Below are 112,169 nucleotides of genomic sequence, written 5' to 3'. Positions count from 1 at the left end.
TGGATCATCACGGCAAACGATTAGTTTAATTGAGCGCGGGGATTATGCACCATCTATTGTATTGTCGCTAAAAATCGCACAAATTTTCAACGTACCGGTGGAGGAAATATTTGCGTTAGTGGAGGGGGAAGATGGAGATGAAGAGTAAAGTAAAGGGGAAAATTTTGGCTATACTGAAGTTGTTAGTAGGAGCGGTATGCGGTGGGTTTATAGGGTATGTAGTAGGAGATATTGCAACAGAGGGAACTAGTAAAATATCTCCTGTTATTAGCATTGGCATGATGAGTTTATTTGGCGTAATAGCTATATATTATATTTGGAAGCGTACAAGAGCGCTCGCACAAACGAAAGATGAAGAAGAAAATGTTAAGGGACGAAGATTAGGAATAGCACTTATTTATTTTCGAGTAATGGAAATTGTTATTCCATCATGGTTTGTTTGCTCAGTTATCGCTTTTTATAGAACGTATACAAGTGAGGGAAACTTGCTCTTTGTTAGTGTAAGTATTGTGGTATCTACAGTGTGCTTTATTGCTATAACTTGGTTAGGATCTGTAATGAGGAAAAGGTATAACGCTCTATATCCAGAACAGAGTGTTACGTATTCTCAGTCAATGGAAATGTGGGCAAAGAATGCAGATGAGGGGCAAAAACAAATTGTTCATGAAGCGGGATATAAGGCATACCAATATACAAATATGACACTTGCCTGTGCGTGGTTAGCGGCGATTGTGTATGCACTTTTAGATGGGAAAGATTATTTTATGGTCATTATGATTTCGTTCGTTTGGGTATTACATGTTGGAACATATATGTACGAAATGCATAGAAAAATGATTTATTAAGGGGAGAAAAAGGTGGATATTTTAAGAAGGCCAGCTGGTTCACTGACAGTGGCGCTCATTCTGTCCATTTTATACGGAGTGATCCGAACTGGGAAATTAGAAACAATGTTGAATATATGGGCATTATTGGGGATTTTTCTGGCAGTGGTAATCATTCATGAGTTAGGACATGTCGTATTCGGCGTAATAGGTGGTTTGACATTTAAATTTATGACAGTAGGGCCTATTACTGTTCAAAAAGAGAGGGGAAAAGTACGCATTCGAGAAAATAAATTATGGGCGTACTTCGGAGGCGTGGCAATGTTAATACCGCCTTCTATAGTAACACCTAACCTTTCAAAAAAATGGGCATGGATGACTTTAGGTGGACCAATTACAAGTTTACTATTTGGTATTACTTTTGGTTACATATACATGGTGAGTTATTATCAATATCTTTTATATTTTTCTGTTTTCCATTTTATAATTTTTGCGGTTACAATCGCGCCGATAAAAGGAACGCTTATGAGCGATGGTATGCAATTTCTTATTCTAATTAAAGATGATGAAAAGGCGAAGCAGCATGTATATAACATTCAAGTATCGAGGGAGTTATTTAGTTATAAGAGGCCGAAAGATTGGGATAAGAGATTAGTAGAACTTAGCGAAGATAAAATAAAAGAAAATAAAAATATAAGAGAGATCATGAGCGGACTTATGCTCGTTTTCCTTGCCCGATCGGATCAAAAGGGAATGGAAAGAGCAATACTATATGTAGAACAAGTTGCCCAACTTTCTGTCACGAAAGAAAATAAATATTTTGTTAGTAGTTTTCATAGTTGGTATCTTTTATATAAAGCTCTTTATCAGATGGATAGTCTTTCTCTGCAAGAAGCGAAGGAACATGGGAAGGCCATTACAAAAGTGGACTTACATGGGTATTATCGCACACAAGGAATTGTTAAATATTTAGAGGGCGATATGGAAGCGTCCCACACTTATATGAGGAAAGCAGACAAAGAATTAAAGAGTGCCGAGAAGAGTGAAATAGGATATTTACAATTAGAGAGAGAATGGTTTGAGCAGCTGAAAGAGAGGGTATCTTACGATGGGTGAGGTATCCTCTTTTTTTTATGTCGTCTTATGCCGTTCCATAAAAAGTCTGGAGCGAGTAAAATAAGATAAGAAGAGCAAAGCTTGGAGGAATTCTAGATGGAAATTTTAACGATTATTTTAATAGTCTTGCTCATTTATGCTGTTTTTAAAGTAGCATATGTAGCATTAAAGATACTCGCGATCCTATTAGTTATCTTTTTAATCGTAGAGTTCGGCAGTAAGTTGCTTGGGGGATAGGGTATGTTGTGCGTTTTGAGTGTCGAAGGGTGTCGGTAAGTCGATAACCTGTGTCGAAACGTCGATATAATGAAAAAATCGTTGATATAAGTGGAGAAATCGATATATTTGAAAAATCGTTGATATATTCCGGTAAGTACCGGATGGGGTATGTAGAAAAGAAGTTGCCGTGAGGGTAGCTTCTTTTTATTATAGTGACAGGGCATAGAGCCTACATAGGTTGCTGAAAATTGTCGGTAAGTCGATATCCCGTGTCGAAACGTCGATATAATGAAAAAATCGCCGATATATTTCAGTAAATACCAACAGGGGTATGAAAACCGATCTAAAAAAGCTGGAAGAATATCTTCCAGCTTACGAGTTACTTTCAATTTGGCGACCGTTCTCTTCTTCATTGTCTTGTAAAAGGTTGAATACGTCTGCTAGGCAGAATGCAATGAACCAAGTCCATAGACCGTGGAAGAAAGCTGAGCTTAATTGAAGTGGTAATGTATAGTTAGTCATTGAGTAGGAGATACATCCGCCAACGATTCCGATCATTGTTAATAACATTGTTTTTTGCGCATTTTCTTCTGGATTGAAGAGGAAGAAAATGTATCCACCTAAAATTGAAGCGCTTACAAGCGTTTCGATTCCATTAAAAATGATATTCTCTCCAAGCTGAGTGTTTGTCCAGAAGCAGATTGTTCCGCCGATAATAGCAAACAGGACAGCTATTGTATATCTTATATATTGATTCATATGTTCATCTCCTTATGTAATAAGATGATTTGGAAGTCAAAAAGGTAGGTATAGTATATTGAAGTGAATTTTAGTTGTACGTATCTTTTTATAAAAAGATCATGGAAGAATAACTAAGATGATCGGTTTTTTAAACCGTTACGTGTATGGTGTTTGAAATATACCTGACTGCTCGTTTCTTTTTGCTTGTAAAAATAAGAGAAACTTCCAAGTCTATATACTCTTTTTTTGTGAGTCTGCTTTCATTATAACACATTTAGGGCCACAATAATAGAATTATCTGATTTTGTAATAAGTGTAAAAAATAAAAATCGCAAGGAAATACCACTAACAATGCGGTTTAGTGGAAGAAGGATTTTAATTTATTATGATGAAATATGTAATCAAGGTGAGATCTAAGAAGGAGGCTTACATACTATAAAAAATGTTTTGTAGCATGAATGTAAGGGAGGAGAGCTAACTTGGAGATCACAACAGAAAGATTAATAATTAGACCTTTTAAGAGTACTGATTTACAGGATGTATTTGCTATTTATAATAATGATGATACATGTAAGTTCCTATTACATAATAAGTGGACTCATGAAGACATGCAGAAAAGATTTAATAAGAAGCTAGCAAACAATGTACTTAATGAAGAATCAATATTAAGTTTGGCAGTTATATACAAGACTAAAGTAGTTGGTGATTTATCCGTATGGTACACAAATATGAAAGACACTGTTGAGATTGGTTATAGTTTTTCAAATGAAGTAGCTGGGAGAGGTTTGGCAACAGAAGCAGTAAGTAGTTTGGTATTTAAATTATTTAATGAATTTCATGTACATCGTATACAAGCTAATCTTGATGCACGTAATACAGCTTCACAAAAATTGTGTGAACGAATAGGCATGAGAAAGGAAGCCCATTTTATACAAGATTTTTGGAGTAAAAATGAATGGACAGATAGTATTGTATACGGAATGCTATCCTCCGATTTGTAGTAATAAACTTCGTGATTTTATTATGCTAAAGGGTGCGTTAGTTGAATAACAAAGGGCATAACATATTATATATGACTAATATGTTATGCCCTTTCATGTATTAACCTTTTTTATATGCGTTTGAAACGGCCGACAATTTCAACTGTTTCAGTAATGTTCATGAATGCTTTGTTATCCACTTGACGGATAATACGTTTCATTTCGCCTAACTCATAGCGAGTCACGACAGTGTAAATCATTTTTTTCTTATGGTTTGTATAGCCGCCGACAGCATCTACCATTGTCACCCCGCGTATGCCGTGATGCAATAGTGCGCTTTTTATTTCCTCGCCTTTTTCTGTAACTGTCATTATCGTTAATTTAATATGTTTCGTATGCACAGCATCGATAACTTTGCTGACTACAAACCGGCTAATTAACGTATAAAGCGTAATATCCCATCCGAAAATAAATCCTGCTGCAACAAGTAAGATTAAGTTGAATCCAAAGATGATTGCTCCAATTGAAATATCTCGATGTTTCGCTACAATCAATCCAACAACATCAAAGCCACCTGTTGAAGAAGCAAATCGGAATATGATTCCGGAAGCTGCTCCGCAGATTACACCACCGAATACAGAAGACAGTAAAATATCGTCTGAAACTTGATGTACAGGGATAATGTTCATCGCTAACGATGATACAGCTACAAAGTACGCTGTTAAAAAGGTTGTCTTCTTGCCTAAGTAAAAGTGACTTAAAATAAGAAGAGGAATGTTTAGTAAAAAGATAAGTGCACCGATATTGTAGTGCATTAAATAACCGATAATCATCCCTACACCAGCGAATCCACCGCTAATCATGTTATGCGGGATAAAGAACATATTCATAGAAATTGCATACAAAATAGAGGCTACGAAAATAACAACCAACTGTATGATAAATTCTAAGTGAAATGTTTTAGCTGCTGGGAAGGATAAAAAGGCGGTGTCGGGAACGTAATCGGCGTCTCCTAGTTGACCCATAGTATGTTTCATCTCCATATTCATTTTTGATTACAAGAAGAGAATAAAGGTTTTTTCAAAAACTGGCAATAGTTTTATTATAATGCGAAAATTTTATAAATTTCTAACAAATTAAACCTATACAAGAATACGTGTGAATATACTAAAGAAAGCGAATACATTAGTTTTTTAGCATAGTTTTCTTGAGAAAATATGCAAAATACTTTTTTGACGATAAAAGGAAATAGAGAATGTTTGTTGAATGTGCTAAAATGACCTTATTAAGGATGTGAAGCGATGGAATTTTTATTGCAGGATGCAATTCTATATATATCGTTTGTAACGACAGCACTTTGTTTATTAGAAGTTTTCTTCCTTGCTAATGTTTCTCGCTTTGTGCGTCAGCAAGCATCAAGCGGTAGACAAAGAGCTTTTAAACTAGTTAATACGTGTGAAGAGGGTACTGGTAATGTAACGCTTTTCTCTATTTTTTATAAATATGGAATGATTCGTTCTGTGCGCAGACAAGAATCCAGTGAAGAGAATGACGAGGTCGGTCCGTATACACCAATGTTTCGCTAAATAATTACGAAACATTGGAGGAATGAACATGTTAAAATCATACCGAGCTGTGCTCGTTAGTTTATCATTATTACTTGTTTTTGTTTTATCTGGTTGCAGTAATGCAGCCCCAATTGATGCACATAGTACGGGAATTTGGGATCATTATTTCGTATATCCAATCTCGTTTATGATTCAATTTGTTGCTCATCACATACCAGGAGCTAGCTTCGGGATTGCTATCATTATTATGACGCTCGTTATTCGTTCAGCCATGATTCCATTAGCTGTTTCACAATATCGTAGTCAAGCGAAAATGAAGAAAATGCAACCTGAACTGCAGAAGCTGAAACAAAAATACGGTGATGTGGGTAAAGATCTTGAAAAACAAAAGCAGTATCAAAAGGAAATGTCGGAACTAATGAAATCAGGCGGTTGGAATCCACTAGCTGGTTGCTGGCCACTATTAATACAAATGCCGATTTTCTCTGCTTTGTATTATGCGATTAGCCGAACAGAAGAGATTCGCACATCGTCATTTTTATGGGTGAACTTAGGACATGCAGATCCTTATCATATATTACCGATTATCGCAGCGTTAACGACATTTATTCAGATGAAAGTTTTCCAATCTAATATTACACCTGGAGAACAAGTACAGATGCTGAAAGTGCAGCAAATTATGATGCCAGCAATGATTTTATTTATGGGATTTGCGGCGCCATCAGGACTTGTGTTGTACTGGATAACGGGTAACTTATTTACAATGACACAAACAATTGTATTAAGAAGAATAATGGAACGTGAAGAATTACAATTACAAAAAGCTTAGAACAACGCCGCTCGGGATGAGCGGCGTTTTTTTGTTAAGTCGTTAAGGAAATGTTAAGAAACCGACATTACTATAGGAATTGTATACGAAAGTGTACATGCTTTAGAAATATGAAGGAGGAAATTTCCTATGAAGAAGAAAACAGTTGGGTATTTAGCGATTGCAGGTGCTTTATCATTCGGAATCATTGGAGGAGTCGGTATTCCGGCATTCGCGGCAACGAATACTCAAGCAGCTGAGCAGTCTACAAAAACGGCGAAAAAAGATTTAGATGACGCTACAAAACAAAAAGTAAAAACGATTATGGACGATACAAAGAAACAGTTGAAGGAGTTAGGTGTAAAGCTTCCAGAGAAAGAAAAACGTAAAGATATGTTTGCGGGATTAGATGATCAAACAAAAGAAAAAGCGAAATCAATTTTAGAGCAAGAGAAATCCGGTAAATTAACACGTGAACAAGCAAAAGAAGAATTAACAAAGCTAGGCGTGAAGTTCCCAGAGAAGGGTAAGCATGGAGACATGTTTGCTAACTTAGACGAAGCAACAAAAGGAAAAGCAAAATCAATTTTAGAGCAAGAGAAATCCGGCAAATTAACACGTGAACAAGCAAAAGAGGAATTAACAAAACTAGGCGTGAAGTTCCCAGAGAAGGGTAAGCATGGAGACATGTTTGCTAACTTAGACGAAGCAACAAAAGAAAAAGCAACGTCTATTTTTGAACAGGAAAAGTCCGGGAAATTAACACATAAGCAAGCAAAAGAAGAATTAACAAAACTAGGCGTGAAGTTCCCAGAGAAGGTTAAGCATAAAGACATCTTTGCGGGATTAGATGAGACAACGAAAGAAAAAGCAAAAGCGATTTTAGAGAATGAAAAGAAACAATTAGAGGAATTGAACGTTGATTTACCGCACCATAAAGTGAAACTTTAATCAGTGGTGCATTTCCACTGATTATTAGTTGAACCAATCGGGCTTTTACGGGCAGTTAATATTCCAACTTCATCCTTGTATTCGCTGGATTTTAAGGTGGAAGTTTTACTGCCCGTTAATGCGGGGTAAATTTTTTATGAAAAAAGATGAGAAATAATTGAGTAAAGTCGTATCTTCCGTGTGGGCAACCGGAAGGTATGTATGTGAGGAGACTTTCTTTTAGAAAGTCTCCTCTTACTTATTGTCGTTTTTTGTTGGTAAATCGATATATTTTGAAAATCGCTGAGATAATTTTTACCGCTACGCTGTTCCAAAGATACTGGGGAATTAGAGAAATATTATAGCTTCTGTTATAATATAAGAAGAGAAACATTTCTTATGTTATATAAAAAAATATATTGATTTTTTCTAACAATTCAATATAATGAACAATAACTACAAAATTCGACATCAAGAAGTGATGATGAGGACATGATCAATTTTTTACGATTCTCAGAGAGGGAAGCCTTTGGCTGTGAGCTTCCTAATACGGAAAAATGGATTACCACCTCTGAACTGCAGCAGTGAACGGATACCTAGTAATTGCTTGCCGGCAAAAACCGTTATTTAGACTTGAGAAATTGGTGAAGTATGTTACTTTACGAATTGAAACAAGGGTGGAACCACGAATATAACACTCGTCCCTTTTTTAGGGAGGAGTGTTTTTTTATTTCATTTTTGCATCACACTAGAATTGGAAGGAGGATACGCAGCATGCATCATGATGAGAAGAACAAAATTGGTTTAACAGTAGCACTTTCTATCGTAGTAGGAACGATTATTGGATCTGGTGTGTTTATGAAGCCAGGGAGCGTATTAGATTACTCGGGGAGTTCTAATATGGCTATTCTTGCTTGGGTAATTGGTGGTCTGTTGACGTTAGCAAGTGGTTTAACAGTAGCTGAAATTGGAGCGCAAATCCCGAAAAATGGTGGGTTGTATACGTATTTAGAGGAGATTTACGGAAGTTTTTGGGGATATTTATCAGGCTGGATGCAAACAATTGTTTATGGACCAGCTATTATTGGAACATTAGGATTGTACTTTAGTTCTTTAATGATTAATTTTTTCTATTTAGATAAAGTATGGAATTTACCAATTGCTATTGGAACAGTTGTGTTCCTTGGCGTTGTAAATAGTATGGGAACAAAATATGGAGGTATCGTCCAAACGGTTACGACAATTGGAAAGATGATTCCAATCGTATTAATTGTTGTGTTAGGTTTTTGGAAAGGAAATAGCGATATCTTTAATGTAGTAGTGCCGATATCAGAAAATCAAAGTATCGGTATGGCAATTTTAGCAACATTATTTGCTTATGACGGCTGGATTCTACTTGCTTCGATTGGCGGAGAAATGAAGAATCCAACAAAGCTATTACCGAAAGCGATGACAGTTGGGATTTTAATTGTAACGGCTGCTTACGTACTAATTAACTTGGCATTATTAAATGTGTTACCAGCAGCGAAAATTGTAGACCTTGGAGAGAATGCAACAGCGACAGCTGCGGGCATGCTACTTGGAGAATATGGCGGGAAAATCATTAGTATCGGTATTATCGTTTCTATTTTCGGTTGTTTAAATGGAAAGATTTTAACGTTCCCACGTATTCCGATGTCTATGGCAGAGCGTGGACACCTTCCGTTTTCTAAGTTTATCGCAAAGGAAAGTCCAAGATTTAAAACACCAGCAAATGCGATTACTGTTGAAATCATTTTAGGAATTATTTTAATGGTTATTAGTGATCCGAATAAGCTATCTGAGATTTCCGTATTCATTATTTATATTTTCTATGTAATGACGTTTATTGGTGTCTTCATTTTAAGAAAACGTAACAAGAATAAAGAGCGTGCATACAGTGTACCGTTATTCCCGATTGTACCAATCGTTGCGATTTTAGGATCATTGTTTGTACTTGGAAGTGCGATTATTAATGATCCGGTAAGTTGTTTCTTATCAATTGGAATTGTCTTTACTGGACTCCCAGTATATTGGTATTTAAATAAGAAGAACAAAACTAGTGTTTAATAATTAGAAGGCAGGCGTATGATACGCCTGTTTTTTTATTGTAAAAAAATTGTACTTGTGTTCAATTTCTTTTTTGGTTACTATAGTCGTAGTAACCAAAAAAGAAAGCGTGGGGAAAGACTTGAATTTTCGTGTGTATATTTTAGCTATCGCGGCTTTCGTAGTCGGAACGGTTGAGCTAATTATAGGAGGAACGCTCGATCTAGTTGCCAATGATTTAGGAGTATCTATTAGTGCAGCTGGTCAGCTTATAACAATATTTTCAGTAGTATTTGCTTTATCAGGTCCGGTTTTATTGGCGATAACTGGAAAATTCGAAAGAAAAAGATTATACATTGGGGCATTATCAATTTTCTTAATCGGAAATATTATTTCAGCATTTAGTGTGAATTATGGGATGTTAATGTTCTCAAGGGTTATTTGTGCGGCGAGTGGTTCGCTTATTATTGCACTGTCAGTAACACTTGCTTCTAGCGTTGTAGAACCACATTTTCGTGCGCGTGCAATTGGAATCATCTTCATGGGGATTAGTGGTTCACTTGTACTTGGAGTACCGCTTGGCCTTGTACTCGGAAATGCATATGGATGGCGTGCACCATTTGTATTAATTTCGGTATTAACAGTTATAGCAATCGCTTGTATTTCATTATTCTTAACGAAAGTACCACCGACATCAGTGTTATCAATAAGAGAACAAATTGCTACGTTAAAAGATAAGAAAATCGTAAGTGCACAGTTAACATCATTCTTATTTTTAACGGGTCATTTAACACTATATGCATATTTAACACCATTTTTAAAAGATGTGATGCATGTTGAAGCAGATTGGATTAGTGTATTTTACTTCATTTTCGGAATTGCAGCGGTACTTGGAGGCGGCCTTGGGGGCTTGCTTGCTGATAAATGGGGATCGAAGAAAAGTATTATTTCAATTATTATCGTATTTGCGTGTGCGATCTTCATATTGCCAATGATGACATTCTCATTCCCGCTGTTCATTATTATGATGGGAATTTGGAGTATGCTTAGCTGGGCTATTTCACCAGCACAACAAAATTATTTAATTGAAATTGCACCAGAATCAGCTGGTATTCAGCAAAGTTTAAATAACTCTGCGCTTCACTTAGGGATTGCTCTCGGTTCAACAGTAGGCGGAGTTGTTATTGAGAAATCATCTGTTATATATAATGCTTGGGTAGGTGGCGGCTTTATTATATTAGCACTACTTTGTGCAATTTTCTCGATTACGAGAGGACGTTCTGCTCAGTTTGCAAAAGAAGAATCTATCGTTTGATAGATTCTTTTTTATTTGTAAAAAATTGCAAGTTTTAGTAGGTGGATGGAGAAGGTTGTATGTAGCGAGGTGATGGAGAATGATGTCTAATTTCTCGGTATTTGGCATGATAATTGCTCTACTACCGATATTGATAGTTGTTGTTGTATTAAGGTGGGTCCGTTTCATCTATCAAAATTCAGAGAAACAAGTGGAGCAAAATGAGAAAATTATTGAGCTGTTGACGGAGATAAAGGAAAAAGATAAGTAATATATATTCGTTTAAAATTTGTTTCTCGTAAGTTATGAAGGCACTTATAAAGTGCTTTTTTATCATGTTTGAAAATTTAAAATATGTAATGTCCATTTGTCAATAGCAGCATGAGAGCAAATAATTTAAAGGTTGCTTATTACTTTGGAACTTTCTCAACAATTCGACAAGATACTACAAAAAAACCACCTATTCTCTTTTTTTCACTATAAGTACAATGAAACAGTAAGATTGCTTCATGTAGAAATTTATATATGGTGGTGGAGAGAATGAAACGAAAGATGGTAGGTAAATGGTTTAGTTTTTTAAGCGCTTTTATTATTTTATTAGGAATTGCAATGCCGCAAGTGAAGGCAGAAGTAATGAACAGAGAAACATATAAAATGGATTGGAGTTATAGTAAGTCGAAACAGCGTGAAATAAAGACAGAAATAATTAAAACGGCTTCGGGTAGTATTGCGTATTGTTTAACGCCTGATTTGCGTTCTCCAAATGGAGATGATTTGCCTGAGATGGGGAAATCATCTGATGCCGTATATCGTGTTTTATTAAATGGATATCCTCAAAAAAGCCCATCTGAATTAGGGGTAGCGACAGTAGAAGAGGTGCATTATGCTACACAATTAGCGGTATGGATTGCAGCAAATGAATTAACGGAAGAAGATTTAGTTGCAAAAAATGAACGAGTACATAATCTTATGAAGCGTTTAGTAGAAGCTTCAAAAAAAGAAACTGGATCACAAGATATATTTTTTAAAGTTAATCCTGTAGATCCACAAACTGCTACACAAAAAGGTAATTATTTAGAAACAGGATTTTATGCAGTGCAAACAAATGCGGTTTCTGGCTCTTATACAATTCTTCCTGAAAATGCTCCTAAAGGGCTTCGAATTGTAAATGAAAATGGAGAAGAAAAAAGTACATTATCAATTAACGAAAAATTTAAAATATTAATCCCGAAAGATACGAGTAGTGGTAATTTTAAAATGAAAGTGAAGTCTACTTTAACAAATTTACAAGCAATAGCTTTTAAAGGATCAGAAAAAGTTCAAAATACAACGGTATTGTTACAAAGAAATAGTGAGAAAATCAGTACAGATTTAGTGGTAAATTGGGAATCAGTAGGCTCTTTAAAGATTATGAAATTAGGAGAAAAAAAGGAATTATTAAAAGGAGCGGTGTTTGAAGTTTCTAATGAAAACTTTAAACAAAATGTCACGACTAATGATAAGGGGATTGCGGAGCTAGGGAATCTTCCAATCGGTATATATAGCGTCAAAGAAATTCAAGCGCCAGCTGGATATGTGTTAGACGGAAGTATTAAAAAAATTGAAGTGAAAACTGGTGAAACTGCTGTATTAGAGTTGAAAAATGAAAATATAAAAGGTGAACTAGAAATAACGAAAGTAAATATAGCGGATGGGAATACAAAATTACCAAATGCAGAGTTTACAATCTACAACGAACAAGGGAAAGAAGTAGTAAAAGGGAAAACGGATGAAAAAGGTGTAGCGAAATTTAAACTACCATACGGAAAGTACACGTATAAAGAAACAATAGCACCGAATGGATATGTAATAAGTGAAGAGACGTTTGCATTTGAAATAAAAGAGAATGGAGAAATTATTAAACATATCGTTCAAGATAAAAAAGTAGAAGGTGAACTAGAAATAACAAAAGTAGATGTAGCGGATGGGAATACGAAACTGCCAAATGCAGAGTTTACAATTTATAATGAACAGGGAAAAGAAGTAGTAAAAGGAAAAACAAATGAGCAAGGTATAGCGAAATTTAAACTACCATACGGAAAGTACACGTATAAAGAAACGATAGCACCGAATGGATATGTAATAAATGAAGAGACATTTGCATTTGAAATAAAAGAGAATGGCGAAATTATTAAACATATCGTTCAAGATAAGAAAGTAGAAGGTGATTTAGAAATAACGAAAGTAGATGTAGCGGATGGGAATACGAAACTGCCAAATGCAGAGTTTACAATCTACAACGAACAAGGGAAAGAAGTAGTAAAAGGGAAAACGGATGAAAAAGGTGTAGCGAAATTTAAACTACTATACGGAAAGTACACGTATAAAGAAACAATAGCACCGAATGGATATGTAATAAATGAAGAGACATTTGCATTTGAAATAAAAGAGAATGGAGAAATTATTAAACATATTGTGAAAAATAAGAAAGAAGAAAAGGCATCACTTCCTTCTAAGCCAAATAAGCCAACACCGAGTGGAGAAGTGAAACCTTCCGCTGATGTGAAGCCGATGCAACAACATAATACTCATAATGAAGTGCGTTTACCAGCTACTGGCGGCGTCGGCAATGAATTTACGGCTTTATTCGTTTTAGGAATTGGTTTTATTATTGCTGGTGCTTATGTGTTAAGGATGAAAAATAGAAAAGAAATGTAGAAAAAAACGCCTTGTAATAGAGGCGTTTTTTTAGTATCTTAACTTCCTCAACAAACTCTTAATTTCCTCATCTTGCATGAAGAGATCCAGATGCTTTTCTGTAATTTTTGCAAGTGCAACGTCGTGATAGAAAAATTCTGTAAAGAACTTTACGAAAGGTTGCGACATTGTTTTCATCGCTTGCCATGACTCTTGCTCTACACCAGCAAATAAAATTTCGCGGTCGTCAACGATGAGTAGCAAGTAGCGTTCTAATGCGTTAGGTTCTTCAGTTGGGATTAGAAAATGCATGTTTTCTAAGTCTGTTTCTACTTTTCCAACTATAAGGGACTCGAGTTTGACGCCTTGTTTTGCTTTTTCTTCTAGTGAAGGAAGGTATTCTGAAAGAGTGTCATTCCAAGCTGAAATGCGAATTGATTCTTTTGCACTTTCGATGAGTTCTTTACTTTGAACTCGAATAGAAGATTGCATTTTTAAGCTCCACACACGGTCATCTGTAAATGATTTTTTTGATATATTCGTTTCTAATTCTTTAATGTTTGATTGAAATTCTGTCGTTAATTTTTCAATTGCGAGCTTTAGTGGTAATGCTGTATACAATTTTTTCTTTTCTGAAACAGAATCCATTACCATTCCTTTATCAATCAGGCGTGCTAGCACTTCATATATTTTTGCTTTTGGAACACCAGAATGCTTCACAATTGTTGTAGCATCTAATGGTTCATTGCTTGATACGACAACTTCATAAGCTTGGCTTTCATATTGTGAGAAACCGAATTTTTGTAACATAGTTCCCTCCGAACGAATGAGATGATATAGCTTAAGGATAATGAACTATTTGTTTTTGCACAAGTGGTAGTAGGTTTTCTACTCAGATTGAGATGAGAATTAATTTCAATTTTTTAATTTTATCCATTATACTTAATATAGTGATTAATATGATTACAATACAACGAGAAGGGGATGCTTGGGGGAAGATGTTGAGAAGTTTACGTTTAAAAATTGCGGTAGTATTTTCGGTGCTTATTTCTATGATGTTTGTAATATTAGGTACAGCTATGTATCAATTACAGAAAGAGAAGGAAGTGCGCTCCTTAGACCAGTATTCTCAAAATACGATGGATCTTGTGACAGAGCAACTTACGACATTTGTTCAAAGAACGGATGAAGATATGGGATATTATGCGAACAGTGAGATGGTTCGTAATATACTTCAAGACGGAGTTACTCCAGAAGAAGAAGCATTTTTGACGAAAGAGTTTTCAGAGTACAAAAAGAATCATCCTGGTATTTTAGACTTATATATTGGTACGAAAGATAAAAAAACATTAAGTGCCAATCTTGCTGAAGGTGGACAAGTGCCAGAAGGATATGATCCAACGACAAGACAATGGTATAAAGAATCAGAAGCTGATGTGAAAAAGGTTCACTGGGGACAACCTATGTATGAAATTGCAACAGGTAAGTTAAGTGTGGGAGTTTCTAAAGCAATTACAGCTCAAGATGGATCTGTGTTAGGTGTTGTTGCGATGGATGTATCGCTCGGAACAATTCAGAAGTTACTTCATAATATTCAATACAATAATGGCGGAGAAATGTTTATTATAAATGATAAAAGTATGGCTCTTGTTTACCCAGAGAAAATAGGGAAAGATGTTTCGAAAGAGCCACTTGTGAAGAGTTTAAATAAAGAGGTAACAAAATATGCTGTCACTACATTAAAAGGTGAAGATGTAGTTGTTTATAGCCAGTCATTTGATTTGATGAAATGGAAAATAGGAATTTTTTATCCGAAAGAAACGATTGATGGGCTATTAAATAGTATGAGAAATACAGTCCTTATAATGGCATGTATTAGTTTATTAGTTGGAATCGCAGCTTCATACTTGTTCTCAAGAAGATTAGCAAGACCATTGCAACTATTAACAAATCACGTTCAAAAAGTAGCAGCAGGTGACTTAACGTTGCAAATGAAAGTGACAAGTAAGGATGAAGTTGGAGAGCTGACGAATCATTTTAATCATATGGTTGAGCAAATGAATGAAATGGTAAGTAAAATTAAAAATAGTGTATCAACAGTGCAACAATCAACGAATAATCTACATTATTTAACGAATGAAACTGTAGCAGCTAGTAGAGAAGTATCAGGTGCAATGGATGATGTGAGCGGAGGAGCTTCTACTCTTGCTAATAGTGTAGATGAAGTTTCAGAGCAACTCGAGAATATGGCGCAGTCAGTGGAACAAATGAATAATTCGGTTGGTGAAATAAAAGGTGTGGCTGGCAAAGCTGAAGAGGCATCTAAGCAAGGATTAAATACGATGCGTAATTTAGTTCGTACAAGGGGCCAATCATCTTCGATTGTTGTTCATACAGAGGAAGCATCCGGAAAGTTAGAGCAAAGAGTTGGATCGATTCAAAATGTTGTAGAGCTTATAAAAGGTATTTCGGATCAAACGAATTTACTTGCTTTAAATGCTTCGATTGAGGCGGCGCGTGCAGGGGAACAAGGTAAAGGCTTTGCTGTTGTTGCCGAAGAAGTTCGAAAGTTAGCGGAACAATCGAAAGAGGCGACAGGAGAAATCGCAACGATGATTGGCGATGTACAAGTAGAGGTAAAACGAGTTGTAGAGGTTATAAGTAAATTAAAAGATATTGCAGATATACAAAATAAAGTTACGACAGAGGCAGAAGCGGAATTCCGCACAATTATGTCAGTTGTAAATACAATTAGTACTTCAGTCGAACAAATTGTAGAAGAGGTACATAACATCGGTTACGAGCAAGGAGAAATTACAACGGTAATGCATACAATTGCTAGTACAAGTCAAGAAAGCGCAGCTGTTTCGGAAGAAGTAAATGCTGCAACTGAATCTCAAGTGAGTCATCTAGAAAAGGTAGCTCATACGATGGAAAGTTTGACGGAGCATATGAGAGACTTAGAAAGATTGGTTGAGCAGTTTAAAATAGAGGAATAACAAATTAGTAAAATGATGAGTATTTCGGTAAAATAGACAATGGATATATAAGAAGCAATTATAGGAGGAAAACTACTATGGCAATTGTTGACGTATCGATTATTCCAGTAGGAACTGGTAATCCAAGTGTTAGTGAATATGTAGCAGAAGTACAAAAGGTGCTAGAGAAAAATGCAGATCGCGTGAAGTATCAATTAACACCAATGAATACAGTAATTGAAGGAGATCTTCCTGTCATTCTAGAAGTAATTCAACAAATGCATGAAGTTCCATATACGAAAGGTGCACAGCGCGTTGCAACAACAATTCGTATCGATGATCGTCGTGATAAAGTAAGCACGATGGAAAAGAAATTAAACTCTGTTCGATCAAAATTGTAAGGAAAAGCAGCGATCTTCGCTGCTTTTTTCATATAGGAGGTAGATAAGATGAGTGAAAAGTTTAACGAACAATTTGACGGGTTACTAGAAAAATACACAGAACTATTACTTGGAGAGAGCAATGCAGAGAGAAAAGAACAGGTGCAGAAGTGGGCACTGTATTCTTACATAGCGAAGACGATGCCGGCTTTAGTGAAGCATTGGAATGAGACATATCCTGATGCGAAAGAAGAGATGGTACAGTTAATTACAGATATTAAAAAGTTGAATGAAGAGAAGAGAAATGAGCAATAAAAAACTTGAGGTAAATATAATCTCAAGTTTTCTGTATTAATATCCTTATATAATTTACATGGAATATAAAGGGTTTTATAAGCATGTCGAATATTTTCGACATGCTTATTTTGTGCCTAGTAAAGTCGTTTTTTCTAAATGTCGAAAAATATTCCCTGCATATTTATAAGCGAGAATATAGGTTTTTAAATGTTTTTATAGTATTTTATAAATTATCTAAATAATTATTTGTATCCAATAATTTTAAACAATGATATAATTTTGAAGAGGGGTAAAAAACAGATAAATTACAGTCATAGGGGTGAATTACATGGAACAATTAATGCGAAATTCGTTTCTTTTCTTGTCAAAAAATAAAGCGCTAACAAAACTGGCTAAAAAGTACGGTTTACGCTTTGGTGCAGGTCGCTTTGTCGCAGGGGAGACAATTGAATTAGCGACAGCAGCTATTAAACAATTGAACAAGCAAGGACTTTGTGTAACAATCGATTATTTAGGGGAATTCGTTGATAATGAAGCGGAAGCAAATGAAATGGCTAACCAATCGATTGAAGCAATCCGTGCAATTGGAAGAGAAGGTCTTGATTCGCAGCTTTCTTTAAAAATGACTTCTATGGGATTAGATATCTCTGATGAAATCGTAATGAACAACATGCGCCGTATTTTAGAAGCTGCAAAAGAAAATGGTGTGTTTGTTACCATTGATATGGAAGACTATACACGCTGCGGAAAGACAATTGATATCTTTAAACAGTTAAAATCTGAGTACGATAATATTGGTACAGTTATTCAAGCTTACTTATATCGTACAGAAAAAGATATGGAAGAATTAAATGCTTATAGTCCTAATTTACGTCTTGTAAAAGGAGCTTATAAAGAACCTGAAGAGGTAGCGTTCCCGGAGAAGAAAGATGTAGATGATAACTATAAAAAAATTATTAAAATGCACTTATTAAATGGAAATTATACTGCGATTGCTTCACATGACGAAGCGATTATTGAATATACAAAAAAACTTGCCGAAGAACACAACATTCCAAGAGACCAATTTGAATTCCAGATGTTATATGGTATTCGTAATGAGCGTCAACTTGAGCTAGTAAAAGAAGGTTACAAAATGCGTGTTTATGTGCCTTATGGAAACGACTGGTATGGCTACTTCATGCGTCGTCTAGCAGAGCGTCCAGCAAACGTTGCGTTCGTGTTAAAAGGTATGGTTAAAAAATAACCAAGGAGAAAATACTCCTTGGTTATTTTAATTGCTGAAATGCGTAATGTGCCATTTTCTTCGTATCAGGATATAGCTGCGTGCGAGTAGAAGATAAAACAACATTAATAACGCGTTTACCGTCTTTTTCATCCACTGTTACGACCGTATATTTTCCGAGTGCTGATAGACCGCTTTTACTTCCAATTGCATATGGATCGTCATATAGTTCTTCTCGTCCATAGTTTGCGATGTTTGGAGAGCGTTCTGAAGTATGTAGAGTTGTACGTGTTGAATTCATATACTCTAAAACAACTGGGTACTTTAATGCTTCTTTCGTAATCATAGCAATGTCATATGGCGATACTTTATTTCCAAGTGCATCAGCACCACTTGCGTTTTTGAAAGTCGCATGCTTTGTACCAAGTTCCTTCGCTCTAGCATTCATCATTTTTACAAATTCATTTTTTGATCCTGCGATATGTTCTGCAATGGATTCAGCTATCGGGTCTGCACTAATGATAAGCATAAGCTTTAATGCCTCATCCCGCTTTAACTTTTCCCCGGCACGAAGTTTAATTTTCTTACTTTGACTTTCTGTTTTAATTGCGTTCTCTGTAACTGTAATTTCTTCATTTTCTTTTACATTCTCGAGTAAGAGTAAGGTAGTCATCATTTTCCCTATACTAGCCGGATAAGAGCGTTCGTCTTCCCGTTTCCCATACAAAATTTCACCTGTGTCTGCATCGATTGTAATGCCATATTGCCCAGTAATGTTAGGTTGATCCGCTCTTACAGCTTGTTGCCTTTGTGCATAAGAGAAGAAAATCATCCCTGTAAATAGTGTAGCAATCATTACAATCATAACTATTGTTCGTTTCATCATCGTTCCCTCTTTTGTTTTCCATATGTACAAATAAATTGGGCAGAAAAAGCAGCCATTACCCATTATGCCACGTTTTCTGCCCAAAAATATACCGTTATTTTTCGCCCATATTATGCTTCTTATATTGTTGGTTATTACCTTGACGGCCCTTTTCCACACCGTGATTATGAGGACCTGCATTTCCAGTTACGCTTGCTGCGCTAATTCCAGCCTTTGAAGGGTTCTTCTTAAGTTTTGCCATATATATTCCTCCAGTTTCGTCAGATTATAAAAAGGAAAAGTGCATTTTAATGAAGAAAATACACATGTATAGCATAGCCAAATGAAAGAAATATATTTATTTCAGAAAATTTTATCAATAAATATATTGCGAAAATTCAAACTGTATCATATATTTATTAGTAGAGGCTCACTCATTGATTGCGACTTATGTCGAAAAATTGAATGAGCATTCATTCAAGAATAGGGGGAGAAATGGATGTTCCAAATTAAAAAGGCTGCTGTTCTAGGTTCAGGCGTAATGGGTTCAGGGATTGCGGCACACTTAGCTAATATTGGTATTCCGACATTATTGCTTGATATTGTACCACCTGCGCTAACAAAAGAAGAGGAAGCAAAGGGACTTACATTAGAACATAAAAGTGTGAGAAATCGTTTTAGTAATACGGCTGTGCAAAAACTATTAAAGCAAAAACCAGCTCCTCTGACAGTGAAAGGAAATCTAGCACTGATTGAAGCAGGTAACTTAGAAGATGATCTTGAGCGTCTAGCTGATGTAGATTGGATTATTGAAGTAGTAGTTGAAAACTTAGATATTAAAAAGAAACTATTTGAAAAAGTAGATGCTGTTCGTAAACCGGGTTCTATTGTAAGCTCGAATACGTCAGGCATTTCAGTAGAAAAAATGGCAGAAGGTCGTTCAGACGACTTCCAGAAGCACTTCTTAGGCACACACTTTTTTAACCCACCACGATATTTAAAACTTCTAGAGGTAATACCGACGAAAGAAACAGATCCACAAGTATTAAGCTTCATGAAACTATTTGGCGAAGATGTTCTTGGAAAAGGCGTTGTTATCGCAAAAGACACACCAAACTTTATTGGAAACCGCATCGGTACGTATGGTTTATTAGTAACTCTTCAAGAGATGATAAAACGCGGCTATAGCATTGGGGAAGTTGATTCTGTAACAGGCCCACTTATTGGTCGTCCGAAGAGCGCAACGTTCCGTACATTAGATGTTGTCGGTTTAGATACATTCGTACACGTTGCAAATAACGTATATGAAAACGTACAAGAAGAAGAGCGTGATGTATTTAAAGTACCAGCCTTCATGCATGACATGCTTGATAAAAAATGGCTTGGAAGTAAAACAGGTCAAGGCTTCTTCTTAAAACAAGGAAAAGAAATTTTAGAACTAAATCCTGAAACGATGGAATACGAAGCTCGCAAAAAATTAAAAGCTGCATCTATCGAGTTAAGTAAACAAGAAAAAGGTTTATCGAATAAATTGAAAGCGCTTGTATACGCGAAAGACCGCGCAGGAGAGTTGTTATGGAACATCATCACACCAACTCTTTTATACTCTGCAAAACTGCATAAAGAAATTGCTGACGATATCGTTGCAATTGACCAAGCGATGAAGTGGGGCTTCGGCTGGGAGCAAGGACCGTTTGAAGTTTGGGATGCAATCGGCGTTGAAAAGTCCGTTCAAAAGATGGAAGAAAACGGCGTAGTTGTTCCGACTTGGGTGAAAGAAATGTTAGAGAAAGGTTTCACTACTTTCTACAAACATGATAACGGAGATAGCTACTATTACGATAATGGCGAATATAAGCTAATCGAACGTAATAAAAAGGCAATTTCTCTTAAGAAATTAAAAGCGAAAAATGGCGTATTAAAGAAAAATAGCGGAGCGAGCTTAATTGATTTAGGTGACGGCATCCTTTGCTTAGAATTCCATTCGAAGAGCAATGCAATCGGTATGGATATTACGCAAATGATTAACTACGCTGTTGATGAAGTAGAAAAGAATTATAAAGGTCTTGTTATCGGTAACCAATCGAAGAACTTCTGCGTTGGTGCGAACTTAGCAATGATCTTAATGGAAGCGCAAGATGACAACTACTTTGAAATTGAGTTGGTTGTGAAGAACTTCCAAGATGCAATGACGAAAATTAAATACTCTTCTAAGCCAGTTGTAGCAGCACCATACGGTATGACGCTTGGTGGAGGTACAGAAGTTTGTTTACCAGCAGCGAGCATTCAAGCTTCTAGTGAAACGTATATGGGCTTAGTAGAAGTTGGTGTTGGCTTAATCCCTGGCGGAGGCGGTAATAAAGAGCTATACATTAAACACTTAAATAAAATGCCAAACGGTGTAGAGTTTGATCTGCAAAAAGTTGCGAATAAAGTATTCGAATCTGTAGCGATGGCGAAAGTTTCTACATCAGCACAAGAAGCTGTATCGAACAACTTCTTAGGCGATAAAGACGGTATTAGTGTGAATGGTGATCACTTACTATATGATGCGAAACAAAAAGCACTTTCTTTATATGAAGCTGGCTATAAAGCGCCGATTCGTAAAAAGATACCAGTTGTTGGTGAAACAGGATATGCAACTCTTGTACTTGGTGCAGAAGCAATGCACTTATCAGGTTACATTTCTGAACATGATCTTCACATTGCGAAGAAACTTGCATATGTCATCGCGGGCGGAAAAGTGCCGTACGGAACAGAAGTTGATGAGCAGTATTTATTAGATGTAGAACGTGAAGCATTTATTAGCTTAGTAAGTGAGATGAAATCACAAGCAAGAATGCAGCACATGCTTGTAAAAGGAAAGCCATTACGTAACTAATAACGAGGGGAGATATCGTTCATGAGAGAAGCTGTCATTGTTGCGGGAGCAAGAACACCAATTGGAAAAGCAAAGAGGGGTTCATTAAAAACAGTTCGTCCTGACGATCTAGGGGCGTTAGTAGTAAAGGAAACATTAAAGCGTGCGAATTATGAAGGACCAATCGATGATTTAATTTTCGGTTGTGCGATGCCAGAAGCAGAGCAAGGGTTAAATATGGCTCGTAATATCGGCGGACTAGCAGGACTTTCTTACGATGTTCCAGCTATTACAATTAACCGTTACTGTTCTTCAGGGTTACAAAGTATTGCTTACGGAGCGGAGCGTATTATGCTTGGTCACTCGGAAGCTGTATTATCAGGCGGAGCGGAATCAATGAGTTTAGTTCCGATGATGGGACACGTTGTTCGTCCAAATAGTCGCCTTGTTGAAGCAGCTCCAGAATATTATATGGGTATGGGACATACAGCAGAGCAAGTTGCTGTGAAATATGGAATTTCTCGTGAAGAACAAGATGCATTTGCAGTAAGAAGTCATCAACGTGCTGCGAAAGCATTAGCTGCAGGGAACTTTGCTGATGAAACAGTATCTGTAGATGTAACGTTACGTACGGTTGGATCAAACAATAAACTGCAAGAAGAAACAATCATTTTCGCACAAGACGAAGGTGTAAGAGCAGAAACGTCGCTAGACATTTTAGGTAAATTACGTCCAGCATTTAACGTTCGCGGTTCTGTAACAGCTGGTAACTCTTCACAAATGAGTGACGGTGCAGCATCTGTACTATTAATGGATCGTGAAAAAGCAGTGAGTGATGGCATGAAACCACTTGCGAAATTCCGTTCATTTGCAGTAGCTGGTGTACCACCAGAAGTAATGGGAATTGGCCCAATCGCTGCAATTCCAAAGGCATTAAAATTAGCTGGTTTAGAGCTATCTGATATTGGCCTATTCGAACTAAATGAAGCATTCGCTTCTCAATCGATCCAAGTTATTCGTGAGCTTGGTTTAGATGAAGAAAAAGTAAACGTAAATGGCGGTGCAATAGCACTTGGACATCCACTTGGCTGTACAGGAGCAAAACTAACACTATCTCTTATTCACGAAATGAAACGCCGCAACCAACAATTCGGTATCGTAACAATGTGTATCGGCGGCGGAATGGGAGCAGCAGGAGTGTTTGAATTACTATAAAAAAAGTGGAAGCGGCTCGCTCAAAATGAGACGCCGCCAATACAAAGAATGGAAGCAACAAAGGTTTATAAAAAATAAAATTGAGAGCCAGCTTCTTTCAAAAAGAAAGAAGCTGCTTATGAAAATATGAAGGAGGAAATTTTCATGGAAAAAACAGTAGGAAATGCGGTTAAAGGCGGTAGCTTTTTAGTTGATGAGATTACGATTGATCAAGTGTTTACGCCAGAGGATTTTTCATCTGAGCATAAAATGATTGCAAAAACGACAGAGGACTTTATCGTAAATGAAGTTCTTCCAGAGCTTGAATATTTAGAGCAACACGAGTTTGATCGTTCTGTTCGTCTTTTAAAAGAAGCTGGGGAACTTGGTTTATTAGGCGCTGACGTACCAGAAGAGTACGGCGGAATTGGCCTTGATAAAGTAAGCTCAGCGTTAATCGCAGAGAAATTCTCGCGCGCTGGTGGTTTTGCAATTACTCACGGTGCTCACGTAGGTATCGGATCATTACCAATCGTGTTATTCGGTAATGAAGAGCAAAAGAAAAAGTATTTACCATTACTTGCAACTGGTGAAAAATTAGCGGCATACGCATTAACAGAGCCAGGTTCAGGGTCTGATGCATTAGGTGCGAAAACAACTGCACGTTTAAATGCAGAAGGTACACATTACGTATTAAATGGTGAAAAACAATGGATTACAAACTCTGCATTCGCTGACGTATTTATCGTATATGCAAAAATTGATGGAGAGCACTTCTCAGCATTTATCGTAGAGAAAGAATATGCTGGCGTATCTACAAGCCCAGAAGAAAAGAAAATGGGTATTAAATGTTCTTCAACTCGTACGTTAATTTTAGAAGATGCATTAGTACCGAAAGAAAACTTACTTGGTGAAATCGGTAAAGGTCATATTATCGCGTTCAACATTTTAAATATCGGCCGTTATAAATTAGGTGTTGGTACAGTTGGATCTGCGAAACGTGCAGTAGAAATTTCAGCACAATATGCAAACCAACGTCAACAGTTCAAACAACCAATCGCTCGCTTCCCATTAATTCAAGAGAAACTTGCGAATATGGCAGCGAAAACATATGCAGCTGAAAGCTCTGTATACCGTACAGTAGGTTTATTCGAAAGCCGCATGAGCACATTATCTGAAGAGGAAGTAAAGGACGGTAAAGCAGTAGCAGCTTCTATCGCTGAATATGCAATCGAGTGTTCTTTAAATAAAGTATTCGGTTCTGAAGTACTAGATTATACAGTTGATGAAGGTGTTCAAATTCACGGTGGTTACGGATTTATGGCAGAGTATGAGATTGAAAGAATGTACCGCGATTCTCGTATTAACCGTATTTTCGAAGGAACGAACGAAATTAACCGCCTAATCGTACCAGGTACGTTCTTACGTAAAGCGATGAAAGGTGAATTACCACTTCTTCAAAAAGCACAAAAATTACAAGAAGAGTTAATGATGATGATGCCAGAAGAAGTAGGCGATGAGCCATTAGCACTTCAAAAATATTTAGTAACTAACGCGAAGAAAATCGGCTTAATGGTAGCTGGATTAGCTGCTCAAAAATACGGTAAAGCATTAGATAAAGAGCAAGAAATTCTTGTGAATATCGCTGACATCGTAAGCAACCTATACGCAATGGAGTCAGCTGTTCTTCGTACAGAAAAGGCAATTAAAACAACTGGTCTTGAAAAGAATAAACAAAAAGTGTTATACACTGAAGTATTCTGCCAAGAGGCGTTCAACGAAATCGAAGCAGATGCGAAAGAAACACTTATCGCAGTTGAAAACGGCGACATGCTGCGCATGATGTTATCATCATTACGTAAATTAACTCGCCACACACCACTTAACGTAATTCCGAAGAAACGTGAAATCGCTGCGAAAATTTTAGAAGATGAGCGTTACACAGTTTAATAGCTGTAAAGAAAAGTAGTCGTATAAACGGCTACTTTTCTTTTTTTTTTGCAAAAATGAAAATTTTAGTGACAAAAAACTAATACCATTAGTATAATGAAACTAATGGTATTAGTTTTCGTGAAAAGGGAGCTGGAAATATGAGAGTGATACATGAAAAAACGGTATATCAATTGTCATTTTTGCCAAGAGTGTTTCCTGTGAATTGTTACTTTGTCGAGGAAGAAGATGGTTTAACTTTAATTGATGCGGCTTTGCCATATAGCGCAAAAGGTATTTTACAGGCGGCTGAAAAAATAGGGAAACCAATTACGAATATTGTATTAACACATGCGCATGATGATCACATCGGTGCATTAGACGCATTAAAGGAAGTGCTTCCTAATGTTCCAGTCTATATTTCTAAGCGGGACGCAAAGCTTTTAGAAGGAGATACGACGTTACAAAAGGATGAACCGAATATACCGATAAAAGGCGGTGTACCTAAAAAGGTAAAAACGGTACCTGATGTTTTATTGGAAGATGGCGACCGAGTTGGATCGCTTCTTGCGATTATGACGCCGGGACATACGCCAGGCTCCATGTCGCTTCTTGATGTACGAAATAAAGCTCTTATTGTCGGGGATGCCTTCCAAACAAGAGGAGGTATGGCTGTTTCGGGACAAATGAAATTTTGGTTTCCGTTTCCTGCAATGGCAACGTGGAGCAAAGAAATATCATTACAAAGTGCAGAGAAGCTAAGCGAATATGAGCCTTCCTTACTTGCGGCAGGACATGGGAAAATGATAAAGAATCCAGGTACTGTCATAAAACATGCTATTAAGGAAGCTAAGCGGAATATAGAAAGTAGAAAAGAGGGTTAATTTATGTCACCAAGAATCGGACTTACATTACAGAAAATTGTAGAAACAGCAGCAGAAATTGCAGATACAAATGGAATACAAGAAGTAACGTTAGCTTCATTAGCGCAAACATTAGGGGTACGTTCCCCCTCGCTATACAATCATGTGAAAGGTTTACAAGATGTACGGAAAAATCTTGGCATTTACGGAATCAAACAGCTGTATAACAGACTGGAAGAAGCGGCCGAGGGTAAACGGATGGATGAAGCAATTCATGCTTTGGGAGAAGCGTATGTAGCATTCGTACGCAAACATCCTGGACTGTATGAAGCAACTTTTTTACGAGATGAAGAAGTAAGAAAAGCAGGTGACGGAATTGTAAAGCTTTGTCTTCATGTTTTACAACAATACGGCTTAGAAGGAGAGAATGCACTTCATGCGACGCGTGGATTCAGAAGTATTTGTCACGGGTTTGCGTCGATTGAACAGCAAGGGGGATTTGGTCTACCGTTAGATTTGGATATAAGTTTACATGTATTATTGGAAACGTTTATTAAAGGATTACATGTAATAAAAGATTGAATAAGAAGAGAGACAGTCAGCAACCTTAGGAGAAATTCTAAGGTTTTTTAGTGTATATGATTTCAAAAGAACAGAATACTAAAGGAGAATGTATGAAGAAAGGTAGGAGTATTCTATGCAAAATTTAACAGAGCTTGAAGTAGAAAACTTACGCCATTTAATTGGTGGACATGCAACAATTATTAATAAGTTAGACCAGTACGCACAGGCTTGTACAGATCCACAACTGAAACAAATGCTACAAAAGGATGCACAAGATGCACGAAATACGAAACAGCAATTGATGACTTTTCTAGGATAGGAGGAAGCGACAGATGAATGAAAAAGATATGGTAAATGATTATTTAGCAGGATTGAATGCAAGTTTAACAAGTTATGCAAATTATATTTCTCAGTCTGATAATGAACAGTTACATCAAACGTTAATCCAAATTCGTAATCAGGATGAGATGCGTCAACGTAATATGTATGAGTACGCAAAGCAAAAGAGTTATTATAAGCCAGCTGCACCTGCTAACCCAATGGTTGTACAGCAATTAAAAGGTCAATTAAGTGCGGAATAATGGGATGAAGAAACGAGCGAATGAAGTCGCTCGTTTTTTTGTTTTGGGCATGTCAATAAATATATAATAAATATTTTTTAAGTTGTAACAAATATGGCGAAAATGGAATATAACAATTCACAAAAAGGACAAAAGTTTGCTCAATATTTCACAAAGTATCCATGGTTTATATCGTGGGAATCTATATAATGAGGAGTGTAAAGAACAAAAGAAATAGATTATATGATCAATTAGGAGAGATTGCTATGAAAAGAAATACAAGAAAAATTGCAATTATCGGTACTGGATTAGTTGGATCAAGTTGTGCATATTCCATTGTAAATCAAGGCATTTGCGAAGAACTATTATTAATTGATATAAATCATGAACGTGCAGTTGGGGAAGCAATGGATTTATCACACTGCATTAACTTTACAAATACAAGAACAAAAGTATATGCAGGAAGCTATGAAGACTGCAAAGATATGGACATCGTTATTATTACAGCAGGACCAGCACCAAAACCTGGACAAAGTCGCTTAGATACTTTAGGAGCGAGTGCGAAGATTATGGAAAGTATTGTTGGCGGCGTAATGGAAAGTGGATTTGATGGTATTTTCTTACTTGCATCAAACCCAGTTGATATTATTACATATCAAGTGTGGAAATTATCTGGATTACCTAGAAATCGTGTGATCGGTACTGGTACATCACTAGATTCTTCTCGCTTAAGAACAATTTTATCTGAAATGTTACATGTAGATCCTCGTAGTATTCATGGGTATTCTCTAGGAGAACATGGTGATTCTCAAATGGTTGCTTGGTCTCACGTAACTGTTGGCGGAAAGCCGATTCTACAAATTTTAGAAGAGAAAAAAGACCGATTTGGTGAAATAGATTTAGATGAAATTGTTGAGAAGACTGCAAAAGCTGGATGGGAAATTTATAAACGAAAAGGTACTACTTATTACGGAATCGGAAATTCTCTAGCATATATTGCGAGCTCAATCTTTAACGATGATTACCGTGTCATTGCTGTATCAGCTATTTTAGATGGGGAGTACGGTGAGTATGATATTTGTACAGGAGTGCCAGCTATTATTACTAGAGATGGTATAAAAGAAATTGTAGAACTAAACTTAACAGAGGATGAAGAATCTCGATTCGCAAAATCAAACGATATTTTACGTGATTATATGAAAACAATTGGTTACTAACTTATAGGAGAAGGTGAAACAAATGAAGGAATATATAATGTCTCGTGTATTTAAAGCATCTGCTGGAATCGCACAAGGTATTTTCGTATCCCTTGGAATTGGTTTACTAATCGAAAATATAGGAAGAATTGTTGATATTCCATTGCTTATTACAATCGGAGTTGTTGCAAAATCGCTTATGGCACCAGCCATTGGTGCCGGAATTGCCTTTATGCTCGGTGCAAATGGTCTTGTAATCTTCTCGGCTATGGTAGCTGGAGCGATTGGTGCTGGATCCATTTCAATTACTGAAGCAGGTCTAATTATTAAAACAGGTGAGCCAATCGGTGCATTATTAACAGCAACTTTAGCTGTATATATTGGTAAACGTTTAAGTGGAAAAACTGCGTTAGATATGATGCTCGTTCCATTTGCGGCAATATTAGGTTCTGGTTTAGTTGGTATTTGGTTGTCTCATAATATTACTCCTGTTTTAAATACAATTGGAGCATTCATTAAAGATAGCTCAGCTGGTAGCCCGTTCATCGCTTCTATTGTTATTGCAGTCGTTTGGGGACTATTACTTATCTCTCCAGCTTCATCAGCTGCGTTAGCGATCGCACTTAGCTTAGACGGTGTTGCAGGTGGTGCTGCTCTTGCAGGCTGCGTTGCTCAGTTTATCGGATTCTCTGTAATCTCAGCGAAAGAAAATAATTTAGGCGGCATATTAGCTCAAGCGCTTTGTACTCCGAAAGTACAGTTGCCAAATATCACTAAAAATCCAATGATTCTCGTCCCAACTGTCGTCGCCAGTGCTATAGTTGGTCCAGTATCCGCATTAATTTTCCAACTAGAAGCAGGAAAAGAAATTGCAGGTCTTGGATTAAGTTCTCTTATCGCACCAATTAATTTAATTTCTAGCGAAGGATGGGAAGTTGTCCCAGCGATGGTAATCACTTATATCATCATTCCAGTAGCTGTTTCTTATATACTTTACATTGCTCTTAAAAAAGCAGGTCGTATTCACTCTGGTGATATGACTGTACCGCAATCTTAAATTGAAAATCTCCTTTTATATAGAGAAAAGCAGACTGGAAGCCACAGTCTGCTTTTTACATTTTGTGATTTTGTTTTACTGGAACACGTACAGTTTCTTTTGCTAATAAAAGCTGAACGCCGAAGTAAAGTATGCTTGCAAGCGTCATTCCAGAAATGGCGTCTACAAATGCGTGTTGCTTCGTAAATAGCGTTGATAAAATAATAAGCGTACCGAAGAAGGTAAGAATATAATATTCAAAAGCATGTTGTTCTCTACGTTTAAAGGCAGCTAGCATAATCACAAAGGTAGTAAGAACGTGAATGCTAGGGAAACAGTTTACCGGTTGGTCGATACTATAAATATAGCGGACTAGTTCAGAAAATACGTCGGATCCAACGACTGTTGGACGTGGTACAGTTGTCTGCCAAAAATAATAAATAGAAAAACAAGCAAGTTTTCCAAGAATTATACTACTTAAAGTGACATAATATTGTTTTCGATTCGCAAAGCAATAATAAATAAGTGCGCCGTATAAGTAAGGAAACCAAAGTAAATAAGGAATAATAAATGCTTTCACAAATGGAATCCAATCATCTACTACAGTTGTGACATCTACTGCGTGTACAGTAGATTTATTTAATACATCGTAAAGGGGACTTACGAGTACGAGTAGAAGTATATAACTTAACGGAAGAAAAGATGAAAGTTTAAATTTCTTCATGATAATCTCCTATGTTTAGTAATGTAAATAAATTCAATTGATTATAATATAGAAACGTCATTTGAGCTATCGATTTTACTTACATTTTCTTGAATTCACCTTACGTTTTTGTCACTTGACTTAAAAGAAGGGGAGGGTGCTAAATGAAGCGTTTATCGTATTTCTTATTTTTTATATTGATATGCCTAGTCAGTGCGGGGTGTGCAAAGGATAAAGAAGGAGAGAAATTAGAATATAACGGAAGAGCACTCGTAATTGGAGTTATTGGAGAAAAGCCGAAAGATACGTTTAGGAATATAAAGTTTGAGGAAACAAAGTTAGAGGAACTGGAAAAGAAATCTAAGGAAGTGGATGGTTTTTTAATAATGAAAGATCACTTTCAAGAAGCCTCAACAGAGCAGTATAAAAATGTATTTTCATCGCTAAAGAAACCAGTATTTTTTATCGGTTTGCAAGATAAATCATATTCAACGTTTATTACAAAGGGGATAGAGTATAACAGTGCACGAAAAGATGTAAATGCTATGTATACGCAAGGCTTTGCAAATATCGGAAGTGGTGAAGGACAACAATGGGCAGTCGGTTTGTCCAATGGTGGCAATACTGAAGAAAGTATTCATAATATGTATATCGTCGTATTTCAAACAATTGCCGATTATTTGAATAGATGATGAAGAAGCCTGTAAACGAGGCTTCTTATTTTTTTATGTAGAAGCATATAACAATGTGATTGAGAAGCTCACGAAAGCTTTACAATGTATGCCAGATGCATTCGCTGCTGTAATGATACCGATTTATAATTTTATATCAGCTATTGCAGATTTAATTATAAAGTTTTAATGAAGCGCATCCAGTATTAGCTCGTTTTATCAAGGGGTAATAATGTTAGTTCCACATCTCCCTTTGCGATTGGTATTGGTTTGTGGGCATGCAAGCAGTTTTAGCTTCAGTATGGCCAATAATCGTTCCTGTTGAGACTGGACTTGCGGTTATGAGTGGCTACGGTATGGTTAGTGATGTCTGCTTGAGCAGGAATTGCAGTAGGATATTCATAGGCATATAAACATGTTTATTTATATAATCGTTTACTCTTTCTATATCTCACTACATCATAACGACTATGCCATAGTTATGTAATGGGTTTCTGTTAAAAATTAGTATTAAATATCTTAATTGAAGTGCACTGCATTTCTACCCATTCATTTGCTATATCTTGCTCGATTCCTTCTACATCAATTAGTATTATACTATCGTAGATATTTAGTGTTGCTAAGCTATCCTCACTGTTATAATCTAGCTTAGCAATTACTTTAAAGCCTTTACTATTCTGAATTATTGCATTTGCATTTTTATCTGAAAGGGTTATATTTGTATTCCATATAAATTCATTATCTATATGTATTTCTACATTATAGTTTTCGTGTTTTTCTGGCTTATCGCCATCCCACTCAGCGATAAATTGATTGCTATCTACTTGAACTAAAACTTTATATCCATCTAATAATTTGTCTGATATATCCACTATTTTAATATTCATTGCTTATTACTCCTTTTTATTTTTTATATGATACTCTAACAAGGGGATTGTCAACATTCATCATGTTATTTACTGGGTCATAGGTCCATTTTTCTTTATGAAAGAAAAAATGTAAATAAGAGGATATTTATTGTGAGGATAAGGGGGAATGATGTTGAAAACTATTAAAAACACACTATTATTTGTTCTATGTTTGGTGGTTCTTAGTGGTTGTTTTACAAGAGAGGGAACGATTGTTGGTGGTAAAGTTTATGGAGGTTCAAATAGTATAGATGGGAAGTATAAAAAATTCACTGGTTTTGCAACTCAAGATATGAATGTAAAAAAAGGTGAAAGTTGGGCATTCTCTTTTGATGATAAAACTAAGCAAGGAACCATAAAGGCTTATGTTTTAGATTCAAATGATAATACAATACTGGAAGTTACTAGTGGAAACAGTAAAAATAATATTAAAGTGTCTAAAGATGATACATATAAAGTTAAAATTATAACAGAAGAACATGGTGGAGAATTTGAAATATCATGGAAAAAAGAAAAGTAGTTAAGTTAATAAGTAGAGGACTAGTATTATGTTCTTAGGATTTGAATGGCTTCCAAAGAGATGGGGGAAAAGAAAAGTTTCAGCAAGCAAAATTTGCTGATGAAGGAAAAGGGAGTTTGATTATTACTTATGCTATAGATTTATATGTAATATCTATTCCTTTAAAAGTAAAGAAATATAATTCACTTTAATTTGTATTGAATATAGAAGTGATTATGCTATGAAAGTCATGTGTATACATGGCTTTTTCTTTGCAGTAATTTCTTACCTGTTGGTTCTATCGCATCCGCTGTAGCGTTATGCGGCGGGCTATTCATTATGGTAGGTAGCCAGGAACAGGGATTTCCCCTTATTTCAAGGGCTGGGATTGTCTATATAGTGGTTCAAATGATTTCGTTATTTATGCGATTACTTGTTGGGATTGCTAAAGCTATTTTCTCCTACACTAGTAGGGCCTTTTTATTAACAGTAATTCCTCAATATGCAAGAAATATGCAAGTATGCATATTGTATTTATTTGGATATTTTCGTATGTTAAAATTAAATATAAGGATTTTTGTATGTAACGAACTGAAATCAGAAATACCCAATTAATTTTGAGAGGTGTTACATGTTTACAAATAAGAAATTAATTCGAATGGGTCTAACATTACTTGTATGTTTATTTGTAATTGAGTTTACAATCGGTTATTTTCAAGCATATCTTGAATCAACGGCAGGTATTAAATGGTTAATATCAGACACTTGGAAAACTATTTTGTTAGATGCCCCTGAAAGTATATTGGTTATTTTAGGCGCAATTGCTTTATATGATTTCACAAAAGAAACATCGCAAAAAGACGCATCCATTTAAATGCGTCTTTTTTATTTGCAGTAATTTCTTCAACATCATGGCATACTCTCACTATTACGGTCAAAATCGTTAGTTCCTTTTATCTGTACATCTTTGTCATGTAAAGTGTTTCCAGGTTTTGTGACTATAGGATGAAATGGTTAAATAAATGTTGGTTTGAGATGTATGTTCGGTAGGAAGAAACCGATGCAGCCCAAGGGTTAGAAAAGAAAAATAGGGAGCTAATCAAACGTTTGTTTAAGATGTATGTTCGGTAGGAAGAAACCGATGCAATTCAAGGGTTAACAAAGAAAAATGTGGAATTAATCAAACGTTTGTTTAAGATGTATGTTCGGTAGGAAGAAACCGATGTAGCCCAAGAGTTAGCAAAGAAAAATAGGGAGTTAATCAAACGTTTGTTTAAGATATATGTTCGGCGAGTGATGAGAGAAGAATCTAAAAAAATATATATTTATTTTTTCTTAACAAATGGCGGGAAAATAAGGAAAATTCGCAGGATTATTAAAATTTATCACGAAATAAGTAAAAGTTTAGCGAATAATCGTTTGAAATAATAAAACGTTTTCTATATGATAAAGGTAAAGGTTAGTAAAAAAGTAGGTGAATTTATGACAGTAACATTTTATTCATATCCAAAGTGTGGCACATGTCAAAAAGCAAAGAAATGGTTTGAGGCAAACGATGTAGCATATGAGATGATTCATATTGTTGAAAATCCACCATCAAAAGAAGATTTACGTAATTTACATGAAAAAAGTGAATTACCATTAAAAAAATTCTTTAATACAAGTGGAATGCGTTACCGCGAACTTGGTCTGAAAGATAAGTTAAAGGATGCAAGTGAAGACGAAATGTACGAACTTTTAGCATCTGATGGCATGTTGATTAAACGTCCAATCGTAACAAATGGAACGAATGTAACACTTGGTTTTAACGAAGAGCAGTTTGAAAGTGTGTGGAAAAAGTACCAATAAGGTATTTTTACATAATTAATACATTCACTGGAGGTACAGTCATGAGCATTCCAAATAATTTACGTTACTCTGAAGAACACGAATGGGTAAAAACTGAAGGTAATGAAGTTGTTATCGGTATTACTCACTTTGCACAAGGTGAGCTAGGCGATATCGTATTCGTTGAACTTCCTGAAGTAGGTGCAACAATCGAAGCTGACGAGCCATTCGGAAGCGTAGAATCTGTTAAAACAGTTTCTGAGTTATACGCACCTGTAAGTGGTAAAGTTGTAGCAGTAAACGAAGAATTAAGTGACCAACCAGAACTTGTTAACGAATCTCCATACGAGGGTGCATGGATGGTTAAAGTTGAACTTTCTGATGCAAGCCAAGTTGAGAAGTTATTAACTGCAGAAAAATATGCAGAAATGACAAACCAAGACTAATTATAGTCGACTAAAGGACAGCCTTTGTGCTGTCCTTTTTTATTTTGTGTAAAATAATGAACGTAGAATCATATACTAATTATCGTGTAGGAGAACGTTTTTTGAAAAAACTATTTCGTTTAATTTTTTATTGTCCAGCTCCAGCGGCTAGAACAGTCGGTCATTTCACTCTTTCACTTGAGGCAAAAAGCGCCTCTAGTTCAAGAGTTCCAATGCCCTCTTGTTCTGAACGAGCCGCTTGCGCTTTTCATTGTCCAGCTCCACCTCCTAGCCCTTCATGTCTAAGAACCTTCCGCACGAGAAGACAAAAAGCGTCTTCTGTGCGAAAGAACCTTAGCCAACAGGGTTAAACAGTCGGTTCCGCTTTTCTTTATTGTCCAGCTCCAGCGGCTAGATTGTTCGGTGGCTTCGCTTCTTCCTACAAGGCAAAAAGCGCCTTTACGTCAGAAGCTCCATCCCCCTCACAATCTGAACGAGCCGCTTCCGCTTTTCTTTGTGATCCAGCTCCAGCGGCTAGAACAGTCGGTCATTTCACTCCTTCACTTGAGGCAAAAAGCGCCTCTAGTTCAGGAGTTCCAATGTCCTCTTGTTCTGAGCAAGCCACTTCCGCTTTTCTTTTGCAAAAATAAACAGGAAACAACATGAAAATAACGAATATACTATATACTAAGTTAAAGGTTGTATAGTATATGGTGATCGGGTGATGACATATGATTTATGTAGAAAAAGTCATTATTGTAGAAGGTAAATCAGATAGAAGAAAGATTGAATCTATTATTCGTGAACCGGTGGAAATTGTTTGTACAAATGGTACAATTGGTTTATCGAAAATGGATGAGCTCATTGATCAGTTTTTTGATAAGGAAGTGTATGTACTAGTGGATGCTGATGATGCTGGAGAAAAGTTAAGGAAGCAATTTCGAAAAGAATTTCCGCAAGCAGAGCATATTTACATTGATCGCTCGTACCGAGAAGTGGCAACTGCGCCATCTTCACACTTAGCAAATGTATTATGGGGAGCTGACATTGACGTTTATACAGAATATTTACGGTAAGGAATGATAGAAGTGATTGATTGGACAGGAGCCGAAGCTACAGCCCTAATAGAGAACGAAGAAAAAACAGTGTTATATGTATATACTCCAATGTGTGGAACATGCCAATTAGCAAAAAAGATGTTAACAGTTGTTGAGATGACAATTGAAGACCTCCAAATTGGAATGTTAGATTTAAATTATGCTCCGCATTTAGCGAAAGAGTATGGAATCGAAAGTGTACCGTGTTTACTTGTTTTTGAAAATGGGACACTCATGAAGAAGATATATGCATTTCATTCGGTTGAATATTTATATACGGAATTAAAGTAGGCGGCAAAGTTTTTGCCGCCTCGACATATTTCTCGGGAAATATGTCGAGATGCAGGGTGGTTACAGTATTTGTCGAGCGAAAGTAACAGGATTGCTCTTTAGTGAGAGGGAATGGTATGTGTAATAGAAAGTGATATGAAGGATGTGATTTAGGGTGAAATTATATTCTTTGCTGCAATCATTTGTAAATTACGCTAATGGTCAATATCATTTAGAGCCGCTTTTAAGACAAGGAGAAAAAACTGTTAATTTCCGCTTTGGAGATGAAAGTTGTTCGTTACAAATTTCAAGAGATTATATAGAGCTGCTACATGAGGAAAGAGGAACGGAGCAAATCGTTTGTGTAGATGAGGAAGATGTAAAACAATTGGTGAACGGAAATGTACGATTGCAAATGCTAATGAACGATGGACGTGTACAATATTCGGGAACGTATCGAACGATGCTATTAGTTGAATCGATGTTCCATATATGTAAACCGATGTCAGTAGGTGCTTAAAATTCTGAAGTTTCATTTTTTACGAAAATTTCTGTTGACATGGTGTGTGGATATTGATACAATTCAATTCATAAAATATAGACAATTTCATAAATTACAAATCAGACGAAAATGTAATCTGATTTCTCTTATCAAGAGAGGTGGAGGGACTGTGCCCTGTGAAGCCCGGCAACCGTCAACTTATGTTGAAATGGTGCCAATTCCTGCAAAGCAAATGCTTTGAGAGATGAGAGAGAGGGATAATGTTGTTATATACGCATATAAACCTTTCTGCTTCTCTAAAGCGGAAAGGTTTTTTTATTGTTTGAATGTGGAGGACATTCAAACAATAAAAGTAGTGATAACGGTGGACTACACGCATTAAAAATAAAAAATTGCGGAGTCGACCAAAAATCTAGCTTCAGCGGCTAGAACAGTCGGTCGTTTCATCCCTTCCTATGAGGCAAAAAGCGCCTCTACGTCAGGGATTCGGGCGTCCTCTTGTTCTAAACGAGCCGCTTACGCTTTTTAAACAAAAAAAGGGGTGAACATCATGATCTTGTTAGAAAATGTAAAGAAAATATATAAAGCAAAAAGCGGTGATGTCACTGCTGTAGATAATGCCAATTTAAAAATAGACAAAGGTGAAATATTTGGTGTAATCGGATATAGTGGCGCTGGGAAAAGTTCTTTAATCAGATTATTCAATCAGTTAGAGAAACCAACTTCTGGCCAAATTACAATTGCAAATCGTGTGATTTCAGCAATTACAGGGAGTGAACTTCGTAAGGCAAGGCAAGAAATCGGAATGATTTTTCAGCACTTCAACTTACTTTGGTCACGAACTGTACGCGAAAATATCGAGTTCCCACTTGAAATTGCAGGTGTTGATAAGGCGAAGAGAAGAAAACGAGTGGATGAGTTAATTCATCTTGTTGGATTAGAAGGAAGAGGGGACGCGTATCCATCTCAGCTGAGCGGAGGACAAAAGCAACGCGTTGGTATTGCAAGAGCATTAGCTAACAATCCACAAGTGCTTTTATGTGATGAAGCGACATCAGCTCTTGATCCAGAAACGACAGATCAAATTTTAGATTTATTATTAGATATTAATAAGCGTCTCGGTTTAACAATTGTACTCATTACACACGAGATGCACGTGATTCGAAAGATTTGTAATCGAGTGGCGGTAATGGAGAAAGGGAAGATTGTAGAAACGGGTCCAGTACTTGATGTATTCCGCAATCCGCAGAAAGACATTACAAAGCGATTTGTACAGCAGTTAACGGATTCTGAAGATACAAATGAAACGATTGAAAGTTTAATTGAAAAGTATCCAGATGGTAAAGTAGTTCGTTTGCAGTTTATCGGTGAAGCTGTAGAAAGACCAGTACTTCAAAGATTAATGCAACGCAGTGATATAGAAGTTAGCATTTTGCAAGGAAACATCGCCCAAACAAATAACGGCTCTTACGGTAGTTTAGTTATTCATTTAAATGGTGAGGAAACAGCGATTCAGCAAGCAATAGAGGGAATACATCAAGATCAAGTAGAGCTGGAGGTGATTGCACATGGATAAGTTACTCACAAATATTGATTGGAATCAAATGTTAGAAGCAACTGGTGAAACGTTATATATGACGGCAATCGCAGCTCTTGCCACATTTGTTTTAGGACTAATTTTAGGATTGTTACTCTTTATGACAGCGAAAGATAATTTATGGGAAAACAAATCGGTTAACACGGCGATTGGAGCGTTCGTAAACATTTTCCGCTCGATACCATTCATCATTTTAATCATTTTATTAATCCCATTCACAAAGATTCTGCTTGGAACAATTCTTGGAGCGAGTGCAGCACTGCCAGCTTTAATTATTGGAGCGGCACCGTTTTACGCGAGAATGGTTGAAATTGCACTTCGCGAAATTGATAAAGGTGTAATTGAAGCTTCAAAAGCAATGGGAGCAAAAACAAGCACTATTATTTTGAAAGTATTAATTCCAGAATCGTTACCAGCATTAGTATCTGGTATTACGGTTACAACAATCGCTTTAGTAGGCTATACAGCAATGGCGGGGGTTGTTGGTGCTGGTGGCCTTGGAACACTTGCTTATTTAGAAGGATTCCAGCGAGGAAATAACGATGTAACAATCGTTGCGACAATTTGTGTATTACTAGTGGTATTTTTCATTCAGTGGATTGGTGATAGTGTAACGACTCGAATAGATAAACGATAATAAAAAAACAGGAGGATGTTTCAAATGAAAAAATTATTACTTACAGCACTTATTTCAACTTCTATTTTTGGGTTAGCTGCTTGTGGCGGGAAAGATAAAGATGAAAAGAAACTAGTTGTGGGGGCTTCTAACGTGCCGCACGCTGAAATTTTAGAAAAGGCAAAACCGTTACTTGAGAAAAAAGGAATTGAATTAGAAGTGAAAAAGTTCCAAGATTACGTGTTACCAAATAAATCGTTAGCGGATAAGGATTTAGATGCAAACTACTTCCAGCATATTCCGTATTTAGAAAAAGAAATGAAAGATAAAAAATATGATTTTGAAATAGCAGGGAAAATTCACTTGGAACCAATTGGTGTATATTCTCAAAAATATAAGAGTTTAAAAGAACTTCCAGACGGGGCGACAATTATTATGAGTAATTCCGTTACTGACCATGGACGTGGTTTAGCAATTTTACAAAAAGAAGGCATTTTAAAAATTAAAGACGGAGTAGATCCAGTTAGTGCAACTCCAAAAGATATTGCAGATAATCCGAAAAACTTAAAGTTCAAAACGGATATCGAGCCTGGTTTGTTACCACAAGTGTATAACAATAAAGAAGGCGACGCTGTTTTAATTAACTCGAACTATGCAATTGATGCGAAATTAAATCCAGAAAAAGATGCAATTGCAATTGAAGGTGATGATTCTCCATACACAAACGTATTAGTGGTTCGTAAAGGTGATAAAGATAAAAAAGGGATTAAAGAGCTTGTAGAAGTATTGCATTCTAAAGAAATCGAAGACTTTATTAATAAAGAATATAAAGGAGCGGTTGTTCCTGTAAAAGAATAATTGCTGAAAAGAGCTGGTGTATGCCAGCCTTTTTTATAACTACATAACTATAGGGGAGAAGGGGACATCATATGAAAAAGATTCTATTGTCAGTTGTTACAGCACTGTCTGTATTTACATTAGCTGCTTGCGGAGGGGAAGAAGAGAATAAGCTTGTTGTGGGAGCTTCTAACGTGCCACATGCTGTTATTTTAGAAAAGGCACAGCCGATACTAGAGAAAAAGGGCATTAAATTAGAGATTAAAAAGTTCCAGGATTATGTTTTGCCGAATAAAGCGTTAGCGGATAAGGAAATTGATGCGAACTACTTCCAACACATTCCTTACTTAGATAAAGAAATTCAAGAAAAGGGATATAAAATTGTAAACGCAGGAAAAATCCATTTAGAGCCAATGGGCATTTATTCTAAGAAGTATAAAAGTTTAAAAGAATTGCCAGATGGCGGAACAGTTATTATGAGTAATAACGTAGCGGAGCGTGGCCGTATGCTCGCATTGTTACAAAAAGGTGGCGTTATTAAATTAAAAGACGGTGTAGATGTTGTTAAAGCAACAGTAAAAGATGTTGTAGAAAATCCGAAAAACTTAAAGTTTAAAACAGATGTAGAACCGGGACTTTCACCGAAGCTATATGAAAATAATGAAGGTGATGCTTTATTCATTAATTCAAACTACGCAATTGATGCGAAATTAAATCCAACAAAGGATGCAATTGCGATTGAAGGATCAGACTCTCCGTATGCAAATATTATTGCAGTTCGTAAAGGTGACGAGAAGAAAAAAGAAATTAAAGAACTAGTAGAAGTACTGCATTCAAAAGAAATTCAAGATTTTATTAATAAAGAATATAAAGGTGCTGTACTTCCGGTAAGTGAATAAATATAAGGGAAGGACTGGAAAATTACCAGTCCTTTTTTCTTTATATAAATAAGAAGAAAGGTGTATCATATAAAGATGCAAGGGAAATACTTATATACATTTGTGAAAAAATTGTTACTTTTTTTCGTCGTTTGCGATATCATTTTATTTGATATAAAATTAGAATGAGAATAAAATGAGAATATGAACGTTTTAGGAATTTTTAAAATGTATATAGAGGATTAATGGAGGTATTGAGATGGCTGGTTCTACATTAACGGTTAAAGACTTACACGTATCAATCGACGGTAAAGAAATTTTAAAAGGTGTAAACCTTGAAGTAAAAGGTGGAGAAATCCACGCAATTATGGGACCTAACGGAACAGGTAAATCAACTTTATCTTCTGCAATTATGGGTCACCCAAAATATGAAGTAACAGAAGGTAGCATCATCATCGACGGTGAAGATGTATTAGAAATGGAAGTAGATGAGCGAGCACAAGCAGGTCTATTTCTAGCAATGCAATATCCAAGTGAAATTAGCGGAGTAACAAACGCTGACTTCTTACGTTCTGCAATTAACGCACGTCGTGAAGAAGGCGATGAAATTTCTCTTATGAAATTTATCCGTACTTTAGATAAAAACATGGAATTCCTAGAAATGGATCCAGAAATGGCACAACGTTACTTAAACGAAGGTTTCTCTGGTGGAGAGAAAAAACGTAACGAAATTCTTCAATTAATGATGATTGAGCCAAAAATCGCAATCTTAGATGAAATCGACTCAGGTCTTGATATCGATGCATTAAAAGTTGTATCTAAAGGTATTAACCAAATGCGTGGCGAAGAGTTCGGTTGCCTAATGATTACGCATTACCAACGTTTATTAAACTACATCACTCCAGACTTCGTTCACGTTATGATGAACGGTCGTATCGTTAAATCTGGTGGCCCTGAGCTTGCACAACGTCTAGAAGCTGAAGGTTACGACTGGATTAAAAAAGAATTAGGTATTGAAGACGAAACAGCAGAGCAAGAAGCGTAAGAGAGGAGCATAAACATGACAATCGGTACATTACCTTTCGATCAAGAAACAATCCGTCAGCGCGCAAGCGAAGTAAACGAAGCTGCTTGGTTGACTGAGTTCCGCTTACAAGCTCTTGCACAAGCAACTGAACTTCCAATGCCAACGCCTGATAAAACGAAAATTGAAAAATGGGACTTTATCGGAAAAGGCGACACTGCTAAGCAAGAGCCTGTAAGTTCTTTAACAGAGCTTCCAGAAGCAGTGAAAAACTTAATCGATGAAAATAACAGCGTATTAGTACAACGTACTGGTACAACTGCATTCGTTTCTTTAGCAGACGAAGCAAAAGAAAAAGGTGTTATTTTTACAGACATCGTAACAGCTGCAACAGAGCATGCTGAACTATTACAAAAGTATTTAATGAAAGACGGCGTGAAGGTAGACGAGCATCGTTTAACTGCACTTCATGCTGCATTAATCAACGGCGGTGCATTTGTATATGTTCCGAAAAACGTTGTTCTTGAAACTCCACTTCAAGCTGTATTCTTAGTAGACGGCGAAGAAGCTAACGTATATAACCACGTATTATTCGTAGCTGATGCGAACAGTACTGCAACTTATGTAGAAAACTACGTTGCAAATGAAAACGCTAAAGGTATTGCAAATATCGTAGCAGAAGTAATCGTGGAACAAGGCGCACAAGTGAAATTTGGTGCGGTTGATCTATTAGCAAAAGACGTAACAACTTACGTTAACCGCCGCGGTGTTGTTGGACGCGACGGCCGCATTGATTGGGCTCTAGGCCTTATGAATGACGGAAACACAATTTCAGAGAACGTTACGAATTTAATGGGCGACGGATCATATGCTGATACAAAAACAGTAACAATTGGTCGTGGTAACCAAACACAAAACTTTACAACTAAAGTTGTTCACTTCGGTAAACACTCTGAAGGTTGGATTTTAAAACACGGTGTACAAAAAGATAGTGCAACATCTATCTTTAACGGAATTGGTAAGATTGAACATGGTGCATCTAAATCAAATGCACAACAATCTTCTCGCGTTCTTATGTTAGATGAAAAAGCTCGCGGTGATGCAAACCCAATTCTTTTAATCGACGAAGATGATGTAATGGCAGGTCACGCAGCTTCAGTAGGCCGCGTAGATCCGTACCAATTATACTACTTGATGAGCCGTGGTATTCCAAAACGCGAAGCAGAACGTTTAGTCATCCATGGATTCTTAGCACCTGTAGTAAATGAGCTTCCAATTGAAGGAGTAAAGGCACAGCTTGTCGAGGTAATTGAAAGGAAAGTTCGCTAATGAATATTCATGAAATACGCAAACAGTTTCCAATTCTTGATCAAAAAGTGAACGGCAAACAACTTGTATATTTCGATAGTGCAGCAACTTCTCAAAAACCAATTCAAGTCATTGAAACGTTAGAACGTTACTATAAAGAATATAATTCTAACGTGCATCGCGGTGTTCATACGCTCGGTACGAAAGCTACCGACGCGTATGAAGGTGCACGCGAGAAAGTTCGCAAGTTTATTAACGCGAAATCAATGGAAGAGATTATTTTCACGCGCGGAACGACAACTGCATTAAATACAGTAGCGGCTAGCTATGGTCTTGAAAATGTAAAAGAAGGCGATGAAATCGTTATTTCTTACATGGAACACCATAGTAACATCATTCCGTGGCAACAAGTTGCGAAGAAAACTGGTGCAACTTTAAAATACCTTCCGCTTCAACCAGACGGTACAATTTCTTTAGAAGATGTTCGTCAAACAGTTACACCGAATACAAAAATCGTTTCTATTATGCAAGTATCAAACGTACTTGGAACGATTAACCCTGTAAAAGAAATCGGAGCAATTGCACATGAAAACGGTGCAATCATGATCGTTGATGGAGCACAAAGTGCACCTCATATGAAAGTGGATGTACAAGATTTAAACTGTGATTTCTACGCATTATCTGCTCATAAGATGTGCGGACCTACAGGTATCGGCGTATTATATGGTAAAAAAGAATTGCTGAACAATATGGAGCCAATTGAATTTGGCGGTGAAATGATTGATTTCGTAGATTTACAAGAATCTACTTGGAAAGAGCTTCCGTGGAAGTTTGAAGCAGGTACACCGATTATCGGTAATGCAATCGGACTTGGTGCGGCAATTGATTTCCTAGAAGAAATCGGTCTTCATAATATTGAAAAGCATGAACATGAATTAGCGCAATATGCTTTAGAAAGACTATCAGAAGTAGATGGCGTTACAATTTATGGTCCAAAGCATCGCGCTGGTCTTGTTACATTTAATATTGAAGACGTACATCCTCATGATGTAGCAACTGTATTAGATGTAGAAGGCATTGCGGTTCGCGCAGGACACCACTGTGCACAACCGCTTATGAAGTGGCTGAAAGCTTCTTCTACAGCACGTGCGAGCTTCTATTTATATAATACAAAAGAAGAAATTGATACATTTGTTGAATCACTAATCAAGACAAAGGAGTATTTCACAAATGTCATTTAATAATTTAGATACGTTATACCGTCAAGTTATTATGGATCATTATAAGAATCCTCGTAACAATGGCGTGTTAGAAGATAGTGTTACTGTTAACTTGAACAATCCAACTTGCGGCGATCGTATTCAACTTACGATGAAAGTAGAAGAAGGTATTGTACAAGAGGCGAAGTTTGAAGGAGAAGGGTGTTCTATCTCAATGTCTTCAGCTTCGATGATGACACAAGCAGTAAAAGGTAAGAAAATTGAAGAGGCACTTCAGCTTTCTAAAATTTTCTCTGACATGATGCTAGGAAAAGAGTACGATGACAGCATTGATTTAGGAGATATTGAAGCATTACAAGGCGTATGCAAGTTCCCTGCACGTATTAAATGTGCAACATTAGCGTGGAAAGCGTTAGAAAAGGGCTTAAACGAAGATAAGTAATGTTAAAGGTTCCTAAAAACGAGGTTATCTAAGGAGGGACACACCAACATGGCGAAGCAACTGCCAGATATCGGCGATTATAAATATGGTTTCAAAGACAAAGACGTTTCGATTTTCCGTGCTGGACGCGGTTTAACAAAAGAAATCGTTGAAGAGATTTCACGTATGAAAGAAGAACCACAGTGGATGTTAGACTTCCGTTTAAAATCACTGGATAAGTTCTATGAAATGCCAATGCCACAATGGGGCGGCGACTTAAACGACTTAGATTTCGATGAAATTACGTACTACGTAAAACCATCTGAGAAATCTGAGAAGTCTTGGGATGAAGTACCTGAGGAAATTAAAGCGACATTTGATAAATTAGGTATTCCTGAAGCTGAGCAAAAATATTTAGCTGGTGTATCTGCACAGTACGAATCTGAAGTTGTATACCACAACATGAAAGAAGACCTAGAAGCTCTAGGAATCGTCTTCAAAGATACAGATAGCGCATTAAAAGAGAACGAAGATATTTTCCGTGAGCATTTCGGAAAAGTAATCCCACCAACAGACAACAAATTCTCTGCATTAAACTCTGCAGTTTGGTCTGGTGGATCATTCATCTACGTTCCAAAAGGTATTAAAGTGGATACACCACTTCAAGCGTACTTCCGTATTAACTCTGAAAATATGGGACAATTCGAGCGTACGCTTATCATCGTAGACGAAGGCGCACACGTACACTACGTAGAAGGTTGTACAGCACCTGTTTACACGACTAACTCACTTCACAGTGCGGTAGTAGAAATCATCATTAAGAAAGATGCATATTGCCGTTATACAACAATCCAAAACTGGGCGAACAACGTATACAACCTAGTTACAAAACGTGCGGTTTGTGAAGAAAACGCAACGATGGAATGGATTGACGGTAACATCGGATCTAAATTAACGATGAAATACCCAGCAGTTATCTTAAAAGGCGAAGGCGCTCGTGGTTTAACATTATCTATTGCGATTGCTGGTAAAGGCCAACACCAAGATGCTGGTGCGAAAATGATTCACTTAGCACCAAACACGTCTTCAACAATCGTTTCTAAATCGATTGCGAAGCATGGTGGTAAAGTAACTTACCGTGGTATCGTACAATTCGGACCAAAAGCGAAAAACTCTCGCTCTAACATCGAGTGTGACACGTTAATCATGGATAACCAATCTACATCTGATACAATTCCTTACAACGAAATCAAAAACGATTACGTTTCACTTGAACACGAAGCGAAAGTATCGAAAGTATCAGAAGAACAATTATTCTACCTAATGAGCCGCGGTATTTCTGAGCAAGAAGCTACAGAAATGATCGTAATGGGCTTCATCGAGCCATTCACTCGCGAACTTCCAATGGAATACGCAGTTGAAATGAACCGCCTGATCAAGTTTGAGATGGAAGGTTCTATTGGTTAATATATGTATGAAGAAAGCGCCCTGCTATGCAGGGCGCTTTTTTATGTTGTGCTTGATTGGGTTCAGTTTAGGTCAGTTCAGGGCAGGCTGGGATATCCAGTCGGTGTTTAACTAAATATATCGACTTATCAACAAATTACGACAGGAAGAACAGGCTGTATACCCCGAACCTAAATCGTATCCACCTTATCCACAGATTTAATACGCTCCCAAATATGTTTCATCCCAATGAACGAACCATATCCAATTAAAGCACCTAGCATATTCAATATGATGTCATCAATATCGAAAACACCAGTAAAAGTAAGGAGTTGTAATGATTCAATTAATAAAATAAACTTAATGAAAATTTTTGATGCCATTTTTACATTGTTTATTTGTTTAAATAATAACGGCAGAAGGAATCCGAATGGGATAAATATGATGACGTTCCCTAATGTATTCATAAGTACGATTTCTATATTATAAGGATCTAGTAAATGTGTAGGATCGAATCCACTTAGATAGCTGATTGTACTTTTGAGTGGAATTAAGTTTATTAACCCACCGTGTATAGAATGCCAGTCACCTGTTTCAAAGAAGTACTTCAGATTACCAAAGTAAAAAGCTTGCCTACCGAGCAACAGTTTAAATAATAAAACAAATGAATACGGTAAAAATAATCCCCAACCAATCCACTGTACATATTTTTGCGTAGAAGATTGCATCGCTTTTTCAATTTCAGTTCCTAAAGTAGAGGCTTCTCCGAAGTTTTGAATGGCTAATGTAGTAGCTTCTTCTTCAGATTTTCCTTGATCGAGAAATTCTTGTTTTAAACTTGTAAGATGATCGTAAATTTCGAAGTAAAGTTCGTCTCTATCAGGTTGCGAGAGGTTTGTTTTTTGAACGATACTCTTTATGTATTTTTCAATCGTCATTAATTTAAAGCTCCTTTCTGACAAGTTTTAATAAGAGCTGTAACTGAATCCCACGCTGTTAGTTTTTCTTCTAAAATTTTCTTGCCGTTCGTAGTAATGTGATAAAATTTTCGTTTCATACCAGTTTCAGATTCACCCCAGTAGGAATTGATTAAATCCTTTTGTTCCAAGCGCTTAAGTGCTGGATAGAGTGTACCTTGGCTCATCGTGTATAGATCATTGCTGTTTTCTTTTAGCTTTTGAATAATTTCATATCCGTACGTATCGTGCTGTTTAATGATGGAGAGCAGTAAAATATCAATACTTCCTTTTAATATCTCTTTATCCATTTTATGGTTCACCACCTTATGGTGAGATTGTAACACGACATATGTCGTGTTACAAGGTATATTTTCCGGATGATACCCCATCTAGTATGCATTGAAATATATCAGCGATTATTCAAATAAATCGACCATAACTCCGAATATATCGGCGATTATTGCAATATATCGACGATTCGACAAGGGATATCGACTTATCGACAAAGTAAGACAAAAGAAATTCCGTATATACCCCACAACATGTTGTAGGAAAAGAGACCGACTGGAAGTAAGGCAAAGATACTGACAAATCCACTGACAATCTATTGGAAAATTCAATTGAAGCCCACCTACCGAACTCTCTGTTAAACTTTTTGACAAATCCCCGGAACCCCAACAAATCCCCCGTTCAATCATCTAAAACCCTTCCACACACTAGAAAAAGTTTTCTTATCAAAAAGGACAATCTTTTGCTTTTTCTTATAATGCGAGTACAATGTAAAATAGCAAGAAAAGACGAAAAGTATTTACAGGATTATTGCGTACGTGTAGCGTAAATGGCAGTAAGGAACTGAGAGGAGGTTTTTTCTCTGAATATAAATAAAGAAACAATCATCCACCTTTATCATACAAACGATATACATAGTCATTTTGAAAATTGGCCGCAAATTTCTCGGTTTGTACAAGGGGAGAAAAAGCGAAGACAGGAAGCGGGAGAGACCGTTTTGACGGTTGATATCGGCGATCATGTGGATCGTTTTCATAGTATTTCGGAAGCGACGAATGGACTTGGCAATACGAAGCTTTTGAATGAGGCGTTATATGATTATGTAACGATCGGAAATAATGAAGGAATTACGTTAGCGAAGGAGCATTTGAATCGTCTATATGATGCTGCTGGATTTGAGGTGCTCGTTGCGAATTTATTTGAAAAAGAAGGGGTACGTCCAGCGTGGGCAAAGCCTTATAAATTACATACAACGACAGATGGAATTACGATTGCCTTTATCGGATTAACAGTAGCGTATCCAGAGTTTTATCATATGCTCGATTGGCATATTGAAGATCCGCTTATCCATTTAGAGTCTATTTTAGAAGAAGTGCGAGATGAGGCTCATATTACGGTTGTCCTTTCTCATCTTGGAAAAAGCATGGATGAGTATATGGCAGAGCATTATGATATAGATGTTATTTTAGGTGCACATACGCACCATTTATTTGAGCGTGGCATTCTTATGAATAATACTTTACTTTGTTGTTGTGAAAAGTGGGGACGTTACGTTGGGCACGTTCAGCTTACTGTGGATAAAGAGACGAAGAAGCTGTTGAAAAAGGACGGTAGAGCGATTAAGACAGAACGTTTAGGTGCTTATAGCAAAACGTTATCCACAATTGAATTGCTGCAGGAAGAAAGTAAACAGATTATGGCAGAGCCTGTCGTTCATTTAAAGGAATCTTTACCAGTCGATTGGTTTCATGAGACGGCATTTTCGCACATGTTAGCAAATGCGCTGAAAACGTGGTGCGGTGCAGAAATTGGAATGGTGAACGCTGGTGTGCTATTAGAGGGATTAAATGAAGGTGTTGTGACGCGCGGAGATATTCACAGAATTTGTCCACATCCAATTAATCCATGTTTATTAAAAGTGCCGGGGAAAACGTTAAGAGAAGTTATTTTGAAAGCATGTCGCCCGAATATGGAGAACCTTGAGGTAAAAGGATTCGGATTTCGTGGAAAAGTGATGGGGAAAATGATTTACGCTGGTGTCGAATTCATTCCAGATATGATTCCTGGGAATAAAATTTTACTGGAAGATGTATTGATTAACGGGGAATCGCTGGAATTAGATCGTATATATACGGTAGGAACGATTGATATGTTTACATTCGGATACTTATACCCAGAGCTATCCACACTTTCTGACAAACAATATTATATGCCAGAGTTACTCAGAGATGTGTTAACAGACGTGTTGATAACTCATACATCTTCCGTCAAACTATAGGCTAGTTAACTTGTAACACTCATTTTTCTCTTGTCATACAGATAAGAAAGAGAGGAGTGTGAACTATGGTTAATGTGGAGCCAATTATAATCGATAATTATACGTTTATTGCGGTTAGCGTCAAACTTCCAAAGACAAATTTGCTAGCTGTAATGAGCGATAAAGGATATATTATGTGCGGTGCATTAGATGTAGGTCTTTTAAATGAGAAGTTAGGTGATCGAGGAATTATTGCTGGCCGTGCGGTTGGTGTAAGAACGATTGAACAACTTCTTGAAGCGCCGCTAGAATCAGTAACGATTGAGGCCGAAGCATTAGGTATTACGGCAGGCACAATCGGAAAAGAAGCATTATTAAAAATGAGATAAGCATATATCGTCCCTCCTTCTTGCATAGAAATGATATAAGAAGGAGGTTTTTTTATGAGTATATTTCGTTCGAAAAATTCGCGGTTTCGAAGGGGACCAATTTCCTTTCGGCACATACTGCTTATGTCGTTTATTCTTTTTGTCATATTACTCGTGCAAGGATTATGGATTGTGAATAAAAGCATTCAGCCGACATTACTTAAATATGGGGAAGTAGAGACGCATAAAATGGCGACAGCGGTTATGACGAAGGCGGTAAAAGATAGAATTAATGAAGGGTTTGATGTCGATTCATTAATGAAAGTACAAAATGATAAAAACGGAAAAGTATCCACAATTAATTTAAATACAAAGCAAGTAAATGAAATCGTAACGTCAACGACCACATACATAGAAAAATATTTACAGCAAGTAGAACAAGGTGATTTGAAGGGGCTAGGTATTTCTGAAAAAAATGGAGCAACGATGGCAGTTCCTTTTGGTCGTGTAACGGATAATGCGCTTCTTGGAAATATAGGTCCCGATATTCCAATTGATTTCACGACGATTGGTCATGTGAATACGGATATTAAACAAAAAATTGAACCGCACGGGATCAATACGACAGCGATTCAAATTATTATGGAGATGGAAGTCACGTTGCAAGTGATTATTCCATTTCATACGAAAGAAATAAAGGTAAAACAAGATGTTCCGATTGCAACGCGTATTGTTCAAGGGGAAGTGCCTACTTATTATGGAAGTGGGAGTGTTGTTGTACCTGATAAAAAGAAAACGGATAGTTAGCCGAATTAAAAAAATAACCGTAGCAATATGCTACGGTTATCGTTTTGTATTCGTGCGTTCTTTTCGCTCCCAAAGACTTAAATGCATGTATGGATCGAAAGCCCATTCTGTATAACCATTGTCTTTATACATACCGAAATGTAGGTGGGGCGGGAATTTTCCAGCTGTGCCGGGAGGGCCGTAACCGGTGCTACCGACAAATCCGATTACTTTTCCTGGTTCGACAATTTGTCCAAGCTGTATTTCTTTTGAGAATCCGCCTAAATGAGCGTAATAATGGTAATTATTATGAAGGTCGCGAATACCGATGCGCCATCCGCCAAGACGGTTCCAGCCTTTTGTTTCAATAATGCCATAGCAAGTAGATCTTACTGGTACACCATAGCCTGCAAAAATATCAGTTCCTTCATGAACTCTCCTTCCCCCAAAACTTCTTCCAGCACCGAAAGTACTACGGTAGCTATGGTCACTACGAATCGGAAGAGGGAAAGCATTTCCTTCTAAATTAATACGTCCGTAATGTTTATAAATTTGGGCGTATTCGGTAATTAATTCAACTGTTTTCGCACGTCTATAATATTCCCAAAGCATAATGTGAACACGGTCTTCGGACGTTCCTTGTTTCTTTAAAATTGTCGCTGCTGTATGCAGAAGATCACGGTCGTTATTTGCGTTTGCAAATCCATCTTTGTCACCATCTAAACCCAATCCGCCAAATAGAGAAATTGTATGGGGGAGAGTGTCGTTACCATTAACGGGACCAGCCCATATTTCTGGTTTGAAATAAAGGGAGATAATGGCATCTGGTTTTTTCGGAATATCTTTTCTTACGCTCCGTATATTTCTTTCGTATTGATCCATTGCAGCTAAGTAATACCACGGAATGCCTGAAGATTGCTCGGTTTCTTTATATAGTGCCATGCGCTTTTCGTATATGCTTTGCTGATTATCTTCACCGTAAGCGATATTTTGGTGGAGAAGAAAGCAAATCGAAAGCAAAAGAGAAATTTTTCGAAGCATGAAATAGACTCCTTTCACAACATCACTCTTTTTAGTGTGGGATATACGGAGTATTTCATTATAGGGAACGATTGGAAAAAATCTTAGAATCTTCATTTGAGCAAATCGCTTTCATACGTTAGAATAGATATGTTACATTGAAAGAAGCGAACACGGTAAATTATTTCATATTGTGCGGAGTTGATAACCATGACAAAACAAACAGAATATAAGCGCAAGCCCGAATGGTTGAAAATTAAGTTAAACACGAATGAAAACTATACAGGCTTAAAGAAAATGATGCGTTCTAAGAATCTTCATACAGTTTGTGAGGAAGCAAAATGTCCGAATATTCATGAATGCTGGGCTGTAAGAAAAACAGCAACATTTATGATTTTAGGTGCGGTTTGTACACGTGCTTGTCGTTTTTGTGCGGTTAAAACAGGCTTACCAACTGAGCTTGATTTACAAGAGCCAGAACGCGTAGCAGATTCTGTAGTACAAATGGGCTTAAAGCACGTTGTTATAACAGCGGTTGCACGTGATGATTTAAAGGACGGGGGAGCGGCTGTTTTTGCTGAAACAGTACGCGCTGTACGTCGTAAAAATCCGTTTACGTCAATCGAAGTATTACCATCTGATATGGGTGGAGTAGAAGAAAACTTAAAAATGTTAATGGATGCAAAACCAGATATTTTAAACCATAACATTGAAACAGTACGTCGATTATCTGACCGAGTTCGCGCTAGAGCAAAATATGATCGTTCATTAGAGTTTTTACGTCGAGCAAAAGAAATGCAGCCTGATATTCCAACTAAATCGAGCATTATGGTGGGCTTAGGTGAAACGAGAGAAGATTTAATTGAAGCGATGGATGACTTACGTGCAAACAATGTGGATATTTTAACTCTTGGACAATACCTACAGCCATCTAAGAAGCATTTACCAGTTCTTAAATATTACCCACCAGCAGAATTTGCAGAGCTTAAAGAAATTGCACTTAGCAAAGGCTTTAGCCACTGTGAAGCTGGCCCACTTGTGCGTTCTTCTTACCATGCGGACGAGCAGGTTCGTTCTGCAAAAGAAAAAACAGCAGAAGCAAAATAATGAAAAAAGAGAGCTAATCATTAGCTCTCTTTTTGTTTATATTCTAAAACAGTATTTGGGCATGTTAATAAGATTTTCTTTAATTCCTCTGTGGATAATTCAATTGTAAATTCAGGTACACCAGGTGTAATTAAAATTTTATCGTAAGCATAAATAGCACTATCCACAATAATCGTTACATTTTGTGAATAACCGAAAGGAGCTACACATCCTGGAGTACAGCCTGTTTCTTCTCTTAGCTCATCAGGAGAACAGAGAGATAAGCTTTCTCCTGTTATTTCTTTCATCTCTCCTCGGTTGAGCCTTGTACCCTCTAACGTAAAAAATACGTAATAATCTCCAGACTTTGATTTTAAAAATAAGCTTTTACTTGGAGTGCCGTGTAAGCCAAGCCTTTCACGTACGATACGATCTGTTTCATAATCGAGTACTGGTTCGTGTTCAAACTTTTCGTAAGAAGCATTTGTTTTATGTAGTAAAGCAAGTACATCTTCGTACATATGGAGTGATACCCCTTTCTATTGTTAGTACAGTTTCTTCTCGTGGCGTCAACTGAATGTGTTGGAAAGAGATATTACTTGGACGGTGCTTCCCATAATCGTTTTAGGATACATTGTTTATCGAGTGTAATTTCGTAAATATCAGGATTCGTTAAAGCTCTCCATTCAATAAAGCCGATCGTATGATCAAAGTGCTTTAAAATGAGCGTCAGTAAGTTGCCGTGTGTAACAAGTAGTGTTGTAGTATGGTTTAACTTTAAAACGTCTTGGATAAGTGATATAGCACGATCCGTCGCTTGTTTTGTTGACTCTCCGCCTGAAAAGGCGATATCTATATTTGTAAAAGTAGATTCTAGTTTTTGCAACCAATCATCCATTGGAACGTCGCTTAATATGCGTTCAGCTAATCGTTCATCTTCTTGGATAGACAAGTTAGCTTGAAGCGCATAGGGCCGAATAGAATCGATAGCTCGCACAAATGGGCTTGAAATAATATGATCTATTTGTGATTGGTTTTCTAAGAGGAATGTAGCAAGAGTGTTTGCTTGATTTTTTCCTGCAATCGTTAATTCGGCATCACGTTCTTGTCCAGTTGCTGAACAATGTCGTATTACAATCAATTTCTTCACAATTCATCCCCATCTTTCAAGTTGACGCTATATACTTCGACAAATGTGGGAAAAATTCCTTTTTATTGGAAACGGCATATTGATTTAAATATGTGGAAAAGTAATGTGGATAAATGAACATTTGAGGTGTAATGATGAAAAAAATGATATGTATTATATTCGGTCTTTGTTTTTTTATACACTTGTCCACAACATATGCAGAATCCAATCAAAAATTAAATTATCCAAGCAATCGAAATAAATCATTTGTGAGTGAAGATGTGTTTTACGAACAGTTAGATAAGAAAATCTATAAAGAATACAACAATGCAGCATATAGCGTTCGAAAAAAGATTTTATTTAAAGAAGTGCCGGATAAAGAATTTTCTTTCAGAAAAAAAGCAGCCGTGGGTTGTCGTAGTAGCGTGGTACTTCAAGATTTTTTTGTTCACCCTGATCGCCAAGTTTATTTTTTTGCTTCCTTTTCTCAAAATGAAGCAGAAGAGTTTCATAAGTACATTGTTATAGATGCAGAAACAAAGAGGGAGCTGCAAGAGGGCAAGAGTTATCATCATTGCAAAAATCGTGGTAAAAAATAACCCACCAGCTGGTGGGTTATTTTTTATTCCGGTACACTCATTAATTTCTCTTTCATTTTACGAATAAGAATGACAGCACCAATTGTGAAGAGAAGGGTAATTCCTTCTGCAACAAAGATGTTAATTGTTTTTGTTTGATAAAGTGCCGCGAAAAAGTCTACAAATGCGTGGAATAATATAGCGTAAACAAGGAAGATATATTTCTTCTGTTTTACTGCGTATAAGACAAGCATTGTAAAGGCAATTTGCAATACAAGAGCCATAATTCTTTCCAAGCTGCCAAGGAAGTATAAATAAGCAGGTTGTTCTATTAACATATCCTTTACAAGATTTAATTGTGGTAGTTTTTCTGCCATTTGAGCGAAGCTACCATTGTTAATAGCATTAGCGAATATAAGTGTCTGCAATGCAGAGAATCCGCCAACTAAAATGGATTCAATCCCGCCGTGACCAATTCCATAAGCGAAGCCATCTTTATATTCTAGATATTTTTTTAGTAGGAAGAAGAAGGCAACGAAGCGTCCTAATTCTTCAAAAATACCAGCAGTTAGTCCGCCATAAATTGCAAAGACAAACGGATTTTCTAAAAATGGAGCGATTGCTGGATTACCACGCATAAATAGGTGGAACGGTGTTTCGAGAATTTGGGTAAATCCAATAAAGATAAGAACACCAACGCCGACCACTTTCCAATTAATATTATATTTTTTACGGAAATAAACAAACGCAATAATAGGTACCAGAATCGAAATCACAAGTTGAATTGTGATACTGGCAATTACCGTACTTGAAACCATACTTTCACCGCTTTCTAATATATGTACATATCTATTATGCATGAAATATAGTGGAGATGAAACTTTTAACAAAAAATGAATTTACTTATTGACTCTAACGTTGCGTCATACTTTATCGTATGTATTAAGGGGGAGATACACATGACAATGAAGGTAAAAGAAGTAGCTAATTTAGTTGGAATTAGTGTGCGCACACTGCATCATTACGATGAAATTGGGTTGTTAACCCCAGACGAGACGACAGAGTCTGGATATCGTCTGTATTCCAATAAAAATTTAGAGACATTGCAGCAAATTTTATTTTTTAAAGAGCTAGGCTTCCCTTTGAAGAAAATTAAAGAAATTATCATGAGTCCATCATTTGACCACGAAGAAGCACTACAGCTTCATAAGAAAATGCTTCTTGAAAAACGTGCCAGATTAGATAAGGTGATTGCGACAATTGATAAAACAATTCAGCATACAAAAGGAGAGATTGAAATGACGAATAAAGAGAAATTTGAAGGGTTCGATTTCAGCCATAATCCGTACGAAGAAGAAGCGCGTGAACGATGGGGAGACGCAGCTGTAGATAAGGCTAATGAATACGCGAAAGGTATGTCAAAAGATAATCAAGAAGAGTTTAATACTATTTACAGAAATTTAGCGGCGCTTAGACACGGCGCACCAGATTCTAAAGAGGCACAAGAAGCAATTGGAGTATGGTACGATTACTTGCAAAACTTTGGAGAATATTCACTAGATGCTTTTAAAGGACTCGGTCAAATGTACGTCGCTGATGAGCGCTTCACGAAAAATATCGATAAGTTTGGTGAAGGTTTAGCACAGTTTATGTGTGATGCGATGGAGGTTTATGCGGATCGTAAGAAATAGTAAAAAAGGTGGAGGTTTTCTCCACCTTCTTTATTTTTTAATCATATCATTCAAAGTCTGATCCCCCGTATTGTTTAAATGAGGATTTTTGCTCATTTCTCGCTTTAGCATGTCGAGGCTCTGTGTATATTCTGTATCATTTAAGCTACCTGATTGAAGGCCTTGAATTTGAGAAATCAACTTTTGGTCTGTTGATACATATGCTTTATAATAGCGAGGGACGATGGACAAAGCAGCTTTATATACTTGATCCGCTACGAGTTTTGGATCCGTTGTGTTTGCACGGTATACAACAAATACTTCATCATCGGTAACGAGCGTAGCAGCGTTTGTAACGTCAGGAAGTTTGACTGTCATGCTTGTAATCATTTCAGCGACTTTCTCACGGTTAATGGCTCCTACTTGTTTGTTAGATACTTCATGTTTTTGTTTAGATGAATAACCGACTCTCGTTAATCTTGTATTTGTATTTTCCGTATGATACATGTCGTTTTTATTGGAAACAAGAACACGACTTCCTTCTTCACGTTCCATTTCGGCTTTATTAGATGATTGACAGCCTGCAAATAAGGAAAGAGTGAGGAGAGAGAGTATAATTTGTTTTTTCACGATGTATCACCTCCTTCTCCATAGCATGCACTAATTTTCAATTTTTTGTATTTGAAATTGTTGGTTGGTATGCTTTGTGATACGATAAAAAGAAGAATGCTTAGAGAGGAAGTTAATGATGGAGCAAAAGCAAGAGCAAGAGATGCATGCTACGGTGAGCATTAATAATGTTCAGTACGAAGTAATTAAAAACTTTCGTGACGGTTTTAATGAAGAAGCATTTAAAGAGCGTTATGCAGAAATCTTAAATAAATATGATTACATCGTAGGGGATTGGGGTTATGAGCAACTTAGATTGCGCGGTTTCTTTGATGATAGTAATCAACGTTCGACATATGATACGAAAATTAGTACGTTAACGGAGTATTTATACGAGTACTGTAATTTCGGTTGTGCACACTTCGTATTACGAAAAGTGAAGAAATAAAAAAATCCTCTTACGATTGTAAGAGGATTTTTTGCATATTTTCGCTTATAAACAAATCGAGATATGATCGCCTTCAGAAAGTATTGTATTTGGTTTCATTTGTTGTCCGTTCAATTGAATATCCCCATTTTTAATTTTATCCACAATGCGTGTACGGCTCCAGTCGGAAATATATGTGGATAAGGCTTTATCCATTCGGTGGGAACCGAAAACGATATCTAATACGATCGTGATTTCGGCTATGCCGTTTTCTTTATGTTGTGTAATGGAAATGGTAGTAGTTGTTTCTATTTGATCTTGCTGCGTCATGTCGAATGTTTCAACGTGATCAGTGAATGCTTTATAAATACGAAGCTTTTGATTCCACGTATGATCTTTCGGACATTTATAAATGGCAAAGCGGTATATATTTTTTCCGTTGGCGTTATGCCTACGAATATTCGTGTCAGTAAATAAGGTAGTGCGTCTGCAATTTTTACAATACTTTTCGATTGTGTTTTGCTCATTTTCATATAAACTCCAAGAAAGTTGTACTTTCTGCATTTTCCTTCACCTCTTATAGTAGTGGTAAAGGAACGTAATACAGCTATTTGGATGTCTTGTAGTATGAAGACATGATAAAAAGACAAAAATAAAAGGAGATTCCCTTAGGAACCTCCGTAAACATCATACTACAGATGCGTTACGTTCCTTTGTAATGGGAATGGGCAGACTACTCCCTTGAAAAAGCACGGTGCTTTTTTGAGAGTAATGCTATCCAATTGCTGGTCCATTACAAAGTAAATGTTGGCATACGTAGATAACGTCCTTTCTATCCAAATAGATTTATTCTTAATTATAACATATAAGATTGAAAATTCAAAATACTTTAAGCGAAAAAACACCAGCTAAAATAGCTGGTGCCTAAGATAAATTATATAAGTTCAAATAAAAATGAGCGTAATTCTTCTGCAATTTCTTCAGTCATAGAAAATGCATGCTCTAAGTAGCCTGGTTCGTTTAAATCGTCAGGACCGATGATTGCAAATCTATTGCGCTGTATATCAAGGACAATTGTTTTACCGTAATGACGATCGGAGTATAAAAGCGCTAAATCATGACGCTCATTTTCTCCCATAAAGCTAACGAAACGAGTTCTTGTAGCGACTGTATCGTCGTACAGAAAGAAACGTTCTTCCATACACATGGCTCCTTTATTAAATATCTAAGTTTAAGTGTGGTTTATGATCTAAATGGTGATGCGTTTTAATGAATCGTACCGTTCTTGTTTTGTAACGCATAACGATAGAATATGTTTCAGCTAGATCTCCGCCAAGGAATTTAACACCGTCTAATAACTCACCAGCAGATACACCAGTTGCTGAGAAGATTGCATCATCCCCAGATACTAAGTCATCTAACATAAGAAGTTGACGAGGATCTTCTAATCCCATTTCACGACAACGAGCTTCTTCTTCTTCGTTCATTGGAACTAAGCGAGCTTGCATTTCACCTTCAAGGCATTTTAATGCTGCTGCAGAAATAACACCTTCTGGAGCTCCGCCAATACCTACGAATAAATCAATACCCGTTCCAGGTAGTGCTGTTGCGATTGACGCACCAACATCACCATCACCAAATAATTTTACGCGTGCACCTTTTGCACGAACACGGTCAATAATATCTTGATGACGTTCACGTTCTTGCACGATAACTGTTAGATCGCGAATCTTTTTATTGTTAGCTTCTGCTACAATTTCAATTGTTTTTTCAATTGGATCATCTAAGCTAATTTTACCAGCTGCTTTTGGACCAACCGCGATTTTTTCCATGTACATATCAGGAGCATGAAGGAGGTTTCCTTTATCTGCGATTGCGATAACTGCCATTGCATTTGCAAGACCTTTTGCAACGATGTTTGTACCTTCTAATGGATCAACGGCAATGTCTACTTCTGGACCGTTACCTGTTCCTAGTTCTTCACCAATATACAACATCGGTGCTTCATCAAGTTCTCCTTCACCAATTACAACTGTACCTGCCATGTTTACTGAATCAAACATATCACGCATTGCTGTAGTTGCTGCATCATCTGCTTCGTTTTTCTTTCCGCGGCCCATCCACTGTGCGGATGCTAATGCTGCTGCTTCTGTTACACGGACAATTTCTAGTGCGAGTTCACGTTCCAAGATTCCATTCCTCCAATTTCAAAAATCATACAAATATAACTATAACAAATAACGGAGAAAAGGTGAATTCGAAAAATTGTCGATTTTTTCAGAAGAAAGCGTTACAATTAAAATGTAAATGCTTTAATTTCCAGGTAGGTGACATTCATGTATTTTGTAGACAGAAAGAAAATAGAACAAATGCTAGTATGTTTAGAACGAGCAACAAGTACATTTCAAGAGAAAAAGATATATGAAACCGAGTTTGAATTTTACGCATTAGAACGTATAGCTCATCTAATTATTGATTGTGTATTAGATGTAGGGAATGCGATGATTGATGGATTTATTATGCGCGATCCAGGAAGTTATGAAGATATTATCGATATTTTGATGGACGAGCGAGTGATAAGTGCAGAAGAAGGACAAGGAATGAAAGAAATTATCCTTCTTCGAAAAATGCTTACGCAAGATTATATTCAAATGAATCATGATGAATTATATAAGACGATTCAAAAACATATTGCAGTGGTAGAGAAATACCCAGCAAATATTCGCAGTTATTTAGAGAAGGAATTAGGACCTGTATCTGCATTTGTACCAGAATAATTATGCTTATAAGATCCCCGGGACTGCCTTTTGGGGATCTTATATTGTATGTGAGAAAGTAAAGGGAAAAGGGAGAAGGGTTAAGCATGGGGGAAGCACGTACGACGAAAGATGAAATTGTACAATTGTTGAAAGTTAAGGGAGAGCATACAGTAGCGGAACTAGCTGACGTTTTAGAGATTACAGAAATGGCGATCCGAAGACATTTAAGTAATCTTGAGAAAGATGGTTTCATTTATTCTAAGATGGTAAGACAACATGTCGGAAGACCAACTTATTTATATGGATTAAGTGAAAAGGGAGAAGATACATTCCCGAAGGAGTATAAGCAATTTGCGATTGATATGCTAGAAGATTTAGCTCGAATGGGTGATGAAAAAATACTTCGTTACGTTTTAACAGAGAGAACGAAGCGAATGGAAGAACAGTTGCAAAAACGAGTGAGTAATCAAAAGAATTTAGCATTTAAAGTGCAAGAGATAGCGGCCATGCAAGAGAAAAATGGTTATATGGTTCAAATAAAGAGAGATGGGGAGAACTCTTTCGTAATTGAAAAACAAAACTGTCCGTTAAAAGAAATTGCAGAGAGATTCCCGCAAGTATGCGAAGATGAAAAAGAGATGTATAATCGTTTATTTGCAGGAGCAGATGTAAAGACGTTAGCAAACATGTGTGAGGGCGATTGTAGTTGTTCTTACCAAGTAAAAGAGAAAAAATGAACGTTATGGGGCGCTTTTAGGTAAAGCGTTTTTTTCTTTGGAAAAAGCGGGTAATATAAGAGTGGTATGATAAGGTGAGAACGTTAGCATAGAAGGAGAGACATAATGATGTATAAAGGTTACTTAATTGACTTAGACGGTACGATGTATCGCGGAGAAGAACAAATTGAAGAAGCGAGCGACTTCGTAAAAGCATTAGGAGAGCGCGGCATTCCTTATTTATTCGTTACGAATAATTCAACGCGTAAACCAGAACAAGTGGCAGAAAAACTTGTTCGTTTCGATATTCCAGCGGAAGCAGAGCAAGTATTCACAACGAGTATGGCGACAGCGAACTTCATTTATGAACGTAAACAAGACGCAACTGTATATATGATTGGTGAAGAAGGCTTACATGATGCACTTGTGGAAAAAGGATTTGAACTTGTGGATGAAAATCCTGATTTCGTTGTTGTTGGTTTAGATCGTGACATCACATATGAAAAATTAGCAAAAGCTTGTCTTGCTGTGCGTAACGGCGCAACGTTTATTTCTACAAATGGAGATATCGCCATTCCGACTGAGCGCGGATTATTACCAGGTAACGGTTCATTAACATCAGTTGTAACAGTATCAACAGGCGTGGATCCAATCTTTATTGGAAAACCAGAATCAATCATTATGGAACAAGCGTTAAAAGTGCTTGGTATAGGAAAAGATGAAGCATTAATGGTTGGGGATAACTACGATACAGACATTTTAGCGGGAGTAAATGCTGGCATGCATACCCTTCTTGTCCACACTGGAGTCACAACTGTGGAGAAGTTAACAGAATATGAAGTACAACCAACGCAAGTTGTGCATAACTTGACGGAGTGGATTGAGAAGATGTAATGAAATGCAGGTAACCGGAATAGGTTACCTGTTTTTTTATGCATAATTGCATATTCGCCGTTGTTATATAAAATGTAAAATTTATATGTAATGATACAAGGGGGAATCAGAGTGTACTGGATGTCATGTATTATGTTTGTTTTTACATTATGTGTTTTGTTTTTTGTTCTATGGAAGATATATAAAATAAATGAAATGAAAAAAAGCTCAGGAAAACTCATTGCAATGTATCCTCGGGTGAAAAGACGTTGGATTGCATTACTTGGACCAGCATATTTCATTGGGCAATGTATGTATATATATGCTCAGTACGTAAGTGGCGATATTGATACAGTTGAACAGTTTCTCATTCAGCTAGGTATTCATGCTGTAGCAAGTTGTTTTATGACTTTAATAGCTATCCATCTTATTAAAAGTGTACAAATATATGAAAAAGGTGTAGTAGACGGATTAAACTTTTATTCATACGAAGAATTAAAAGGCTATAAAACATCAACATGGGAAAATCCAAAAGAAAATATATTTTTATATCGCGGGCGAGAAAAAATGAATGACAATGTAAATTTACTTATTAGACAGGAAGATATGAATGAATTAGAAAGCATTCTTCAAAGATATATTCCGAAATTAATGATGAAATAAAAAAACTCCGGTTTTAACAACCGGAGTTTTTTATTAGAATGCACGATTCACAACATCTTTAACTTCTTCAAGATATTGCTTACGCACACTGTTATCCACAGAAGGAACCCTCGTATAGAATGTATGCTCAATTGTTTCAATACCTGTAAATTCAAAAATACCAACATCTGCTGTTTTCTTCATTGCTTCAAACATACCGCCTGCTGTGTATGCTTCTTTCGTATTTCCCATTGTAGATAATAGTAAGCCTTTTTTACCGCTTAATAACTTTTCAATACCATTTTCACCGTAAGCATAAGCGAAGCCGTGGCTAAATACACGGTCAACGTATCCTTTTAAAATAGCAGGAAGTCCCGCCCACCAAACTGGATAAATGAATGTAATGCTATCCGCCCAAGAGATATGCTCTTGCTCTTCTTTAATATCTTCTGGTGTGTTTCCTTGAGAAAATGAGATGAAATCGGAAGCGTCTAATACTGGATTGAAGTTTAACTCGTATAGATCGCGAACGCGTACTTCATGACCTTTTTCTTCTAATTCACTTTTTACCGTTTCTAAAATCGCATGGTTAAAGCTTTCTGTATTTGGGTGTGCATAAACGATTACATGTTTCATTGCTCTTCCTCCTATTTGTGGATAGTTTTTTATTTGTGTAACTATTATGGTTACTTCTGTTGTGAGAGTCAACTTTTTTGACGTGAGAAATAAAGCGAAAATGTAATTAGCTAATATGGGATACATGTTAGTATGTGACAAAAAAATACAAAAAAGTAGGGATTTTGCATTCTGAATAGAATATATAGATTGGTAAATAGAGAGAGAAGGGGATATGGGGATGAATATTATTGAAATTGAAAGGTTAGAAAAATCGTTTGATATTGGGGATAGTAAAGTAAAAATATTAAAAGGCATTAATCTTCAAATTCAAAAAGGAGATTTCGTCTGTATTATGGGGGCTAGTGGATCGGGTAAAACGACCTTACTTCAGTTGTTAGGTGGATTAGATATTCCGTCAGTAGGTAGTATTCGAGTTGACGGTACAGAGATATCAACATTAAAAGAAAAAGAGCTAGCTTTATTTAGAAGGCATAAAATCGGTTTTATTTTTCAGCAGTTTAATTTGATTCCAGTGTTTAGTGCAGAAGAGAATGTAGGGTTACCGTTACTGTTAGATAATGTCTCGCAAAAGAAGGCAACGGTGACAGCAACTCGTTTATTAGAACTTGTTGGATTGAAGGGAAAAGAAAAACATTTACCAGCACAGTTATCAGGCGGGCAACAGCAAAGGGTTGCGATCGCAAGAGCTTTTGCAAATGAGCCGGCTATTATATTAGCTGATGAACCAACAGGGGCATTAGATTCGGAAAATAGTAAAAACATAATTGCGGCACTTCGCAATGCGTGTGATGAGTTAGGGCAAACAGCTGTCATTGTAACGCACGACCCGTTCGTAGCCGCTCATGCGGATAAAGTTGTTTTCTTATTAGATGGTGAAGTGATTCATGAACATGCTGAAAGTAAAGGGTGGAAGTTTCGAAATATCCCGCAACAAGTTACTCACATTCAAGAGATTATGAATCACCACTTTAAAGTAGGGGGTAAAGGTGATGCGATGGGTAATTAAGTATGCAGTAAAATCGATGAAACAAAATTGGCTGCGAAATATGTTGATTGCTCTCGGTGCAGCTTTAGGTGTTATGTTAGCGACGATGTTATTGCTAGGCAATCAATCAGTAGAGAAAAGCGTAAAGGAACAAGTAGTAAGTCGGTATGGAGATTATAATTTGCAATTTGGTTATATAAAAAATGATATGTATTTAAATAATGAAAGTTTAAAAGGAATAGATGGCTTAGAAAATGCTGAAAAAATATCAAAAGTACTTATACCATATCCTTTTCCAAATTATAAAGAGTTATCTGGAAAACCGTCTTATTGGGGTGTTGAGCAAGATTCTCCAGAAATGCATTCTTATAAAATAGTAGAAGGTCGATATCCGAAAGAAGGGGCTGAAGTAGCACTGACAAAAGGGTATACAGATCGTGAAAATATAAGGGTAGGAGATACGATCAAATTGCCATTCCCGCAGCATGGAGAAAAGAATGTGAAAGTCGTCGGCATTTTAAATCCGCCGTTAATGGCAGCGATGGGGCATAGTGCTTATTTTCCAATCCATTGGCTTCAAAAAGAATTAAATCTATCAAATCAATTCAATCTCGTTCAAGTGAAAACAGCTGATGTAAATGTGAAAAGAGCAATTGCTCTTGATGTAAATAAGAAGATAGAAAATATAAAGGTAGATCAACGTACTTATGTTGATAAGGCATTTGAAAGACTAAATGTAATGAAACCGTTAATTTTTAGTTTAGGTGGTATTGCCTTATTTGTTGTAGCTCTTTTAATAATGGGAAGTTTCTTCTTATCTGTTAGAAGTCGATTTAAGCAGTGGGCATTATTACGTGCGCTCGGTAGTAACCCAAATCAAATTATATTAGTCGTTTTATTAGAGGCTTTATGCATCGGAGCAATTGGATCGCTAGCAGGAGTTATTCTGGGGGCAGGTACGCAAACAATCGCCGCATCTTTTATTAACAAATGGGTGAATATTGAGGGGGCAGGGAAAGCATCATTCTCAATCTCAGGTGAGGTTCTACTCATTACGTTTTTACTAGGGATTGTTATGTCTGTCATAGGAGCTATTATACCAGCTTTCATGGTTAGAAAGATTCCACCAGTTCAAGCACTTCGCCCAGGTCTTCCTAGTAATGAGAAAAAAGAAAAGAGATGGAGTGCTTTTAGCCTTAGCATTTTACTCATTGGTACTGTTATTGGACTAGCAGGTAACGTATTAGAGCAGTATATCGGTTTTAATCCAAGTGCGATAGGAGCGCTGTTATTTGCAGTTGGTTTGTTATTGGCGATTCCGTTATTTATTCGCGTAATAGCACCAGTGATTGCAAAACCGTTCCAAATGATATTACGAATTGAAACGACGATTAGTAGCCGGAATGTAATTCGTTATCGGAATAAGGCAGCTGTGTCGGTTGCTATACTAGCATTTGGTTTTATGTTAGCACTTGTTGGAACGATGTATGTAAATTCTATGTATGAAGGTATGAAAAAAGGGTTACAAAAACATTTACCAGCGGACTTAGTAGTAAGAATTCCAGTAGAGTCGCAAGGAATAGAAACATTACCGTTTAGTTGGATGGAGAAGGTTAGAAAAATTGATGGTGTGGAATCGAGTGTTGGGAATGCTACTGACTTTACAGCAAAGCTTGTGAATTATGACTTTAAAAAAGCGAATCAAGAGTGGTATGAATTTATGAAAAAAAACAATTTGAACTATGATTCAATGGAAGTTGTAGGTAACGATATTGTAGCGTACCAGAAAGTAACAAAGGCGAAAGTGATTGCAGGACAACCTTTAAATAAGCCATTACAAGATGGTGAGGGAGTCATTACGAAAGAAGTGGCTAAAAACTTAGGGCTTCAGTTGCATGATACGGTTGACGTACAAGGAAAAGAAAAACAAAGAATTAAAGTCGTTTCGATTATTGAGCAAGGATTAAGGTTAAGGAGTTTGGATATTTTTGTGAATGAACAATGGGCTCGCGATAAGTTTCACGTACAAGGATATGAAGCAATTCAAATTATGACTAATCCTAATCAATCATTTGAAGGGATTAAGAAGCAAGTAAAAGAAATTACAAAGAATAAAGAGAATGTAGAAGTTATAAACAGTTATGATTTATTGAAAGAACAAGAGCAGTTATTATCGCAAATGATGATGTTAATTCGCTTGTTAGTTGTAATTGTTTTCATTATTTCTGGCATAGGATTAATGAATGCAATTGTCGCAAGTTTGCATGAAAGACGTGCTGAAATTAGTATGATTCGTGCGGTAGGAGCTATTCCGAAGCAAATGAGAAGGATCGTTTTATTAGAGGGAACTTTACTTGGAGCGATAGCTGGTTGTATCGGAATTTTTGGTGGGATTCTGTTTAGCTATATCGTGTTATCAAGCTTAGAGTTAACGGTTATTATTATTCCGTATAATCAAGTTGTCATACTGGCTCTAGCTAGCGTGATGCTTGGAGCGGGGGCAGCATTGATTGCGTCATTACAATTAAGAAAGTTTAAATTAAGTGATACTTTAAAGGAGTTATCAGCATAAAAAATTGCTATACCCCACTCATACAAAGAACAAAGAAAACAAATAAAATAATAACAATACCAATGCCGAAGTTAAATACGAGAGTACTATCCATATTATGTAACCTCCTTGTTTGAAAGTAAAAAGCACTCTAGCCAAGAGTGCTTTTTTATTTTGAGTCTACTTCACAACTTTTAGAAAAAGATTCATGTGTGTAAAGAGTTACATTATTTTATGTATGTATACTTTTAAATGAGTAAGTCCTTGTAAGATATAAAAAAAAGACACTCTTTTGAGTGTCTTTCATGATGACAAAATGTGCCAATTGCTTGAGTTTGATAAGGCGCTAATATCCGTTTTAACGCCTTTTCTTTGATCAAGAAGTGTAGCAACAGCGATTCAAATAAATTGTACCATTTGATTTATAGGTGTGCGTATGCAATTGTGCATATTCCTATTAGAGGGAAATGAGGCACGAAAAATGAATGAGTATATATAGAATATTCGATTAGGGGAGAGAAGGATGAATATACATAAGTTAACGGTAGAAGAAGCAAATGAGATAAATACGTGGGCGTATGAAGAACCTTATGATTTGTATAGTTTTTCAGGAGAGGAAGAAGCGATAGAAGAATTATTAGATGGGACGTATTACGGTTGTTGTGACGATAAGGGGGAGTTTATCGGCTATTTTTGTTTTGGGGAAAATGCACAAGTGCCAGGGGGAAGAGATGCTCATTTATATGATGGAGAAGATGTAATTGATATCGGACTTGGCATGAAGCCAGCGTTAACAGGGAAAGGGCTGGGAAAAATGTTTTTTCAAGCGGGGATAGCATTTGCTGCGAAAGAATATAAGCCAAAAACGTTCCGACTTAGTGTAGCGACATTTAATACAAGAGCGATTACGCTATATAAAAACATAGGTTTTCAGCAAGGTCCTATTTTTTTGAGTCGCGGAAGAGAATTTATGCTCATGAAATATGAAAGACCGTCAGTATGAAACTGACGGTCTTTCATGTTTTATTATTCCGAATGCTCAGCTCTGTGTGCTAAACGGCTTGAAGCAGCGGCAGCGATCCCGCCAACGATATCATCAAGGAATGTATGCACCTTTCCAGATGATTTATCATTTAAGAATTCTAAAATACCAGGTTTTAATTTATCGATATATCCAAAGTTCGTGAAACCGATAGAGCCGTACACATTAACGATAGAAAGTGCGATCACTTCATCAATTCCGTATAAGCCTTCATCACGTTTTACGATATCTTGTAACGGCTCACTTAACATTCCTTTTTCAGCAAGGACATCGAGTTCGATACCAGTAATCAGTGCGTTTTGTACTTCACGTTTTGATAATACACGCTCAACGTTATAACGGCATTCTGACATCTCTAAATTTGGATGATATTTTTTTTGAAGAAAATGAACAAGCTCAGCAATATCGTCAATTGTTACACCACGTTCTTGTAATAGTTGTAATGCTCTTTCTTGTAGTTGATTTGATTCTTTCATGTTTATCACCTTTTTTTCTTTTTAGTATTTGTATACGTTTCGTTGCTTTATCATGTGCATAGGAATGAAAGGCGAGCACAAGCTCATATATATAAAGAAAAACCATAGGTGGCGACTGCGATGATTCATCATATTTATGAGCATTATCATATGCATGTTAAAGAATTAATCCCCCTTGGCCCCTATAAAAGCTTTTGGATTCGCAACAAAATTTATGTACTTGTTCCAATTGGAGAAATGGAGGAAGAAGTACTTGTAGAGATGAAAAAGCTCAGTGATTATATGAACCAGCAAGGGGATATAACTGTAGCGACTTTCGTTCCGACTATACACGGCTACTATGTAAGTGAGATAGAAGAACAAAATTACTGCTTATTAAAAGGTATGCGTGCGTTAGAACGACATGCTACATCATTAGGAAGTGAGCTTTCTATATTCCATAAACGAGGTGCATTCTTTCCAGAAGAAATCGAGCAATTAAGCCGCATAGGCGAATGGAAAGCGTTATGGGAAAAAAGGCTCGATCAATTAGAAAAGTTTTGGCAATCACAAGTGATGAACCACCCTACAGACGTATTCGATCAATTGTTTATTGAATCCTTCCCGTATTACTTAGGAGTTGCAGAAAATGCAATTCAGTATGTTGTCGATACAGAGATGGATGATACGCCCCAAATGACTGATGCAGCAACAATTTGCCAAGAACGATTCACACCCTTATTATGGCATCAAACGAAGCGTCTCAAACTTCCTTTCGATTGGGTGTATGATCACCCAACTCGAGATATGGCAGAATTAATCCGCTATATGATGATAGAAAAAAAGAAAGACTGGGAGCAAACAATCGTTCAATTTGTTACAGATTATGAACGGAATTATTCGCTATCCTCATTTGGTTGGCGCCTATTATTTGCAAGGCTCCTGTTCCCACTTCACTACTTTGAAACAGTCGAACGATATTACCAAACAGGAAATGAAGAACAAAAAAGCATATATAGAGATCGCTTAGAAGCCATTTTACACGATGTGAACCGCTCTGAGCAATTTATGAAGCACTTTTATGGCTCACTTCGTTTACCGGTCGATAAGTTAGGGATTAGGAAATTAGATTGGCTATCTTAAAATATAAAAAAGAGACCGATTGAGGTCTCTTTTTTATATATCACAATTGTATGTAATACATTATGCCCCTACCTGTTGATCTGCACATATATTTAAAATGAATTGATGTCTTTCAATTTTTTCATTTACTTTACTCAATAATTCTTGCTGAATTTCTTTAAATAAAAATTGATAACTTGCATTCCATGTTGGTATAACGGATGAAAGGTCTAATAAATACTCTTTTTTCTTTTCTAGTTCTTGAATTGTTAAGAAAGTGCTCCCCATCTTTGGCATGTGTCGTCCCCCTATGTTTTTTTCTGTATATGTGTGAACGATTCTATAGTATTAATTATCTCACTTTTTGAGAAGGATTTCCAATTTTGTTTTATGATGTTAAAGGAAAAGTGTTATTTGAATAAAAAAAGAGACCCAAATGGGTCTCTTTTTAGGAAGCGATTCTGAACGAGCCGCTTCCGCTTTTAGATTAATATCTAGCTCCAGCGGCTAGAACAGTTGGCCATTTCGCGCCTTCCTGTGAGGCAAAAAGCGCCTCTTCGTCAGGAGCTCCAATGACCTCCTGTTCTGAACGAGCCGCTTCCGCTTTTAGATTAAAATACTTGTTCTACTTCAATAACGCCTGGTACTTCTTCAAGTAATGCGCGTTCGATACCAGCTTTTAGTGTGATTGTAGAACTTGGGCAGCTTCCGCAAGCACCCATAAGGCGTAATTTTACGATACCTTCTTCAATGTCTACTAATTCAACGTCTCCGCCATCGCGAAGTAAGAATGGACGTAATTTATCTAATACTTCTAGTACTTGTTCTTGCATATGTGGGTTTTCCATTTTTATCGACTCCTTTCATCAGTTTTATTATAATCAAGATAGAGGGGAAAATCTATTTTTTCTGTTCTTGTTTTAATGTCGAAATTTTTTATCATGTTTACAACGTGTTTTTTCAGTATAGGGGTATGGAATAAGTTTGTAAAATGATGTGCTTATGCACTAGGACATCTGAATATACTGTTGAAACAAGAAGTGGGGGAGAAGAAATGGTTAATGTGCAAGTGTATGGGACGAAAGTAATTTGTGCGAGCTGCGTTGGAATGCCATCTTCAACAGAAACATTTGAGTGGCTACAAGCGGCGATTGGTCGTAAATATGAAGGACAAGAAAATAAATTTAATTTCGAGTATATTGATTTTCAAGAAGAACAAGAAGATGAAGATAAAAAAGCATTCGCAGAGCGCGTAGTGGAAGAAGATCTATTTTATCCGGTCGTTCTTGTAAATGGAGAAATTGTTGGAGAAGGAAATCCTCGTTTGAAGGATGTTTACGAAGAAATCGAGAAATATTTATAAAGCAGGAAGCCTTTGCGAATTCGCAAAGGCTCTTTTTTATTGGAGGGATAGATGTGAAAAATGGAGTGAAGCATGCGTTACCAAGGGAAGTACGACAGTTAATGGAGCGGTACACAGTAGAATTAAAAGAAATTTTTTTGGACGAAAAAATAGTCGGGGTATATATTTACGGCTCCATCGCACTCGGTGCATTTCATGCAGAAACGAGCGATGTTGATTTTATTACAGTAATAAGTGATTCCGTGAATGAAGCTGAAAAACAGCAACTTGTAGAACTTCATAAGAAACTTAGTGGTAGTACGTTAGGTAAAAGAATGGATGGTATGTATATTCCGCTTGCTGATTTAGGGAAATACAATGATGAAATGAATGAGTACGTGTATTGTGCAGATGGTAAAGCGAATATAGGTCATTGGGATATTAATGCGGTCACATGGTGGACGTTAAAAAATCAAGGTATTACAGTTACCGGGAAAGAAGCTGAAGATCTTTCGTTTCAAATAAGGTGGGATGATGTAGTAAATACGATGAAATACAACGTAGAACAGTACTGGAGTGAAAAAGCGAAGCAACCATATTTATTTTTTATAGAAGAGTGGGTAGAATCAGCTGTCGTTACAATGGGACGTATTTTATATACACTGGATCATAAAACAATCGTTTCAAAAGATAGAGGATTGCAATATTTGTTAGAACGTTCAGGGGAAGAATGGGAGCTTTTATTAAAAGAAGTAGCGAGAATACGGCAGAATCCAAAAGAAAAGCGAATGCTCTCAAGGTGGAGAAGGGCAGATATGACAAGGAAGTACTTACTGCATTTAATTGAAATATGTAGAGAAAAATGGTAGGGGAAAAACCGACGATACAGTAAATTGTATCGTCGGTTTTTGTGTTGAGAATGGTATATAATGGATTAAAAGGTTTAATTATACTGGAGGGGATAGGATGAATACAGAATTAGCTACTTATGAAGAAAAGAATGTAGCAATAAGTATGCGCGAAGTAATTAGCATGATAATAATTATTTTTGGGGTAATGTATGGAATTGGTTTTTTGAACATTATATATGACTCTTCCTTATATCCATGGTATGTAGATCATCTTATTCCACCTTTAACATTTCTTACTATTATTTTAATATATGCACCAGCAAGAAATTGCTGTGCACAGTTAGTAAAATCAATGCAGTTTAATAATTTAAAACATTATGTAACGATAGTAATGACGATGATTGTACTACTTATATATCTTGCAGTATTAAATTTAGTTTTACCACATGGGCTTGGTGTGAATGAATCTAATATAGTAATAAAGCCTACTAAAAGTGAAATCATTTTATACGTAGTTGTACTCACCACTTTTGCACCGATTTGGGAAGAACTTTTATTTCGGGGGATGTTTTTCACGAAATTATCTCAGCGCTTTTCTACACTTACTAGTATGGTTATAAGTGCTGTTATCTTTACTTTAGGTCATCCCCTTACAGTAGGGAGTGTTTTATATATTTTTGGTGGTGGTATATGTTTAGCTTATACGTATAAGAAAACAAATAACTTACTCGTCCCATGGGGGATTCATTTATCCCGCATTAATGGGCAGTAAGACCCCTACCTCAAAATTCAGCGGAAGCCAAGAAGTTAGGTAGGGGATCAACTGCCCATAAAAGCCTGATTGGTTCAACTAATAATCAGTGGGGGATGAACAAAACCCCCACTGATTAAAGTTTCACTTTATTAAATAATGCATTTTTTATATTAGTAAATTTTCAACTGTAAAAAGACGCCTTTTGAAAAGGGCGTCTTTCGTATTTTGTAGAAATGGATTTACATGTACTGTGTAGAGGAAAGGTAATACGAAATATAGATAGTTTCATGTGAAACATTTTTATTATCAAATATACAAAATGATTAAATTAGTGTATTAAACGTATCATTCATAAGTATTCTAATATATTTAAAAGTAAAATGAAATAATAAACGGATAATTGTCGGAATATATTCGATTTCCGTTCATTTTTATGAAATATATGTACTTTTTGTTAGATTCCTTCTTTTTGTTTCTATAAGATACATGTATGTAGAAATAAGAAAAGGATGATGTACGTGAAGGACACTGTTTTACAAGAAACAATTTCTCCGCAACAGTTACATACAGTCGTTCAAAAGAATACGGCGTATTATGACTTTAAGTGGGGAAAAGTAGAAAATCCAGCGCAAGGAAATACGTGGAATTGGGTAGCCTTTTTCTTCCCAGTTTTTTGGTTAGCTTATCGTAAAATGTATAAGTTGTTTATTATACTTACGTTACTGGCGGTACCTAGTATATTTGTAACTCCTTTTATAGATATTCCAGATGGGATTTTTTTATCAATTGGTCTAGTTTTTCAATTAGGAATGATGATATTTACTGGATGGCAAGGAAACCGTTTATATTATAAGCATGCTGTCCGTATTTTACATAAGGAAGAAAATATGCCAGATCATGAGAAGGCGTATTATTTACAATCAAAGGGTGGCGCTAGTTTTGCTAGTATGGTTGGTTTACACATCATAGTAGGGTTAGTATTTGGCGGAGCCACGTTCGGACTCTCCTTTTTACCAACTGAACCAAATATAAAAAACGTTGTTCGTGCAAGTGATGAAGGATTTACTTTAGAGATTATGACGGATAATCCAACGTGGAAGCTTGTGAAGAAAGAAAAAGATTATGACGTAGTAGAATTTACTGGGTATGATTACGAAGAGAAGAAAAATATAAAAATTAAATTTGCTGTTTATTTCAGTGAAGACTATTTTGAATGGCAAGAAGTATATGAGAATAATAAGAAATTAAGTGAAGAAGAGTTAGAAGAGTATCAATTTTACATTGAAGAAAATAGTTGGAGTTTCTAGTGAGAGCTCGTTCATTTTGAGAAGAAGAATCTTGTGAAGGTTCTTCTTTTTTATTGGAAACACCATACGAATTGAAAATTTGTAAAATACAATAAAAAATGAGAATTTGAGGTAGGCTTGTCAATAACGTAAGACTATGGCACTATAAAGAAATGCTATACAAATTTTATTTATCGAGATGTAAACATCAATTTTGATTTTTACGTATAAATAATGAACGGAGGAAATGAATTTATGGCTACTTTACCTAATTGTCCAAAATGTAATTCAGAATATACGTATGAGGATGGCGTTCTTTTCGTATGTCCAGAATGTGCTCATGAGTGGGGCCAAGAAGCAGAAACTGAAAATAATGATGGTGCAAAAGTTGTAAAAGATGCGAACGGAAACGTTCTTCAAGACGGCGATGCTGTTACTGTTATTAAAGATTTAAAAGTAAAAGGAACTTCTTCAGTTGTGAAGATCGGTACGAAAGTAAAGAGTATTCGTCTAGTTGATGGCGATCACGATATTGATTGCAAAATCGACGGTTTCGGAGCTATGAAATTAAAATCACAGTTCGTTAAGAAGGCGTAAATAAAAAGAGGAGGCGATTAGCCTCCTCTTTTTTATTGTCATTTTTTATCGGTAAGTCGATATAATTTTATTTACCATGAACAGTGCAACATTTACTGTGCACCATAGTCAATCTCTTTCAACTGACACCGCTTATTAAAGAATGTTTTATATCCAAGCTGTAAGAAGATAATAACAGCAAAGGCAGTGCTTCCTGAAATACCAAGTATAATGGCGATTTGATATTGAATGGCTGTAAATGGTGATACACCAGATAAGATTTGACCAGTCATCATGCCTGGTAAGCTTATAATCCCCATTCCGACCATAGAATTGATCGTTGGTAAAATAGCAGAGTCAAAAGCGTCTCGTATGAGCGGCGCAGCGGCTTCTTTCGGTGTTGCGCCGAGCATAAGTGCGCCTTCAATTTGACCTCTTTGCGATTTCATATTATTTAAGAACGTATTTGCACCAAGGGAAACACCTGTCATCGCATTCCCAACTAACATTCCCGTAATCGGAACGATATATTGCGGTGCATACCAAGGGTCGTGCCCGATAATAACAAAGATAAATAGTAGAAGTGGGCCAATTGATCCGGCAACCATGGAAAGCGCGGCTACTCGTTTTAATTCTTTAGACATCGGGATATTGACTCGTTTATAAATATTAAAAATTGCAAAGGTAGTAATAGAAGTAATAAGAGCAATTGTATAAAATGGATTACTATTTTCAAATACGTATGTAAGGACATATGCAACAAGTACGAGCTGAATCGTCATACGGAATGTTGCGAGCGCAATTTGTTTTTCACGAGGAATCCCTTTTAATTTTACAAGTCCAATTAAAATAAGAATAAAAATATATGCAGCGGCAAGTTGCCAAATTTGGAGTTCAATAACGCCCTTCAACTGAGAGCACTTCCTTTCTAGTTGCACCGTTTGTTTTACTAATTTCAATAATATCGTCTGCAATTTCTTTTGGAAGTTGTTGTGAGTGTGTAATGAAGATAACTGTTTTTTTCTTTTCTCTTGCTAGCATAGTAAATTGTTTCATAACGCGGCGTTCTGTATCGCTATCTAGTGCCGAGGTTGGTTCATCTAATAAATAAACAGGTGGATCCATAAGTACGATACGTGCAAAAGCAAGTCGTTGTTTTTCTCCGCCTGATAATGAATCAGCGTTGTCTTCTAAATTTTTTTCTAAGCTAACAGTCGTTAATGCGCTTCGCAAGGCATCATCATTTGGAAATGGTTTTTCAGAAAAACGAAGTCCCATTAATAGATTGTCTTTAATCGTTCCATCAAAAATAGGTGGCGTTTGCCCAAGCATGACTACGTCACGTCGTAATTGAATTGGAGGATAATCGGAAATTTGTTTTCCGTTATATTCAATTGTACCGGATGTTGGAGATTGCAAATCATTTAGCATGCGGAGCAATGTACTTTTTCCGCTCCCACTCTCACCGATAATACATGTGATTTTTTCTTTTTGAATCTGTAAATAAGGAATGTGTAGTATATCTTTATATGTAACGTCTTTTAATATAAACATAGATGGCTCCTTTCTGATTCTAGTTCTATCGTATCAAAAAAGAGAGGATAACGGTTATAAAGAACAACGTTTTTTCTTCGTCTTGAGTTCTATTAATAAGTTAAGTAAACGATCTAATTCTTGGCTGAAAGAAATCACTTTATCATGAGTGAATCCGTACTTTTCAACGAGATAGATCAATTCTATCTTCTTCGCTTCTATTCGATCGTTTAGTTTCGTTAAGTTCATAAGTGAAATGGAATACCTCCTGTAAAAGTATTTACAACATAAAAAATAAGACCGAATGACTTCGGTCTTAAAGGAAATAATAAAACAACTTATAAATAGCATACACTGTTTATCAATAGTTTTTAATATAAAAATGAAAAATAAATCATCATCTATATTGAGAAAGATGTGTCTGATAATTATATTTTAACTCATAAAAGAGACTGCCTATTTAGTAGACAGCCTGTAAAGTATTAACCTTTATGATATTTGTACATCCAAAGAAGACCGGATTTTAATAATCTCGGTACACGTCCCATTAATGGTTGGTTTGCTAGTAAACCGAAGCCGTGCTTCTTACCAAGAGAGCCGAGAACACCTTTTAATTTAATTACAGGTAGTTCGTCAGGAAGTGGTTCATTATTCCAACGTTTTAATAATATTTGGACAATTTGTTCTCCTTGACCTTCAGCAAGTTGTGCAGATGGAGCGTGTGGAAGTGCTGCGCAATCTCCTACAACATACACGTGCTCGTTATTTGGAATATTGTGATATTTTGTTAAAACAACCCGTCCGCTACCATCTTGTTCAACTGGAAGGTTTCGAACAACTTCATTTGCTTGAATACCAGCTGTCCAGACGATTGCATCACATTCAAGTGGTTCATCGTGGTTGTACACAATATTTGGTTCTACTTTTGTAATGTTAGAGTTTCGTATAATAGTAACCTTATGTTTTACGAACCATTCTTCTACGTATCTACTTAATTTCTCTGGATATGGGAATAGAATTCTATCTTTTCGATCAAATAAGTGAATTTTTAAATCAGAACGGCTTTCGCGAAGTTCACTTGCAACTTCAACGCCACTTAATCCAGCACCAACGACAGCTACTGTTGCGTTTGGTTCTAGACTATTTAATTGTTCATATGTCTTACGTGTTTGTTCAATCGATTGTAGGCTATGTGTATATTCCTTCGCCCCAGGAACGTTATGATATTTATCCTCACAGCCAAGACCGATAATTAAATCATCATATGGGATTGCTTCGCCGCCATCGAGATGAACAGCTTTTTCTTCGAGATCAATATTTGTTATTGTGCCGTATTGAATATTGAGGCGTGGGTGCTCGGGAAACGGTATACGAATATGTGTTTCTGAAATAGTACCCGCAACTAATGCATAATATTCAGTTTTGAAGCAATGGTATGGTACTTTGTCGATTAATGTCACTTGTACATCATCTGGAAGTTGGTTGCTTGGAAGTAGCCGCTGCAGAATTCTCATTCCACCGTAGCCGCCACCTAGTATTACGAGGTGTTTCATGATGGATTACCCCTTTTCTGTTGAAATATCCCCTAATCATACAATTTTATATTAATAAAATATTTTGACTTTACTCAATCAAATTATATCGAATTTGTGAACAAATAACAATGCATGAATGAATACTCTGTTGTACAATAAGAAGAAAAGTAAAGTAAACTGTTTTTCCTTTTTAATTACTATTTCATTGCGAGTAGCATGTTATATAAAATAAGTCCATCTACTTTGAAGTGAAATAGTGAAGTAACTAAATAGTTTAGAATGTATAACGAAAACAACAAGAGACAGCTTAGTTTTCTTCTTATAGATAGTCAGAAGGTAATTTGTTTTGTAGTACAGGGGGGAGAATTTTGATTAAACCATTAATTGAATTTTGTGTAGGTAACCTTGCGAGTGGTTCACAAGCAGCTTTAGAGAAATTAGAAAAAGATCCGAATTTAGATGTAATGGAATATGGTTGTTTAGGATATTGTGGTATTTGTTTTGAAGGGCCGTTTGCACTTGTAAATGGTGAAGTCGTACAAGGTGCTACAGTAGAAGAACTTGTCCATAATGTATATGAGTATTTGGATGAAAATCCAATGTTTTAAGGTGTTGCAATCAGCAGCACCTTTTTCTATTAGATAAAATCTTCTTTCGCGGGTGAGGATAATATTGTATATAAATAAAAAAAGGCCCTTGTAGAAGGGCTTTTTTTCTTACACAATTTGTGCAAGAATGGCTCATCGCCAAATGTTGTCAAATATGAGAAACGGGGGACATTCATATTGTGTTCTAAAAGCGTGCATTTTATACTTAAAATAACAAACTATTTTTGGAGTGAATACAAATGAGCCAATTTTCTTTTACAAAAATGCATGGTCTTGGCAATAGTTATATATATGTAAATATGTTTGAAGAACAAATTCCTGAAGAAGATTTAGTTCTTGTGGCGGAAAAGGTTTCAAATATTAATACTGGTATTGGAGCAGATGGAATGATTTTAATTTGTCCATCTGACGTAGCTCCGGTGAAAATGCGCATGTTTAATAATGATGGTTCAGAAGGAAAGAGCTGTGGTAACGGTTTACGCTGCGTAGCGAAATATGCGTATGAGCATAAACTAGTAGAAGAAACAGTTTTCAAAATTGAAACGTTAGCTGGTATTGTAACAGCGGAAGTAACGGTAGAAGAAGGGAAAGTTACATTAGCGAAAATCGATATGGGAGCACCGCGTTTAACACGTGCAGAAATACCGATGCTTGGTGAAGGTGAAACACCATTTATTCGTGAAAACTTCTTATACAATAATCATCGTTATGCATTTACAGCTGTTTCAATGGGGAATCCGCATGCGGTTATTTTTGTTGATGATGTAGAGCAAGCACCTCTTACAACACTTGGTCCAGTCCTGGAGACACATGAAATGTTCCCAGAGCGAGTAAATGTTGAATTCGTCGAAATTTTGAATGATGCAGAGATGAACTTCCGTGTTTGGGAACGTGGATCTGGTGTAACACAAGCTTGCGGAACAGGGGCGTGTGCTGCAGTTGTAGCCTCTATTTTAAATGGGAAAATGGAACGTGGTAAGGAAATTATAGTTCATTTAGCTGGTGGCGATTTAATGATTGCATGGACAGAAGAAGGTAATGTGTTAATGAAAGGACCAGCGGAAGTAATTTGCCGCGGAGTGTATGAGTACAAGATAGAAGCGTAAAGATGTATAATAGAATGAGAACAGAAAGGATGGTGTATTTCATGATTGAAGTAACAGAACAAGCAGCTTTTCAAATTAAAGATATGTTAAAAGATGCTGAAGATGGAGAGAAGTACGTGCGCCTTGCTGTACATGGCGGCGGATGTACTGGCCTTTCTTACGGCTTAGGATTTGAAGTAGAACCAAAAGAAGACGACACAGTTCTTGAATTTTTCGGTGTTGAATTTGTTATCGATACAGAAAGTGCTCCAATTGTTAAAGGAGTAAAAATTGATTATAAACAATCTATGCTTGGCGGTGGATTCACAATTGATAATCCAAACGCAATCGCATCATGCGGATGTGGATCATCTTTCCGTACGGCGACGAATGCTGGTAAGCCAGAAGAGTGCTAAGCTTTTAGCAGAAATAGAAAAAGACCTTTTTAGCGATGGAGGAAAATCGTTAAGGAGGTCTTTTCTTTTGTCGCAAAAAATCAAAAACGTCGCCTTCCCAATTTAGAAACCGATCTTAAGATATGTTGCACAACGAATTTTACAATCTAATTTATCTTTGCATAGATGCAAGTATCAATTAGTTGTTTACCGTCAGCTGAAAGATCTTCATTACGTAATATCCCTTCAAGTTCAAAACCTAGTTTTTCAGGGATTGTACGACTTTTCGTGTTATTACGTTCGCATCGTATTTCAATCCTTCTAAATTTGAATAACTGAAATCCAAGGTTTATTAACGCACTTACTACTTCTGTCATATATCCATTGCCACCAAATTGCGTATTAATCCAGTATCCAATTGCACATTTAGAAACCTTCCAATCAATTGCGTGAAGGCTAGCCGTTCCAATAAAATCATTCGTCTCCTTATGGTAGATGAGATAGCGAAAGCTTTCTCTTTTCAAAAAATCTAAATGCGCATTTCTCAGGAGAATTTCCGTTTCTTCAACAGTAGGAATTGACTGGAATAAAAGCAGCCATTGCTTTAATTCACTAATGGAATCTTTAATAGCTTCGTGTACTATATCCCCTTCACCAGCTTGAAGTGGAGCTCGAAGAATGAGTCTGTCTGTTTCTATTTGTAACGGAACATCCAATAAAATAGGATTCATATTATTTCTCCCCTCAAAAGCTAGAAAACAATAAATATATATTCAATTCATCATTTAGAAATCCCTTTTCACATATTGAAAACGAAACTGCTAGTTGGTTGAGTAAGGAATTATTATTTTTCATCTATTTTCTTACGATTGTTGTCTTTTGCATAATTAGAGGTTGGTTTATGTGTATGAAGAATTTTAATGAAGTAATAGCAACTCATCCAAGTTTAGAATCCGTACTCATTCCAATTGGTGATGGGATGACGGTTTCTAAAGTGAAGAAATAATTATTATCTTACAAAAGTGTAATGTTCATGTCATGTTTTTGAATTTCTTCTTTAAAGCTTAGGCTTTAAGATAACAATATAAGAAAAACACATGAGGTGAAGGAAATGAAAAGATATATTGCACTTTTTAGCATTTTAGTTGTATTTGCAAGCCTATTAGTTGGTTGTGATTTAAATCGTATGGGTAAAGATGAGTATTATGTTCAAATTACAGTAGATGGAAAAGAGTATAATGGTAAATCTGATAATGGTGAGCCGTATAAAAATTACGAATATAAGTTAACTGGATTTGATAAAGAAGGTAAAGAGAAAGAATTAGAATTTACTGCACAAAAAAACTTACGTAAAGATGCATTCTTACGTGTATATCACTCAGATAAAAAAGGTGTAACAGCTTGGGAAGAAGTAAAGAAAGATGAGCTTCCTGCGAAAGTGAAAGAAAAACTAGGCGTGAAATAAGACAGAAAAAAGGAATTGACGAATAGGGTCAATTCCTTTTTATATTCTCAAAATCCTCTTCTGAAATGACTTTAAATCCATGTCTTTTGAATAAAGCAGTTGTTACCCCGTAACCAGTTTGTTTATTCCCGTTAAATTCTCCAGTGTAAATCGTAGAACTACCACAAGATGGACTGCGTTCTTTCAAAATAATATATTCTGGGTGTAAACCTTTCATTTGTTCTAGAGCTTTATAAGCACCGCTCACGAAAGCTGCTGTGACATCTTCACCGTCTTTTGTCACCACTTTTGCTTTTCCATCTAAAACGTCATCGCCATTCCCGCCAATAATTTCAGCTGAAGGACGAGGCGTTGGTAATCCTCCTAATACTTCAGGACAAATGAGGACTGTATCTTCTTGTTGCAGTAGCTCCTCTATTTTTGAAACGAGATTGTCATTTCCATCATACCGACAAGCGATGCCACCTAAACAAGCGCTAATTACGATCATATTGTCACCTCCAAAAAATTTTAAAATACCCCGCCAATTTTGCTTCCTGACTCTTACCTATAAATGAGGTGATAAAAATGGGAAGCTTATATAATTTAATGAAACCATATAGTGAATTTCGAAGTAAAGAAGAGTTTAATACATATCAAAGACAAATTTTGAAGTGCTATCGATTTGAATTAAATAAAACGGATACAACCATCATTCATTTTTTAGGGAAGTATGCGGTGAATGAGAAACAGAAAACAGTGGGAGTTGCTTGTCCGTTAATGGAGACGATTGCTACGAAAGTTGGAAAGAGCATTCGTACAGTACGCCGTTCAATTGCAAAGTTAGAGGAACTAGGAATTATAAAGCGTGTTGCGACAAAAGAAAGACATAAGCGCGGCGGATATAGTGCGAACTTATATGTATTTCTTACATCTGCAATTGACCGCATGGATGACCGTATGAAACTGTCCGCATGTGAAAGTGAGGATCGTGTAGATGGCTGTAGTAAAAATGAGCAAAAAAGTGAAGGGGAAACAATTTTTTCTAAAAACATTCCACAAATAAAAGAGAATAGAAAAGAAACGTACGAACTTGATGAGACGTATTGCCGTCATGATATACCGAAGCCTTTTATATACGCACTTGTGCCAATGACGCGTAATCCGAAAAAGATTAATATATTTTGGAGTAAGGTGGAACTTGCATATAAAAAGAGCGGGTTACTAGAGCAAGGTGTTTTACTGGAGCAAATATTAGCTGATGAAGAAGTGTATGGAAATTTCATTTGGCGAGTAAAGAGTGTTGTGAGAGCGTATAAATACGGGGAAATCCGTAAAAATGTGAAGGCTCTTTTATATAGTACAGTGCGGGATTTATTTTTAGAAATTGGATTAGAATGGGGAGCAGCCGTGAGAAGAAGTAAGGGGATACCGTTATTTGATCCGTTTAAAAAAGAGCCATGCGTATAACACATGACTCCAAGTAGTTAATCAAACTTTCTTACAACTGGAACACGAATCGCTACAAATAGTACGAAGACGATAACGGCGATTGCACCGCTTTTCATAACGGTTACGATTGGAATTCCTATTGCAAGTGCGATTGATGTGAATGCATAAGAAAGCGGGATAAAGCCCATTGATGAGAGCATAAGTAAACTCATTACGCGTCCCATCATTTCTTCTTTTACTGTCGATTGAATCATCGCCATAAGCGGAACGATAGCCATTGCAATTGTAATACCGTAAAACATGCCAGCTAATAATGCTTGCCACAGTACGGTGCTAAAGTTGATGGATAAGAAGAATACACCAGATAGTAGCATCATGATAATGCAAAATAGACCGCGTCTACGATTAATATTTTTTAAACCGACAATGACAGCGCCTATCGCCATTCCGCCTCCTACAGATGCTTCTAAGTAACTAAACTGAAGCGAGTCACCGTGCAGAACATTTTTAACGAAAAGCGGGAAACCGACTTGCATTGGACCGATTAAAAATAAGTTTAAAAAGGCACTACAAATAAGGAAGGTTGAAAGGAATGGTGATTCCTTTACATATAAGATTCCTTCTTTAATAGAAGTGAACATGCCTTTGTCTGTATTTTGCTGTTCTGGCATCGTAAATTGTATTTTTTGAACGAGTATGGCTGCAACGATTAGTAATAAAATCGTGATCGAAAAGATCGTTTCATAGTTCGTAAATTTGATAAGAATTCCGCCAAGTACAGGGCCTAAGATGACCGATGCTTGATTTGACATTTGTGTAAGTGAGTTTGCTTGTGTTAAACGGCTTTTTTCTACAAGTTCAGGCAAGATAGATCCATCAGCTGACCAGAAAAAAGCATCAGCAAGCCCAAAGAATAAAGCGAATAAAGCAAATGTATATAGTGTTACATCACCTACGATGAACCATGTAAGGATGGTTGCGACGAGAATAGCACGAATAATATTAGAATAAAACATAATGTTTTTTTTCGGGAATTTATCAGCTACAGCACCGCCGATAATCATAAAAATAAGCCTTGGAACACTAAGAGCTACGAAAACAACACCGAGTGAAGCCTCAAGGTTTAATGTTTTTGCTATGTACCACGTTTGTGAAAAAGTAAAAAAGGCTAAAGCAAAACTTGAAAAAAGAGTAGCTGCCCAAAGAAAAAGGAAATTCGTATTTTTTAATAACGGTTTCGCATTTTCTTTTAAAGCAGATTTATTTTGTTGTAGTTCCTCCATATTGCTTCCTTTCTATGTGACAAATTTAAACTGAAAAACCTATTAACAATCGTTTTATACAGTTTCTAATATTTCTATACTGCACTTTCTCATTGTAGACAATAATGTTGGGTTTGCACAGTGGCTATTTAACGACAAAAAAGAAGATACCAAATGGTATCTTCTTTTTTGTCGTTCAGGCTAATGCAATATAAATATCCAATTGTACGTTGGTTTTATACAGTTTCTAATATTTCTATACTGCACTTTCTCATTGTAGACAATAATGTTGGGTTTGCACAGTGGCTATTTAACGACAAAAAAGAAGATACCAAATGGTATCTTCTTTTTTGTCGTTCAGGCTAATGCAATATAAATATCCAATTGTACGTTGGTTGGATCTGTTGCTTTTTCATCATAAAGCTCAAAGTCTGTTGTAAAAGCACGTTTGTTTTCTTTTGACCATTGCCAAATATATTCCCAAGCCTCACAAACGACTTCAGCAACTGGCCCCTTTCTCGTTGTAAATACCGCATACGTAGCAGCAGGTATTGTTAAAGGTGTCATATTTTCAGGTGCGTCTTCTAATGAAGAAACGGGCATACCGATCGTAAATTGATATGTACCAGTTTCATCTGATTCATAATTTGAGTAGAACGCGAATGTTTCTTTCGTTTGTTGATTTGGGATGTGATGCATCATTTGTTCTTGGAAGTATTGGTTCCAAAGCCCTGGAATTTTTCCTTCAGTAGATGCCTCTATTTCATTTGTCGTCGTAATCGAAATACCGATTGCTTGGAAAGCTTCTTTTTTTACGATAATAGGTTCTTTCATTTTAAAATATCCCCCTCATTGATAAGAACGTTTGTTCTTATTGATTGTAACATATTTTGGAAGGATACGGTAGCACAATAACAAAAGAACTCCTTCGCATAAAAGGAGCTCTTTTCATTTCTATATTAAAACATACTAGAGCTGTGCATCGGTTGAAGTTTTGCGTTTGGATCGAAGTAAGCTTTTGCATTGTTTACTGCTGTTGGTGCTTCACCGAAGCCGCAAGCAATGAGTTTTACTTTTCCTTCATATGTACAAATGTCACCAGCAGCGTAAATGCCAGGAATATTTGTTTCCATTTTCGAATTCACGAGAATGCTGTTTTTTTGTATATCTAAGCCCCAATTTTTAATTGGGCCAAGAGAGGAAACGAAGCCGTAGTTTACGATGACATCATCCACATCGATGATAATTTTTTCTTCCGTTTTTATATGCTGAAGAACGACTTGTTCAATGTTGTCATCACCAATGAGTTCTACTGGTATGTACGGTGTGCTTACTTCTGCACGAGAATTCATTAAGCTTTCTACGCTATGTTCATGTGCACGGAATTTATCACGGCGATGAACGATTGTAACTTTTTCAGCGATCGGCTCTAACATCATTGTCCAATCAACAGCTGAGTCGCCGCCGCCAAATACTACGACGCGCTTACCAGCAAATTTATTCATATCATCAACGAAATAATGTAAGTTTTTCTTTTCATACTTTGCTGTACCTTCTAATTCTAAGCGGCGTGGTTGGAAAGCACCATTGCCAGCAGTAATAATAACTGATTTAGAATAGTGAGTTTGCTTATTCGTAACAAGTTTAAATATACCGTCAGCTTGTTTCTCAAGCGTATCAACAGCTTCTTCTAAACAAACGGTTGGATCAAATTTCTTCATTTGCTCTTTTAAGTTATCAACTAGTTCTTGTGCGCGCACTTTTGGAAATCCAGCTACATCATAAATGTATTTTTCAGGGTAGAGTGCGGATAATTGTCCTCCAAGTTGAGGTAAGCTTTCAATGATTTTTACACTTGCTTGTCTCATACCGCCATAAAATGCTGTGAACAGCCCTGTTGGACCACCACCAATAATCGTTATGTCGTAAACTTTTTGATTTTCTGCCACTTTCATTCCCCCTATAGATGGAATTTTGATATTGATTTCATATATTGTTCATATGTACACGAAAATCCTGCAAATGATGACACTTTCAAATAAATGATAGCATATTTGAGTTCATAATACTTCTGAAAACGACTGAATTGTGTGTAAGTTTTCGCATAGATGCTTTTTTAATTGTATAAAATATGGTGAAAGGAAAATACATGAAAAAAAGGCTGAAAAACCCTTGAAAACGCTATGTTATTTTAAAATATTGATAATTCTCCAGACGCTTGAATTCTGGAATAAAACCGACTAATATAGGGAAGTATTATGTTAAATTTCTATGACAAAATTCGTACGATTTTTTGACTGCGTTTTGTTATGATATAGAATGTGATAAATTCCACATTCTTGACAAATATAGTTTTTAGTACTTGGTATTATTTTTCATTACTATTATATAAAGAAAAGGGTTGTGATTTGGTGAAGACTCCAAAAATCGTAGTTTTAGGTGCAGGTTATGGCGGGATGATTACGACTGTTCGTCTGCAAAAAGCATTATCTGTAAATGAAGCTGAAATTACGTTAGTAAACAACAACAGCTATCACTACCAAGCGACTTGGTTACATGAGAGCGCAGCTGGTACATTACAAGATGAAAAAATCTGTCTAGATATTCAAGACGTTATTGATACAAATAAAGTGAACTTTGTACAAGACACAGTAGTAGAAATTAAAGCTGCTGAAAAACGCATCATCTTAAAAGACGGCGAGCTAGAGTATGACTATTTAGTAATCGGTCTTGGTTTCGAATCAGAAACATTCGGAATTACAGGATTAAAAGAGCATGCATTCTCAATTGCTAACATTAATGCAACTCGTGAAATTCGTGAGCATATGGAAGCTAGTTTCGCTAAATATGCAACTGAAAAGCGCGATGAGTTAGTAACAATCGTTGTTGGTGGTGCTGGATTTACTGGTATCGAGTACGTAGGTGAGCTTGCAAACCGTGTTCCTGAACTTTGCAAAGAGTACAATGTACCACGTGAAAAAGCACGTATTATCTGTGTAGAAGCTGCTCCGACAGCACTTCCAGGTTTCGATCCGGCATTAGTAGAATACGCTGTAAAACAACTTGAGAAAAAAGGTGTAGAATTCCGCATCGGTACAGCAATTAAAGAAGCAACTGAAGAAGGTATTATCGTTGCAAACGGCGATGATACTGAATTAATTAAGTCTGAAACAGTAGTTTGGGCTGCGGGTGTTCGTGGTAACGGTATTGTAGAAGAGTCTGGCTTTGAAGCAATGCGCGGACGTGTAAAAGTTGATGAGTACATGCACGCTCCAGGATACGAAGATGTATTTATGGTTGGTGACGCAGCGTTAATCATTAACGAAGAAATTAATCGTCCATACCCACCAACGGCACAAATCGCAATTCAAGAAGGTTACAACATTGCACACAACTTAACTGTGTTAGTTCGTGGTAAAGGCGAAATGAAAAAATTCGCATTCGACAATAAAGGATCTGTATGTTCTTTAGGTCATGACGATGCAATGGGCGTTGTTATGGGCAAAAAGTTAACAGGTTGGAAAGCTTCCTTCATGAAGAAAGTTATCGATAACCGTTACCTATTCTTATTAGGTGGACCTTTATTAGTTCTTAAAAAAGGTAAATTAAAGTTCTTTTAATATATAGTAGAAAAAGCAGAAACGGCTAAGAGCTGTTTCTGCTTTTTTCATTTAAAAAATATAGTATAATATATAAAAAAGAAAGAATATTCTGTCCGTTCTGATAGAGGAGGGTATTACATCATGGAGAAGCGAGGGAAAGTATGGCTAGCTGTTGGTGGCTTAGTAGCTACAAAAGATGGCAGGTGGCTGTTCGTTAAGAAAAAATATAGTGGATTAAAGGGGAAATGGTCTTTGCCGGCTGGTTTTGTAAATGAAGGTGAGACGGTTGATGAAGCTGTGAAACGTGAAGTGTTAGAAGAGACAGGTATCGTCGCTCATGTGAAGGGGATCATTGGTGTTCGATCGGGCGTGATTCGCAATGAGATTAGTGATAATATGATTATTTTCCTTTTGGAGCCTGAAGGAGAAAACATTATTGTACAGGAGAAGGAATTGTCTGAAGTAGCATTTTTACATCCAGATACGATTGCGGACGATCCAAATACGTCTCTACTTATCAAATATTTGTTTGAAGGAAGATCAGAACTACATCTTGAGATGAACAAAACATTAGATCCAGGAGAGCAATTTGGTTATACAGCCTATCATGTATTTACGGCGCATGCGAAGGAGAGGGAGAAAGAGTGAGTATACCAGTACTACTTATTTCAATGATGTTATTTTTTATTTTGTTTTTTGGAATTGGATTTTTACTCAACATGATATTGCGAGCGACATGGGTAATGGTTATTGTGTATCCGATTGTTTGTATACTTATTATTAATAAGGCGAGTGTGTGGGATTATTTTTCAAAGCCGAAAGAAACATTCTCTTCATTTGGGACAAGTGTATCGCATTTAGGGCAGGCAGATGTGTTTATTCTATCTACTGGATTAGTAGGTGCTGCTTTAGCCGGAATTGTCATTAAGAAACTTCGGAAAAGCGGATATCAAATGTTTTAATCTCCAATTCATTTGGGGATTATTTTTTTGCATATTCCTTCATCGTATAGGGAATGATTAACGATGAAGGAGTGTGGAATATAAAAATGTTAAAACGATATTGTATTCGCATTATGATGACTTGTTTACTTGTATCCGCATTATGCGTAACATGGAATGCTTTCACAGGAGTTTCTTTATTAGAGATTGTAAAGAAATATGAGGGAACGAGTGCAAAAGAAGTACATGCAGCAGAAGTTAAGAGAAATGTTGCTCCGAGTAAAGAAGTGATAAATGCTTTAGAGCAGGCAAACGACTGGTCTAAATATCGTTCAATTGAAATGACTGCAACAGGTTATACGTCGGGAATTGAGTCAACTGGTAAGAGACCGGGACATCCGGAGTATGGTATTACATATTCAGGAGTTAAGGTGAAAAGGGATTTATATTCCACAATCGCTGCGGACTTACGCGTATTCCCAATTGGAACGATTCTATTCGTACCAGGTTATGGGTACGGTGTAGTAGCTGATAAGGGCGGTGCAATAAAAGGAAACCGTCTTGATCTGTATTATGATACGGTGAAAGATGTTTATAGCCAATGGGGTAAGAAAAAAGTGAATGTGTATGTAGTGAAAGTTGGAAATGGTAAGTTTTCAGAAGAAGAGTTAACGATGTTAAATCAAGACGAAACGATGCAAGTGTTTCGTGGTCAATATTTAAAACAAAGATAGTCTAGTGGTAATTACGCTAGACTTTTTTATTTTATAAATAGAAGAAATATGGATTATATAGGATGTAACAGAAGTTAGAATTGTCGCATTTTATCGAAAATAAAGTTATAATAAAGGCAGAGTAGAGAAATTTAGGGGGTCTGAACATGTTTCAAGTACAAAAAGAATTAGCAAGCCATGAAGCGGTAATCGTTGCCTTATTTGAAGAAGAGAAAACGAGTAGTTTTGTACAAGAACTGGACAAAGCGTTTGAAGGACAACTACAAGTTTTATTAGAAGAGAAAGAACTTTCTACGAAGAAGAAAGCTATTTCAAAAGTACATAGTTTAGGAAAAACAAATGTGAAACGTTATTATTTCGTTGGTTTAGGTAAGAAAGAGTCTTACACGACAGAAACGATGCGTGCTGCTCTTGGTAAGGCATTTAAAACGTTACAAGCAGCAAAAGTACAAGATGCAGCAATCTTACTTGATTCTTTCGTAACAGAGAAATTAGATGCAATTGATGTAGCTCATATTGCAGCAGAAGTACAAGGTCTTGGTACATATGAGTTACAAACGTATAAATCAGATAAAAAGGATCGTGTGGAACTAGAGAAGTTCACGGCTATTACAGCAGAAGATGCACAAGAAATTGAAGCTGCATTAACAGTTGGCTACGTACATGGACGTGCAACAAATTCAGCTCGTACACTTGTAAATATGCCGCCAAACGTATTAACAGCAACAAAGCTTGCTGAGTATGCTGTTGAGTTAGCGGAAAAGTATGATATGGATTATAAAGTTCTTGAGAAAGAAGAGATGGAAGATCTTGGTATGGGTGCGTTACTTGCAGTAAACCAAGGTAGTACAGAGCCACCAAAAATGATTGCTCTTATTTATAAAGGAAAAGAAGAGTGGACAGATGTCATTGGATTCGTTGGAAAAGGGATTACATACGATACAGGTGGTTATTCTTTAAAACCACGTGAAGGCATGGTCGGTATGAAAGGTGATATGGGCGGTGCTGCGTCTGTATTAGGTGCGATGGAAATTATCGGTGAACTTCGCCCAGAGCAAAATGTGATCGCTGTTATTCCATCAACTGATAACGTTGTAAGTGGTACAGCATTTAAGCCAGACGATGTAATCACATCTATGAGCGGAAAAACAATTGAAGTATTAAATACAGATGCAGAAGGTCGCCTAGCGTTAGCTGACGGTATTACGTATGCGAAAAAACTAGGTGCAAACTATCTTATTGATGTTGCGACATTAACAGGTGGTGTAATTGTTGCACTTGGAAATCAGACGACAGGCGCAATGACAAACAATGAAGAGTTGTTTGAGCAAGTGCTAGAGGCGTCTATGGAAACAGATGAATCAATTTGGCAATTACCGATTTTTGATCGTGATAAAGAACGCGTTCGAAACAGTAAGTTTGCCGATTTAAATAACTCACCAGGTCGCGAAGGACATGCGGTTATGGCAGGTACATTCTTAGGTGAATTTGCTGAAGATACACCTTGGGTACACTTAGACATCGCTGGAACATCTGAAACGTCAGGAGCGCATGATTTAGGGCCAGCTGGAGCAACAGGTGCAATGGTACGTACACTTGCAACACTTGTTGAACGTTTCGGAGAAGAGTAAGATCCATAAGAGAAGGCTGTTCCAATATTTTGGAACAGCCTTTTTTATTGGTATGATTATTGTCATTTTTTTTCGTTAAGTCGATATAATTTCATTTCCTATTGTACTGTTCTATAGGAAAAGATGGATCCTATAAAGAAATCGTATATAACGTTCCATTTAAAGCGAATGAAGTGCGACCTGTTTCTTCAGAGACAACTAAAATAAGTGCGTCGCTTTTTTCTGATAAGCCAATCGCAGCTCTGTGACGTGTTCCTAGTTCAGGATCAACTTCTGTGCTTTTCGTTAACGGAAGAATATTGGCAGCTGAAACAATATGATCATTTTTAACGAGAACGGCTCCGTCATGAAGAGGGTTACCTGGATAGAAAATGGATTCAAGTAACGGTGAGGTTAAATGAGCATGTAATGTTGTTCCAGTTTGAATGAGAGAGTCAAGTGGTTCGTTTCTTTCCACAACAATAAGAGCCCCGTGTTTTCGGGCACTTAAATGTTGGACAGTTGCTGTAATAGAATGTGAACTTTCCGTATAAGGTGATAAATACGCTTGAATATAGTATGTAGCTGCCAATGTTTGTACGTTTGCTAACATATGATGAATATCTTCCATTTTGCACAAAATACATTCATCTTCTTTATCAATTGCTTGTCTCATAATTGATAATTCTTTCTCAGCAATTTCAATCATTTGCTTTGTTTGTATTTTGAGCTCTTCTGACAAGCCCCATTCTTGCATAATCCTCATTCCCTTTAGTGGAGTATTTAACCATAGTGTATACAAATATTCCTAGTAAAATCCTGTTAGATTGTAAAAAATATTGAGATACAGGTTGTTTTTTTCATATAATAAAGGTATGACAAGCGAGAGGAGATAGAAATATGAACTGGAAACAAGAATTTAGTCGCTGGCTTTCCTATGCAGAGTTAGACGCAGAACTAAAAGAACAGTTAGAAAACATGAAGCAAGATGAGAAGAAAATTGAGGACAGCTTTTATAAAAATCTAGAATTCGGCACAGGTGGTATGCGTGGTGAACTTGGTGCTGGTACGAACCGTTTGAACGTATATACAGTTCGTAAAGCAACACAAGGATTAGCGAAGTTTATTGAAAAATTAGGTGAAGAAGCGAAAAAACGCGGTGTTGTTGTAGCGTACGATTCTCGTCATAAATCACCTGAATTTGCAATGGAAGTAGCTGCTACACTTGGTGCACACGGTATCACAACATATGTGTTTGAAAGCTTACGTCCAACGCCAGTGCTTTCTTTCGCAGTTCGTCATTTACATACAGTAAGTGGAATCGTTCTTACGGCAAGCCATAATCCGCCGGAATATAACGGTTATAAAGTATATGGTGAAGATGGTGGGCAGTTGCCTCCAAAAGAAGCTGATGAGTTAATTAGCTATGTAAATGCAGTAGAGGATGAGTTAACAGTTGAGGTTGCTAATGTGGAGCAATTAAAAGCTGAAGGTTTATTACATATTGTTGGACAAGAAGTAGATGATGCATATGCAACAGAATTGAACAATGTCATCATTAATAAAGAAATGGTACAAAATGTTGGAAAAGACTTAAAAATCGTCTTTACACCATTACATGGAACATCAAATATTTCTGTGCGCCGTGGTTTAGAAGAAGTTGGATTTACAGATGTAACAGTTGTAAAAGAGCAAGAGTTACCAGATCCGAACTTCTCTACAGTAAAATCACCGAACCCAGAAGAGCATGCAGCGTTTGAGTATGCAATTCGTGACGGTGAGAAGGTAGGCGCAGATGTGTTAATCGCAACGGATCCTGACGCAGACCGTCTAGGCGTTGCAGTTCGTAATCACGATGGTGAGTTCCAAGTATTAACGGGTAACCAAACAGGTGCATTAATGCTTGATTACTTATTATCTCAAAAGAAAGAAAACGGAACGCTTCCAGAGAACGGTGTTGTATTAAAAACAATCGTAACGTCTGAAATTGGCCGTACAATCGCGAAAGCATACGGTTTAGATACAGTTGATACGTTAACTGGATTTAAATTTATCGGTGAGAAAATTAAACAGTATGAAGAAAGCGGACAATACGAATTCCAATTCGGTTATGAGGAAAGCTATGGTTATTTAATCCGTCCATTCTGTCGTGATAAAGATGCAGTACAATCTGTTCTATTTGCATGTGAAGTAGCTGCATACTACAAATCACAAGGTAAAACGTTATACGATGGTTTATTAGAAGTATTTGAGAAGTACGGTTTCTTCCGTGAAGATCTTGTATCGTTAACGTTAAAAGGAAAAGATGGAGCGGAACAAATTCAAGAAATGATGGCAACATTCCGTGAAAATCCTCCGAAAGAAGTAGCGGGCTTAACAGTTGTAGCTGTTGAAGACTATAAAGCGAGCATCGTTACATCTTTACAAGATGGACATAAAGAAGAGATTCACTTACCGAAATCAAATGTGTTAAAATATCAATTAGAAGATGGTTCTTGGTTCTGCCTACGCCCATCTGGAACTGAACCGAAGATTAAGTTCTACTTCGGTGTTCAAGATAATTCTTTACAAAATAGTGAACAAAAGTTACTTACTATTAAAGAAGATATTATGAATCGTTTATAATATAAAGTAATTTTAAGTAGTAAGGAACGAAAGGGAGTGAAACCTCCCTTTTGTTTTATGTAAGGAAATAATCGTTATTGATTCTGACAGAAGAGAGGGTATTTTGTGATGAAAAAAGTAAGAAAAGCCATAATCCCGGCAGCTGGATTAGGAACACGTTTTTTACCAGCTACAAAAGCAATGCCAAAAGAAATGTTACCGATAGTAGATAAACCAACTATCCAATACATTGTAGAAGAAGCAATAAAATCAGGAATCGAAGATATTATTATCGTTACTGGTAAAACGAAGCGCTCTATTGAAGATCATTTTGATAATGCATTTGAGTTAGAGCAAAACTTATTAGAAAAGAAAAAGTATGAGTTACTTGAAAAAGTACAGGCTTCTTCAAAAATGGTAGATATTCACTATATCCGTCAAAAAGAACCAAAAGGATTAGGACACGCTGTTTGGTGTGCACGTAAATTCATTGGTGATGAGCCATTCGCTGTTTTATTAGGTGATGATATCGTTCAAGCTGAAAAACCATGTTTACGTCAATTAATTGAAGAATATGATAAAACGCTTTCTTCTGTTATTGGTGTACAAACGGTTCCAGAAGATGAAACACACCGTTATGGAATTATCGACCCATTAGAGCAGGAAGGACGTCGTTACCAAGTTCGCAATTTCGTTGAGAAACCAGCAGCAGGTACAGCACCTTCAAACTTAGCAATTATGGGACGTTACGTTTTAACACCTGAAATCTTCATGTTCTTAGAACAGCAACATGTTGGTGCTGGTGGTGAAATTCAGTTAACAGATGCAATCCAAAACTTAAACGAAATTCAACGTGTATTTGCTTACGATTTCGAAGGAAAGCGCTACGACGTAGGTGAAAAGTTAGGATTCGTTCAAACGACAATCGAAATGGCTCTGCGACACCCAGAATTACGTGATGACATGGTTCCAATGATGCAGAAAATTTTAGAAGAACACACGAAGCAACAGTCTTAATATAAAAAAGGAGTTATTTCAGTGTACTGAAATAACTCTTTTTTATTATGAAATCGTCGAATGAGAATGCTGATAAGCGGAACGACGTACAGCATAGTATATGCGAGGTGCGATAATAGCACCGATAATGGTAAATGCAATATCTTTTACTGCGAACCACATCATAATCATCCAAGCCGCTTTATAACTCATATTACCACCCATGAAGAAATTGACTGCCCCGTACATATAAGTAGTACCGATAATATACGTTAAAATGATTCCTGTGAAAGAGGCAATTGCAAATGTACTGAATGTTGGTCGTTCTTTTTGTTCTACTAGTTTTCCGGATACGTAAGCAACGATAATAAATGCAATAATAAAACCACCAGTAGGATCTAAAAGTGCTCCGAATCCAGCTTTGAAGTTAGCGAAGATTGGTGCACCAGCTAAGCCAACGAGCATATACACAGTCATTGATAATGCGCCAAGTCTACTTCCAAGAAGAAGCCCTGCTAAAATTGCGAAAAATGGTTGCATAGATAATGGGATACCCGCTACTTGCAGGAATGGTGCCCAAGATACAATATTTGCACCAATGGCCATAAGAGCGACGAACATGGCAGCTAATGCTAAATCTAAAACATGAAATCTCCTCATAATGTTAACCTCCTGTTGTTTTTAGGTTAACATTATCGTAGCGAAAATATTTACTTGTTGTCAATCAAAATATTTTGATAAGAAGGCTTCAAATACTCTCTTAGCAACGTATACGGAATACGAAATTGAGGGATTCCGCTTGAATAAGGAGCAATCTCATATAAAGGGAAATAAATGACGAGATTGTCCGGTTCTAAAAAGAAGTGGAACTTTTTCGTGCTCATGACCTTTTCAGTTGCATCGGGAAAATAAATACTTTCATTTTGTTTAATTTGTCTTACAATCTCAGCACGGATTATTTCTTTATATTTATCTTCTGGTTGAAATAGATCGTCTAAGTGTAGTAACTTTTTTTCTTTTAAATCAAATGTGTTTGCCTTCCACTTATAAAGACCGTGTGCTCCGCCTGTATATTGATAGTAATTCACATATAGGCTGAGCAACGGTGGTTTATTTAGGGAGACTTTATAATCAACATTCGCCACGTACGGATGAAAAGGTGTACTAGATCCTTCTGTTTCTTTATAATATTTTTTTGCGTCTTTTTCTAATTTTGTTTTAAATTTGTCAGTAGATTTTTTGTAATAGAAATTGAGCTTATTTTGAAATTTAGAATCGGAAAAATTGTGAAACGAAGGTCTGTTAATTTGATATTCTATATAAGGTTTCTTACCTTTTTGTGTTACAGTCTGAACATCGATTGTCAGGTTGGATGCTTTGGCTGCTAGTGCACAATTTGGTACAATAGTCAGCAAGGAGAACATAAGCAGTAATATACAAAATTTCTGTTTCATTTAGGTGAAACCTCCTTATATAAGTGTTATAAGTAGTTTGAAAATAAATAGGTAAAATTATACATTCAATTAAAGTAAGAGAAGGAGGAAACGATATGGGAAAAACTTTAATGGATTCACTTGGAATTGAGTTGTTAGAGATGACAGAAGATAAGGTGGTTGCTACGATGCCTGTTGATGAGCGTACGCATCAGCCGTTTGGTTTTTTACACGGCGGTGCATCTCTTGCATTAGCGGAAACAGTAGCAAGTGTTGGTTCATACAATTTAATTGATCAAGAGAAATGTATTTGTTTCGGTCTAGAAATTAATGCAAATCACATTCGCTCAAAGAAAGATGGGATTGTAACAGCGATCGGAACACCGATACATAGAGGACATTCAACGATGGTTTGGGATGTACGTATTATTGATGAGAATGATGATTTACTATGTATATCAAGATGTACAGTAGCAATTAAAGAAAAACGTGAAAAGTAAAAAGAGGCGGCTCAATAGAGCGCCTCTTTTTTATAATTAGAACTGGATTTTCTTCTCTAAGAAACCTTTTAGCTCGCTAATAGGCATACGAACTTGTTCCATTGTGTCACGGTCACGTACTGTAACAGCTTTGTCTTCAACTGAGTCGAAGTCGTAAGTGATACAGAATGGTGTACCGATTTCGTCTTGACGACGGTAACGTTTACCGATAGAACCAGTTTCGTCAAAGTCTACCATGAAGTCTTTAGCTAGTTCTGCGAATACTTCAGTAGCACCTTCAGATAGCTTTTTAGATAATGGTAAGATAGCTGCTTTGTATGGTGCTAAAGCAGGGTGGAAACGAAGAACTGTACGAGAATCGTTTTCTAATTGCTCTTCTTCATATGCATCACATAAGAATGCTAATGTTACACGGTCAGCACCTAAAGATGGCTCGATGCAGTACGGTACGTAACGCTCATTCGTTTGTGGATCGATATAGTTAAAGTCTTCATTAGAGTGTTCCATGTGACGTTTTAAATCGAAGTCTGTACGAGATGCTACGCCCCATAGTTCGCCCCAACCGAATGGGAATCTAAATTCAATATCAGTTGTTGCGTTACTGTAATGAGATAATTCCTCTTCACCGTGGTCACGAAGACGCATGCTTTCTTCAGTCATACCAAGTGAAAGTAACCAGTTCTTACAAGTTTCACGCCAGAATGCGAACCACTCTAAATCTTCACCAGGCTTACAGAAGAATTCAAGTTCCATTTGTTCGAATTCACGTGTACGGAATGTGAAGTTACCAGGCGTGATTTCGTTACGGAAGCTCTTACCGATTTGGCCAATACCAAATGGAAGTTTTTTACGCATAGAGCGTTGTACGTTTTTAAAGTTTACGAAAATACCTTGTGCTGTTTCAGGACGAAGGAAGATTTCGTTCGTGCTAGACTCTGTAACACCTTGGAATGTTTTGAACATTAAGTTGAACTGACGGATTTCAGTGAACTCTTCACTACCGCAATCAGGACATTTTACTTCATGTTCTTTCATTAAGTCAGCCATTTGGTCGAAAGTAAGACCATCAACAACCATTTCGATGCCTTTTGCATCTAATGCATCTTCAATTAATTTGTCAGCACGGTGACGCGCTTTACATTTTTTACAGTCGATCATTGGATCGTTGAAGTTACCAACGTGACCAGAAGCGATCCAAGTTTTTGGGTTCATTAAAATAGCTGCGTCTAAACCAACGTTGTATGGAGATTCTTGAATGAATTTTTTCCACCAAGCTTTTTTAACGTTATTTTTTAATTCGATTCCAAGTGGACCGTAATCCCAAGTGTTTGCAAGACCACCGTAAATTTCAGAACCAGGGAAAACAAAACCGCGATGTTTCGCTAAGTTTACAACTTGTTCCATTGAATACATAATAAAATCCTCCTTTTGAAAGTTAACGTATTGGCGATGACGTGCTCAGGTACTTATGAAACGAGCAGTATATGCTTTGAAAAACATAAAAAAACGCTCATCCCAAGGCTTAATTGCCTAGGGACGAGCGTTTGCCCGCGGTTCCACCCTAGTTGATACACAACAGGTGCATCCACTTTATCACGTATTGCTCGGGACTGCCGTTTCCTTGCGGCATCAGGCTTTCACTATCCCTGAATCGCTTTTTGTGCAAGTACTTATAAGTCCTTCATCGCTACTTATATTAATAATAATGAACATATTCTAACACGTTCTTTTTTAAATCTCAATAGAGGAACGCGTCTATCTATGATAGAGTCTCGCCTATTTTTTCGTTATTTATTCCGTAATTTTGTTTAATGTACTTAATTGCTTCACGTTTACTAAGGGGAGCAAGCTCGTTATTTTGCACGTATTCCCAAACGACATCGGGCTTCGTTTTTGCATACTCGCGAAGGATCCAGCCAATCGCTTTTTGAATGAAAAATTCTTTTGAAGAATGTAGTTGTCCAATAATCCAGAAAAGAAGTTCTTCATCCATCTTTTGTTTGTATTTTAGCTGGAACAAAATAGCGGCGCGTTGTAACCATATGTTATCTGATGCAATCCATTTTGGAATATAGGCAGAAATTAATTCTGGATGTTTTAAAAAGATATTCCCTAAAAATGTAGGGACGATGCTATCAACAGAATCCCACCAAGATTTTGTTACAATGAGTTCTTCTAAAAACGGGATATGAGTTTCGTTTATATGCTTTTTATATTTTTGCATAATATCGAGTGCGGCCGCTTGAAATTCACGTTCTGGTAAATCCCAAAGCTCACGTACGATAACTTGGAAATCTTTTTGATCTGGGAGAGTATGTATTTGGATGACGTCTTTCAATAGTTGTCTTCTTTCAGGTGTTTGAATACCGAGAAATGGGAAGTGATTTTTCATATAACGTGCCATCGGTTCTGCTTTTTCAGGATTTTTATGGGCTGTGAAATGCTCTTGTAATGCTTGTACAAATGGATGCATAAGTGCGTTCTCCTCTCTTATTATCTCGCTCCTATTATTATACAGAGAGTTTGGATAAATTTTAAAACATAACTTGTAAAGTAATGAAATATGTTGAGAGTAGAGAGGAGAGGATAAGATGGAAGATCAAGGCGTACTAGCAGGTTTCTTTGCTCTTAGTTTTGCGTTTATTCTTGTTGTATTGATTTGGGCAATTATTGCGTATTTATTAACGGCTTTTGCACTGTATACGATGGCGAAAAATGATGGTGCAACGGATGGTGCTCTTGCGTTTATTCCTTTTTTAAATAGTAAGATATGGGGTGATTTAGCAAAAGACAAATTACCGGATTTCTTAAAAGAAGAAGCAGGATGGAAAGTATTCGGCATATATGTCGCGTGTTTCATTTTTAACTTCGTACCAATTCTATATTTATTAGCAACAGCTGTATCGATTGTGCTGTCTATTTATCTTATCTACGCAATTTTAGATAGATACGGAACGAATTCTATATTGTTTACGATTATTCATACAATCACATTTTCGGTTTTCTTACCGATTCACTTGTTCATTATTCGGAATGAGCCGGTAAGGTATAACGAGTAGATATATGTGGGGAGCTGTTTCGAATATATTTTGGAACAGCTCTTTGTTGGTTAATAGATATTTCGTTGACCAAGAAAAAAGGGCTGTCACATGTGACAGCCCTTTTTCTACTACATAAGGTAGCGTAAATAAATATAAATATGAGAAATGATTAATGAAACGATCATAATTGGGAAGCCGACTTTAAGGAATTCCATGTAGCTAAATTTATGGCCCTCACGACTTGCGATACCTGCAACAATTACGTTAGCAGAAGCTCCGATTAATGTTCCGTTTCCACCTAGACAAGCACCTAATGCTAATGCCCACCATAATACGTCGATTTGTGCGTCAGAAGGTGATAAACCTAGCCCAACTGCCATATCGTTAATAAGTGGGATCATTGTTGCAACGAATGGAATGTTATCAATTGTCGCAGAGGCGATACCAGATACCCATAAAATAAGGATAGATGCGTAAGAAACATCTCCACCTGTTATTCCAATTACTTTTTGAGCTAACATTTTGATAAGGCCGATATCAATAAGTCCTCCAACAAGTACGAATAGTCCTGCGAAGAAGAAGATTGTTACCCACTCTACACTTGCGAATACCTCTTCAATTTCATGTTCTTTCACACCGATTAGCATAAGTACAGTAGCACCAGTTAAAGCGATGATAGCTGCATCAACATGGAAGATCGAATGAGTCATGAAACCTACGATTGTAAGTCCAAGTACGGTTAAAGATTTTTTCATTAATACTGGATCTTTAATGTATTGTTTTTCATCTAAACTCATTAATTTTTTAATTTGTACAGGATCAGCAATTAATTGTTTACGATACATGAAGTAAAGTATTGTCGCTGTAACAGCAATAATAATGATTACGATAGGTGCTAAGTTGAATAAGAACGCATTGAAATCTAAATGCTTATTTGCAGAACCAATCATAATGTTAGGTGGATCACCAATTAATGTTGCTGTTCCTCCAATGTTTGAAAAAATAATTTCAGAAAGTAAATAAGGAACAGGATTTACTTTCAGTATGCGCGTAATAGATAAAGTAACTGGAACAACAAGAAGTACAGTTGTAACGTTATCTAAAAATGCGGAACCAAGCGCAGTAAGTAAGGAAAGTGAAATTAAAATTTTAATTGGATTTCCTTGCGCCCCTTTTGCTGCTTTAATGGCAACGTATTGGAAGACACCCGATTTACTTGTAATGTTCACCAGAATCATCATACCGATGAGTAGCGTAATCGTCCCCCATTCAATATGTTTCGTAAAGGCGTTGTGTAAATCAACGACCCCCATAATTACCATGAGTGCTGCACCAAGAAGTGCGATGACAGCGCGATTAATTTTTTCTGAAATAATAATGGCATATGTAATTAAAAAGACTGCGATAGCAAAATAATACTGCCAGTTTGCGAGCTCTTGCGTTGTTTCGTGCAAAACTCTCATCTCCTTTCATTCACTTTTCTTAGTGTGTCAAAAAATTAACTAGATGAAACACACATAACGTCATTATAAAGTAGAAAAAAGGGGGATGTAAATGAAAGGGCTTATTTTGTCATATTTTCTGCATCGGTCATTTTTTCTTATTTTTAAAAATATTTGTGGGCATTTGACATATATATAAGATACATCCAATCTGAATATTTAAAATGGAATTAGCATTCGAGCTTGTTCGTGTAGGAGTGTCAAATAGAAAGGAATGACAAAGATGATAAGGAAGGGATCGTATGGATGAACAACGATTTTTATTTTTGGATTTTGAGTTTACGATGCCCCAGCACAGAAAAAAACCAAAAGGATTTTTCCCGGAAATCATTGAAGTAGGACTCGTTTCGGTTGTTGGCTGTAAGGTAGAAGACACGTATTCAGCTCATGTTAGGCCGAAAACTTTTCCTTCTTTAACGGATCGATGTAAGAAATTTTTAGGAATTAAACAAGAAGTCGTAGATAAAGGAATTTCGTTTCCAGAACTCGTTGAAAAACTTGCAGAATATGAAAGGAGATGTAAACCAACCATTGTTACGTGGGGAAATATGGATATGAAAGTGTTGAAGCATAATTGTGAAATGGCAAGAGTAGACTTTCCGTTCTTAGGACAGTGTCGTGATTTATCACTTGAGTATAAGAAGTTTTTTGGGGAGAGAAATCAAACAGGATTGTGGAAAGCAATTGAGGCATATGGAAAAGCAGGGACGGGTAAGCATCATTGTGCGCTAGATGATGCGATGACGACGTATAATATTTTTAAATTAGTAGAAAAAGATAAAGAGTATTTAGTGAAACCAGCACCTCCAACATTGGGAGAACTCGTTGATTTTTCAAAAGTATTAAAGAAAGTGAGTACACAGTAACGACCAAATTGCATAGTATGTAATTTGGTCGTTTTGTTTTTTTAAAGTTTGTAGTCTTTTTTTAACTGCTCTAATGTTTCTAGACTACGAACCGCAAAAGGTGAATCATCTTCAGAAAATGAATCCATTTGAGTTTCCAATGCTAATTTGAGTGACTCTGTATACTCTGGAATTTCTCCTTCATATTTCTTCACCATTTGCTCTGGAATGTTCGTCTGTTCACGGAAAGCTAAAGCACGTCTTTCATGGAAAAATGGTACGTCAGCTTGTTTTACATTATGTAAGTCACCTTGCACCGGATGTTTTAAAACAGCTAACACTTTTACGACGTAACTGCCAGGACGGCTATTTGTAACTTCGCCGATGTATTTGCCAGTTTTATAAATACCAGTAACGATTTCACCAATTTCAAATGTTTCTCTCATATTTTTCACCTCAAGTTTATAGTAAGGAAAGTGTGCGAAGGAGTCAAAGAAATCATTCGCTTTCGGAATGCCCCCTTGAGAATATGGATAGGTTCCACTATAATTTTATATTATATAACAGAAAATTCTGATGTTTTTAGAATCCTATAATAAGGAGTGTTCCGTATGATGCCTTTATATTTTCCGGAAGATAAAACAGAATATATTATTCCAGGGATTGTTTGCGTTCTATTTATCATTGGTGCCGTTGCTACGTGGCGTATGTTCATTCGTGTATCAAAACGCGAAGCGGAGCGATTACAGAAAGTTGAAGAAAAACTTTTAGCGGAAAAGAAACAGTAACTCATTTTTGTATGTTTCCCTCTATGCTCGGACAATCTAAGGGCAGAATATATTTTGGAGGGAATAGAATGAAAAAACGGCTTTTTTTAAGTTGTTGTTTATTATTTCTGATGGCAGGTTGTGACCAAGGGAAGCCGAAAGAAATTGACGTGAAATTACATAATGCTTCAGGCGATGAAGTGGGGACTGCGAAAGTAGTGCAGCAAACAAGCGGAGTGAAAATTACGATTAAAGGGGAAGGTTTCGCACCAGGCGCGCACGGACTGCATGTACACGAAATTGGTGAGTGTAAAGCACCACGTTTTGAATCATCTGGTAATCATTTTAATCCTGATAATAAAAAGCATGGACTTCTTAATCCGAAGGGTGCAGAAAACGGTGATTTACCGAACGTAATTGCAGACGGTTCTGGAAAGATTAAAGCAGAAATCGATGCGCCGCACATAACGCTTGAAGAAGGGAAAACAACGATTCATAGAAAAGATGGAGCGTCTATTATTATTACAGAAAACGCTGATGATGGTATGACACAACCAACAGGTAAATCCGGTGATCGAATTGCTTGTGGTGTCATTGTAAAAAAAGCGTCGGATATGAAGAAAAAGTAAAAGCTACCGTGCATGGTAGCTTTTTTTGTGAAACGTATTTGAAAAGATATTGATAAAGGAGGTTTTCCCGAATTACCTCCTTTCTTATTCTGAAAACGTATGGCGCAGTCTATTTAAAATTTCTTCTAAAACAGATCTTGGACAGCCGATGTTAATTCGAATATGTTCTTCGCCGCCTAATCCGTATTTCTCACCAGGTTCAACGATGATTTTCCCTTTTTCCTCAAGTAATGCAGTGCGTTCATTTTGAGAAAGCTGTAGGCGGGAGCAATCGATCCATAATAAAAAGCTACCTTCTGGTTTCGTTACAGAAAGAGCGGGTATGTGATTTTTAATATATTTACAAGCGAATTGAGCGTTATCTTCTATATATAATCGAATTTCATGTAGCCAATCATTACATTCTGTAAAGGCACTTTGCATCGCTGTATAGGCAAATGTATTTAATCCGTGGAAACCTTGTCTATATTGGATAGATATAAAGGTTTGACGGAGTTTTTCGTTTGGAATGATAATAATCGATGCCTGTAATCCAGCGATATTAAATGTTTTACTCGGAGCCATACAAGTAATCGTGCGCGCTGCTAATTCTTCAGATAAGGAAGCGAACGGTGTATGCGTATGATCTCCGTAAATAATATCGGAATGAATTTCATCCGCGACAACGATTACATTATATTTTGTACATAACGTGCCAAGTTGTGTAAGTTCCTCTTTTGACCAAACACGCCCGATTGGATTGTGAGGACTACAAAGAAGCATGAGTTTGACGCCTTGTTGAAATTGCTTTTCTAAATGATCGAAGTCTATCGTATATGTATCATTTTGTTTCTGTAAAGGACTCACGCATAATCGTCTGTTGTTTGTTGTGACCATTTCGAAAAATGGGGGATAAATAGGTGGTTGTACGAGAACGGATTCGTCTTCCTTTGTGAAGGCCTGTATGCTCGCACTAAGAGCTGGAACGATTCCCGCGCTAAAGACAATCCAATCTTTTTGAATATCCCAGTTGTACTGTTTTTTTGTCCAGTTACAAATAATATCTCCAATATTTTCGGGAGGAAGTGTATAGCCGAAAATAGGATGCTCGATACGTTTCTTTAAAGCAGTCTGAATTGGTTGTGGTACTTCAAAATCCATATCAGCAATCCAAGCATGGAGAAGTTCTTCGTTTTTATACGTATCCCATTTCGTACTATGAGTTCCACGTCGATTGACTGTTTTATGAAATAGTTGCATAAGTTTGCCCCCTTCTTCTGTAAACCGTTAAGTTATGAAAGTTCTCTCTCTTCTTATAGAATAGCTGATGTGATAGGATAAAGAAAAGCATTAAAAAGTGAAAAGGCGGGAAGCGAATGGGTACATATGAAAAGATGATAGAGGTTGTGAAGAATTGGGATCCGTTTCAAATGGGACCGGAGTTTTATGAAACAGAAGCGAGCGATGTTGTGAACGTCGTAAGTGTGTTCGACGATCCAAAATACATCGCAAAAAAGATTCAACATATATACTTTATGTCTTTTGAGGAAGTACCTGCGCTTGGAAAATGTGAGAAGTTAGCTGTGGAATTACTTGTAATAAAAGAAGGCGGAAGTTGTTCATTGTAGGCTGTCGGAATTTCCGACAGCCTTTTGTATTATTGTGCAGAAAAAGCGATAATTTCTTCATAAACAAGTTCAGGCTTTTCTTCAGGTAGTAAATGTCCTGTGTTTTCGTAAGAAATAAATTTAGAATTTGGTAAATCTTTGTGTAGCCGATGACCTACATGTACAGGGACGACACGATCTTTTTCACCCCAAATGAGTAGTGTAGGTGTTTCGATTTTTTGTAATTCATTTGAAGATAAATCACCTTCACGGTCTCTTATCATACGAGTTAAAGCAGGGAATATACGGTTGTCATAAAAAGGAGCGGAGTAACCTTCCTTCATTTCATCGTCAATTAATGAGTGATCATGAACGACATTCATTAAGTTATGAACAATCCCGCGCCGTATAATCCAGTTCTTTACGTATAAATGAAAGAACGGTAAATAAGAAGAGTACAGTAAAGGTAAGGTTGCGCGTGCTAAATAGCTAGAGCTGCATAGTAAAATTGTCTTTGAGATTAATTCAGGGCGTATACGGTTTACATAGAGAGAAATTTGTCCACCCATAGAATGCCCAACTAACACAATATTTGAGAGAGATAAATGTTCAATTAAATCGATAATAACCGTTGCTAAATTATGATAAGAATACTTAAAGAGATGAGACTTATCACTTTTTCCGAACGGTGGCAAATCAAGAGCTAGTACTGTTCCTGCTTTCGATAATAAAGGAATGAGGCGGCGGTAACTGAATGAGGAAGATAAAAAGCCGTGAACGAGTACGAAAGTAGGACGTTCCGTTTTGTTGTCATGTTCATACAATTCGTAATGAATAGTAGTGCCGCGAGTGGAAAAAGTGAAATAAGGACAAGTATATTCGTGATTCATTTTTTGTCACTCCATTGATTTTTGTTCATATCATCTCCAAGGCAGAAAAAAATATGTTAACAAAAAAAGGCAAGATGACGATGTCATCTTGCCTTTTGCTTATTCATCATTATCCACGAACAATATTAGGCGGTGTTTTTCCTTGTAACCCTGCAACTAAATTTTCAGCGGCTGTCATAGCCATTTGCTGCCTAGTTTTTAATGTTGCAGATCCGATGTGTGGTAAAGTCACAACATTTTGTAATGATAAGAGCGGATTATCTTTTTGAATCGGCTCTTGTGTAAAAGTGTCAATGCCTGCTGCAAAGATTTTCTTTTCTGTTAACGCATGTATTAACGCTTCTTCATCTACTGTTTTTCCGCGAGAGGCATTAATGAAGATTGCTGTTTCTTTCATTAATGGAAATTCCTTTTCTCCGATAAGATGATACGTTTCATCTGTTAATGGAGTAAGAAGAACAATAAAATCAGATTGTTTGAGTAACGTCTGTAAATCACAATATGTAGCATCGAATTTTTGTTCAGCTTCTTCTTTACGGCGACGGTTATAATACAGAACATTCATATCAAATCCGAATTTCGCCCGTTTTGCAACGGCTTCTCCAATTCGTCCCATTCCGATAATACCGATTGTACTATGGTGTACATCCAGCCCGAAGTGCTCTTTTCCGATTTCGGCGTTCCATTCACCATTTTTCACGTAGGAGTCGAGTTCGCAGACGCGGCGACCAGCAGATAACATAAGAGCGAAAACAAGGTCCGCTACTGTATCATCTAATACATATGGTGTATTCGTTCCAATGACATTGCGCTTTTCCATCGCTTGTAAATCAAAATTATCGTAACCGACAGAAATGTTGCTCACTACTTTTAAGTTAGGAGCTACATTTAATAATTCTTCATTAATAGCAGATCCGAAATTTAATAAGCCATCTTTATTTTGTATTTTCTCCAATAGGACATCACGAGGTACCTTCTCATTTTGCTCCCATTTTTCATAATCACAGTGTTCTGATAAATAGTTTTCTACAAATGTTGGAACTGGTTCAGCAATATAAACTTTTGGTTTCACGGTTCCATCCCCTTTCGCTTTATCACGCATTTTCCCGCTGATTAAAGTTTCACTTTACCCCGCTTTAACGAGCAGTAAGACTCCCACCTAAAAAGACGGCTGAGGCAAAGAAGTGAGGTGGGAGATTAACTGCTCGTAAAAGCCCGATTGGTGCGGGCTAATAATCAGCGGGGTGAAGCATTCCGCTGATTAAAGTTTCACTTTATTTTGACATAATTCACTAAAAAAATCTTCTTTTCAAACTGGAAGGGGTATTTGTATAATTTAGACACAAACGAAAAGGAAGGATGATTTATATGGTGACAGAAAAAGAATTAGAATTATTAGCTTGTCTTGAAAAAAGTAGTCGATTATCTGTAGATACATTAGCGAAGCTGTTAAATATAGAAGTAGAAGAAGTAAAGAAGATGGTTGAAAAATTAGAAGCGGAAAAGATTATTGTTGATTATGTAACACATATCGATTGGACGAAGGTAAAAGAACATACAGGTTTAACGGCGATGATCGATGTGAAAGTTACGCCAAAGCGCGGCGTTGGGTTCGATGCGGTTGCTGAACAAATTTATCGTTATTCAGAAGTGAAATCTGTGTATTTAATGTCAGGGACATACGATCTTTCTATTACATTAGAAGGAAAGACAATGGGAGAAGTCGCGATGTTTGTTTCTGAGAAATTAGCAACAATTGAATCTGTCGTTTCTACAACAACGCATTTCATTTTGAAAAAGTATAAACATGAGGGAATTATTTACGAAAAAAACGATGATGATAAGCGCATTGTGGTGACACCATGAAGCAATTTGAACTATCTAGAACGGCAGAATCTTTACAACCATCTGGTATTCGAAAGTTTTTCGATTTAGCAGCAAATATGAAAGGTGTTATTTCTCTTGGAGTAGGAGAGCCTGACTTTGTTACACCTTGGAATGTAAGGCAAGCATGCATCCGTTCTTTAGAACAAGGATATACGTCATATACAGCAAATGCAGGATTATTGGAACTGCGCCAAGAAATAGCAAAGTATCTAAAAAAACAATTTGCAGTATCTTATGATCCGAACGATGAAATCATTGTTACAGTTGGAGCGAGTCAGGCGTTAGATGTAGCGATGCGCGCCATTATAAATCCTGATGATGAAGTACTCATTATTGAACCAAGCTTCGTTTCTTATGCACCGCTTGTGACATTAGCTGGAGGAGTTCCGGTTCCTGTGGCAACGACTTTAGAAAACGAGTTTAAAGTACAACCAGAACAAATTGAAGCAGCTATTACAGCGAAAACAAAGGCAATTTTGCTTTGTTCACCAAATAACCCAACAGGTGCAATGTTAAATAAATCCGAGCTTGAAGAAATAGCAGTGATTGTTGAGAAGTACAATTTAATCGTATTATCTGATGAAATTTATGCAGAGCTTGTATACGACGAAGTATATACAAGTTTCGCGAGTATTAAAAATATGCGCGAGCATACAATTTTAATTTCGGGATTTTCAAAAGGGTTTGCGATGACAGGATGGCGCCTCGGTATGATTGCAGCTCCTGTTCAATTTTCGGAATTAATGCTTAAAATTCATCAATATTCCATGATGTGTGCACCGACAATGTCTCAGTTCGCAGCACTCGAAGCGTTACGCGCGGGGAATGATGAAGTAATTCGGATGAGAGATAGTTATAAGAAACGCCGTAATTTTATGACGACATCGTTTAATGAAATGGGTTTAACGTGTCATGTGCCGGGCGGAGCATTTTATGTCTTTCCTTCTATTTCTTCAACTGGACTATCTTCGGCAGAATTTGCAGAACAGTTATTATTAGAAGAAAAGGTGGCTGTTGTACCTGGAAGTGTATTTGGCGAAAGTGGTGAAGGATTTATTCGTTGCTCGTATGCAACATCGCTTGAACAACTTATGGAAGCAATGAAGAGAATGGAACGGTTTATAGAAAATAAAAAAAGGACAAAACATAATACGTTTTGTCCATAAAAGGGGGGGAATACTAGAAAGCCATGTGTTAGTATTCTATCCCAATATTAGAAAATTATACGTACTCTAGGAAATTTTTCGTTAATTTTGAATGAGTTCTGTCATAGTGGTATAATTTACTAATATAAGGTATGCATATCCTGAGTAGCTTTACTTAGGGTACGTACTAACTAATCGGATATTTAACAATAAATCATCTGCTTTACTATCTACAATTGTAGAGAAAATGGTAACGTATGGGAGTGTTTCATATGTCAGAACAATATACAACTGGAGTGGTTGTAACAGGGAAAGTGACTGGGATTCAAGATTACGGAGCATTTGTAGCGTTAGATGCAGAAACACAAGGGCTTGTGCATATATCTGAAATTACAAATGGATATGTAAAGGATATTCATGACTTTTTAAAAGTCGGCGATACAGTAGAAGTAAAAGTACTTTCAATTGATGAAGAACACAGAAAAATGAGTTTATCGTTAAAAGCGGCGAGAAGAAAACAAGGGCGGATCCTTATACCGAATCCATCTGAGAACGGATTTAATACGCTGCGAGAAAAGCTAACCGAATGGATTGAAGAGTCCGAGTTAACAAAGTAAAAGAGGAGCGCATATGAGCGTTCCTCTTTTACTTTGTCTTATGATATATATTTGCAAATATGATTGCATGCAATCATATTCGTATGTCGGAGGTGAAATAAAGACATACTGACTAGTGGATTTCGTTCGTTTCTGGGTGAGTGCCAAGATTTTCTGATGGTTTAAAGAGTAAACCAAGATTGATAAGCCCAGAAATACCGACGATGCCGTAAATAATACGGGAAAGAGCTGAATTTTGTCCACCGAAAATGGCTGCCACTAAGTCAAACTGGAAGAACCCGATTAGTCCCCAGTTCACGGCGCCAATTACAGTAAAGACTAATGCGATACGTTGCAGAGTACTCATGAAAAAGCCCCCCTTAATTGTGAAGCGTGAACAAGCGATGAGTTAATTAACTCCTTTATAGAATGGTGTAGTTATGTTGTTTTTATACATAAAAAATATAAGAAAAAGGATGTATATACATCTATACCGAAAAATGCGAATTTTTATGCAAAAAATGAACTTTTTCTAAAAAATATATATTGGTTACGTTTACAATGGTTGAATCGCTTGATTTACAACTTCAGTTTCGCTAAAGTGAATACAGAAATACATATACATTATTGGAGGGAAAAAGATGAGTACACATGTAACGTTCGACTATTCTAAAGCGTTATCCTTCATCGGTGAACATGAAATCACTTATTTACGTGATGCAGTGAAAGTAACACATCATGCAATCCACGAAAAAACTGGAGCTGGGAACGATTTCCTTGGGTGGGTAGACCTTCCGCTTCAATATGACAAAGAAGAATTTGCTCGCATTCAAAAATGCGCAGAAAAAATTAAAAATGACTCTGACATTTTACTTGTTGTAGGTATCGGTGGTTCTTACCTAGGAGCACGTGCAGCAATCGAAATGTTAAACCATTCTTTCTACAACACGCTATCTAAAGAACAACGTAAAACTCCACAAGTGCTATTTGTTGGACAAAACATTAGCTCCACTTACATGAAAGATTTAATGGACGTATTAGAAGGTAAAGACTTCTCTATTAACGTTATTTCCAAATCAGGTACAACAACAGAGCCGGCACTAGCATTCCGTATTTTCCGTAAGTTATTAGAAGAAAAGTATGGAAAAGCAGAAGCTCGCAAACGTATTTATGCAACGACAGATAAAGCACGTGGTGCATTAAAAACATTAGCTGATAACGAAGGTTACGAAACATTCGTTATTCCAGATGATGTTGGAGGACGTTTCTCTGTATTAACGCCAGTTGGTTTATTACCAATCGCAGTAAGTGGCTTAAATATTGAAGAGATGATGAAAGGTGCAGCTGCTGGTCATGATGACTTCGGTGCATCAGAACTAGAAGAAAACCCAGCTTACCAATACGCAGTAGTTCGTAACGCTTTATACAATAAAGGAAAAACAATTGAAATGCTTGTTAACTATGAGCCGGCACTTCAATACTTCTCTGAATGGTGGAAACAGTTATTTGGTGAAAGTGAAGGGAAAGATCAAAAAGGTATTTTCCCATCTTCAGCAAACTTCTCAACTGACTTACACTCATTAGGTCAATACGTTCAAGAAGGTCGTCGTGACTTATTCGAAACAGTTCTGAAAGTAGGTAAATCTACACATGAACTAACAATTGAATCAGAAGAAAACGATTTAGATGGATTAAACTACCTTGCTGGTGAAACTGTAGACTTCGTAAACACGAAAGCATACGAAGGTACATTACTTGCACATAGCGATGGTGGCGTACCAAACTTAATCGTAAATATCCCTGAATTAAATGAGTACACATTCGGTTACCTTGTATACTTCTTCGAAAAAGCATGTGCGATGAGCGGCTACTTATTAGGCGTAAATCCATTCGACCAACCAGGAGTAGAAGCATACAAGAAAAACATGTTTGCTTTACTTGGTAAACCAGGATTTGAAAAGTTAAAAGCAGAATTAGAAGAGCGTTTAAAATAATAAAAAGCGACCGGAATCCGGTCGCTTTTTATTATTTTATCGAAAAGTCCATCGGTATATTCAAACTAGAGTGCGGTCGCTTTTTATTATTTTATCGAAAAGTCCATCGGTATATTCAAACTAGAGTGGGTATGCTAAAGAAAAAGTCTAGGAGGGATGGGCTTGATTCCGATTCAATCAAATTTAGAAGGACGTACATATGCGTTATATAAGTTAGAAGAGATAATGAAGCCACTTGGGTATAACATTGGTGGCAATTGGGATTACGATAAAGGATGCTTTGATTACAAAATCGATGAAGAAGATGGCTATCAATTTTTACGAGTGCCATTTACAGCAGTGAATGGCGAATTAGATGTGCCTGGTGTAATAGTCCGTCTGGAAACGCCGTATATTCTTTCGCACGTATATCAAGACGAACTAGATGATCACGTAAATACTTTAACGGCTGGAACGAGTGGAATGGATCAATTTGCTGAGCCGAAAGATCCAGATGGAGATGTGAAAAGAAAATATATCAATATTGGGAAAGTGCTCATGCAGGAACTAGAAAAACATTTTCTTAATGGTGAATAACAATGAGTATGTCGCTTTCAATGAGAACAAAGGAATGGACTGGATTAATCATATATTGTTCGTCGCGTTTTATACCTAGTAAGAGAATATTTTGCTTTAAAAGAGTATAGCTACAATTTGCAAAAGTTTGTCCAGTGCAGGAAGGATAAAGCTCCATCAGTTGTAATTTGTTATCAGAGATTTCATCGTAAAGTGAGAATAGTACGCCTGAAATGGAAGGGAATAAAAGAGAAGCGGTAAATACGTAGCTCGTTAATTTATTTCCTTCTATAATTTCTGATACACCAGCTCTAGTTGCATTTTGTATTTGTTCAGAAGTAAGAAGTTCGGCGATGCAGTGAATGTTTGGATTGAGACCTTTCGCAGTTAAAATATTTAAAATGGACTGTGTATCTGCTAAGCTTTCATTTTTTTCTTTATCAGCTGTTATTAATATAGTGTGAGCCGTTGTAATGTTAGCTTTTAATAAAGTTTGATCGTGATGCGGGCAACCCTTTATAAATTCTAAATGATGAAATGGTTTTGGAAGTAAAGAAAGTGTTTCATCAATTAAAACGATATCAAGGTTCGGTTGTAAGATGTGCATTTGTTTTACAACATGTTTTGCCCGTTCATTCCAACCCACGATAATCATATGACCGTTAGAGGTAGCGGCTTCTTCTCCTTTAATTTTCATATATTGTTTATTAATCATATCAGTGGCGAACAGAACCATATAATAAGAACAAAAACCGGTTCCAAATAAAATAATACCCATACCGATAAGTTTGCCTATTAGTGTATGCGGGGCAAAGTCACCATAGCCAACGGTGAAAATGGTAACGATTGACCACCAAACTCCATCAAACCATGTGGTGAAGTGCGATGGCTCTAATCTATGTATAAGGAAGCCAGAAAAAGCAGTAAGTAAAACAATAAAGCAAACTAAACGAAAAATAATGGAATCACGAAATGTATCTACTAAATTTGGACGGGATTTCAAACTCTTATTCCTCCTTACTTTGCAGGACTACATTCATTGTTACCATTATAGAAAAAAGAAAAACTCTCTAATTTAAAAGAGAGTTTGTTTTACATTACATACTTTCTAATTCAGTTTGTTGGACACTTTCAAGATGCTGGAGGGCGTAGTAAACATCAGCGGTATGCCTTTTTTGATCGATAGATAATTTCAAATGTAAATAGTGAGAGCCATTCTCCAATGTTTTGAGCTTCATATTCTTAACTTTTATATCCATTTCTTTTATTTCTTCAATTACAATTGGGATATTGTCCATATTTCGCACGACAAGTTTTACTGCGATATCACGTTGACGAAATGATCTCGGTCCTACAAATTTCATTGCTAATGGTATAAGTTCAACGCTAATCATAAGGAAACACATTCCGAAAATTGCTTCGATATAGAATCCAGCCCCAACAGCAATACCAATACCAGAAGCACCCCAAATCATAGCAGCAGTCGTTAGTCCTGCAATGCTATCGTTTCCTCTTCGTAAAATAACACCGGCACCTAAAAAACCGATTCCTGATACAATTTGAGCGGCAAGTCGAAGTGGATCCATATTCATATGATCGGTATGTGGTAAATTGTAAGCCGCTTTAATAGAAACAATCGTCAGGAGGCAACTAATGATAGAAATAACTAAACAAGTTTTTAAACCAAGTGGTTTTCGTTTTAATTCGCGCTCTAAACCGATAGCGAACCCTAAAATAGCCGAGAGACCTAGTTTGATTAATAAATCGGCATAGTCCATATATATTCCTCCTTGTATGATATAGTATATGAATAAAACATTTATTATAGAAAGAAACGCTTTTGATAGAGTGACTTTATATAGAATATATGTAGGAATTATTTATACATGAAAGAGATATTTCGTTTAAGTATATGATATTAACAAAGAAATTAGGGTGATCTAAAAAAAAGTTTATAAAAGGTGTTGCATTTCGATTTTCACCATGATATATTAATAACCGTCGCTGATGCGGAAACGCAGAAAACGACAAAAAAGAAATTGAAAAACTTAGTTGACATCGAAAAACGAAGATGTTAACATAAGGAAG

At 36.6% G+C, this 112,169-nt stretch carries 131 protein-coding genes, 1 riboswitch and 1 other annotated feature (1 of these 133 running past the window's edge); of the genes, 88 read left to right on the top strand and 43 right to left on the bottom strand.

Translation table 11 applies throughout. The annotated features are described in order from the left end of the window. From DT250_RS07395 to DT250_RS07380, 4 genes are all read left to right on the top strand, one after another. On the top strand, positions 1 to 148 hold the 3' portion of the coding sequence (locus DT250_RS07395) for a helix-turn-helix transcriptional regulator (RefSeq protein ID WP_087981953.1). 74 nt of this gene lie to the left of the window's left edge; 148 of the gene's 222 nt are visible here — the last part of the coding sequence; the start codon falls outside the window, past its left edge; the stop codon is at positions 146 to 148. Next, a complete protein-coding gene (locus tag DT250_RS07390; RefSeq protein ID WP_137035352.1) occupies positions 132 to 845 on the top strand; it encodes a DUF3169 family protein in 714 nt (237 codons plus the stop codon). Before DT250_RS07395 ends, DT250_RS07390 begins: the two co-directional genes overlap by 17 nt. 12 nt (positions 846 to 857) lie before the next feature. After that, positions 858 to 1,940 (top strand): site-2 protease family protein, encoded by a 1,083-nt coding sequence (locus DT250_RS07385; protein ID WP_149212856.1) that lies wholly within the window; start codon positions 858 to 860, stop codon positions 1,938 to 1,940. 96 nt (positions 1,941 to 2,036) lie between these two features. Then, positions 2,037 to 2,177, top strand: coding sequence for a DUF3985 family protein (locus DT250_RS07380; protein WP_000404783.1), 141 nt, complete (start codon positions 2,037 to 2,039; stop codon positions 2,175 to 2,177). 354 nt (positions 2,178 to 2,531) lie between these two features. Here DT250_RS07380 and DT250_RS07370 read toward each other — a convergent pair whose 3' ends face one another. After that, entirely contained in the window at positions 2,532 to 2,918 is a 387-nt protein-coding gene (locus DT250_RS07370) for a DUF3938 domain-containing protein (protein WP_001077770.1), read from the bottom strand. 461 nt (positions 2,919 to 3,379) lie between these two features. Between DT250_RS07370 and DT250_RS07365 the strand changes: the two genes are divergently transcribed. Beyond that, on the top strand, positions 3,380 to 3,901 hold the full coding sequence (locus DT250_RS07365; protein ID WP_097906570.1) for a GNAT family N-acetyltransferase: 522 nt from the start codon (positions 3,380 to 3,382) through the stop codon (positions 3,899 to 3,901). Positions 3,902 to 4,011: 110 nt separating this feature from the next. On the opposite strand, the gene DT250_RS07360 is transcribed toward DT250_RS07365, so the two are convergent. Next, the gene (locus DT250_RS07360) at positions 4,012 to 4,905 is read right to left on the bottom strand and encodes a YitT family protein (protein ID WP_000530035.1); all 894 of its coding nucleotides are present in this window, start codon (positions 4,903 to 4,905) and stop codon (positions 4,012 to 4,014) included. Positions 4,906 to 5,181: 276 nt separating this feature from the next. On the opposite strand from DT250_RS07360, the gene DT250_RS07355 reads away from it, so the two are divergent. The 7 genes from DT250_RS07355 (at position 5,182) to DT250_RS07330 (ending at position 13,244) form a co-directional block, all read left to right on the top strand. Further along, positions 5,182 to 5,466 (top strand): hypothetical protein, encoded by a 285-nt coding sequence (locus DT250_RS07355; RefSeq protein ID WP_000394932.1) that lies wholly within the window; start codon positions 5,182 to 5,184, stop codon positions 5,464 to 5,466. A 28-nt stretch (positions 5,467 to 5,494) separates the two neighbouring features. Next, entirely contained in the window at positions 5,495 to 6,277 is a 783-nt protein-coding gene (gene yidC, locus DT250_RS07350; RefSeq protein WP_000920534.1) for a membrane protein insertase YidC, read from the top strand. Positions 6,278 to 6,406: 129 nt separating this feature from the next. Next, positions 6,407 to 7,207 (top strand): hypothetical protein, encoded by an 801-nt coding sequence (locus tag DT250_RS07345; RefSeq protein ID WP_149212854.1) that lies wholly within the window; start codon positions 6,407 to 6,409, stop codon positions 7,205 to 7,207. 451 nt (positions 7,208 to 7,658) lie between these two features. Next, positions 7,659 to 7,895, top strand: a binding site (T-box leader). A 65-nt stretch (positions 7,896 to 7,960) separates the two neighbouring features. Then, entirely contained in the window at positions 7,961 to 9,274 is a 1,314-nt protein-coding gene (locus DT250_RS07340) for an APC family permease (protein WP_088064746.1), read from the top strand. Between the two features lie 109 nt (positions 9,275 to 9,383). Further along, the gene (locus DT250_RS07335; RefSeq protein ID WP_142293450.1) at positions 9,384 to 10,568 is read left to right on the top strand and encodes an MFS transporter; all 1,185 of its coding nucleotides are present in this window, start codon (positions 9,384 to 9,386) and stop codon (positions 10,566 to 10,568) included. Between the two features lie 82 nt (positions 10,569 to 10,650). Further along, positions 10,651 to 10,818 (top strand): hypothetical protein, encoded by a 168-nt coding sequence (locus DT250_RS31625; protein ID WP_176546143.1) that lies wholly within the window; start codon positions 10,651 to 10,653, stop codon positions 10,816 to 10,818. Between the two features lie 269 nt (positions 10,819 to 11,087). Further along, positions 11,088 to 13,244, top strand: a complete 2,157-nt coding sequence (locus DT250_RS07330; protein WP_149212853.1) for a SpaA isopeptide-forming pilin-related protein — start codon at positions 11,088 to 11,090, stop codon at positions 13,242 to 13,244. A gap of 30 nt (positions 13,245 to 13,274) precedes the next feature. Here the strand turns inward: DT250_RS07330 and DT250_RS07325 are convergent, their stop codons facing one another. Continuing rightward, entirely contained in the window at positions 13,275 to 14,033 is a 759-nt protein-coding gene (locus DT250_RS07325; protein ID WP_087986003.1) for a TrmB family transcriptional regulator, read from the bottom strand. Between the two features lie 188 nt (positions 14,034 to 14,221). On the opposite strand from DT250_RS07325, the gene DT250_RS32795 reads away from it, so the two are divergent. The 4 genes from DT250_RS32795 (at position 14,222) to DT250_RS07305 (ending at position 18,124) form a co-directional block, all read left to right on the top strand. Further along, positions 14,222 to 16,222, top strand: coding sequence for a methyl-accepting chemotaxis protein (locus DT250_RS32795; RefSeq protein WP_149212852.1), 2,001 nt, complete (start codon positions 14,222 to 14,224; stop codon positions 16,220 to 16,222). Between the two features lie 77 nt (positions 16,223 to 16,299). Continuing rightward, on the top strand, positions 16,300 to 16,602 hold the full coding sequence (locus DT250_RS07315; protein WP_001018862.1) for an MTH1187 family thiamine-binding protein: 303 nt from the start codon (positions 16,300 to 16,302) through the stop codon (positions 16,600 to 16,602). Positions 16,603 to 16,650: 48 nt separating this feature from the next. Continuing rightward, positions 16,651 to 16,896, top strand: coding sequence for a YusU family protein (locus DT250_RS07310; RefSeq protein ID WP_087986005.1), 246 nt, complete (start codon positions 16,651 to 16,653; stop codon positions 16,894 to 16,896). Between the two features lie 310 nt (positions 16,897 to 17,206). Then, positions 17,207 to 18,124: a proline dehydrogenase family protein gene (locus DT250_RS07305; protein WP_046955846.1), complete on the top strand. Its 918-nt coding sequence runs from the start codon at positions 17,207 to 17,209 to the stop codon at positions 18,122 to 18,124. Positions 18,125 to 18,146: 22 nt separating this feature from the next. On the opposite strand, the gene DT250_RS07300 is transcribed toward DT250_RS07305, so the two are convergent. Next, the gene (locus tag DT250_RS07300) at positions 18,147 to 18,986 is read right to left on the bottom strand and encodes a D-alanyl-D-alanine carboxypeptidase family protein (protein ID WP_000831460.1); all 840 of its coding nucleotides are present in this window, start codon (positions 18,984 to 18,986) and stop codon (positions 18,147 to 18,149) included. Positions 18,987 to 19,083: 97 nt separating this feature from the next. Then, complete coding sequence (locus tag DT250_RS07295) at positions 19,084 to 19,230, bottom strand: YuzL family protein (RefSeq protein WP_001096344.1); 147 nt, start codon at positions 19,228 to 19,230, stop codon at positions 19,084 to 19,086. 237 nt (positions 19,231 to 19,467) lie between these two features. Here DT250_RS07295 and DT250_RS07290 point away from each other — a divergent pair, with 237 nt between their 5' ends. The 9 genes from DT250_RS07290 to DT250_RS07250 all read left to right on the top strand — a co-directional run bounded on the left by DT250_RS07290 (position 19,468) and on the right by DT250_RS07250 (position 29,191). Further along, a complete protein-coding gene (locus tag DT250_RS07290; protein ID WP_149212851.1) occupies positions 19,468 to 21,849 on the top strand; it encodes a 3-hydroxyacyl-CoA dehydrogenase/enoyl-CoA hydratase family protein in 2,382 nt (793 codons plus the stop codon). A 21-nt stretch (positions 21,850 to 21,870) separates the two neighbouring features. After that, entirely contained in the window at positions 21,871 to 23,043 is a 1,173-nt protein-coding gene (locus DT250_RS07285) for an acetyl-CoA C-acetyltransferase (RefSeq protein WP_001206340.1), read from the top strand. 144 nt (positions 23,044 to 23,187) lie between these two features. Then, positions 23,188 to 24,972 carry an acyl-CoA dehydrogenase family protein gene (locus DT250_RS07280; protein WP_000416287.1) on the top strand — a complete coding sequence of 595 codons (1,785 nt, stop codon included), beginning with the start codon at positions 23,188 to 23,190 and terminating at the stop codon, positions 24,970 to 24,972. A 140-nt stretch (positions 24,973 to 25,112) separates the two neighbouring features. Then, positions 25,113 to 25,835, top strand: a complete 723-nt coding sequence (locus tag DT250_RS07275) for an MBL fold metallo-hydrolase (RefSeq protein ID WP_088608558.1) — start codon at positions 25,113 to 25,115, stop codon at positions 25,833 to 25,835. Positions 25,836 to 25,838: 3 nt separating this feature from the next. After that, complete coding sequence (locus tag DT250_RS07270) at positions 25,839 to 26,396, top strand: TetR/AcrR family transcriptional regulator (protein ID WP_087986011.1); 558 nt, start codon at positions 25,839 to 25,841, stop codon at positions 26,394 to 26,396. A gap of 115 nt (positions 26,397 to 26,511) precedes the next feature. After that, positions 26,512 to 26,697 (top strand): hypothetical protein, encoded by a 186-nt coding sequence (locus tag DT250_RS07265; protein ID WP_001180550.1) that lies wholly within the window; start codon positions 26,512 to 26,514, stop codon positions 26,695 to 26,697. 13 nt (positions 26,698 to 26,710) lie between these two features. Beyond that, a complete protein-coding gene (locus tag DT250_RS07260) occupies positions 26,711 to 26,959 on the top strand; it encodes a spore coat protein (RefSeq protein ID WP_088608557.1) in 249 nt (82 codons plus the stop codon). 245 nt (positions 26,960 to 27,204) lie between these two features. Continuing rightward, positions 27,205 to 28,155 carry an L-lactate dehydrogenase gene (locus tag DT250_RS07255; RefSeq protein ID WP_088608556.1) on the top strand — a complete coding sequence of 317 codons (951 nt, stop codon included), beginning with the start codon at positions 27,205 to 27,207 and terminating at the stop codon, positions 28,153 to 28,155. Positions 28,156 to 28,177: 22 nt separating this feature from the next. Beyond that, complete coding sequence (locus tag DT250_RS07250) at positions 28,178 to 29,191, top strand: PTS sugar transporter subunit IIC (protein ID WP_000666174.1); 1,014 nt, start codon at positions 28,178 to 28,180, stop codon at positions 29,189 to 29,191. Positions 29,192 to 29,246: 55 nt separating this feature from the next. Here DT250_RS07250 and DT250_RS07245 read toward each other — a convergent pair whose 3' ends face one another. Beyond that, positions 29,247 to 29,894 carry a phosphatase PAP2 family protein gene (locus tag DT250_RS07245; RefSeq protein ID WP_048542336.1) on the bottom strand — a complete coding sequence of 216 codons (648 nt, stop codon included), beginning with the start codon at positions 29,892 to 29,894 and terminating at the stop codon, positions 29,247 to 29,249. Between the two features lie 143 nt (positions 29,895 to 30,037). On the opposite strand from DT250_RS07245, the gene DT250_RS07240 reads away from it, so the two are divergent. Continuing rightward, a complete protein-coding gene (locus tag DT250_RS07240; protein WP_149212850.1) occupies positions 30,038 to 30,565 on the top strand; it encodes a hypothetical protein in 528 nt (175 codons plus the stop codon). Between the two features lie 55 nt (positions 30,566 to 30,620). After that, positions 30,621 to 30,734, top strand: a complete 114-nt coding sequence (locus DT250_RS07235) for a tail length tape measure protein (protein WP_088064738.1) — start codon at positions 30,621 to 30,623, stop codon at positions 30,732 to 30,734. 307 nt (positions 30,735 to 31,041) lie between these two features. On the opposite strand, the gene DT250_RS07230 is transcribed toward DT250_RS07235, so the two are convergent. Further along, positions 31,042 to 31,431: a hypothetical protein gene (locus DT250_RS07230; protein WP_097891386.1), complete on the bottom strand. Its 390-nt coding sequence runs from the start codon at positions 31,429 to 31,431 to the stop codon at positions 31,042 to 31,044. 151 nt (positions 31,432 to 31,582) lie between these two features. Here DT250_RS07230 and DT250_RS07225 point away from each other — a divergent pair, with 151 nt between their 5' ends. The 17 genes from DT250_RS07225 (at position 31,583) to sufB (ending at position 45,440) form a co-directional block, all read left to right on the top strand. Beyond that, positions 31,583 to 31,972 (top strand): hypothetical protein, encoded by a 390-nt coding sequence (locus tag DT250_RS07225; RefSeq protein ID WP_137012389.1) that lies wholly within the window; start codon positions 31,583 to 31,585, stop codon positions 31,970 to 31,972. A 231-nt stretch (positions 31,973 to 32,203) separates the two neighbouring features. Further along, positions 32,204 to 32,566 carry a hypothetical protein gene (locus tag DT250_RS32190; protein ID WP_255450048.1) on the top strand — a complete coding sequence of 121 codons (363 nt, stop codon included), beginning with the start codon at positions 32,204 to 32,206 and terminating at the stop codon, positions 32,564 to 32,566. Positions 32,567 to 32,582: 16 nt separating this feature from the next. Next, positions 32,583 to 32,825: a DUF3937 family protein gene (locus DT250_RS07210; protein ID WP_141542775.1), complete on the top strand. Its 243-nt coding sequence runs from the start codon at positions 32,583 to 32,585 to the stop codon at positions 32,823 to 32,825. A gap of 608 nt (positions 32,826 to 33,433) precedes the next feature. Further along, positions 33,434 to 33,799 (top strand): arsenate reductase family protein, encoded by a 366-nt coding sequence (locus DT250_RS07205; RefSeq protein ID WP_000218969.1) that lies wholly within the window; start codon positions 33,434 to 33,436, stop codon positions 33,797 to 33,799. Positions 33,800 to 33,840: 41 nt separating this feature from the next. Beyond that, positions 33,841 to 34,224, top strand: coding sequence for a glycine cleavage system protein GcvH (gcvH, locus tag DT250_RS07200; protein WP_000026896.1), 384 nt, complete (start codon positions 33,841 to 33,843; stop codon positions 34,222 to 34,224). Positions 34,225 to 34,934: 710 nt separating this feature from the next. Further along, positions 34,935 to 35,279 (top strand): toprim domain-containing protein, encoded by a 345-nt coding sequence (locus tag DT250_RS07195; RefSeq protein ID WP_000640866.1) that lies wholly within the window; start codon positions 34,935 to 34,937, stop codon positions 35,277 to 35,279. 3 nt (positions 35,280 to 35,282) lie between these two features. Then, the gene (locus DT250_RS07190; protein ID WP_076541789.1) at positions 35,283 to 35,591 is read left to right on the top strand and encodes a thioredoxin family protein; all 309 of its coding nucleotides are present in this window, start codon (positions 35,283 to 35,285) and stop codon (positions 35,589 to 35,591) included. A 154-nt stretch (positions 35,592 to 35,745) separates the two neighbouring features. Then, complete coding sequence (locus tag DT250_RS07185) at positions 35,746 to 36,090, top strand: hypothetical protein (protein WP_000781217.1); 345 nt, start codon at positions 35,746 to 35,748, stop codon at positions 36,088 to 36,090. 125 nt (positions 36,091 to 36,215) lie between these two features. Beyond that, positions 36,216 to 36,323: riboswitch (SAM riboswitch) on the top strand. Positions 36,324 to 36,622: 299 nt separating this feature from the next. Continuing rightward, positions 36,623 to 37,648, top strand: coding sequence for a methionine ABC transporter ATP-binding protein (locus DT250_RS07175; RefSeq protein WP_088064733.1), 1,026 nt, complete (start codon positions 36,623 to 36,625; stop codon positions 37,646 to 37,648). Continuing rightward, on the top strand, positions 37,641 to 38,306 hold the full coding sequence (locus tag DT250_RS07170; protein WP_000359548.1) for a methionine ABC transporter permease: 666 nt from the start codon (positions 37,641 to 37,643) through the stop codon (positions 38,304 to 38,306). Before DT250_RS07175 ends, DT250_RS07170 begins: the two co-directional genes overlap by 8 nt. A gap of 24 nt (positions 38,307 to 38,330) precedes the next feature. Continuing rightward, on the top strand, positions 38,331 to 39,143 hold the full coding sequence (metQ, locus tag DT250_RS07165) for a methionine ABC transporter substrate-binding lipoprotein MetQ (protein WP_097891388.1): 813 nt from the start codon (positions 38,331 to 38,333) through the stop codon (positions 39,141 to 39,143). A gap of 71 nt (positions 39,144 to 39,214) precedes the next feature. Then, a complete protein-coding gene (gene metQ / locus DT250_RS07160; RefSeq protein WP_097907384.1) occupies positions 39,215 to 40,021 on the top strand; it encodes a methionine ABC transporter substrate-binding lipoprotein MetQ in 807 nt (268 codons plus the stop codon). 238 nt (positions 40,022 to 40,259) lie between these two features. After that, positions 40,260 to 41,045 carry a Fe-S cluster assembly ATPase SufC gene (gene sufC / locus DT250_RS07155; protein WP_000929162.1) on the top strand — a complete coding sequence of 262 codons (786 nt, stop codon included), beginning with the start codon at positions 40,260 to 40,262 and terminating at the stop codon, positions 41,043 to 41,045. 15 nt (positions 41,046 to 41,060) lie between these two features. Next, the gene (gene sufD, locus DT250_RS07150) at positions 41,061 to 42,353 is read left to right on the top strand and encodes a Fe-S cluster assembly protein SufD (protein ID WP_149212849.1); all 1,293 of its coding nucleotides are present in this window, start codon (positions 41,061 to 41,063) and stop codon (positions 42,351 to 42,353) included. Beyond that, positions 42,353 to 43,573, top strand: a complete 1,221-nt coding sequence (gene sufS, locus DT250_RS07145; RefSeq protein ID WP_001020765.1) for a cysteine desulfurase SufS — start codon at positions 42,353 to 42,355, stop codon at positions 43,571 to 43,573. The genes sufD and sufS overlap by 1 nt, the downstream gene beginning before the upstream one ends. Then, positions 43,563 to 43,994, top strand: a complete 432-nt coding sequence (gene sufU, locus DT250_RS07140) for a Fe-S cluster assembly sulfur transfer protein SufU (RefSeq protein WP_000009525.1) — start codon at positions 43,563 to 43,565, stop codon at positions 43,992 to 43,994. The genes sufS and sufU overlap by 11 nt, the downstream gene beginning before the upstream one ends. Before the next feature lie 48 nt (positions 43,995 to 44,042). Next, positions 44,043 to 45,440, top strand: coding sequence for a Fe-S cluster assembly protein SufB (gene sufB / locus DT250_RS07135; RefSeq protein WP_001118829.1), 1,398 nt, complete (start codon positions 44,043 to 44,045; stop codon positions 45,438 to 45,440). Between the two features lie 170 nt (positions 45,441 to 45,610). Here sufB and DT250_RS07130 read toward each other — a convergent pair whose 3' ends face one another. Both DT250_RS07130 and DT250_RS07125 read right to left on the bottom strand, forming a co-directional pair. Continuing rightward, positions 45,611 to 46,357 carry a VanZ family protein gene (locus DT250_RS07130; RefSeq protein WP_098133971.1) on the bottom strand — a complete coding sequence of 249 codons (747 nt, stop codon included), beginning with the start codon at positions 46,355 to 46,357 and terminating at the stop codon, positions 45,611 to 45,613. Further along, positions 46,357 to 46,686 (bottom strand): PadR family transcriptional regulator, encoded by a 330-nt coding sequence (locus DT250_RS07125; RefSeq protein WP_098133972.1) that lies wholly within the window; start codon positions 46,684 to 46,686, stop codon positions 46,357 to 46,359. Before DT250_RS07125 ends, DT250_RS07130 begins: the two co-directional genes overlap by 1 nt. Positions 46,687 to 47,249: 563 nt before the next feature. On the opposite strand from DT250_RS07125, the gene DT250_RS07120 reads away from it, so the two are divergent. The 3 genes from DT250_RS07120 to yunB all read left to right on the top strand — a co-directional run bounded on the left by DT250_RS07120 (position 47,250) and on the right by yunB (position 49,819). After that, positions 47,250 to 48,665: a bifunctional metallophosphatase/5'-nucleotidase gene (locus DT250_RS07120; protein ID WP_370513120.1), complete on the top strand. Its 1,416-nt coding sequence runs from the start codon at positions 47,250 to 47,252 to the stop codon at positions 48,663 to 48,665. Between the two features lie 65 nt (positions 48,666 to 48,730). Continuing rightward, entirely contained in the window at positions 48,731 to 49,033 is a 303-nt protein-coding gene (locus tag DT250_RS07115; RefSeq protein WP_000248463.1) for a YunC family protein, read from the top strand. Positions 49,034 to 49,087: 54 nt separating this feature from the next. Further along, positions 49,088 to 49,819 (top strand): sporulation protein YunB, encoded by a 732-nt coding sequence (gene yunB / locus DT250_RS07110; protein ID WP_046954393.1) that lies wholly within the window; start codon positions 49,088 to 49,090, stop codon positions 49,817 to 49,819. A 36-nt stretch (positions 49,820 to 49,855) separates the two neighbouring features. On the opposite strand, the gene DT250_RS07105 is transcribed toward yunB, so the two are convergent. Beyond that, a complete protein-coding gene (locus DT250_RS07105) occupies positions 49,856 to 50,839 on the bottom strand; it encodes a M23 family metallopeptidase (protein ID WP_000944677.1) in 984 nt (327 codons plus the stop codon). Between the two features lie 189 nt (positions 50,840 to 51,028). On the opposite strand from DT250_RS07105, the gene lipA reads away from it, so the two are divergent. Further along, complete coding sequence (lipA, locus tag DT250_RS07100; RefSeq protein WP_000166369.1) at positions 51,029 to 51,925, top strand: lipoyl synthase; 897 nt, start codon at positions 51,029 to 51,031, stop codon at positions 51,923 to 51,925. A gap of 20 nt (positions 51,926 to 51,945) precedes the next feature. On the opposite strand, the gene DT250_RS07095 is transcribed toward lipA, so the two are convergent. Next, positions 51,946 to 52,425, bottom strand: coding sequence for a YbaK/EbsC family protein (locus tag DT250_RS07095; RefSeq protein WP_048542306.1), 480 nt, complete (start codon positions 52,423 to 52,425; stop codon positions 51,946 to 51,948). 74 nt (positions 52,426 to 52,499) lie between these two features. Then, entirely contained in the window at positions 52,500 to 53,054 is a 555-nt protein-coding gene (locus tag DT250_RS07090) for a histidine phosphatase family protein (protein ID WP_088080791.1), read from the bottom strand. A 134-nt stretch (positions 53,055 to 53,188) separates the two neighbouring features. Between DT250_RS07090 and DT250_RS07085 the strand changes: the two genes are divergently transcribed. Next, on the top strand, positions 53,189 to 53,632 hold the full coding sequence (locus tag DT250_RS07085) for a hypothetical protein (RefSeq protein ID WP_088608550.1): 444 nt from the start codon (positions 53,189 to 53,191) through the stop codon (positions 53,630 to 53,632). A 23-nt stretch (positions 53,633 to 53,655) separates the two neighbouring features. Here DT250_RS07085 and DT250_RS07080 read toward each other — a convergent pair whose 3' ends face one another. Beyond that, positions 53,656 to 54,471, bottom strand: a complete 816-nt coding sequence (locus tag DT250_RS07080; protein WP_116868002.1) for a YhfC family intramembrane metalloprotease — start codon at positions 54,469 to 54,471, stop codon at positions 53,656 to 53,658. A 99-nt stretch (positions 54,472 to 54,570) separates the two neighbouring features. On the opposite strand from DT250_RS07080, the gene DT250_RS07075 reads away from it, so the two are divergent. Beyond that, positions 54,571 to 55,302 carry a MerR family transcriptional regulator gene (locus DT250_RS07075; protein WP_060488132.1) on the top strand — a complete coding sequence of 244 codons (732 nt, stop codon included), beginning with the start codon at positions 54,571 to 54,573 and terminating at the stop codon, positions 55,300 to 55,302. A 30-nt stretch (positions 55,303 to 55,332) separates the two neighbouring features. On the opposite strand, the gene DT250_RS07070 is transcribed toward DT250_RS07075, so the two are convergent. Then, entirely contained in the window at positions 55,333 to 55,911 is a 579-nt protein-coding gene (locus tag DT250_RS07070; RefSeq protein ID WP_046954398.1) for a YhcN/YlaJ family sporulation lipoprotein, read from the bottom strand. A gap of 142 nt (positions 55,912 to 56,053) precedes the next feature. Between DT250_RS07070 and DT250_RS07065 the strand changes: the two genes are divergently transcribed. Beyond that, a complete protein-coding gene (locus tag DT250_RS07065) occupies positions 56,054 to 56,338 on the top strand; it encodes a YutD family protein (RefSeq protein WP_370512873.1) in 285 nt (94 codons plus the stop codon). Positions 56,339 to 56,383: 45 nt separating this feature from the next. Here the strand turns inward: DT250_RS07065 and DT250_RS07060 are convergent, their stop codons facing one another. From DT250_RS07060 to glpX, 3 genes are all read right to left on the bottom strand, one after another. Next, complete coding sequence (locus DT250_RS07060) at positions 56,384 to 56,881, bottom strand: cytoplasmic protein (protein ID WP_088064724.1); 498 nt, start codon at positions 56,879 to 56,881, stop codon at positions 56,384 to 56,386. Positions 56,882 to 57,251: 370 nt separating this feature from the next. After that, positions 57,252 to 57,518, bottom strand: coding sequence for a DUF3055 domain-containing protein (locus DT250_RS07050; protein WP_000392614.1), 267 nt, complete (start codon positions 57,516 to 57,518; stop codon positions 57,252 to 57,254). Between the two features lie 16 nt (positions 57,519 to 57,534). After that, positions 57,535 to 58,506, bottom strand: coding sequence for a class II fructose-bisphosphatase (gene glpX / locus DT250_RS07045; RefSeq protein ID WP_000439090.1), 972 nt, complete (start codon positions 58,504 to 58,506; stop codon positions 57,535 to 57,537). 147 nt (positions 58,507 to 58,653) lie between these two features. Between glpX and DT250_RS07040 the strand changes: the two genes are divergently transcribed. The 4 genes from DT250_RS07040 (at position 58,654) to DT250_RS07025 (ending at position 61,328) form a co-directional block, all read left to right on the top strand. Next, complete coding sequence (locus tag DT250_RS07040) at positions 58,654 to 59,094, top strand: DUF86 domain-containing protein (RefSeq protein ID WP_000274003.1); 441 nt, start codon at positions 58,654 to 58,656, stop codon at positions 59,092 to 59,094. An 86-nt stretch (positions 59,095 to 59,180) separates the two neighbouring features. After that, on the top strand, positions 59,181 to 59,813 hold the full coding sequence (locus tag DT250_RS07035) for a helix-turn-helix transcriptional regulator (protein ID WP_060488135.1): 633 nt from the start codon (positions 59,181 to 59,183) through the stop codon (positions 59,811 to 59,813). A 108-nt stretch (positions 59,814 to 59,921) separates the two neighbouring features. After that, the gene (locus DT250_RS07030) at positions 59,922 to 60,686 is read left to right on the top strand and encodes a TIGR01457 family HAD-type hydrolase (protein WP_002096233.1); all 765 of its coding nucleotides are present in this window, start codon (positions 59,922 to 59,924) and stop codon (positions 60,684 to 60,686) included. A gap of 111 nt (positions 60,687 to 60,797) precedes the next feature. Next, on the top strand, positions 60,798 to 61,328 hold the full coding sequence (locus DT250_RS07025; RefSeq protein WP_087986025.1) for an iron ABC transporter substrate-binding protein: 531 nt from the start codon (positions 60,798 to 60,800) through the stop codon (positions 61,326 to 61,328). Between the two features lie 33 nt (positions 61,329 to 61,361). On the opposite strand, the gene DT250_RS07020 is transcribed toward DT250_RS07025, so the two are convergent. After that, positions 61,362 to 61,943: an NAD(P)H-dependent oxidoreductase gene (locus tag DT250_RS07020; protein WP_149212847.1), complete on the bottom strand. Its 582-nt coding sequence runs from the start codon at positions 61,941 to 61,943 to the stop codon at positions 61,362 to 61,364. Positions 61,944 to 62,163: 220 nt separating this feature from the next. Between DT250_RS07020 and DT250_RS07015 the strand changes: the two genes are divergently transcribed. The 3 genes from DT250_RS07015 to DT250_RS07005 all read left to right on the top strand — a co-directional run bounded on the left by DT250_RS07015 (position 62,164) and on the right by DT250_RS07005 (position 66,485). After that, the gene (locus DT250_RS07015; RefSeq protein WP_088608545.1) at positions 62,164 to 62,952 is read left to right on the top strand and encodes an ABC transporter ATP-binding protein; all 789 of its coding nucleotides are present in this window, start codon (positions 62,164 to 62,166) and stop codon (positions 62,950 to 62,952) included. Then, complete coding sequence (locus tag DT250_RS07010) at positions 62,936 to 65,503, top strand: FtsX-like permease family protein (protein ID WP_149212846.1); 2,568 nt, start codon at positions 62,936 to 62,938, stop codon at positions 65,501 to 65,503. Before DT250_RS07015 ends, DT250_RS07010 begins: the two co-directional genes overlap by 17 nt. Before the next feature lie 502 nt (positions 65,504 to 66,005). Then, a complete protein-coding gene (locus DT250_RS07005) occupies positions 66,006 to 66,485 on the top strand; it encodes a GNAT family N-acetyltransferase (RefSeq protein WP_088608543.1) in 480 nt (159 codons plus the stop codon). 23 nt (positions 66,486 to 66,508) lie between these two features. Here the strand turns inward: DT250_RS07005 and DT250_RS07000 are convergent, their stop codons facing one another. Then, positions 66,509 to 67,000, bottom strand: a complete 492-nt coding sequence (locus DT250_RS07000; RefSeq protein ID WP_000665100.1) for a phosphatidylglycerophosphatase A family protein — start codon at positions 66,998 to 67,000, stop codon at positions 66,509 to 66,511. 120 nt (positions 67,001 to 67,120) lie between these two features. Here DT250_RS07000 and yutH point away from each other — a divergent pair, with 120 nt between their 5' ends. After that, positions 67,121 to 68,122: a spore coat putative kinase YutH gene (gene yutH, locus DT250_RS06995; protein ID WP_000581274.1), complete on the top strand. Its 1,002-nt coding sequence runs from the start codon at positions 67,121 to 67,123 to the stop codon at positions 68,120 to 68,122. A gap of 60 nt (positions 68,123 to 68,182) precedes the next feature. Here yutH and DT250_RS06990 read toward each other — a convergent pair whose 3' ends face one another. Both DT250_RS06990 and DT250_RS06985 read right to left on the bottom strand, forming a co-directional pair. After that, positions 68,183 to 68,398 (bottom strand): carbonic anhydrase, encoded by a 216-nt coding sequence (locus DT250_RS06990; protein ID WP_098857399.1) that lies wholly within the window; start codon positions 68,396 to 68,398, stop codon positions 68,183 to 68,185. Between the two features lie 314 nt (positions 68,399 to 68,712). Beyond that, positions 68,713 to 68,949 (bottom strand): NifU family protein, encoded by a 237-nt coding sequence (locus tag DT250_RS06985; RefSeq protein WP_000431159.1) that lies wholly within the window; start codon positions 68,947 to 68,949, stop codon positions 68,713 to 68,715. 206 nt (positions 68,950 to 69,155) lie between these two features. On the opposite strand from DT250_RS06985, the gene DT250_RS06980 reads away from it, so the two are divergent. The 5 genes from DT250_RS06980 to phnA all read left to right on the top strand — a co-directional run bounded on the left by DT250_RS06980 (position 69,156) and on the right by phnA (position 72,931). Beyond that, positions 69,156 to 69,464, top strand: coding sequence for a YuzD family protein (locus DT250_RS06980; RefSeq protein WP_000248590.1), 309 nt, complete (start codon positions 69,156 to 69,158; stop codon positions 69,462 to 69,464). Positions 69,465 to 69,517: 53 nt separating this feature from the next. Beyond that, positions 69,518 to 70,312, top strand: a complete 795-nt coding sequence (locus DT250_RS06975) for a nucleotidyltransferase domain-containing protein (RefSeq protein WP_149212845.1) — start codon at positions 69,518 to 69,520, stop codon at positions 70,310 to 70,312. Positions 70,313 to 70,409: 97 nt separating this feature from the next. Continuing rightward, entirely contained in the window at positions 70,410 to 71,066 is a 657-nt protein-coding gene (locus tag DT250_RS06970; RefSeq protein ID WP_149212844.1) for a CPBP family intramembrane glutamic endopeptidase, read from the top strand. A 491-nt stretch (positions 71,067 to 71,557) separates the two neighbouring features. Beyond that, on the top strand, positions 71,558 to 72,355 hold the full coding sequence (locus tag DT250_RS06965) for a DUF2628 domain-containing protein (RefSeq protein ID WP_142310807.1): 798 nt from the start codon (positions 71,558 to 71,560) through the stop codon (positions 72,353 to 72,355). 234 nt (positions 72,356 to 72,589) lie between these two features. Next, positions 72,590 to 72,931, top strand: a complete 342-nt coding sequence (phnA, locus tag DT250_RS06960; RefSeq protein WP_048528370.1) for an alkylphosphonate utilization operon protein PhnA — start codon at positions 72,590 to 72,592, stop codon at positions 72,929 to 72,931. A 92-nt stretch (positions 72,932 to 73,023) separates the two neighbouring features. Here the strand turns inward: phnA and DT250_RS06955 are convergent, their stop codons facing one another. From DT250_RS06955 to DT250_RS06940, 4 genes are all read right to left on the bottom strand, one after another. Further along, on the bottom strand, positions 73,024 to 73,821 hold the full coding sequence (locus DT250_RS06955) for an ABC transporter permease (RefSeq protein WP_088608534.1): 798 nt from the start codon (positions 73,819 to 73,821) through the stop codon (positions 73,024 to 73,026). Further along, positions 73,805 to 74,464, bottom strand: a complete 660-nt coding sequence (locus DT250_RS06950; protein WP_098133981.1) for an ABC transporter ATP-binding protein — start codon at positions 74,462 to 74,464, stop codon at positions 73,805 to 73,807. Before DT250_RS06950 ends, DT250_RS06955 begins: the two co-directional genes overlap by 17 nt. Positions 74,465 to 74,518: 54 nt before the next feature. Further along, on the bottom strand, positions 74,519 to 74,692 hold the full coding sequence (locus tag DT250_RS06945) for an aspartyl-phosphate phosphatase Spo0E family protein (RefSeq protein WP_060488142.1): 174 nt from the start codon (positions 74,690 to 74,692) through the stop codon (positions 74,519 to 74,521). A 233-nt stretch (positions 74,693 to 74,925) separates the two neighbouring features. After that, positions 74,926 to 75,996 carry an NAD(P)/FAD-dependent oxidoreductase gene (locus DT250_RS06940; protein WP_000682062.1) on the bottom strand — a complete coding sequence of 357 codons (1,071 nt, stop codon included), beginning with the start codon at positions 75,994 to 75,996 and terminating at the stop codon, positions 74,926 to 74,928. A 350-nt stretch (positions 75,997 to 76,346) separates the two neighbouring features. Between DT250_RS06940 and DT250_RS06935 the strand changes: the two genes are divergently transcribed. The 3 genes from DT250_RS06935 to DT250_RS06925 all read left to right on the top strand — a co-directional run bounded on the left by DT250_RS06935 (position 76,347) and on the right by DT250_RS06925 (position 78,087). Further along, positions 76,347 to 76,586, top strand: a complete 240-nt coding sequence (locus tag DT250_RS06935; protein WP_000595024.1) for a YuzB family protein — start codon at positions 76,347 to 76,349, stop codon at positions 76,584 to 76,586. A 239-nt stretch (positions 76,587 to 76,825) separates the two neighbouring features. Beyond that, positions 76,826 to 77,692, top strand: a complete 867-nt coding sequence (gene dapF, locus DT250_RS06930) for a diaminopimelate epimerase (protein ID WP_000077407.1) — start codon at positions 76,826 to 76,828, stop codon at positions 77,690 to 77,692. A 41-nt stretch (positions 77,693 to 77,733) separates the two neighbouring features. Beyond that, positions 77,734 to 78,087, top strand: a complete 354-nt coding sequence (locus tag DT250_RS06925) for a HesB/IscA family protein (RefSeq protein WP_000573830.1) — start codon at positions 77,734 to 77,736, stop codon at positions 78,085 to 78,087. Positions 78,088 to 78,233: 146 nt separating this feature from the next. Here DT250_RS06925 and DT250_RS06920 read toward each other — a convergent pair whose 3' ends face one another. Next, a complete protein-coding gene (locus DT250_RS06920; RefSeq protein WP_088064710.1) occupies positions 78,234 to 78,797 on the bottom strand; it encodes a GNAT family N-acetyltransferase in 564 nt (187 codons plus the stop codon). Between the two features lie 170 nt (positions 78,798 to 78,967). Between DT250_RS06920 and DT250_RS06910 the strand changes: the two genes are divergently transcribed. Then, entirely contained in the window at positions 78,968 to 79,072 is a 105-nt protein-coding gene (locus DT250_RS06910) for a methyltransferase (RefSeq protein ID WP_088064709.1), read from the top strand. Between the two features lie 105 nt (positions 79,073 to 79,177). Continuing rightward, positions 79,178 to 79,531 carry a YxeA family protein gene (locus DT250_RS06905; protein WP_088064708.1) on the top strand — a complete coding sequence of 118 codons (354 nt, stop codon included), beginning with the start codon at positions 79,178 to 79,180 and terminating at the stop codon, positions 79,529 to 79,531. Positions 79,532 to 79,559: 28 nt separating this feature from the next. Here DT250_RS06905 and DT250_RS06900 read toward each other — a convergent pair whose 3' ends face one another. Next, on the bottom strand, positions 79,560 to 80,021 hold the full coding sequence (locus tag DT250_RS06900; RefSeq protein WP_088064707.1) for a 2-thiouracil desulfurase family protein: 462 nt from the start codon (positions 80,019 to 80,021) through the stop codon (positions 79,560 to 79,562). A gap of 77 nt (positions 80,022 to 80,098) precedes the next feature. Between DT250_RS06900 and DT250_RS06895 the strand changes: the two genes are divergently transcribed. Next, positions 80,099 to 80,980, top strand: coding sequence for a helix-turn-helix domain-containing protein (locus tag DT250_RS06895; protein WP_149212843.1), 882 nt, complete (start codon positions 80,099 to 80,101; stop codon positions 80,978 to 80,980). A 17-nt stretch (positions 80,981 to 80,997) separates the two neighbouring features. Here the strand turns inward: DT250_RS06895 and DT250_RS06890 are convergent, their stop codons facing one another. The 3 genes from DT250_RS06890 to DT250_RS06880 all read right to left on the bottom strand — a co-directional run bounded on the left by DT250_RS06890 (position 80,998) and on the right by DT250_RS06880 (position 84,173). Then, positions 80,998 to 82,245: an MFS transporter gene (locus DT250_RS06890; protein ID WP_046959971.1), complete on the bottom strand. Its 1,248-nt coding sequence runs from the start codon at positions 82,243 to 82,245 to the stop codon at positions 80,998 to 81,000. Positions 82,246 to 82,581: 336 nt separating this feature from the next. Then, positions 82,582 to 83,058: a GyrI-like domain-containing protein gene (locus tag DT250_RS06885; protein ID WP_097891428.1), complete on the bottom strand. Its 477-nt coding sequence runs from the start codon at positions 83,056 to 83,058 to the stop codon at positions 82,582 to 82,584. A gap of 125 nt (positions 83,059 to 83,183) precedes the next feature. Then, positions 83,184 to 84,173, bottom strand: coding sequence for an NAD(P)/FAD-dependent oxidoreductase (locus DT250_RS06880; RefSeq protein ID WP_048542263.1), 990 nt, complete (start codon positions 84,171 to 84,173; stop codon positions 83,184 to 83,186). A 462-nt stretch (positions 84,174 to 84,635) separates the two neighbouring features. On the opposite strand from DT250_RS06880, the gene DT250_RS06875 reads away from it, so the two are divergent. The 5 genes from DT250_RS06875 (at position 84,636) to pepA (ending at position 89,132) form a co-directional block, all read left to right on the top strand. Next, the gene (locus tag DT250_RS06875; RefSeq protein ID WP_000856605.1) at positions 84,636 to 85,844 is read left to right on the top strand and encodes an NAD(P)/FAD-dependent oxidoreductase; all 1,209 of its coding nucleotides are present in this window, start codon (positions 84,636 to 84,638) and stop codon (positions 85,842 to 85,844) included. Positions 85,845 to 85,967: 123 nt separating this feature from the next. Further along, positions 85,968 to 86,474, top strand: a complete 507-nt coding sequence (locus DT250_RS06870) for an NUDIX hydrolase (protein ID WP_000415296.1) — start codon at positions 85,968 to 85,970, stop codon at positions 86,472 to 86,474. Then, positions 86,471 to 86,788, top strand: coding sequence for a YuiB family protein (locus DT250_RS06865; RefSeq protein WP_000027007.1), 318 nt, complete (start codon positions 86,471 to 86,473; stop codon positions 86,786 to 86,788). Before DT250_RS06870 ends, DT250_RS06865 begins: the two co-directional genes overlap by 4 nt. Before the next feature lie 86 nt (positions 86,789 to 86,874). Beyond that, entirely contained in the window at positions 86,875 to 87,501 is a 627-nt protein-coding gene (locus DT250_RS06860; RefSeq protein WP_000920109.1) for a 3D domain-containing protein, read from the top strand. 146 nt (positions 87,502 to 87,647) lie between these two features. Continuing rightward, positions 87,648 to 89,132, top strand: a complete 1,485-nt coding sequence (gene pepA, locus DT250_RS06855; protein WP_149212842.1) for a cytosol aminopeptidase — start codon at positions 87,648 to 87,650, stop codon at positions 89,130 to 89,132. 130 nt (positions 89,133 to 89,262) lie between these two features. Here the strand turns inward: pepA and cdaS are convergent, their stop codons facing one another. Continuing rightward, entirely contained in the window at positions 89,263 to 89,868 is a 606-nt protein-coding gene (gene cdaS / locus DT250_RS06850) for a sporulation-specific diadenylate cyclase CdaS (protein WP_070169194.1), read from the bottom strand. 143 nt (positions 89,869 to 90,011) lie between these two features. Here cdaS and DT250_RS06845 point away from each other — a divergent pair, with 143 nt between their 5' ends. Both DT250_RS06845 and galU read left to right on the top strand, forming a co-directional pair. Then, positions 90,012 to 91,736, top strand: a complete 1,725-nt coding sequence (locus DT250_RS06845) for a phospho-sugar mutase (RefSeq protein WP_149212841.1) — start codon at positions 90,012 to 90,014, stop codon at positions 91,734 to 91,736. Positions 91,737 to 91,844: 108 nt separating this feature from the next. Continuing rightward, the gene (gene galU, locus DT250_RS06840) at positions 91,845 to 92,732 is read left to right on the top strand and encodes a UTP--glucose-1-phosphate uridylyltransferase GalU (protein ID WP_087986056.1); all 888 of its coding nucleotides are present in this window, start codon (positions 91,845 to 91,847) and stop codon (positions 92,730 to 92,732) included. A 45-nt stretch (positions 92,733 to 92,777) separates the two neighbouring features. Here galU and DT250_RS06835 read toward each other — a convergent pair whose 3' ends face one another. Together DT250_RS06835 and DT250_RS06830 are read right to left on the bottom strand one after the other, a co-directional pair. Further along, positions 92,778 to 93,371 (bottom strand): biotin transporter BioY, encoded by a 594-nt coding sequence (locus DT250_RS06835; protein ID WP_001252151.1) that lies wholly within the window; start codon positions 93,369 to 93,371, stop codon positions 92,778 to 92,780. Between the two features lie 50 nt (positions 93,372 to 93,421). Next, on the bottom strand, positions 93,422 to 94,165 hold the full coding sequence (locus tag DT250_RS06830) for a DUF3298 and DUF4163 domain-containing protein (RefSeq protein ID WP_087986046.1): 744 nt from the start codon (positions 94,163 to 94,165) through the stop codon (positions 93,422 to 93,424). Between the two features lie 95 nt (positions 94,166 to 94,260). On the opposite strand from DT250_RS06830, the gene DT250_RS06825 reads away from it, so the two are divergent. Next, entirely contained in the window at positions 94,261 to 94,644 is a 384-nt protein-coding gene (locus tag DT250_RS06825) for a hotdog fold thioesterase (RefSeq protein ID WP_000520763.1), read from the top strand. A gap of 36 nt (positions 94,645 to 94,680) precedes the next feature. Here the strand turns inward: DT250_RS06825 and DT250_RS06820 are convergent, their stop codons facing one another. Next, positions 94,681 to 96,057 (bottom strand): glycine--tRNA ligase, encoded by a 1,377-nt coding sequence (locus DT250_RS06820; protein WP_000287155.1) that lies wholly within the window; start codon positions 96,055 to 96,057, stop codon positions 94,681 to 94,683. Positions 96,058 to 96,403: 346 nt separating this feature from the next. Continuing rightward, positions 96,404 to 97,117, bottom strand: a complete 714-nt coding sequence (locus DT250_RS06815; protein WP_149212840.1) for a DNA alkylation repair protein — start codon at positions 97,115 to 97,117, stop codon at positions 96,404 to 96,406. A 118-nt stretch (positions 97,118 to 97,235) separates the two neighbouring features. On the opposite strand from DT250_RS06815, the gene DT250_RS06810 reads away from it, so the two are divergent. After that, positions 97,236 to 97,703: a hypothetical protein gene (locus tag DT250_RS06810; protein WP_000390066.1), complete on the top strand. Its 468-nt coding sequence runs from the start codon at positions 97,236 to 97,238 to the stop codon at positions 97,701 to 97,703. Between the two features lie 110 nt (positions 97,704 to 97,813). Here DT250_RS06810 and DT250_RS06805 read toward each other — a convergent pair whose 3' ends face one another. After that, complete coding sequence (locus DT250_RS06805) at positions 97,814 to 99,139, bottom strand: ArsB/NhaD family transporter (protein ID WP_137011545.1); 1,326 nt, start codon at positions 99,137 to 99,139, stop codon at positions 97,814 to 97,816. A gap of 290 nt (positions 99,140 to 99,429) precedes the next feature. Between DT250_RS06805 and kapD the strand changes: the two genes are divergently transcribed. Continuing rightward, on the top strand, positions 99,430 to 100,053 hold the full coding sequence (gene kapD, locus DT250_RS06800) for a 3'-5' exonuclease KapD (RefSeq protein ID WP_000344365.1): 624 nt from the start codon (positions 99,430 to 99,432) through the stop codon (positions 100,051 to 100,053). Positions 100,054 to 100,094: 41 nt separating this feature from the next. Here the strand turns inward: kapD and kapB are convergent, their stop codons facing one another. Then, positions 100,095 to 100,478 (bottom strand): kinase-associated lipoprotein KapB, encoded by a 384-nt coding sequence (gene kapB / locus DT250_RS06795; protein ID WP_088064699.1) that lies wholly within the window; start codon positions 100,476 to 100,478, stop codon positions 100,095 to 100,097. Positions 100,479 to 100,643: 165 nt separating this feature from the next. Here kapB and DT250_RS31620 point away from each other — a divergent pair, with 165 nt between their 5' ends. Both DT250_RS31620 and sodC read left to right on the top strand, forming a co-directional pair. Continuing rightward, complete coding sequence (locus tag DT250_RS31620) at positions 100,644 to 100,820, top strand: hypothetical protein (protein WP_000982763.1); 177 nt, start codon at positions 100,644 to 100,646, stop codon at positions 100,818 to 100,820. A 68-nt stretch (positions 100,821 to 100,888) separates the two neighbouring features. After that, complete coding sequence (gene sodC, locus DT250_RS06790; RefSeq protein WP_000746533.1) at positions 100,889 to 101,428, top strand: superoxide dismutase [Cu-Zn]; 540 nt, start codon at positions 100,889 to 100,891, stop codon at positions 101,426 to 101,428. A gap of 84 nt (positions 101,429 to 101,512) precedes the next feature. On the opposite strand, the gene DT250_RS06785 is transcribed toward sodC, so the two are convergent. Then, positions 101,513 to 102,667 (bottom strand): MalY/PatB family protein, encoded by a 1,155-nt coding sequence (locus DT250_RS06785; RefSeq protein ID WP_149212839.1) that lies wholly within the window; start codon positions 102,665 to 102,667, stop codon positions 101,513 to 101,515. A 116-nt stretch (positions 102,668 to 102,783) separates the two neighbouring features. On the opposite strand from DT250_RS06785, the gene DT250_RS06780 reads away from it, so the two are divergent. Next, complete coding sequence (locus DT250_RS06780) at positions 102,784 to 103,035, top strand: YugE family protein (RefSeq protein ID WP_000537643.1); 252 nt, start codon at positions 102,784 to 102,786, stop codon at positions 103,033 to 103,035. Between the two features lie 29 nt (positions 103,036 to 103,064). On the opposite strand, the gene DT250_RS06775 is transcribed toward DT250_RS06780, so the two are convergent. Further along, entirely contained in the window at positions 103,065 to 103,904 is an 840-nt protein-coding gene (locus DT250_RS06775; protein ID WP_088064697.1) for an alpha/beta fold hydrolase, read from the bottom strand. A 109-nt stretch (positions 103,905 to 104,013) separates the two neighbouring features. Then, positions 104,014 to 105,006 (bottom strand): 2-hydroxyacid dehydrogenase, encoded by a 993-nt coding sequence (locus DT250_RS06770; RefSeq protein ID WP_149212838.1) that lies wholly within the window; start codon positions 105,004 to 105,006, stop codon positions 104,014 to 104,016. Between the two features lie 266 nt (positions 105,007 to 105,272). Between DT250_RS06770 and DT250_RS06765 the strand changes: the two genes are divergently transcribed. The 3 genes from DT250_RS06765 to yugI all read left to right on the top strand — a co-directional run bounded on the left by DT250_RS06765 (position 105,273) and on the right by yugI (position 107,553). Continuing rightward, positions 105,273 to 105,770, top strand: coding sequence for an Lrp/AsnC family transcriptional regulator (locus tag DT250_RS06765; RefSeq protein ID WP_000255701.1), 498 nt, complete (start codon positions 105,273 to 105,275; stop codon positions 105,768 to 105,770). After that, complete coding sequence (locus DT250_RS06760) at positions 105,767 to 106,957, top strand: aminotransferase (RefSeq protein ID WP_087982765.1); 1,191 nt, start codon at positions 105,767 to 105,769, stop codon at positions 106,955 to 106,957. The genes DT250_RS06765 and DT250_RS06760 overlap by 4 nt, the downstream gene beginning before the upstream one ends. Before the next feature lie 251 nt (positions 106,958 to 107,208). Next, positions 107,209 to 107,553: a S1 domain-containing post-transcriptional regulator GSP13 gene (yugI, locus tag DT250_RS06755; protein WP_000003769.1), complete on the top strand. Its 345-nt coding sequence runs from the start codon at positions 107,209 to 107,211 to the stop codon at positions 107,551 to 107,553. Positions 107,554 to 107,665: 112 nt separating this feature from the next. On the opposite strand, the gene DT250_RS06750 is transcribed toward yugI, so the two are convergent. Next, the gene (locus DT250_RS06750; protein ID WP_048542215.1) at positions 107,666 to 107,899 is read right to left on the bottom strand and encodes a DUF378 domain-containing protein; all 234 of its coding nucleotides are present in this window, start codon (positions 107,897 to 107,899) and stop codon (positions 107,666 to 107,668) included. 274 nt (positions 107,900 to 108,173) lie between these two features. Here DT250_RS06750 and DT250_RS06740 point away from each other — a divergent pair, with 274 nt between their 5' ends. Both DT250_RS06740 and DT250_RS06735 read left to right on the top strand, forming a co-directional pair. Beyond that, entirely contained in the window at positions 108,174 to 109,526 is a 1,353-nt protein-coding gene (locus tag DT250_RS06740; RefSeq protein ID WP_048542213.1) for a glucose-6-phosphate isomerase, read from the top strand. 162 nt (positions 109,527 to 109,688) lie between these two features. After that, on the top strand, positions 109,689 to 110,102 hold the full coding sequence (locus DT250_RS06735) for a YugN-like family protein (protein ID WP_137014476.1): 414 nt from the start codon (positions 109,689 to 109,691) through the stop codon (positions 110,100 to 110,102). Here the strand turns inward: DT250_RS06735 and DT250_RS06730 are convergent. Both DT250_RS06730 and DT250_RS06725 read right to left on the bottom strand, forming a co-directional pair. After that, positions 110,089 to 111,084: a potassium channel family protein gene (locus tag DT250_RS06730; protein ID WP_087986054.1), complete on the bottom strand. Its 996-nt coding sequence runs from the start codon at positions 111,082 to 111,084 to the stop codon at positions 110,089 to 110,091. The genes DT250_RS06735 and DT250_RS06730 overlap by 14 nt on opposite strands. A 94-nt stretch (positions 111,085 to 111,178) precedes the next feature. Continuing rightward, entirely contained in the window at positions 111,179 to 111,859 is a 681-nt protein-coding gene (locus DT250_RS06725) for an MgtC/SapB family protein (protein ID WP_000384160.1), read from the bottom strand. Positions 111,860 to 112,169: the final 310 nt, after the last annotated feature.

The organism is Bacillus sp. AR2-1 (assembly GCF_008368755.1).
Lineage (GTDB): Bacteria > Bacillota > Bacilli > Bacillales > Bacillaceae_G > Bacillus_A > Bacillus_A wiedmannii.
The sequence above is the reverse complement of the archived record's forward strand: the minus strand, read 5'-3'. Positions and strand labels throughout refer to the sequence as shown.

What these genes read in the sequence shown, in the direction of transcription:
- DT250_RS07380 (WP_000404783.1), top strand. Translation starts at nt 2,037, where the DNA reads ATGGAAATTTTAACGATTATTTTAATAGTCTTGCTCATTTATGCTGTT.
- metQ (WP_097891388.1), top strand. Translation starts at nt 38,331, where the DNA reads ATGAAAAAATTATTACTTACAGCACTTATTTCAACTTCTATTTTTGGG.
- DT250_RS06775 (WP_088064697.1), bottom strand. Translation starts at nt 103,904, where the DNA reads ATGAATCACGAATATACTTGTCCTTATTTCACTTTTTCCACTCGCGGC.
- DT250_RS07305 (WP_046955846.1), top strand. Translation starts at nt 17,207, where the DNA reads ATGGAACAATTAATGCGAAATTCGTTTCTTTTCTTGTCAAAAAATAAA.
- DT250_RS06740 (WP_048542213.1), top strand. Translation starts at nt 108,174, where the DNA reads ATGAGTACACATGTAACGTTCGACTATTCTAAAGCGTTATCCTTCATC.
- DT250_RS07190 (WP_076541789.1), top strand. Translation starts at nt 35,283, where the DNA reads ATGATAGAAGTGATTGATTGGACAGGAGCCGAAGCTACAGCCCTAATA.
- DT250_RS07130 (WP_098133971.1), bottom strand. Translation starts at nt 46,357, where the DNA reads ATGACGATTGAAAAATACATAAAGAGTATCGTTCAAAAAACAAACCTC.
- DT250_RS06765 (WP_000255701.1), top strand. Translation starts at nt 105,273, where the DNA reads ATGGTGACAGAAAAAGAATTAGAATTATTAGCTTGTCTTGAAAAAAGT.
- DT250_RS07015 (WP_088608545.1), top strand. Translation starts at nt 62,164, where the DNA reads ATGAATATTATTGAAATTGAAAGGTTAGAAAAATCGTTTGATATTGGG.
- gcvH (WP_000026896.1), top strand. Translation starts at nt 33,841, where the DNA reads ATGAGCATTCCAAATAATTTACGTTACTCTGAAGAACACGAATGGGTA.
- DT250_RS06870 (WP_000415296.1), top strand. Translation starts at nt 85,968, where the DNA reads ATGGAGAAGCGAGGGAAAGTATGGCTAGCTGTTGGTGGCTTAGTAGCT.
- DT250_RS06780 (WP_000537643.1), top strand. Translation starts at nt 102,784, where the DNA reads ATGGGTACATATGAAAAGATGATAGAGGTTGTGAAGAATTGGGATCCG.
- DT250_RS07195 (WP_000640866.1), top strand. Translation starts at nt 34,935, where the DNA reads ATGATTTATGTAGAAAAAGTCATTATTGTAGAAGGTAAATCAGATAGA.
- DT250_RS07075 (WP_060488132.1), top strand. Translation starts at nt 54,571, where the DNA reads ATGACAATGAAGGTAAAAGAAGTAGCTAATTTAGTTGGAATTAGTGTG.
- yutH (WP_000581274.1), top strand. Translation starts at nt 67,121, where the DNA reads ATGATTCATCATATTTATGAGCATTATCATATGCATGTTAAAGAATTA.
- DT250_RS07290 (WP_149212851.1), top strand. Translation starts at nt 19,468, where the DNA reads ATGTTCCAAATTAAAAAGGCTGCTGTTCTAGGTTCAGGCGTAATGGGT.
- DT250_RS07250 (WP_000666174.1), top strand. Translation starts at nt 28,178, where the DNA reads ATGAAGGAATATATAATGTCTCGTGTATTTAAAGCATCTGCTGGAATC.
- pepA (WP_149212842.1), top strand. Translation starts at nt 87,648, where the DNA reads ATGTTTCAAGTACAAAAAGAATTAGCAAGCCATGAAGCGGTAATCGTT.
- yidC (WP_000920534.1), top strand. Translation starts at nt 5,495, where the DNA reads ATGTTAAAATCATACCGAGCTGTGCTCGTTAGTTTATCATTATTACTT.
- kapB (WP_088064699.1), bottom strand. Translation starts at nt 100,478, where the DNA reads ATGAGAGAAACATTTGAAATTGGTGAAATCGTTACTGGTATTTATAAA.
- DT250_RS07005 (WP_088608543.1), top strand. Translation starts at nt 66,006, where the DNA reads ATGAATATACATAAGTTAACGGTAGAAGAAGCAAATGAGATAAATACG.
- sodC (WP_000746533.1), top strand. Translation starts at nt 100,889, where the DNA reads ATGAAAAAACGGCTTTTTTTAAGTTGTTGTTTATTATTTCTGATGGCA.
- DT250_RS07175 (WP_088064733.1), top strand. Translation starts at nt 36,623, where the DNA reads ATGATCTTGTTAGAAAATGTAAAGAAAATATATAAAGCAAAAAGCGGT.
- galU (WP_087986056.1), top strand. Translation starts at nt 91,845, where the DNA reads ATGAAAAAAGTAAGAAAAGCCATAATCCCGGCAGCTGGATTAGGAACA.
- DT250_RS06725 (WP_000384160.1), bottom strand. Translation starts at nt 111,859, where the DNA reads ATGGACTATGCCGATTTATTAATCAAACTAGGTCTCTCGGCTATTTTA.
- DT250_RS07285 (WP_001206340.1), top strand. Translation starts at nt 21,871, where the DNA reads ATGAGAGAAGCTGTCATTGTTGCGGGAGCAAGAACACCAATTGGAAAA.
- sufD (WP_149212849.1), top strand. Translation starts at nt 41,061, where the DNA reads ATGACAATCGGTACATTACCTTTCGATCAAGAAACAATCCGTCAGCGC.
- DT250_RS07390 (WP_137035352.1), top strand. Translation starts at nt 132, where the DNA reads ATGGAGATGAAGAGTAAAGTAAAGGGGAAAATTTTGGCTATACTGAAG.
- DT250_RS07125 (WP_098133972.1), bottom strand. Translation starts at nt 46,686, where the DNA reads ATGGATAAAGAGATATTAAAAGGAAGTATTGATATTTTACTGCTCTCC.
- DT250_RS06825 (WP_000520763.1), top strand. Translation starts at nt 94,261, where the DNA reads ATGGGAAAAACTTTAATGGATTCACTTGGAATTGAGTTGTTAGAGATG.
- sufS (WP_001020765.1), top strand. Translation starts at nt 42,353, where the DNA reads ATGAATATTCATGAAATACGCAAACAGTTTCCAATTCTTGATCAAAAA.
- DT250_RS06895 (WP_149212843.1), top strand. Translation starts at nt 80,099, where the DNA reads ATGGGAAGCTTATATAATTTAATGAAACCATATAGTGAATTTCGAAGT.
- DT250_RS07020 (WP_149212847.1), bottom strand. Translation starts at nt 61,943, where the DNA reads ATGAAACATGTAATCGTTTATGCACACCCAAATACAGAAAGCTTTAAC.
- DT250_RS06890 (WP_046959971.1), bottom strand. Translation starts at nt 82,245, where the DNA reads ATGGAGGAACTACAACAAAATAAATCTGCTTTAAAAGAAAATGCGAAA.
- sufB (WP_001118829.1), top strand. Translation starts at nt 44,043, where the DNA reads ATGGCGAAGCAACTGCCAGATATCGGCGATTATAAATATGGTTTCAAA.
- DT250_RS07300 (WP_000831460.1), bottom strand. Translation starts at nt 18,986, where the DNA reads ATGAAACGAACAATAGTTATGATTGTAATGATTGCTACACTATTTACA.
- DT250_RS07060 (WP_088064724.1), bottom strand. Translation starts at nt 56,881, where the DNA reads ATGCAGAAAGTACAACTTTCTTGGAGTTTATATGAAAATGAGCAAAAC.
- DT250_RS07050 (WP_000392614.1), bottom strand. Translation starts at nt 57,518, where the DNA reads ATGGAAGAACGTTTCTTTCTGTACGACGATACAGTCGCTACAAGAACT.
- DT250_RS07295 (WP_001096344.1), bottom strand. Translation starts at nt 19,230, where the DNA reads ATGGCAAAACTTAAGAAGAACCCTTCAAAGGCTGGAATTAGCGCAGCA.
- DT250_RS31620 (WP_000982763.1), top strand. Translation starts at nt 100,644, where the DNA reads ATGATGCCTTTATATTTTCCGGAAGATAAAACAGAATATATTATTCCA.
- DT250_RS07265 (WP_001180550.1), top strand. Translation starts at nt 26,512, where the DNA reads ATGCAAAATTTAACAGAGCTTGAAGTAGAAAACTTACGCCATTTAATT.
- DT250_RS07360 (WP_000530035.1), bottom strand. Translation starts at nt 4,905, where the DNA reads ATGGGTCAACTAGGAGACGCCGATTACGTTCCCGACACCGCCTTTTTA.
- DT250_RS06860 (WP_000920109.1), top strand. Translation starts at nt 86,875, where the DNA reads ATGTTAAAACGATATTGTATTCGCATTATGATGACTTGTTTACTTGTA.
- DT250_RS07030 (WP_002096233.1), top strand. Translation starts at nt 59,922, where the DNA reads ATGTATAAAGGTTACTTAATTGACTTAGACGGTACGATGTATCGCGGA.
- DT250_RS06920 (WP_088064710.1), bottom strand. Translation starts at nt 78,797, where the DNA reads ATGAATCCTATTTTATTGGATGTTCCGTTACAAATAGAAACAGACAGA.
- phnA (WP_048528370.1), top strand. Translation starts at nt 72,590, where the DNA reads ATGGCTACTTTACCTAATTGTCCAAAATGTAATTCAGAATATACGTAT.
- DT250_RS07340 (WP_088064746.1), top strand. Translation starts at nt 7,961, where the DNA reads ATGCATCATGATGAGAAGAACAAAATTGGTTTAACAGTAGCACTTTCT.
- DT250_RS32795 (WP_149212852.1), top strand. Translation starts at nt 14,222, where the DNA reads ATGTTGAGAAGTTTACGTTTAAAAATTGCGGTAGTATTTTCGGTGCTT.
- DT250_RS07085 (WP_088608550.1), top strand. Translation starts at nt 53,189, where the DNA reads ATGAAAAAAATGATATGTATTATATTCGGTCTTTGTTTTTTTATACAC.
- DT250_RS06785 (WP_149212839.1), bottom strand. Translation starts at nt 102,667, where the DNA reads ATGCAACTATTTCATAAAACAGTCAATCGACGTGGAACTCATAGTACG.
- DT250_RS07230 (WP_097891386.1), bottom strand. Translation starts at nt 31,431, where the DNA reads ATGAATATTAAAATAGTGGATATATCAGACAAATTATTAGATGGATAT.
- DT250_RS07205 (WP_000218969.1), top strand. Translation starts at nt 33,434, where the DNA reads ATGACAGTAACATTTTATTCATATCCAAAGTGTGGCACATGTCAAAAA.
- DT250_RS07260 (WP_088608557.1), top strand. Translation starts at nt 26,711, where the DNA reads ATGAATGAAAAAGATATGGTAAATGATTATTTAGCAGGATTGAATGCA.
- DT250_RS07065 (WP_370512873.1), top strand. Translation starts at nt 56,054, where the DNA reads ATGCATGCTACGGTGAGCATTAATAATGTTCAGTACGAAGTAATTAAA.
- DT250_RS07325 (WP_087986003.1), bottom strand. Translation starts at nt 14,033, where the DNA reads ATGTTACAAAAATTCGGTTTCTCACAATATGAAAGCCAAGCTTATGAA.
- DT250_RS06905 (WP_088064708.1), top strand. Translation starts at nt 79,178, where the DNA reads ATGAAAAGATATATTGCACTTTTTAGCATTTTAGTTGTATTTGCAAGC.
- DT250_RS07355 (WP_000394932.1), top strand. Translation starts at nt 5,182, where the DNA reads ATGGAATTTTTATTGCAGGATGCAATTCTATATATATCGTTTGTAACG.
- DT250_RS06945 (WP_060488142.1), bottom strand. Translation starts at nt 74,692, where the DNA reads ATGAACTTAACGAAACTAAACGATCGAATAGAAGCGAAGAAGATAGAA.
- yunB (WP_046954393.1), top strand. Translation starts at nt 49,088, where the DNA reads ATGAGTATATTTCGTTCGAAAAATTCGCGGTTTCGAAGGGGACCAATT.
- DT250_RS07010 (WP_149212846.1), top strand. Translation starts at nt 62,936, where the DNA reads ATGCGATGGGTAATTAAGTATGCAGTAAAATCGATGAAACAAAATTGG.
- DT250_RS06820 (WP_000287155.1), bottom strand. Translation starts at nt 96,057, where the DNA reads ATGTATTCAATGGAACAAGTTGTAAACTTAGCGAAACATCGCGGTTTT.
- DT250_RS06950 (WP_098133981.1), bottom strand. Translation starts at nt 74,464, where the DNA reads ATGTTTATATTAAAAGACGTTACATATAAAGATATACTACACATTCCT.
- DT250_RS07035 (WP_060488135.1), top strand. Translation starts at nt 59,181, where the DNA reads ATGGGGGAAGCACGTACGACGAAAGATGAAATTGTACAATTGTTGAAA.
- DT250_RS07105 (WP_000944677.1), bottom strand. Translation starts at nt 50,839, where the DNA reads ATGCTTCGAAAAATTTCTCTTTTGCTTTCGATTTGCTTTCTTCTCCAC.
- DT250_RS07095 (WP_048542306.1), bottom strand. Translation starts at nt 52,425, where the DNA reads ATGTACGAAGATGTACTTGCTTTACTACATAAAACAAATGCTTCTTAC.
- DT250_RS06990 (WP_098857399.1), bottom strand. Translation starts at nt 68,398, where the DNA reads ATGCCAAAGATGGGGAGCACTTTCTTAACAATTCAAGAACTAGAAAAG.
- DT250_RS06835 (WP_001252151.1), bottom strand. Translation starts at nt 93,371, where the DNA reads ATGAGGAGATTTCATGTTTTAGATTTAGCATTAGCTGCCATGTTCGTC.
- DT250_RS06925 (WP_000573830.1), top strand. Translation starts at nt 77,734, where the DNA reads ATGATTGAAGTAACAGAACAAGCAGCTTTTCAAATTAAAGATATGTTA.
- DT250_RS07240 (WP_149212850.1), top strand. Translation starts at nt 30,038, where the DNA reads ATGAAGCGTTTATCGTATTTCTTATTTTTTATATTGATATGCCTAGTC.
- DT250_RS06985 (WP_000431159.1), bottom strand. Translation starts at nt 68,949, where the DNA reads ATGGAAAACCCACATATGCAAGAACAAGTACTAGAAGTATTAGATAAA.
- DT250_RS07270 (WP_087986011.1), top strand. Translation starts at nt 25,839, where the DNA reads ATGTCACCAAGAATCGGACTTACATTACAGAAAATTGTAGAAACAGCA.
- DT250_RS07275 (WP_088608558.1), top strand. Translation starts at nt 25,113, where the DNA reads ATGAGAGTGATACATGAAAAAACGGTATATCAATTGTCATTTTTGCCA.
- DT250_RS31625 (WP_176546143.1), top strand. Translation starts at nt 10,651, where the DNA reads ATGTCTAATTTCTCGGTATTTGGCATGATAATTGCTCTACTACCGATA.
- yugI (WP_000003769.1), top strand. Translation starts at nt 107,209, where the DNA reads ATGTCAGAACAATATACAACTGGAGTGGTTGTAACAGGGAAAGTGACT.
- DT250_RS06845 (WP_149212841.1), top strand. Translation starts at nt 90,012, where the DNA reads ATGAACTGGAAACAAGAATTTAGTCGCTGGCTTTCCTATGCAGAGTTA.
- DT250_RS07210 (WP_141542775.1), top strand. Translation starts at nt 32,583, where the DNA reads ATGTTTACAAATAAGAAATTAATTCGAATGGGTCTAACATTACTTGTA.
- DT250_RS06815 (WP_149212840.1), bottom strand. Translation starts at nt 97,117, where the DNA reads ATGCATCCATTTGTACAAGCATTACAAGAGCATTTCACAGCCCATAAA.
- kapD (WP_000344365.1), top strand. Translation starts at nt 99,430, where the DNA reads ATGGATGAACAACGATTTTTATTTTTGGATTTTGAGTTTACGATGCCC.
- DT250_RS07170 (WP_000359548.1), top strand. Translation starts at nt 37,641, where the DNA reads ATGGATAAGTTACTCACAAATATTGATTGGAATCAAATGTTAGAAGCA.
- DT250_RS07255 (WP_088608556.1), top strand. Translation starts at nt 27,205, where the DNA reads ATGAAAAGAAATACAAGAAAAATTGCAATTATCGGTACTGGATTAGTT.
- DT250_RS06760 (WP_087982765.1), top strand. Translation starts at nt 105,767, where the DNA reads ATGAAGCAATTTGAACTATCTAGAACGGCAGAATCTTTACAACCATCT.
- DT250_RS07000 (WP_000665100.1), bottom strand. Translation starts at nt 67,000, where the DNA reads ATGAAAGAATCAAATCAACTACAAGAAAGAGCATTACAACTATTACAA.
- DT250_RS07280 (WP_000416287.1), top strand. Translation starts at nt 23,188, where the DNA reads ATGGAAAAAACAGTAGGAAATGCGGTTAAAGGCGGTAGCTTTTTAGTT.
- DT250_RS07345 (WP_149212854.1), top strand. Translation starts at nt 6,407, where the DNA reads ATGAAGAAGAAAACAGTTGGGTATTTAGCGATTGCAGGTGCTTTATCA.
- DT250_RS06970 (WP_149212844.1), top strand. Translation starts at nt 70,410, where the DNA reads ATGAATACAGAATTAGCTACTTATGAAGAAAAGAATGTAGCAATAAGT.
- DT250_RS06900 (WP_088064707.1), bottom strand. Translation starts at nt 80,021, where the DNA reads ATGATCGTAATTAGCGCTTGTTTAGGTGGCATCGCTTGTCGGTATGAT.
- lipA (WP_000166369.1), top strand. Translation starts at nt 51,029, where the DNA reads ATGACAAAACAAACAGAATATAAGCGCAAGCCCGAATGGTTGAAAATT.
- DT250_RS06940 (WP_000682062.1), bottom strand. Translation starts at nt 75,996, where the DNA reads ATGAAACACCTCGTAATACTAGGTGGCGGCTACGGTGGAATGAGAATT.
- DT250_RS06910 (WP_088064709.1), top strand. Translation starts at nt 78,968, where the DNA reads ATGTGTATGAAGAATTTTAATGAAGTAATAGCAACTCATCCAAGTTTA.
- DT250_RS06830 (WP_087986046.1), bottom strand. Translation starts at nt 94,165, where the DNA reads ATGAAACAGAAATTTTGTATATTACTGCTTATGTTCTCCTTGCTGACT.
- DT250_RS07370 (WP_001077770.1), bottom strand. Translation starts at nt 2,918, where the DNA reads ATGAATCAATATATAAGATATACAATAGCTGTCCTGTTTGCTATTATC.
- DT250_RS06965 (WP_142310807.1), top strand. Translation starts at nt 71,558, where the DNA reads ATGATGTACGTGAAGGACACTGTTTTACAAGAAACAATTTCTCCGCAA.
- metQ (WP_097907384.1), top strand. Translation starts at nt 39,215, where the DNA reads ATGAAAAAGATTCTATTGTCAGTTGTTACAGCACTGTCTGTATTTACA.
- DT250_RS07080 (WP_116868002.1), bottom strand. Translation starts at nt 54,471, where the DNA reads ATGCATAATAGATATGTACATATATTAGAAAGCGGTGAAAGTATGGTT.
- DT250_RS06885 (WP_097891428.1), bottom strand. Translation starts at nt 83,058, where the DNA reads ATGAAAGAACCTATTATCGTAAAAAAAGAAGCTTTCCAAGCAATCGGT.
- sufU (WP_000009525.1), top strand. Translation starts at nt 43,563, where the DNA reads ATGTCATTTAATAATTTAGATACGTTATACCGTCAAGTTATTATGGAT.
- DT250_RS07330 (WP_149212853.1), top strand. Translation starts at nt 11,088, where the DNA reads ATGAAACGAAAGATGGTAGGTAAATGGTTTAGTTTTTTAAGCGCTTTT.
- DT250_RS06770 (WP_149212838.1), bottom strand. Translation starts at nt 105,006, where the DNA reads ATGCGTGATAAAGCGAAAGGGGATGGAACCGTGAAACCAAAAGTTTAT.
- dapF (WP_000077407.1), top strand. Translation starts at nt 76,826, where the DNA reads ATGAGCCAATTTTCTTTTACAAAAATGCATGGTCTTGGCAATAGTTAT.
- DT250_RS07315 (WP_001018862.1), top strand. Translation starts at nt 16,300, where the DNA reads ATGGCAATTGTTGACGTATCGATTATTCCAGTAGGAACTGGTAATCCA.
- DT250_RS07115 (WP_000248463.1), top strand. Translation starts at nt 48,731, where the DNA reads ATGGTTAATGTGGAGCCAATTATAATCGATAATTATACGTTTATTGCG.
- DT250_RS07245 (WP_048542336.1), bottom strand. Translation starts at nt 29,894, where the DNA reads ATGAAGAAATTTAAACTTTCATCTTTTCTTCCGTTAAGTTATATACTT.
- sufC (WP_000929162.1), top strand. Translation starts at nt 40,260, where the DNA reads ATGGCTGGTTCTACATTAACGGTTAAAGACTTACACGTATCAATCGAC.
- DT250_RS07225 (WP_137012389.1), top strand. Translation starts at nt 31,583, where the DNA reads ATGTTGAAAACTATTAAAAACACACTATTATTTGTTCTATGTTTGGTG.
- DT250_RS07040 (WP_000274003.1), top strand. Translation starts at nt 58,654, where the DNA reads ATGTATTTTGTAGACAGAAAGAAAATAGAACAAATGCTAGTATGTTTA.
- cdaS (WP_070169194.1), bottom strand. Translation starts at nt 89,868, where the DNA reads ATGCAAGAATGGGGCTTGTCAGAAGAGCTCAAAATACAAACAAAGCAA.
- DT250_RS06980 (WP_000248590.1), top strand. Translation starts at nt 69,156, where the DNA reads ATGGTTAATGTGCAAGTGTATGGGACGAAAGTAATTTGTGCGAGCTGC.
- DT250_RS07310 (WP_087986005.1), top strand. Translation starts at nt 16,651, where the DNA reads ATGAGTGAAAAGTTTAACGAACAATTTGACGGGTTACTAGAAAAATAC.
- DT250_RS06810 (WP_000390066.1), top strand. Translation starts at nt 97,236, where the DNA reads ATGGAAGATCAAGGCGTACTAGCAGGTTTCTTTGCTCTTAGTTTTGCG.
- DT250_RS06750 (WP_048542215.1), bottom strand. Translation starts at nt 107,899, where the DNA reads ATGAGTACTCTGCAACGTATCGCATTAGTCTTTACTGTAATTGGCGCC.